94 protein-coding genes and 3 tRNA genes are annotated in these 102,053 nt (G+C 58.6%); 36 read left to right on the forward strand and 61 right to left on the reverse strand.

The window, feature by feature from the left end; genetic code table 11:
* Positions 1-198 precede the first annotated feature (198 nt).
* From FCS96_RS20105 to FCS96_RS19275, 6 genes are all read right to left on the reverse strand, one after another.
* Positions 199-732 carry a hypothetical protein gene (locus FCS96_RS20105; RefSeq protein ID WP_171040874.1) on the reverse strand — a complete coding sequence of 178 codons (534 nt, stop codon included), beginning with the start codon at positions 730-732 and terminating at the stop codon, positions 199-201.
* Between the two features lie 138 nt (positions 733-870).
* Positions 871-1,350: a DMP19 family protein gene (locus FCS96_RS19250; protein ID WP_138441977.1), complete on the reverse strand. Its 480-nt coding sequence runs from the start codon at positions 1,348-1,350 to the stop codon at positions 871-873.
* 732 nt (positions 1,351-2,082) lie between these two features.
* On the reverse strand, positions 2,083-2,346 hold the full coding sequence (locus FCS96_RS19255; protein WP_138441978.1) for a hypothetical protein: 264 nt from the start codon (positions 2,344-2,346) through the stop codon (positions 2,083-2,085).
* 592 nt (positions 2,347-2,938) lie between these two features.
* A complete protein-coding gene (locus tag FCS96_RS19265) occupies positions 2,939-3,244 on the reverse strand; it encodes an NIPSNAP family protein (protein ID WP_138441980.1) in 306 nt (101 codons plus the stop codon).
* Positions 3,245-3,347: 103 nt separating this feature from the next.
* Positions 3,348-3,686 (reverse strand): DUF2750 domain-containing protein, encoded by a 339-nt coding sequence (locus FCS96_RS19270; protein WP_138441981.1) that lies wholly within the window; start codon positions 3,684-3,686, stop codon positions 3,348-3,350.
* A 358-nt stretch (positions 3,687-4,044) separates the two neighbouring features.
* The gene (locus tag FCS96_RS19275) at positions 4,045-4,467 is read right to left on the reverse strand and encodes a GNAT family N-acetyltransferase (RefSeq protein ID WP_171040875.1); all 423 of its coding nucleotides are present in this window, start codon (positions 4,465-4,467) and stop codon (positions 4,045-4,047) included.
* A gap of 721 nt (positions 4,468-5,188) precedes the next feature.
* On the opposite strand from FCS96_RS19275, the gene FCS96_RS19280 reads away from it, so the two are divergent.
* Positions 5,189-6,181, forward strand: a complete 993-nt coding sequence (locus FCS96_RS19280; protein WP_138441983.1) for an integron integrase — start codon at positions 5,189-5,191, stop codon at positions 6,179-6,181.
* Here FCS96_RS19280 and FCS96_RS19285 read toward each other — a convergent pair.
* Both FCS96_RS19285 and FCS96_RS19290 read right to left on the reverse strand, forming a co-directional pair.
* The gene (locus FCS96_RS19285) at positions 6,178-6,453 is read right to left on the reverse strand and encodes a YrhK family protein (RefSeq protein ID WP_138441984.1); all 276 of its coding nucleotides are present in this window, start codon (positions 6,451-6,453) and stop codon (positions 6,178-6,180) included. The two genes, FCS96_RS19280 and FCS96_RS19285, sit on opposite strands and share 4 nt — an antisense overlap.
* A gap of 79 nt (positions 6,454-6,532) precedes the next feature.
* A complete protein-coding gene (locus FCS96_RS19290; protein WP_138441985.1) occupies positions 6,533-6,880 on the reverse strand; it encodes a 4a-hydroxytetrahydrobiopterin dehydratase in 348 nt (115 codons plus the stop codon).
* A 127-nt stretch (positions 6,881-7,007) separates the two neighbouring features.
* On the opposite strand from FCS96_RS19290, the gene imuA reads away from it, so the two are divergent.
* The 3 genes from imuA to FCS96_RS19305 are packed head-to-tail and all read left to right on the forward strand — an operon-like array spanning position 7,008 to position 12,272.
* The gene (imuA, locus tag FCS96_RS19295) at positions 7,008-7,697 is read left to right on the forward strand and encodes a translesion DNA synthesis-associated protein ImuA (RefSeq protein ID WP_138441986.1); all 690 of its coding nucleotides are present in this window, start codon (positions 7,008-7,010) and stop codon (positions 7,695-7,697) included.
* Between the two features lie 7 nt (positions 7,698-7,704).
* Positions 7,705-9,123: a Y-family DNA polymerase gene (locus tag FCS96_RS19300; RefSeq protein ID WP_138441987.1), complete on the forward strand. Its 1,419-nt coding sequence runs from the start codon at positions 7,705-7,707 to the stop codon at positions 9,121-9,123.
* Complete coding sequence (locus FCS96_RS19305; protein ID WP_138441988.1) at positions 9,123-12,272, forward strand: error-prone DNA polymerase; 3,150 nt, start codon at positions 9,123-9,125, stop codon at positions 12,270-12,272. Before FCS96_RS19300 ends, FCS96_RS19305 begins: the two co-directional genes overlap by 1 nt.
* Before the next feature lie 218 nt (positions 12,273-12,490).
* On the opposite strand, the gene FCS96_RS19310 is transcribed toward FCS96_RS19305, so the two are convergent.
* The 4 genes from FCS96_RS19310 to dbpA all read right to left on the reverse strand — a co-directional run bounded on the left by FCS96_RS19310 (position 12,491) and on the right by dbpA (position 17,508).
* Positions 12,491-13,813, reverse strand: coding sequence for a sodium ion-translocating decarboxylase subunit beta (locus FCS96_RS19310; RefSeq protein ID WP_228264173.1), 1,323 nt, complete (start codon positions 13,811-13,813; stop codon positions 12,491-12,493).
* 14 nt (positions 13,814-13,827) lie between these two features.
* Positions 13,828-15,618 (reverse strand): sodium-extruding oxaloacetate decarboxylase subunit alpha, encoded by a 1,791-nt coding sequence (oadA, locus tag FCS96_RS19315; protein WP_138441991.1) that lies wholly within the window; start codon positions 15,616-15,618, stop codon positions 13,828-13,830.
* A 40-nt stretch (positions 15,619-15,658) separates the two neighbouring features.
* Positions 15,659-15,910 (reverse strand): OadG family protein, encoded by a 252-nt coding sequence (locus tag FCS96_RS19320; protein ID WP_138441993.1) that lies wholly within the window; start codon positions 15,908-15,910, stop codon positions 15,659-15,661.
* Between the two features lie 224 nt (positions 15,911-16,134).
* Positions 16,135-17,508, reverse strand: a complete 1,374-nt coding sequence (gene dbpA / locus FCS96_RS19325) for an ATP-dependent RNA helicase DbpA (RefSeq protein ID WP_138441995.1) — start codon at positions 17,506-17,508, stop codon at positions 16,135-16,137.
* A gap of 127 nt (positions 17,509-17,635) precedes the next feature.
* Between dbpA and FCS96_RS19330 the strand changes: the two genes are divergently transcribed.
* Both FCS96_RS19330 and FCS96_RS19335 read left to right on the forward strand, forming a co-directional pair.
* Positions 17,636-18,172, forward strand: coding sequence for a DUF2058 domain-containing protein (locus FCS96_RS19330; protein ID WP_138441997.1), 537 nt, complete (start codon positions 17,636-17,638; stop codon positions 18,170-18,172).
* Positions 18,173-18,343: 171 nt separating this feature from the next.
* Positions 18,344-18,844: a CHRD domain-containing protein gene (locus tag FCS96_RS19335; protein ID WP_138441999.1), complete on the forward strand. Its 501-nt coding sequence runs from the start codon at positions 18,344-18,346 to the stop codon at positions 18,842-18,844.
* A 74-nt stretch (positions 18,845-18,918) separates the two neighbouring features.
* On the opposite strand, the gene FCS96_RS19340 is transcribed toward FCS96_RS19335, so the two are convergent.
* The 8 genes from FCS96_RS19340 to alaS all read right to left on the reverse strand — a co-directional run bounded on the left by FCS96_RS19340 (position 18,919) and on the right by alaS (position 24,809).
* Positions 18,919-19,428, reverse strand: a complete 510-nt coding sequence (locus FCS96_RS19340) for a BCAM0308 family protein (protein ID WP_138442001.1) — start codon at positions 19,426-19,428, stop codon at positions 18,919-18,921.
* A gap of 37 nt (positions 19,429-19,465) precedes the next feature.
* A complete protein-coding gene (locus tag FCS96_RS19345; RefSeq protein WP_138442003.1) occupies positions 19,466-19,657 on the reverse strand; it encodes a hypothetical protein in 192 nt (63 codons plus the stop codon).
* Positions 19,658-19,984: 327 nt separating this feature from the next.
* Positions 19,985-20,061: transfer RNA gene (locus tag FCS96_RS19350), tRNA-Arg, on the reverse strand.
* A gap of 27 nt (positions 20,062-20,088) precedes the next feature.
* Positions 20,089-20,165 (reverse strand) — tRNA-Arg (locus FCS96_RS19355).
* 63 nt (positions 20,166-20,228) lie between these two features.
* Positions 20,229-20,318 (reverse strand) — tRNA-Ser (locus FCS96_RS19360).
* Positions 20,319-20,444: 126 nt separating this feature from the next.
* Complete coding sequence (csrA, locus tag FCS96_RS19365; RefSeq protein ID WP_007155535.1) at positions 20,445-20,642, reverse strand: carbon storage regulator CsrA; 198 nt, start codon at positions 20,640-20,642, stop codon at positions 20,445-20,447.
* A gap of 189 nt (positions 20,643-20,831) precedes the next feature.
* Positions 20,832-22,070, reverse strand: a complete 1,239-nt coding sequence (locus tag FCS96_RS19370; protein WP_138442005.1) for an aspartate kinase — start codon at positions 22,068-22,070, stop codon at positions 20,832-20,834.
* A 108-nt stretch (positions 22,071-22,178) separates the two neighbouring features.
* Positions 22,179-24,809 carry an alanine--tRNA ligase gene (gene alaS / locus FCS96_RS19375; RefSeq protein ID WP_138442007.1) on the reverse strand — a complete coding sequence of 877 codons (2,631 nt, stop codon included), beginning with the start codon at positions 24,807-24,809 and terminating at the stop codon, positions 22,179-22,181.
* A gap of 140 nt (positions 24,810-24,949) precedes the next feature.
* Between alaS and FCS96_RS19380 the strand changes: the two genes are divergently transcribed.
* Entirely contained in the window at positions 24,950-25,483 is a 534-nt protein-coding gene (locus tag FCS96_RS19380; RefSeq protein ID WP_138442009.1) for an RDD family protein, read from the forward strand.
* 15 nt (positions 25,484-25,498) lie between these two features.
* Here the strand turns inward: FCS96_RS19380 and lptG are convergent, their stop codons facing one another.
* Both lptG and lptF read right to left on the reverse strand, forming a co-directional pair.
* Positions 25,499-26,560: an LPS export ABC transporter permease LptG gene (lptG, locus tag FCS96_RS19385; RefSeq protein ID WP_138442011.1), complete on the reverse strand. Its 1,062-nt coding sequence runs from the start codon at positions 26,558-26,560 to the stop codon at positions 25,499-25,501.
* A complete protein-coding gene (gene lptF / locus FCS96_RS19390; protein ID WP_138442014.1) occupies positions 26,553-27,656 on the reverse strand; it encodes an LPS export ABC transporter permease LptF in 1,104 nt (367 codons plus the stop codon). The genes lptG and lptF overlap by 8 nt, the downstream gene beginning before the upstream one ends.
* Positions 27,657-27,903: 247 nt before the next feature.
* Here lptF and FCS96_RS19395 point away from each other — a divergent pair, with 247 nt between their 5' ends.
* The 5 genes from FCS96_RS19395 to FCS96_RS19415 all read left to right on the forward strand — a co-directional run bounded on the left by FCS96_RS19395 (position 27,904) and on the right by FCS96_RS19415 (position 34,304).
* A complete protein-coding gene (locus FCS96_RS19395) occupies positions 27,904-29,397 on the forward strand; it encodes a leucyl aminopeptidase (RefSeq protein ID WP_138442016.1) in 1,494 nt (497 codons plus the stop codon).
* Entirely contained in the window at positions 29,384-29,896 is a 513-nt protein-coding gene (locus FCS96_RS19400) for a DNA polymerase III subunit chi (protein ID WP_138442018.1), read from the forward strand. The genes FCS96_RS19395 and FCS96_RS19400 overlap by 14 nt, the downstream gene beginning before the upstream one ends.
* An 86-nt stretch (positions 29,897-29,982) precedes the next feature.
* A complete protein-coding gene (locus tag FCS96_RS19405; RefSeq protein WP_138442020.1) occupies positions 29,983-32,835 on the forward strand; it encodes a valine--tRNA ligase in 2,853 nt (950 codons plus the stop codon).
* Between the two features lie 4 nt (positions 32,836-32,839).
* On the forward strand, positions 32,840-33,733 hold the full coding sequence (locus FCS96_RS19410) for a ketopantoate reductase family protein (RefSeq protein ID WP_138442022.1): 894 nt from the start codon (positions 32,840-32,842) through the stop codon (positions 33,731-33,733).
* Positions 33,734-33,746: 13 nt separating this feature from the next.
* On the forward strand, positions 33,747-34,304 hold the full coding sequence (locus tag FCS96_RS19415; RefSeq protein WP_138442024.1) for a cob(I)yrinic acid a,c-diamide adenosyltransferase: 558 nt from the start codon (positions 33,747-33,749) through the stop codon (positions 34,302-34,304).
* Positions 34,305-34,328: 24 nt separating this feature from the next.
* Here the strand turns inward: FCS96_RS19415 and FCS96_RS19420 are convergent, their stop codons facing one another.
* The 4 genes from FCS96_RS19420 to FCS96_RS19435 all read right to left on the reverse strand — a co-directional run bounded on the left by FCS96_RS19420 (position 34,329) and on the right by FCS96_RS19435 (position 40,389).
* Positions 34,329-36,359, reverse strand: a complete 2,031-nt coding sequence (locus FCS96_RS19420) for a methyl-accepting chemotaxis protein (protein ID WP_138442026.1) — start codon at positions 36,357-36,359, stop codon at positions 34,329-34,331.
* Positions 36,360-36,485: 126 nt separating this feature from the next.
* Complete coding sequence (locus FCS96_RS19425; RefSeq protein WP_138442028.1) at positions 36,486-37,373, reverse strand: histidine kinase; 888 nt, start codon at positions 37,371-37,373, stop codon at positions 36,486-36,488.
* Between the two features lie 6 nt (positions 37,374-37,379).
* Positions 37,380-37,949 (reverse strand): 1,6-anhydro-N-acetylmuramyl-L-alanine amidase AmpD, encoded by a 570-nt coding sequence (gene ampD, locus FCS96_RS19430; protein ID WP_171040881.1) that lies wholly within the window; start codon positions 37,947-37,949, stop codon positions 37,380-37,382.
* A 136-nt stretch (positions 37,950-38,085) separates the two neighbouring features.
* Positions 38,086-40,389, reverse strand: a complete 2,304-nt coding sequence (locus tag FCS96_RS19435) for a DUF1631 domain-containing protein (RefSeq protein ID WP_138442032.1) — start codon at positions 40,387-40,389, stop codon at positions 38,086-38,088.
* A gap of 222 nt (positions 40,390-40,611) precedes the next feature.
* On the opposite strand from FCS96_RS19435, the gene nadC reads away from it, so the two are divergent.
* Positions 40,612-41,451, forward strand: coding sequence for a carboxylating nicotinate-nucleotide diphosphorylase (gene nadC / locus FCS96_RS19440; protein WP_138442034.1), 840 nt, complete (start codon positions 40,612-40,614; stop codon positions 41,449-41,451).
* Positions 41,452-41,472: 21 nt separating this feature from the next.
* Here the strand turns inward: nadC and FCS96_RS19445 are convergent, their stop codons facing one another.
* The 5 genes from FCS96_RS19445 to FCS96_RS19465 are packed head-to-tail and all read right to left on the reverse strand — an operon-like array spanning position 41,473 to position 45,311.
* Positions 41,473-41,808, reverse strand: a complete 336-nt coding sequence (locus FCS96_RS19445; protein ID WP_138442036.1) for a YqcC family protein — start codon at positions 41,806-41,808, stop codon at positions 41,473-41,475.
* Between the two features lie 12 nt (positions 41,809-41,820).
* A complete protein-coding gene (locus FCS96_RS19450; RefSeq protein ID WP_138442038.1) occupies positions 41,821-42,618 on the reverse strand; it encodes a ParA family protein in 798 nt (265 codons plus the stop codon).
* Positions 42,619-42,663: 45 nt separating this feature from the next.
* Entirely contained in the window at positions 42,664-43,362 is a 699-nt protein-coding gene (hda, locus tag FCS96_RS19455) for a DnaA regulatory inactivator Hda (protein ID WP_138442040.1), read from the reverse strand.
* Positions 43,359-43,919 (reverse strand): CDP-alcohol phosphatidyltransferase family protein, encoded by a 561-nt coding sequence (locus tag FCS96_RS19460; RefSeq protein ID WP_171040878.1) that lies wholly within the window; start codon positions 43,917-43,919, stop codon positions 43,359-43,361. The genes hda and FCS96_RS19460 overlap by 4 nt, the downstream gene beginning before the upstream one ends.
* Before the next feature lie 21 nt (positions 43,920-43,940).
* Positions 43,941-45,311, reverse strand: coding sequence for a DUF2066 domain-containing protein (locus FCS96_RS19465; protein ID WP_228264174.1), 1,371 nt, complete (start codon positions 45,309-45,311; stop codon positions 43,941-43,943).
* Positions 45,312-45,524: 213 nt separating this feature from the next.
* Between FCS96_RS19465 and purM the strand changes: the two genes are divergently transcribed.
* From purM to FCS96_RS19480, 3 genes are all read left to right on the forward strand, one after another.
* Positions 45,525-46,589: a phosphoribosylformylglycinamidine cyclo-ligase gene (gene purM / locus FCS96_RS19470; protein ID WP_138442042.1), complete on the forward strand. Its 1,065-nt coding sequence runs from the start codon at positions 45,525-45,527 to the stop codon at positions 46,587-46,589.
* Positions 46,586-47,248 carry a phosphoribosylglycinamide formyltransferase gene (gene purN, locus FCS96_RS19475; protein WP_138442044.1) on the forward strand — a complete coding sequence of 221 codons (663 nt, stop codon included), beginning with the start codon at positions 46,586-46,588 and terminating at the stop codon, positions 47,246-47,248. Before purM ends, purN begins: the two co-directional genes overlap by 4 nt.
* 89 nt (positions 47,249-47,337) lie before the next feature.
* A complete protein-coding gene (locus FCS96_RS19480) occupies positions 47,338-48,120 on the forward strand; it encodes a DUF3108 domain-containing protein (RefSeq protein ID WP_138442046.1) in 783 nt (260 codons plus the stop codon).
* Here FCS96_RS19480 and FCS96_RS19485 read toward each other — a convergent pair.
* From FCS96_RS19485 to apbC, 4 genes are all read right to left on the reverse strand, one after another.
* Entirely contained in the window at positions 48,117-49,394 is a 1,278-nt protein-coding gene (locus tag FCS96_RS19485; protein WP_138442049.1) for a valine--pyruvate transaminase, read from the reverse strand. The genes FCS96_RS19480 and FCS96_RS19485 overlap by 4 nt on opposite strands.
* A gap of 91 nt (positions 49,395-49,485) precedes the next feature.
* Complete coding sequence (locus FCS96_RS19490; protein WP_138442051.1) at positions 49,486-50,085, reverse strand: YjaG family protein; 600 nt, start codon at positions 50,083-50,085, stop codon at positions 49,486-49,488.
* Positions 50,082-50,648: a dCTP deaminase gene (gene dcd, locus FCS96_RS19495; RefSeq protein ID WP_041342620.1), complete on the reverse strand. Its 567-nt coding sequence runs from the start codon at positions 50,646-50,648 to the stop codon at positions 50,082-50,084. The genes FCS96_RS19490 and dcd overlap by 4 nt, the downstream gene beginning before the upstream one ends.
* A 241-nt stretch (positions 50,649-50,889) precedes the next feature.
* A complete protein-coding gene (apbC, locus tag FCS96_RS19500; RefSeq protein WP_138442054.1) occupies positions 50,890-51,990 on the reverse strand; it encodes an iron-sulfur cluster carrier protein ApbC in 1,101 nt (366 codons plus the stop codon).
* Between the two features lie 140 nt (positions 51,991-52,130).
* Between apbC and metG the strand changes: the two genes are divergently transcribed.
* The 8 genes from metG to nth are packed head-to-tail and all read left to right on the forward strand — an operon-like array spanning position 52,131 to position 60,384.
* A complete protein-coding gene (gene metG, locus FCS96_RS19505) occupies positions 52,131-54,170 on the forward strand; it encodes a methionine--tRNA ligase (RefSeq protein ID WP_138442057.1) in 2,040 nt (679 codons plus the stop codon).
* A 37-nt stretch (positions 54,171-54,207) separates the two neighbouring features.
* Positions 54,208-54,789: an electron transport complex subunit RsxA gene (rsxA, locus tag FCS96_RS19510; RefSeq protein ID WP_041342626.1), complete on the forward strand. Its 582-nt coding sequence runs from the start codon at positions 54,208-54,210 to the stop codon at positions 54,787-54,789.
* 14 nt (positions 54,790-54,803) lie between these two features.
* Entirely contained in the window at positions 54,804-55,382 is a 579-nt protein-coding gene (gene rsxB / locus FCS96_RS19515) for an electron transport complex subunit RsxB (RefSeq protein ID WP_138442060.1), read from the forward strand.
* Positions 55,382-57,220 carry an electron transport complex subunit RsxC gene (rsxC, locus tag FCS96_RS19520; RefSeq protein WP_138442063.1) on the forward strand — a complete coding sequence of 613 codons (1,839 nt, stop codon included), beginning with the start codon at positions 55,382-55,384 and terminating at the stop codon, positions 57,218-57,220. The genes rsxB and rsxC overlap by 1 nt, the downstream gene beginning before the upstream one ends.
* Positions 57,221-57,241: 21 nt before the next feature.
* Complete coding sequence (rsxD, locus tag FCS96_RS19525) at positions 57,242-58,294, forward strand: electron transport complex subunit RsxD (RefSeq protein ID WP_138442066.1); 1,053 nt, start codon at positions 57,242-57,244, stop codon at positions 58,292-58,294.
* 3 nt (positions 58,295-58,297) lie between these two features.
* Positions 58,298-58,999 (forward strand): electron transport complex subunit RsxG, encoded by a 702-nt coding sequence (rsxG, locus tag FCS96_RS19530; protein ID WP_138442069.1) that lies wholly within the window; start codon positions 58,298-58,300, stop codon positions 58,997-58,999.
* Between the two features lies 1 nt (position 59,000).
* Complete coding sequence (locus FCS96_RS19535; RefSeq protein ID WP_138442072.1) at positions 59,001-59,717, forward strand: electron transport complex subunit E; 717 nt, start codon at positions 59,001-59,003, stop codon at positions 59,715-59,717.
* A 28-nt stretch (positions 59,718-59,745) separates the two neighbouring features.
* Positions 59,746-60,384, forward strand: a complete 639-nt coding sequence (gene nth / locus FCS96_RS19540; RefSeq protein ID WP_138442075.1) for an endonuclease III — start codon at positions 59,746-59,748, stop codon at positions 60,382-60,384.
* Between the two features lie 85 nt (positions 60,385-60,469).
* Here nth and FCS96_RS19545 read toward each other — a convergent pair whose 3' ends face one another.
* From FCS96_RS19545 to FCS96_RS19625, 17 genes are all read right to left on the reverse strand, one after another.
* Positions 60,470-61,045, reverse strand: a complete 576-nt coding sequence (locus FCS96_RS19545; RefSeq protein ID WP_138442079.1) for a chalcone isomerase family protein — start codon at positions 61,043-61,045, stop codon at positions 60,470-60,472.
* A 201-nt stretch (positions 61,046-61,246) separates the two neighbouring features.
* Positions 61,247-62,242 carry an RNA polymerase sigma factor RpoS gene (rpoS, locus tag FCS96_RS19550; RefSeq protein ID WP_138442082.1) on the reverse strand — a complete coding sequence of 332 codons (996 nt, stop codon included), beginning with the start codon at positions 62,240-62,242 and terminating at the stop codon, positions 61,247-61,249.
* A 201-nt stretch (positions 62,243-62,443) separates the two neighbouring features.
* Positions 62,444-63,208, reverse strand: coding sequence for a peptidoglycan DD-metalloendopeptidase family protein (locus FCS96_RS19555; RefSeq protein WP_171040880.1), 765 nt, complete (start codon positions 63,206-63,208; stop codon positions 62,444-62,446).
* A gap of 327 nt (positions 63,209-63,535) precedes the next feature.
* Positions 63,536-64,432 (reverse strand): DUF368 domain-containing protein, encoded by an 897-nt coding sequence (locus FCS96_RS19560; RefSeq protein ID WP_323053730.1) that lies wholly within the window; start codon positions 64,430-64,432, stop codon positions 63,536-63,538.
* A gap of 68 nt (positions 64,433-64,500) precedes the next feature.
* A complete protein-coding gene (locus FCS96_RS19565; RefSeq protein WP_138442086.1) occupies positions 64,501-65,157 on the reverse strand; it encodes a protein-L-isoaspartate(D-aspartate) O-methyltransferase in 657 nt (218 codons plus the stop codon).
* Positions 65,154-65,924 (reverse strand): 5'/3'-nucleotidase SurE, encoded by a 771-nt coding sequence (gene surE / locus FCS96_RS19570; RefSeq protein WP_138442088.1) that lies wholly within the window; start codon positions 65,922-65,924, stop codon positions 65,154-65,156. Before surE ends, FCS96_RS19565 begins: the two co-directional genes overlap by 4 nt.
* A gap of 11 nt (positions 65,925-65,935) precedes the next feature.
* Positions 65,936-67,036: a tRNA pseudouridine(13) synthase TruD gene (gene truD / locus FCS96_RS19575; RefSeq protein WP_138442090.1), complete on the reverse strand. Its 1,101-nt coding sequence runs from the start codon at positions 67,034-67,036 to the stop codon at positions 65,936-65,938.
* Entirely contained in the window at positions 67,033-67,512 is a 480-nt protein-coding gene (ispF, locus tag FCS96_RS19580; protein WP_138442092.1) for a 2-C-methyl-D-erythritol 2,4-cyclodiphosphate synthase, read from the reverse strand. The genes truD and ispF overlap by 4 nt, the downstream gene beginning before the upstream one ends.
* Positions 67,513-67,536: 24 nt before the next feature.
* Positions 67,537-68,238, reverse strand: coding sequence for a 2-C-methyl-D-erythritol 4-phosphate cytidylyltransferase (gene ispD, locus FCS96_RS19585; RefSeq protein ID WP_138442094.1), 702 nt, complete (start codon positions 68,236-68,238; stop codon positions 67,537-67,539).
* 150 nt (positions 68,239-68,388) lie between these two features.
* Entirely contained in the window at positions 68,389-68,661 is a 273-nt protein-coding gene (locus FCS96_RS19590) for a septum formation initiator family protein (RefSeq protein ID WP_138442096.1), read from the reverse strand.
* Between the two features lie 200 nt (positions 68,662-68,861).
* Positions 68,862-70,157 (reverse strand): phosphopyruvate hydratase, encoded by a 1,296-nt coding sequence (eno, locus tag FCS96_RS19595; protein ID WP_138442098.1) that lies wholly within the window; start codon positions 70,155-70,157, stop codon positions 68,862-68,864.
* 61 nt (positions 70,158-70,218) lie between these two features.
* Entirely contained in the window at positions 70,219-71,064 is an 846-nt protein-coding gene (kdsA, locus tag FCS96_RS19600) for a 3-deoxy-8-phosphooctulonate synthase (protein ID WP_138442155.1), read from the reverse strand.
* Positions 71,065-71,066: 2 nt separating this feature from the next.
* Positions 71,067-72,695 carry a CTP synthase gene (locus FCS96_RS19605; RefSeq protein ID WP_138442100.1) on the reverse strand — a complete coding sequence of 543 codons (1,629 nt, stop codon included), beginning with the start codon at positions 72,693-72,695 and terminating at the stop codon, positions 71,067-71,069.
* Between the two features lie 87 nt (positions 72,696-72,782).
* Positions 72,783-74,138, reverse strand: coding sequence for a tRNA lysidine(34) synthetase TilS (gene tilS / locus FCS96_RS19610; protein ID WP_138442102.1), 1,356 nt, complete (start codon positions 74,136-74,138; stop codon positions 72,783-72,785).
* Positions 74,122-75,075, reverse strand: coding sequence for an acetyl-CoA carboxylase carboxyl transferase subunit alpha (gene accA / locus FCS96_RS19615; RefSeq protein ID WP_138442104.1), 954 nt, complete (start codon positions 75,073-75,075; stop codon positions 74,122-74,124). Before accA ends, tilS begins: the two co-directional genes overlap by 17 nt.
* A gap of 178 nt (positions 75,076-75,253) precedes the next feature.
* Positions 75,254-78,736, reverse strand: a complete 3,483-nt coding sequence (dnaE, locus tag FCS96_RS19620) for a DNA polymerase III subunit alpha (RefSeq protein ID WP_138442106.1) — start codon at positions 78,734-78,736, stop codon at positions 75,254-75,256.
* A gap of 45 nt (positions 78,737-78,781) precedes the next feature.
* A complete protein-coding gene (locus FCS96_RS19625; RefSeq protein WP_041342686.1) occupies positions 78,782-79,249 on the reverse strand; it encodes a TlpA family protein disulfide reductase in 468 nt (155 codons plus the stop codon).
* A 72-nt stretch (positions 79,250-79,321) separates the two neighbouring features.
* Between FCS96_RS19625 and arsC the strand changes: the two genes are divergently transcribed.
* The 4 genes from arsC to FCS96_RS19645 are packed head-to-tail and all read left to right on the forward strand — an operon-like array spanning position 79,322 to position 82,602.
* Complete coding sequence (arsC, locus tag FCS96_RS19630; RefSeq protein ID WP_138442108.1) at positions 79,322-79,675, forward strand: arsenate reductase (glutaredoxin); 354 nt, start codon at positions 79,322-79,324, stop codon at positions 79,673-79,675.
* Positions 79,676-79,729: 54 nt separating this feature from the next.
* Entirely contained in the window at positions 79,730-80,335 is a 606-nt protein-coding gene (gene wrbA, locus FCS96_RS19635) for an NAD(P)H:quinone oxidoreductase (protein WP_138442110.1), read from the forward strand.
* 56 nt (positions 80,336-80,391) lie between these two features.
* On the forward strand, positions 80,392-80,751 hold the full coding sequence (locus FCS96_RS19640) for a DUF2069 domain-containing protein (RefSeq protein ID WP_138442112.1): 360 nt from the start codon (positions 80,392-80,394) through the stop codon (positions 80,749-80,751).
* A gap of 33 nt (positions 80,752-80,784) precedes the next feature.
* On the forward strand, positions 80,785-82,602 hold the full coding sequence (locus FCS96_RS19645; protein WP_138442114.1) for a GspE/PulE family protein: 1,818 nt from the start codon (positions 80,785-80,787) through the stop codon (positions 82,600-82,602).
* Between the two features lie 13 nt (positions 82,603-82,615).
* Here FCS96_RS19645 and FCS96_RS19650 read toward each other — a convergent pair whose 3' ends face one another.
* The 9 genes from FCS96_RS19650 to smrA form a co-directional block, all read right to left on the reverse strand.
* Positions 82,616-83,737, reverse strand: a complete 1,122-nt coding sequence (locus tag FCS96_RS19650; RefSeq protein ID WP_138442116.1) for a DUF3080 domain-containing protein — start codon at positions 83,735-83,737, stop codon at positions 82,616-82,618.
* A 33-nt stretch (positions 83,738-83,770) separates the two neighbouring features.
* A complete protein-coding gene (gene mtnC, locus FCS96_RS19655) occupies positions 83,771-84,463 on the reverse strand; it encodes an acireductone synthase (protein ID WP_138442118.1) in 693 nt (230 codons plus the stop codon).
* The gene (locus FCS96_RS19660) at positions 84,460-85,020 is read right to left on the reverse strand and encodes a 1,2-dihydroxy-3-keto-5-methylthiopentene dioxygenase (RefSeq protein ID WP_138442120.1); all 561 of its coding nucleotides are present in this window, start codon (positions 85,018-85,020) and stop codon (positions 84,460-84,462) included. Before FCS96_RS19660 ends, mtnC begins: the two co-directional genes overlap by 4 nt.
* On the reverse strand, positions 85,017-85,643 hold the full coding sequence (locus FCS96_RS19665) for a methylthioribulose 1-phosphate dehydratase (RefSeq protein WP_138442122.1): 627 nt from the start codon (positions 85,641-85,643) through the stop codon (positions 85,017-85,019). The genes FCS96_RS19660 and FCS96_RS19665 overlap by 4 nt, the downstream gene beginning before the upstream one ends.
* A 51-nt stretch (positions 85,644-85,694) precedes the next feature.
* On the reverse strand, positions 85,695-86,699 hold the full coding sequence (locus FCS96_RS19670; RefSeq protein ID WP_138442124.1) for an XdhC family protein: 1,005 nt from the start codon (positions 86,697-86,699) through the stop codon (positions 85,695-85,697).
* 1 nt (position 86,700) lies between these two features.
* Positions 86,701-88,905 (reverse strand): xanthine dehydrogenase family protein molybdopterin-binding subunit, encoded by a 2,205-nt coding sequence (locus FCS96_RS19675; RefSeq protein WP_138442126.1) that lies wholly within the window; start codon positions 88,903-88,905, stop codon positions 86,701-86,703.
* 1 nt (position 88,906) lies between these two features.
* The gene (locus tag FCS96_RS19680) at positions 88,907-89,389 is read right to left on the reverse strand and encodes a (2Fe-2S)-binding protein (RefSeq protein ID WP_138442128.1); all 483 of its coding nucleotides are present in this window, start codon (positions 89,387-89,389) and stop codon (positions 88,907-88,909) included.
* Between the two features lie 87 nt (positions 89,390-89,476).
* Positions 89,477-89,668, reverse strand: a complete 192-nt coding sequence (locus tag FCS96_RS19685; protein WP_138442130.1) for a membrane lipoprotein lipid attachment site-containing protein — start codon at positions 89,666-89,668, stop codon at positions 89,477-89,479.
* 52 nt (positions 89,669-89,720) lie between these two features.
* Positions 89,721-90,302, reverse strand: coding sequence for a DNA endonuclease SmrA (gene smrA, locus FCS96_RS19690; RefSeq protein ID WP_138442132.1), 582 nt, complete (start codon positions 90,300-90,302; stop codon positions 89,721-89,723).
* Between the two features lie 166 nt (positions 90,303-90,468).
* Here smrA and FCS96_RS19695 point away from each other — a divergent pair, with 166 nt between their 5' ends.
* From FCS96_RS19695 to FCS96_RS19730, 8 genes are all read left to right on the forward strand, one after another.
* Positions 90,469-92,385 (forward strand): putative nucleotidyltransferase substrate binding domain-containing protein, encoded by a 1,917-nt coding sequence (locus tag FCS96_RS19695; protein WP_138442134.1) that lies wholly within the window; start codon positions 90,469-90,471, stop codon positions 92,383-92,385.
* Between the two features lie 28 nt (positions 92,386-92,413).
* Positions 92,414-93,121, forward strand: a complete 708-nt coding sequence (locus tag FCS96_RS19700; RefSeq protein WP_138442136.1) for a 3'-5' exonuclease — start codon at positions 92,414-92,416, stop codon at positions 93,119-93,121.
* A gap of 211 nt (positions 93,122-93,332) precedes the next feature.
* On the forward strand, positions 93,333-93,596 hold the full coding sequence (locus FCS96_RS19705) for a DUF4212 domain-containing protein (RefSeq protein ID WP_138442138.1): 264 nt from the start codon (positions 93,333-93,335) through the stop codon (positions 93,594-93,596).
* Positions 93,597-93,602: 6 nt separating this feature from the next.
* Positions 93,603-95,369, forward strand: coding sequence for a sodium:solute symporter family protein (locus FCS96_RS19710; protein WP_138442140.1), 1,767 nt, complete (start codon positions 93,603-93,605; stop codon positions 95,367-95,369).
* A gap of 92 nt (positions 95,370-95,461) precedes the next feature.
* Positions 95,462-95,968, forward strand: a complete 507-nt coding sequence (locus tag FCS96_RS19715) for a hypothetical protein (RefSeq protein ID WP_138442142.1) — start codon at positions 95,462-95,464, stop codon at positions 95,966-95,968.
* Between the two features lie 44 nt (positions 95,969-96,012).
* Positions 96,013-99,531: a PAS domain-containing hybrid sensor histidine kinase/response regulator gene (locus tag FCS96_RS19720; RefSeq protein ID WP_138442144.1), complete on the forward strand. Its 3,519-nt coding sequence runs from the start codon at positions 96,013-96,015 to the stop codon at positions 99,529-99,531.
* Positions 99,528-101,165: a tetratricopeptide repeat-containing response regulator gene (locus FCS96_RS19725; protein ID WP_138442146.1), complete on the forward strand. Its 1,638-nt coding sequence runs from the start codon at positions 99,528-99,530 to the stop codon at positions 101,163-101,165. The genes FCS96_RS19720 and FCS96_RS19725 overlap by 4 nt, the downstream gene beginning before the upstream one ends.
* Positions 101,162-101,878 (forward strand): sensor histidine kinase, encoded by a 717-nt coding sequence (locus FCS96_RS19730; RefSeq protein ID WP_138442148.1) that lies wholly within the window; start codon positions 101,162-101,164, stop codon positions 101,876-101,878. The genes FCS96_RS19725 and FCS96_RS19730 overlap by 4 nt, the downstream gene beginning before the upstream one ends.
* The last annotated feature ends 175 nt before the right edge of the window (positions 101,879-102,053 follow it).

Genomic DNA, 102,053 nt, shown 5'->3' on the forward strand with positions numbered 1-102,053 from the left:
CTCCAACAACAAGCGCGTGGGTAATCCGCTTTCGCTTCCCATTTGCCTCTTTGGCTTTGGCGATCTGCTCTGCGTCCAATGTCACCAATACGAGATCATTATCCATAGAGGTCCGTACACTCATAACGCCAGCAGCATGCGCGCCCTTGAAATGGAGCCGAAGGCGCAATGTAAAGGGCGTCGCCGTGCCTGCTCTTGTTAGGACTTTTTGTATAGATCATGTTTCGGCTCTAAAGGAGAAAACATCATCATTTTGGCGTCCTCGTTGAACCCGTATCTCGCGATCCTCGCTTCGCATGTGTGACTATGCGCCGAAGCGTCGACCCAGCTTATCTCGACATCAAACTCGAACTCATAAACCGGCGGGCTTGAGCCTTCTCTCGCTTTGCCTTTATTCACGAAATTGGAGGCGGGCATCTCGTGAAAAACTATTCTGCACTCCATGGCTTTTCCAGCCGATAGCAACATGGAAGAGCCATCAGTAGTTTCGAGCCTTTGAGAAAAATATGTTCCTCCGTTCTTGTCAGCATGCGCAAAACGACCTTGAACGGATGTGATCAAGATATCCCGAGTCCCATTGTTGACAAGGGCAAACATCGGGTTCATGAACTCACCCAACTTGTCTATTCGGACAAGGTATAATCTATCCCGAACTCTTAGCTGAACCCAGTAGAAGGTGAATACACTGAGTGCCAGCGCTATTGCAGAGAAGGATATGGATACGTATTCCATTCGATGTCCTAACGCGTAGCTAAACGGCGCACAAAGTGGAGCTGGTTTGTGCAATAATTTGCGAAGCAAATGCACAAACGAGCGGAGCTTTGGGCGTCCAGTGGAGGCCGTAGGCCGGAACGGTGTTTGAGCGAATTGTTATGCATTTACTTTTGCGCCCTTATTGGCTCTTACAAAATTGTGCAACAGAACCGCCAAATTATCTTCGTATTTGTAGAACTCAGCATCTAATTCCTCTAGAGCAGACTCATACTTTTCATCATCTTCATATGGCTTTAATTGCTCCCAGCGCTTCGCTCGATTAGTGGATGGCTTCGACTCAGGAAACCAACTCATTGCCTTTTCTAGTAATGATGATGATTTCGAAGCATTAAGCTTTTTTAACCCGTCTAATATCTCAAGACAGTGGTCCCCCAACGAATTGAAAAAGAGCTGATCGAATCCGCCATTGTGCACTTCACCATCAAAGCACCACACTAGATATACTAATCTGGCCTCTGTTCCAATGCGTTCAAGATACTTGGTATTTCCGTCGCTTCCAGCGAATACTATCTCGTGACATGCATTAAACAAATCAAAAGCAGGTTCTTCATTTTCAGAAAAATCTGCGAACGTCATTTAATCTCTCCTTTATGCATAACGCTGAGCACAGCGGCGCCACGACAGTGGCGTCCGGTGGCCGCAGGCCACGTACTGATGCGCCTTGTTAATGGCCGGTAACCCGGCGGTTTATCCTTGGCACCCAAACCCGAATGCCCTCTGCCATACAGCTTGCACTCACACTAGCCCATGGCGCGAGGAACCAGAACACGAAGCTTCCAGATTTTGCAGTGTTTTGCGGGGAGACGAGCTGGACGGTGGTTAACATTTGAAAGCAACTCCCTGCTTTACTGACTGAATCCTTCCGAGGCCTTGGCCATTAACGCAAAGCACAGCGGCGGCCTTGGAGTGGCGACGAAGGAGCCATGGAAAGGGCGTCCGGCGGCCGCAGGCCGCGTACTGATGCGACAGGTTAAATGCCGGTTACCCGGCTTTATATTTTGGCACCCAAGCTGAATGCCCACTCCCGATACCTTGCAGTAACTTGACCCATTGCGCCAGGAGCCAGAGCACCGAATGGGCGGAATCTGCCCGATGAATGCGCCGGATTGCCCCGCGACCTTAACACCAGATTACCGGCCAATACCGTTGCCCAACTGAGGGCTGTTTTCTGCCTGCCGGCAACCACAAAATTGCGGCCAAACACCCAACCAAAGAACACCGGTGTAAGGCCTTTAACGCTTGCAGCATGCGCGCCCATGAAATGGAGCCGAAGGCGCAATGTAATGGGCGTCGCCGTGCCTGCACTGGTTAGGAGCTCGGCCCACGAGATTCATACGAAGGCGGCACGCTAGTCATACTTGCGCAATCTCTACCATCGATGGTTTCAATGATTGCCCACATATAGGGAGCCCCTGATTGAGGGTACGTGAAGTAATCAGTTGGCACGCCATCGATGATGAAATGGCCGAAATGCTTGATATCTTCAGCTTTGACCGAATCAGGGTCATTCTCGTCTTCCCCGAACTCTAAGCGGAGATAGTCCGCAATCCATTCTTCATCCGTCTCGTCCATGTTGACTCCTAACGCCTTGTTTAGCGGCGGCTTTTGCGTAGCGGAGCGGAGAAAAAGCCGTCCGGTGGAGGGCCTTCGGCCCGGAACGTACTACAACAATTTGTTAAAACCAGAAACCAACTCCGTCACTTCGAATCCAACAACTACTAAGACCACTAGGACGCCCAACGCTTCCATAAGAATTGGCACCTCGGATTCCGCCAACAAAGTTACTGCTATCATCACTAGTAGAACAAGACAGTTGGTTACTCTAGCAACGACACTTTGTCGGCGCAGAAAAAACGCGAGGACGGCAAGACCCACCCCGATGAAGAGCCCAACAAGTAGCTTTATCACTGGTGCTTCTGGTTTCGTAAAACCGTAACCCGCCGAGAAAATCAAAAGGGCCGCGAAGAAAATATAGATTATTGGAAACAGCGTCGTAGCCGCCGACCTGTGGCCTTCCCTGACCTTCTGGAGCCTATCTCTCATACTCTGCATGATTACGTTTTAACGCCTGCATAAACGGCGGCTTTTGCGCAGCGAAGCGGAGAAAAAGCCGTCCGGAGGAGGCCCATCGGGCCGGAACGAATTTGATGCACTTGTTACAAGCTTACTCAAAAACCGGCCTCATAAAACTGCGCTCACAGCTTAGTACACAACGAGTTTCTTCCGCGTATTTGAATGCGGCTTGGCAATCGGAGTCTTTGAACGAGGCTTCACGGTATTTTTCGTAGGCTGCCAAAGACTCGAAGGTGAATAACGCGATAGCGATATTGTTGGCACCCTCGGACGGCAGAAAATACCCATGATGCTGACCGCCGAATTTCTGGACCAAGGGTATCCACATTTTCGAGTAGCGCTCGAACTCGGCGGCTTTGTAGGGATCTATAACGTACTTTAAGTAGCAGGTAACCACTTGGACTCCCTTTCAGTTGACCTTGTAACGCCAGCAATAAACGGCGCCCTGACAAGGGCGTCCGGTGGAGGCCCGTCGGGCCGGAACGAATTTGATTGCCTTGTTACGTTTTGAGTCTGGCACGGAGGTCCTCGGCTGTGTAGGTGAGAGACTCTTGGCCGTACCGGGGCGAAACCAAAACATCGACGATTTGTAGGCTCGATGAACCCAACCAGGCAGCACCCAGAAAATTGCTCATCGGTACGAACACCGGGGACAGCCCTTTTTGGCTCAACTTTTCGGCGAACACTTCTGCTTTTTCTGCTGACGACCAAACAGGGAGCCCCCTACCACCCTCCGCTTGTAGGGCATAAAGCGATTGGCCTGCCATTAGCACCCAAACACCATCCTGCTCCTGAACAGAGGTGATAAATTCGCGATCACCGATGATTTCTACGTTCATTCAAATACTCGATGCTTTGTCGACGACGAAACGTAACGCCAGCGGCAGGGGCGCGACGAAAGGAGCGTCCCTTGACCGCACTTGTTAATGGCCGGTTACCCGGCGGTTGATCCCTGGCACCCAAATCTGAATGCCTTCTGCAATTCAGCTTGCACTAACCCTAGCCCATGGCGCGAGGAACCAGAACACGAAGTTCTGAGATTTTGCAGTGTCTTGCGGGGAGACGAGCTGGACATTGGAAAACATTTGAAAGCAACTCCCTGCTTAACTGCATGAATCCTTCCGTGGCCTTGGCCATTAACGCGAAGTGCAGTGGCGCGCTTCAGCGCTTCAGCGCGTCCACTGCCACGTATTGTTATCAATTGAACTCAAAAACATACTGCTGCTTCAACAATTTGAAGCCTTGCGATTGGTAGAACTTGTGGGTGGCCCCGCGCTTCGAATTGCTGCGAACGCGGACAGCGAGCCCGATTGACTCGGCCCAGGACGTTGCCTCCGCGACCAATTTAGATCCGGTACCTTCGCCCCTGTATCGCTCATCAACTATCAGGCCCGCGATTTCAATAAAAGGCGCCACTCCAACCCGCACCGCCAAATATGCGTGTAGCCAACCAACAATGGTCCCGCCTGAATCCGCCACCCAGATTCGATGGTCGTTTGAGTTTAACAACAGACTCAGCGCGTCGCCGGATTGCTGCTTTGCTTCCGCAGCAGGCGTCAGTACTTGCGCTAAACGTTCGATATCATGTTTGTCTGCCAACACTGCTGGCCTGATGCTCACAAGTTCTCCGAATAAGATTTATAACGCAAAGCACAGCGGCGGCCTTGGAGTGGCGACGAAGGAGCCATGGAAAGGGCGTCCGGCGGCCGCAGGCCGCGTACTGATGCGACAGGTTAAATGCCGGTTACCCGGCTTTATATTTTGGCACCCAAGCTGAATGCCCACTCCCGATACCTTGCAGTAACTTGACCCATTGCGCCAGGAGCCAGAGCACCGAATGGGCGGAATCTGCCCGATGAATGCGCCGGATTGCCCCGCGACCTTAACACCAGATTACCGGCCAATACCGTTGCCCAACTGAGGGCTGTTTTCTGCCTGCCGGCAACCACAAAATTGCGGCCAAACACCCAACCAAAGAACACCGGTGTAAGGCCTTTAACAGCTAATTCAGCGACAAATGACATCTATCCAGAACACGCTTATTTCCATGCGCCCTAGACACCATCCACCATAAATTCTTTTATTTTCAGAAAACTACCAACCTCAAAACTAGTTGGCTTGGAAATAAACGTCAATTGTCGGATTTTCCCAAGCGCCTCCGTTCGTTTATCTGCAATTAGTCTTCACCGACTATTCCATATCTTTCATAGAGTTGTAAGCCAACTGGCGCGAAATTTACGAAGTTTTGCGACAGTTGTCGTATATCTCCGCTTTTCTCCGTGAAATAACGCAGAGGTAGACCTAAAATGCTGTATAAATAAACAGCATGGAGGCTGACCATATGATCCAGGATGTCCCACCCAAACTTCCGGATAACCCTACCCGCTTCATGGATCAGCTCCGCGTGCTGATCCGCAGTCGGAACATGGCCTATAAAACCGAGCAAACCTATTGCCACTGGATCAAGCGCTTTATTCGTTTTCATGGCATGCAGCACCCGTCCGCCCTCGCGGCAAAGGAGGTAGAGCAGTTTCTGTCGCACCTGGCGGTTCAGCGCAACAACAGTGTGAGTACTCAGCGAACGGCGCTGAATGCCATTATTTTCCTGTTCCGGGAACTTCTAGAGCAGCCATTGGAAGAGCTGTCGTTTGAGCTGGCACGTAAACCCCGGCGCTTACCGACGGTATTCACCCACGACGAAGCCCGGGCGGTGATCGGCCACCTGCAAGGTGAGTGTCACTTGGTGGCGCGCTTGGTGTATGGCTCGGGCCTTCGGATCAACGAGGCCCTCAGGCTCCGGGTGAAAGACGTGGATTTCGGAATGCAGCAGATCATCGTGCGCAGCGGCAAGGGCAACAAGGACAGAACCACCCTGCTCCCGGATTCCCTGATCGAACCGCTAACTCTGCAGATGGAGAGCTGTCTGGCCCAGCATCGGAAAGATCTTGCCCAAGGACACGGAGAGGTTTACATGCCCACGGCACTGAATCGGAAGTTTCCCAGCGCAGGCCGGGAACCGGCATGGCAATACCTGTTTCCGGCCGCAAAACTTTCCATGGATCCGCGCAGCGATGTGCTCCGCCGGCACCACTTGTTGGATCGCGGTGTCCAGCGAGCCATCGGTGCCGCCATTCGAGAAGCGGGCATTTACAAGCAGGCGAACAGCCACGCGTTACGTCACAGCTTTGCGACTCGGCTACTGGAAGCCGGGTACGATATCCGCACCATTCAGAAGCTGTTAGGCCATGCCGATGTGCGCACCACGGAAATCTACACCCATGTTGTCCGCAAAGGGGGCTTTGGCGTGCGCAGCCCGGTAGATGACGGCTTCTAGCTTTCCCAGTTGCTTGAGGGTATTCGCTTTACATGGATATGGCTAGCCAGCCGGATGGTGGGCCGAATCAGGAACTGGAAGCTGCCGATGATAAACAGCCAGATGGCCGCTTTCTCGTACTCGGGAAACAGGAACAGAACACTCCCCACCAGAAACCAGATCGCGATGAAGAAGTCGTTTACGATACTGATCACCTCGTAACGGCGGCGGATGATCAGTTCTTCATGGCCGAACTTCAGTGTAAGGGGGCTATCAGTGCGGTGTTCAACCATGGCTCGTCCTGCTGCTGATGGCTGGGGTTAAGGATAAGGAAGGATTGAGGTGGCGGAGGCTCGGCTCCGCCACGGCAGATTATTGCATGGCGTTGTATGCTGCGTCGGTCTTCGCCGCCATGATGAAGTCATTCCGGTGCAGGCCGCCAATAGCGTGGGTCCACCAACTCACGGTCACTTTGCCGTATTCCAGCAGAATGGCGGGGTGATGGTCTTCTGCCTCAGCCAGGTCACCCACTTTGTTGGTGAAAGCCTGAGCCTGGGCAAAGTTCTTCAACTTGAACACCTTGTGTAGCTGTTCTTCGCCATCGGCCTCCACAACCTTCCAGTCTGGAACATCCTTCAGCAGCGCCTGCTTCTCATCGCCGGTGACTTTGGGTGCGTCTTTGTTGCACGCTTCGCAATGTTGCTGGGTCAACTCGCTCATGGTCAACCTCCCTGGTTGATGACTGTGTTACTAGCGTGGGTGTCAGTGTGCAGATTATCAACCCGTCCTTGAAATCTTGCCCTGTTCAGAATACTGTATATTTAAACAGTATATTGAGATCTTTCCCATGAGTGAGCTTCTGAACACACTGATGCAGGATGCCCGTGTCTGGCAGGGGCACCAGCATCGGTCAACCAGCCAACCGGCGGAACCAACCGGCTACCAGATCCTGGACAACCAGCTCGGTGGCATCGGCTGGCCCCGGGGCGCCCTGAGCGAATGTCTGCTGGATAATTCCGGCATTGGCGAACTGCATCTGCTGCTGCCCTTGATGCAACGGCTGTCCCACAACGGTAAAACCGTATTCTGGCTGAATCCGCCGCACATGCCCTATGCTCCGGCGCTGGCCCGGGAGGGCGTGAACCTGGATCAGGTGGTGATGATCCACACCGACGAAGCCGGTGACTTCCTGTGGACTCTGGAGAACTGCCTGCGCTCGCCGGTTACCGGCCTGGTGATGGCCTGGCCCGGCAAGCTGGCGTCCCGGGATATCCGGCGCTTGCAGTTGGCGGCGGAAGCCGGCAGCAACGTGTGCGTACTCTTCCGCGAGCGCCGCTATGCCGACCAGAATTCCCCCGCGGCCCTGCGCCTGGAACTGGAACCCGGCGATAACCAGGAGCTGAAGATCAACATCGTGAAACGCCGGGGCAGCTGGCCCGGCCAACGCTGTGCCCTGGCCATGGCACAGCGGGCTGATCTGGCCTTCCATGAGGCTCCCCGAGTGATTCAGGGGCCCTGGCCCGCCTCTACCCGGTAATATCACCATGCTTTGGTTGTATCTGCACTTCCCGCACCTACTGCTGGACCACATTCGCCGCACCCGCGAAGAAGCGGGCGCGCTGGTGATTGTCGAGGGTTCCGGGCAAAAGGTGATACAGGCCTGCCCGGAAGCCCGGGACCAGGGCGTGCATGCGGGCATGCGCCTGAAAACCGCCCTCAGCCTGGTGCCGGAGCTGGGTACCGTGCGTGCCGACCAGCAACAGGAAGCCCGGATTCTGGAAGATCAGGCCCGCTGGCTGTACCGCTATGCCGCCCACATTGTGCTGGTACCACCGGATGGCCTGATGGCGGAAATCGGCAGCCTGAAACGGCTGTATGGCGGCCTGCCCGCAGCCTGGCAAACCGTGGAACAGGCGCTGGACGAACGCCAGCTAACCGCCTGGCCGGGCCTTGGCCACACTCCCCTGGCCGCCCGCCTGATTGCCCGCGCCGGTAAGGGTGAATGCACCGATGACAAGGGCCACATTCAGCGCACCCTGGGCCAGATGCCACTGTTGGCGGCCGAATTTGATGCCCGCACCTGCACCCGCCTGCAGCGGCTGGGGCTGAACACCCTGGGGGAAGTTTTTGCCCTGCCGGCGGCCGAACTGGCGCGCCGGCTGTCACCGGAAACCCTGGCCCGCGTTCAGAAGATCCAGGGCACCCGGCCAGACCCACAAGCACCCTGGCAACCGCCGCACCAGTTCCGGCAACAGGCGGATTTTGTGCAGGAGATAGAATTGTCCCAGGGGCTGCTGTTTCCACTGCAGCGCATCCTGACGGAACTGGAAGAAGATCTGTGCTGGCGCCAGCAGGAAACCGACAGCCTGTTGCTGGTGCTCCGACACCGGCACGAAGAACCCACCCGCGTGCGCATCCGAACCTCCGGCCCGGAGCACCGGGCCGATGCATTCCTGAATCTGGTGCGCCTGCGATTTGAGCAGCAGCCGTTGCGGGCACCGGTGGTCTCACTGCAGTTATCGGTAAAACGCTTTCTGGGCCGGGAAGCCGACACCGGCCAGGATCTGCTGGGCGAAACCCAGGATCTGAACGAAGCCTGGCACACCCTGATGAGCCGGCTGCAGGCCCGGCTTGGTGATCAGGCCCTGAAACAGCTTTCGCCCCAGGCAGACCATCGCCCGGAGCGGGCCTGGAGCGCCTCCGGGGTACATCGCAACAACCGGCCAGCGGGCACCACTGCTAACCAACTACCCCGCCGACCCCTATGGTTACTGCAGGGGCCGCAACCACTCACGGAAGCACCCATCGCCTGGTTTGCCGGCCCGGAGCGCATCAGCGGTGGCTGGTGGGACGGCCACCGGGTGCACCGGGACTACTACATCGCCCAACTCAGTAGCGGCCAACTGGCCTGGGTGTTCCGGGATATCCGGGAAGGCTGGTTCGTGCATGGATGGTTTGGCTGATGACCGAGTCGGCTTACGCTGAACTGTTCTGCTTCAGCAACTTCACCTTCCTGACCGGCGCCTCCCATCCCCACGAGCTGGCCGAGCGGGCGGCAGAATTGGGCTATGCCGCCCTGGCCATCACCGATGCCTGTTCAGTTGCCGGCATTCCCCGGGCCTGGGCCGCCCTGAAAGACAGTCCGGTGAAACTGATTACCGGCAGCTGGTTTGAACTCAAGGATGCCCCACCCGGCGCCAGCGTGCCCCGGTTTATCCTGCTGGCCCGTACCCGCCGGGGCTACGGCCAGCTGTGCCAGTTGATTACCACCGGCCGGCGCCGGGCAGAGAAAGGCCAATATCAGCTGTACTTCCGGGATGCGGAAACCCACCCGCTGGATGACTGCCTGTGCCTGTGGTTACCACCCACACTGGCCGAGGCCGACGCCGATCAGGCCCTGGCTTGTGGCGAATGGCTGCAACGCCTGTTTGATCCCAGATTGTGGATTGCCGCCGCCCGCACCCTGGAATCCGGCGAGGAACAGCAACTGGCCCGGGCCCGCTGGCTGGCCGACCAGTTGCGCTGCCCGATCACCGCCACCGGCGAGGTGCACATGCACAACCGGGAACGCCAGCCTCTACAGGACGTACTCACCGCCCTGCGCAACCACACCAGCCTGGAACAGGCCGGCCACTGCCTGTTCCAGAATGGCGAACGCTACCTGCGCCCGGTACCGGTGCTGCAACGGCTGTTTCCAGACACCTGGCTGCGAGAAACCCGACGAATTGCCGATCAATGCACGTTCCAGCCCGGCAGCCTGCGCTACGAATACCCGCCGGACCTGGTGCCCGAGGCAGAAACCCCGGCCGCCTATCTGAAACGCCTCACCCGCGAAGGCGAACGCCGCCGTTACCCGGATGGCACCCCGCTGACCGTGCAGGCACTGATCCGCAAAGAACTGGATCTGATCTCGGAGATGAAGTACGAACACTACTTCCTCACCATTCACGACATCGTCGCCTTCGCCCGCAGCCGGGGCATTCTCTGCCAGGGCCGGGGCTCGGCCGCCAACTCGGCAGTCTGTTACTGCCTGGGCATCACCGAAGTAAACCCGGCCCGGGTCGAACTTCTGTTCGAACGCTTTATCTCGAAAGACCGCGACGAGCCACCCGATATCGACGTGGACTTTGAACACGAACGCCGGGAAGAAGTCATCCAGTACATCTACCGGCGCTACAGCCGGGAACGGGCAGCACTGGCGGCCACAGTAATCCGCTACCGTCCCCGCAGCGCCATCCGCGATGTCGGCAAGGCCCTGGGCTTTGACCCGGCCCAAGTAGAACAATTGCTGGAAGGCATCGACTGGCGCGACAAAGCCACCGGCTGGCGCCAGCAAGTACTCGACAAACGCCTGACCCGAAACCCCAAGGTAGCGGACCAGTTCTTCACCCTGGTCAACACCCTGCTCGGCTTCCCCCGACACCTGTCCCAGCATGTCGGCGGCTTTGTCATCAGCTCCGGCCCGCTGGCCGAACTGGTGCCGGTGGAAAACGCCGCCATGGCCGACCGCACCGTCATCCAGTGGGACAAAGACGACCTGGAAAGCCTGGGCTTAATGAAAGTGGATGTGCTCGCCCTGGGCATGCTCTCCGCCATTCGCAAGGCCCTGGAACTGATCAGTGAACAGAAAGGCCATCCGTTCCAGATGCAGGACATCCCCCAGGAAGACCACGCCACTTACGCCATGCTCCAGAAAGGCGACAGCATCGGCGTATTCCAGGTGGAATCCCGTGCCCAGATCAACATGCTGCCCAGGCTCAAACCGGCAACCTATTACGACCTGGTGATCGAAGTGGCCATCGTCCGCCCCGGCCCGATCCAGGGCGACATGGTGCACCCCTACCTGCGCCGAAAACACGGACTGGAACCGGTGGACTACCCCAACGATGCCATCCAAAAAGTACTCGAGCGCACCCTGGGCGTGCCCATCTTTCAGGAACAGGTGATCAAACTCGCCATGGTGGCCGCCGGCTTCTCCGCCGGCGAGGCGGACCAGCTACGCCGGGCCATGGCCGCCTGGAAATCCCACGGCGATCTGACCCCGTTCCGGGACAAACTCATCACCGGCATGCTCGAACGCGGCCACGATGCCGACTTCGCCGAACGACTGTACCTGCAGATCTGCGGCTTTGGCGGCTATGGCTTCCCGGAATCCCACGCCGCCAGCTTTGCGCTGCTGGTTTATGTCTCCGCCTGGATCAAATGCCACTACCCGGCCGCCTTCTACTGCGCCCTGCTGAACAGCCAGCCCATGGGCTTCTACTCGCCCTCTCAACTGGTCCAGGACGCCCGCCGCCACGGCGTCGCGGCCTTACCGCCAGACGTAAACCACAGCCAATGGGACCACACCCTCAAGGGCCCGGAGCGCAAACTGAGATTAGGCCTGCGATTGATCCAGGGCCTGTCCGCCAAAGGCGCCGAACGCCTGTGCCAACAGCGACCAACCGAAGGCTATCGCTCCACTAGCGAACTGCGCCAGCGCGCCGGCCTGAACCAGCGCGACATGGAACTGCTCGCCGGCGCCAACGCCATGCCCGACTTCACTGCCAACCGGCACCAGGCCTACTGGCAGCTACTCGGCCACGAACAACCAGCCGAACTCTTCGCCGCCGAAGACAACGAGCGCTATGCCGACGAAACCCATTCCCTGGAAACCCGGGCCCAGGAAACCTGCGAGCAACTGCCCGACCCCACTGAAGGCCAGAACGTACTTGCCGACTACGCCAGCCAGGGCCTGACCTTGCAGCGCCACCCGCTGGCGCTACTCCGGGAACAGGGCCATCTGCAGTTCTGCCTGAGCGCCGAACAACTCCAACAAACCGAAGCCGGCCGCCCCGTCCAGGTCGCCGGTTTGGTCACCGGCCGCCAACGCCCCGGCTCCGCCTCCGGCGTCACCTTCGTCACCCTGGAAGACGAAACCGGCAACGTGAACGTGGTGGTCTGGCTGGAAACCGCTCGGCGCCAACGCAAACCGCTGCTAACCGCCCGGCTGCTGCATGTGAAAGGAATTCTGGAACGAGAAGGCGACATTATTCATGTGATGGCAGGCAAACTTTCCGACCTAAGCCATCTCATCAAGACACTCCCGGTCAGTTCAAGAAACTTTCACTGAGTTTTTGAGGCCACCCAAAAGCCGGAAGCACCTGTATGGAAGTCCTTTTCAGGAATGTTGGAGGCCATGGACGGCCGGAAACAAGCGCACATGGATGTGCTCGTAGCGGTTCCTGAAAAGGACTTCCATACAGGTGCCCCCACCGAGCTCGCAATCCTAAAAAAGAAAACCCCGCTAAGCGAAACGCCAAGCGGGGTTTTTGGTACCGCGAGCAATGATCAGCTAAGCAGCTTGATCATCACACCCGCAGCAACCGCAGAGCCGATAACACCCGCCACGTTTGGACCCATGGCGTGCATCAGCAGGAAGTTCTGCGGGTTAGCTTCCAGACCAACTTTGTTGGAAACCCGTGCCGCCATCGGTACAGCCGACACACCAGCAGAACCAATCAGCGGGTTAATGGCTTCCTTACTGAAGCGGTTCATCAGCTTCGCCATCAGTACGCCAGAGGCCGTACCCACACCGAAGGCAACGATACCCAAGCCCAGGATACCCAGCGTTTGCGGATCCAGGAACTTGTCAGCCATCAGCTTGGAACCAACCGACAGACCCAGGAAGATAGTCACAATGTTGATCAGCGCATTCTGGGCAGTGTCGCTCAGACGCTCAACCACGCCACACTCACGCATCAGGTTACCGAAGCAGAACATACCCAGCAGCGGCGCTGCGTCAGGCAGGAACAGAACTACGGCAATCAACACGACCAGCGGGAAGATGATCTTCTCCTTCTTGCTGACCGGCCGCAGCTGGGACATCTTGATGGCCCGCTCCTTGTGGCTGGTCAGTGCCTTCATGATCGGCGGCTGGATCATCGGTACCAGCGCCATATAAGCGTAGGCCGAAACCGCAATCGCACCAATCAGGTGAGGAGCCAGAACACTGGATACGTAGATGGAGGTTGGGCCATCCGCGCCACCAATGATACCGACAGCCGCAGCTTCAAGGATGGTGAAATCCAGGATGCCAAAGAAGTCCAACAGGGCTGCACCGATAACAGTACCGAAGATACCGAACTGAGCGGCAGCACCCAGCAGCATGGTCTTCGGATTCGCCAGCAGCGGACCAAAGTCAGTCATGGCGCCTACGCCCATGAAGATCAGCAGAGGGCCAACGGTACTGCCGATAACCACGGTGTAGAAGTTGTACAGCATGCCGTTGCCGTAACCGAGGTCCTGGGCAAGGCCGTTCGCCAGAGCAATCTGGGTGTAGCTGGCGTCCTTGAAGGCAAGCTTGAACGTTTCCTTCACTTCCGGCGTTACCGCCTGACCAGCCTGATAGGCCACATCCAGGGCACCAGCCATCGCCGCCAGCACCTGGGGCTTGGCAAAGTGAATGGCATTCTCAGCAGCCGACAGGGCCAGCCCTGCCTCCGGAATGTTCGCCAGGATGCCGCCGAAACCAATCGGCACCAGCAGCAGTGGCTCAAAGCCCTTGCGAATCGCAAGGAACAGCAGGAGCAGACCGATGGCGATCATCACCACCTGGCCTGGTTCGATGTTGAACAGGCCACTGCCTGTCCAGAGCGTCATAATTTTATCCATGGAATGCTGGCCCTTTATGCGATTGTCAGCATTTCATCATCAGGAGAGACGGCGTCACCGACCTTGATGAAGACTTCGCCGATGGTACCGGCCTTGGGTGCGCGAACCTCGGTTTCCATTTTCATGGCTTCGAGGATAATCAGCACATCGCCTTCTTCGACAACATCGCCCGGGGAAACCTGAACCTTAAAGATGTTACCGCCCAGAGGCGCCACAACCGGCTCACCTTCACCTGCTGCAGGCGCGGGTGCAGCAGAGGCTGCGGCCGGAGCAGAGGCAGCACCGCCCTCGCCCTGGATCTGCGTGATTTCACCACCTTCGGAAACAGCAACCACGAACTTCTTGCCGTTAACATCAACGGTGTAAGTCTCGGGGCCAGCGGCCTTCTTGGCTGGTGCAACATCGTCAGCGCTCGGCACTGGCTCAAACGCATCCGGGTTGTCACGGTTCTCAAGGAACTTCAGGCCGATCTGCGGGAACAGTGCGTAGGTCAGCACGTCATCCTCAACATTATCAGCTAGCTTGATGCCCTTCTCGTCCGCCAGCTTCTTGAGTTCGTCGGTCAGCTTGTCCATTTCTGGCTCAAGCACATCCGCTGGACGGCAGGTCATCACTTCCTTGCCATCCAGAACGCGCTCCTGCAGCTCCTTGTTCATGGGCGCCGGCGCAGCGCCGTACTCACCTTTCAGAATGGCGGAGGTTTCCTTGGAGATGGACTTGTAACGCTCACCGGTCAAAACGTTCAGTACCGCCTGGGTACCCACGATCTGGGAGGTCGGCGTTACCAGCGGGATGAAGCCCAGGTCTTCGCGAACCTTGGGAATTTCATCCAGAACTTCGTCGAACTTGTCGCTCGCGTTCTGCTCTCGCAGCTGGTTTTCCATGTTGGTCAGCATGCCGCCCGGAACCTGAGCAATCAGGATACGGGAATCGGTGCCACGCAGGCTGCCTTCAAACTTCGCGTACTTCTTACGCACCTGGCGGAAGTAACTGGCGATCTCTTCGAGCAGGGTCAGATCCAGGCCGGTGTCACGGTCTGTACCTTCCAGGATGGCAACAACCGCCTCAGTGGGCGAGTGGCCATAGGTCATGCTCATGGAGGAAATGGCGGTGTCCACGTTATCAATACCCGCTTCCGCAGCCTTGATAGCGGTGGCGGTAGACATACCGGTGGTGGCGTGGCACTGCATGTGGATGGGGATATCCAGCTCTTTCTTCAGTCGGCTGACCAGATCATAAGCCACGTACGGCTTGAGGATACCGGCCATATCTTTGATGGCGATGGAGTCCGCGCCCATGTCAGCGACTTCTTTCGCCATTTCAACCCACATTTCGATAGTGTGCACGGGGCTGGTGGTGTAGGCGATGGTGCCCTGGGCATGCTTGCCGGTCTTGCGAACGGCCTTGATGGCACGGTCCAGGTTACGCGGATCGTTCATTGCGTCGAAAATCCGGAACACGTCTACGCCGTTCTCGGCAGCGCGTTCACAGAAACGGTCGACCACATCGTCCGCATAATGACGGTAACCCAGCAGGTTCTGGCCACGCAGCAGCATTTGCTGTTGGGTGTTGGGCATGGCCTTTTTCAGTTCACGGATGCGCTCCCAGGGGTCTTCGCCCAGGTAACGGATACAGGAGTCGAAGGTAGCTCCGCCCCAGGATTCCAAAGACCAGAAACCAACCTTGTCGAGTTTCTCGGCAATGGGCAGCATGTCATCAAGCCGCATGCGGGTGGCAAGCAGGGACTGGTGGGCGTCACGCAGGATAACGTCCGTAATCCCCAGCGGTTTCTTTGTGTCAGTCATCGTGTCAGCCTTCTGTTTAAAGGTTCTATCTTTTACCGGGTCACTTCTTGTGGCGTGACCGGAATTGTGCAATTGCCTTCTTGATGGCCTCGGCGGTGTCCGAATCAACCGACGCAGGCGCCTTGGGCTTGGCACGTGGTGTTTTTGCCGGGGTTGCCGGCTCTGGCGGCGCAAACCGAGCGACCAGCTTGGACATGAGCAGCGTTGCGAATACCAGCACTACCAGGAATGCAAACACAAAACCCATGCCGGCAATCATCAGATCCACGGCTTGTGACATCAGGTCATTCATATCGAATAGCTACCTGTTTCTGGTTTGTTGATTTCCCCGATTTGCCTGGTTGGACCAGTTCCACTAAAGTCTTAGACCACACCCAGGCGGTTCGGGAGGCAAAATCCTGCGTAATTTACCGTTTTAGCCTGCCATGAGCAACCTAAATGCAAATTGCTATACGGGGTTTCCGAGCCGATTCGCTAAATTTCACACCGCGTTAGCGGGCAGCACCACACCTCATTTCACGCATATCGGACGCGTATTTTCCGGCCTTTGATTCGCCCACTCTCGAGTCGCTTCAGCGCCTTGGCGGCAACACTTCTCTCAACGGCCACAAAACACTGGAAATCAAACAGGTCGATTTTCCCGACCGCCGTACCCGGAATCCCGGCTTCACCGGTGAGCGCACCCAAGACATCCCCCGGGCGAATCTTCTCTTTACGGCCACCGGCAATGCACAGGGTTTCCATCGCGGGCTCCACCGGCTGCAGCGGCACGGCCATCAGCGCCTCGGTATTGCCCCACTCCGCGGCCTGACCACGATCTGATTCCAGTCGGTTAATTTTGTGGCCCTTGGAAGGCGTGCAGAAGGTCACCGCCAGGCCCTGCTCGCCCGCGCGCCCAGTGCGTCCTACCCGATGTGTATGCACCTCGCTGTCGCGGGCCGGCTCGGCGTTAATCACCAGCGGCAGGGATTTGATGTCCAGGCCGCGGGCCGCCACATCTGTCGCCACCAGTACAGAGCAACTCTGATTGCCGAAGCGAACCAGCACGCTGTCGCGGTCACGCTGCTCCAGGTCACCGTGCAAGGCCAGCGCCGAGAAGCCATGTTGGCGCAATGCTTCGGCCAGCTCGTCGCACTGTTGCTTCATGGTGCAGAACACAATACAGGAAGTCGGCTGACGCTCGGACAACAGCGCCATCACCGCATCCTGGGCAGATCCTGGGGCGATTTCGTAGAACAGCTCCTGGATATCCGGGTTGCCCTTCTTTGCCTCGGCCCGAACGTCCTCGGGCTCACGCTGATAGCGGCCACTGAGGGCACGAATCGCCTCAGGCCAGGTGGCGGAGAACATCAGGGTCTGACGGGATTCGGGCGTCTGCCCGATAATATCTTCCATGGCCTCTTCAAAGCCCATGTCCAGCATCCGGTCCGCTTCATCCAGAACCACGGTGTTTACCCGGTCCAGGGTCAGGGTTCCCTTCCGCAAGTGATCCTGAATACGCCCCGGCGTGCCCACCACAATGTGGGCGCCGTGGCTCAGGGAGCCAATCTGAGGCCCAATCGATACCCCACCGCACAGGGTCAGGATCTTTACGTTATCCCGGGCGCGCGCCAGCTCCCGGAGCGCCTTGGCCACCTGATCCGCCAGTTCACGGGTCGGGCACAGCACCAGGCCCTGAACCGCAAACAGGCGCGGCTTCAGATGCTCGATCAGACCAATTCCGAAGGCCGCAGTCTTGCCGCTTCCGGTCTGGGCCATGGCAATGACATCCTTTTTCGCCAGGCAAGGGGGCAAGGCTTTCGCCTGGATTTCGGTAGGCTGTTCAAACCCAAGCTGCTCAAGGTTGGAGGCCATAGCCGGGGAAAGACCAAACTCTTTAAAGGAAGGCATACGGAAAAATCCTGAAATCGGGGGCTGCGAATTGTGGAGGCACATTAGTGAGGGCGTATACTACCGCATCAGGATACCAGAGTTTGTCACCAATTTACTGAGTACTGGGAGCTACGAGGAGTAACTAATGCCTTCCCTGCAGGATCAGCTACTGAAAGCGGGCCTGGCCGATGAAAAAAAGGCCAAGGCTATTCGCACCGAGAAACGCAAAAAGCGCAAGTCCCAGCCCAAGGGTGCGGTGCAGGAAAACGAGGCCGAACTTCGGGCACGCAAGGCCCGTGAAGAAAAAGCCGAACGGGACCGGGAACTTAACCGGCAGCGCCAGCAAGAAGCCGAGAAGAAAGCCGTCCAGGCCCAGATCCGCCAACTGGTGAGCACCAACCGCCTGGATCGCAGCCGGGGCGAAACCTCTTACCAGTTTGTGCACGACAAGAAGATCAAGAAGATCTTTGTGGACGACACCATGGTGGACCAGCTGTCCAGGGGCCGACTGGCCATCGTATTCGTGAATGACAGTTACGAACTGGTTGCCGAAGGGGTAGCCCGGAAGATCCAGGAACGGGACGAAACCGCCGTAGTGGTCCTGCACGACCGGAAAACCGACGACACCGGAGAGGACGACCCGTATGCCGGGTATGAAATACCCGACGATCTGATGTGGTGATCACCCCGGGGTGGGCGGGAAGTTACTAGCCCACCCCTTTTCTCAACATTATTCGACAGATTTTCTTCACCCGCCTGCAACTTTTTTCATTGCCTGAACGCATCTCCTAAGCAGTCCAATATTTTTACTGCTCCAAATACCCGATATTCGGAAACGCAAAGGAGATACAACATGCACAACCTGACAAAAAAAGCCCTGCTTGCCACAGCGGTTGCAACATCACTCGGCCTGGCCTCTGCCGCCCAAGCCGGTCACACCAACCACGTACTCGACGCCAAATTGAGCGGCTCCGAGATGGTTGGCTCCATGGGTGACAGCGACGGTAAGGGCTACGCTCACGTGTTCGGTATCGACGGCGACCCGACTACCCTTTGCTACGTAGTGCAGGTACACAACATCCAAACCGTGCCGGTCAAGGAAGGCATGGCTGCCCACATCCACGAAGCAGGCAAAGGCATGAACGGCGCCCCGGTGGCAGTTCTGGCAGGGCCAGAAGATGGAGATGCCGCTGATTGCCTGACCGAAGGCGAGAAAGGCAAATTCCCCACAGGCGAAGCCGGCATTGTTCAGCGCATCCTGGAGAATCCGTCTGATTTCTACATCAACGTGCACAACCCTGAGTTCCCCAAGGGCGCGGTACGTGGCCAGCTGATGGGCCCTCACAGCATGTAGGCTGGGACTTTTCTGCAGCAATAAAAAACCCCGTACTATTCGGGGTTTTTTATTTGATATGGCGCGGCTAGGCTTTACGTGCTCCGCTTCCAGTAGACGCGAACGAGATTTGACTCCTTAGTATACTGGATGTCCAGATCGCCATCGTAGGCCCGCTCAATGGCCTCACCAGTGCTTCGGGCCAGGTGGAGATCCGTAAACTTGACGACCAGCTCTCCCGACCGCCCGTCTTCAATACCCATGAGACGATTAATAGGGTGCAGGCCCTTTTCTTCCTCGACCTTGTTAAAAATCAGCTTCAAGATTTCATCTCGATGCTTTGCAAGAAACGTCCCGGAGAGCGTTAATATACCTCCGGGCATGTCATCCCGTATTCGCTCACAAGCAGGGCACATCATCTCGTGGGCATCACCGTCGGACTCCTCAGACCATTGCCAGCGCCCTTTTCGGAAAACCGCGCGGCATTCCGGGCAGATTGTCGGCTCACTCGGCTTGCTCCGAGCCACGTACGGGTCGTGAATTTCCTCCTTGATCAGCCTATCTCCGCGACCACGCCGGGCCACGTCACCATCTTTGCCGCTCATAGGTCGCTCCCTACCTGTTTTTACGGGTTTTCTGGCTTTACTGCAGCTTGTGGCGGCCAAAGATTTCGCGAATTTCCCTTTCGGTTTCTGCAGGCGCAATAACCTTTACGACCTTCGCGTCCTCATCAATGTAGATGTTATCTCTGGGAATACCCGTTGCGATTAAGTCGTCCCAAGTGTTCTTAGCTTGATCATGATCCTGATAAGAACCATTTATGGTTTTATTCATGGGCAAACCTCACCTTTATTTTTGATGCGCTTACATCTAGAAGAATAGGCAGGAAAGCGAGGTCTGATCAAATATTGATCAGAGCAGAATTGACGGAGCGCAAATAAAAAACCCCGCACTAGGCGGGGTTCTTTGTTTAATATGGCGCGGCTGGGAGGATTATTCGGGCCTTCGGCCCTCCCCCCTTCGGGGCCGCCGTCGCAGGGCTCCGGCGTTCCTCACCCCACTACGTGGGGATCGGTCGAACCTCTTGTCGGCTCAAATCCTTTCAGACTTCGAGATCTGTAAACAAAAAACCCCGCACTAGGCGGGGTTCTTTGTTTAATATGGCGCGGCTGGGAGGATTCGAACCTCCGACCGCCTGGTTCGTAGCCAGGTACTCTATCCAGCTGAGCTACAGCCGCCTAAAACGGGGCAAGGTCTTAAAGAAGTGGCGCGGCTGGGAGGATTCGAACCTCCGACCGCCTGGTTCGTAGCCAGGTACTCTATCCAGCTGAGCTACAGCCGCGCATTCATCACTTGCTGAGGTTGAGTGCTACGTCAACCTGTCCTCTTTTCCAAGACAGGAAAATGGCGGAGAGGGAGGGATTCGAACCCTCGGTACGCTTTCGCGTACGGTTCCTTAGCAGGGAACTGGTTTCAGCCACTCACCCACCTCTCCTTGAGAACGGGGCGTATACTACCATAAGATTTCTGTTTTCATAGGGTTGACACGATTTTTTTTGATCCCGATTTGCCGAGAAAATAAAAAAGCCGCTCAGGTTTCCCTTGAACGGCTTTTTCTCTTTCAGCTGTTGCCGGGTTCTGGCTCCTCAGAGCCCTTCTCCGACTGTATACGCTGATAGATTTCTTCCCGATGCACCGCAACTTCTTTTGGCGCGTTAACGCCGATGCGCACCTGGTTTCCTTTCACTCCCAGGACGGTGACGGTAATTTCGTCTCCGACCATCAGAGTTTCGCCAACACGGCGAGTCAAAATCAACATATCCCTTACTCCCTATCCAGAGCTACCTGTTCCGACAAATTGTTTCTTCTTGGTGTTCTTTAATTTATAGCGAGACCACGTTCTCATCATAAGACGCACAACCCCTTATACGGATGCACGTTCTCATAAGCTCAGCAAATGGCTCTCTTATTTGGGCGGGCCTACCCTCTCAATCTGGCAACTGCCCATTCAGTCCTCTTCCTTTACCACAAGCTTATCCAGCTCGAACTCACTGTGCAGAGCTCGAACTGCCAGCTCAAGATACTTCTCATCGATCACCACGGAAATCTTGATTTCCGACGTGGAGATCATCTGAATATTAATGCCCTCGTTGGACAACGCCTCAAACATCCTTGTGGCAACACCCGCGTGCGAACGCATGCCAACACCGACGATGCTAACCTTGGCGATCTTGCTGTCACCGCTGACTTCGCGAGCGCCCAACTCATCTGCAACACCCTGCAGAACTTCCTTCGCACGCTTGAAATCGTTGCGGTGCACGGTGAAGGTAAACGCGGTCTTGTTATCCTCGCCCACGTTCTGAACGATCATGTCTACTTCAATATTAGCATTACTCACCGGTTTCAGAATGCGCAGTGCACTCCCCGGCGTATCGGGAACGCCGGCGATGGTCAGTTTTGCTTCGTCGCGGTTAAAGGCGATGCCGGAAACAACCGGTTGCTCCATGACGTTTTCATCCTCAAAAGTAATCAGGGTGCCTTCCCCTTCCTGGAAGCTGGAAAGAACCCGTAATGGAACGTTGTATTTGCCTGCAAATTCGACTGACCGAATCTGGAGAACCTTGGATCCCAGACTCGCCATCTCAATCATTTCTTCAAAGGTAATGCGATCCAGGCGCCGGGCGCTGTCAACCACTCGGGGATCAGTGGTGTAAACGCCGTCCACGTCAGTATAGATCTGACACTCGTCTGCCTTCAGCGCAGCTGCCAGGGCGACGGCCGTGGTGTCTGATCCACCACGACCAAGCGTGGTGATATTGCCGCACTCATCGATGCCCTGGAACCCTGCTACGACCACTACCCGGCCTGAGTCCAGGTCTTCGCGCATGCGCTGCTCATCAATCTGCTTGATGCGCGCCTTGGTATGGGTGCTGTCGGTAACAATCCGCACCTGAGAGCCGGTGTAAGAACGGGCCGCGCAACCGCGCTTCTGCAATGCCATGGAAAGTAAGGCAATGGTAACCTGCTCGCCGGTGGACACCAACACGTCCATCTCCCGGGGCGTCGGCTCCTCCATGATGTTGCTGGCCAGGCCAATCAACCGGTTGGTTTCACCGCTCATAGCGGAAACCACCACCACTACATCATGACCTTCCTTCCGGAAACGGGCGACCTTCTCCGCAACCGCTTCAATACGCTCGGTTGTGCCAACCGAGGTACCACCAAATTTCTGAACCAACAGAGCCATTTTTTTCCCAATATCTGAAACGGGGACTCACAGCGAGGCAGGGCCTCGCCAGTCTCAAGAGCAAGCGAGCAGGAGTATAACCTCCTAGCCCACCTTACAAACAGTTAGTTAAGCTATATTTTGCTCAATCCAGGCAGTCACCCCGGCTAGCGCCTCCGCCAATTTACTCGGATCACTACCGCCGCCCTGGGCCATATCGGGCCGGCCGCCGCCTTTGCCATCAACCTGGGCCGCCAGGTGCTTCATCAGGTCACCGGCCTTTATCTTGCCCGTGGCGGACTTGGTCACACCAGCCACCAGCGTGACCTTGCCGTCGTCCACACTGGCCAGCACAACCACGCCCTCACCCAGCTTGTTCTTGAGCTGATCGGCGGTTTCCATCAGGGCCTTGCGATCGGCGCCTTCCAGTTCGGAAGCCACCACTTTCAAACCAGCCACCTCGACAGCGGAACCCGCCAGGTCACTGCCGGCGGAACTCGCCAGCTTAGCCTTCAGGGCGTCGACTTCTTTCTCGAGCTGACGGCTGCGATCCAGGGTCTGCTGCACTTTTTCAACCACCGTGTCGCGGGTCGCCCGGACCAAACCGGCGGTGTCGCGCAGGGTACGCTCGGTGCTATCTACCCACTCCAGGGCACCCATGCCAGTCACCGCTTCGATACGGCGAACACCAGAGGAAATACCGCTCTCCGAGGTGATGCGGAACAGGCCAATGTCGCCCGTACGCGCAACGTGGGTGCCGCCACACAGTTCTACCGAGTAATTGTCGGCACCCATGCTCAGCACCCGCACGGTATCACCGTACTTTTCACCAAACAGAGCCATGGCGCCTTTTTCCTGGGCCTGTTCCATGTCGGTGATTTCGGTTTGCACCGGAGTGTTGTCGAGAATCAGCTCATTCACCTTGCGCTCAATCTCGGTCAGCTGCTCCGGGGTAACGGGCTCGAAGTGCGAGAAATCGAAACGCAGTTTGTCCGGATCCACCAGCGAGCCTTTCTGGTTCACGTGCTCACCTAGAATCTTGCGCAGCGCCGCATGCAGCAGATGCGTGGCAGAGTGGTTGCGCTTGGTGCGCTCACGGCGAACGTGATCAATGCGCGCATCCACTTCCAGACCCGGGAACAGTTCACCTTCAATCAGCGTACCCACGTGCAGGTGGTTGTCGCCTTCCTTGCGGGTGTCGGTGACCTTGAACCGACCACCACTCCAGGTCAGCAGCCCGGTATCACCCACCTGACCACCGGATTCGGCGTAGAACGGCGTGCGCTCCAACACCACAACGGCCTCGTCACCGGCTTCAGCGTTCTTTTCTTCGCCGCCGACAATAACGGAACGAATGCGCTCGTGGCCGTCGATATGATCGTAACCGGTAAATTCGGTCTTACCTTCGAGCTTGAGCCCGGCGGCGTTGTAGTCGATGCCGAACTTGCTCGCGGCACGGGCCCGGTCACGCTGGGCTTCCATAGCTTTCTCGTAGCCTTCGTAATCCAGGGTCAGACCACGTTCGCGGGCGATATCGTTGGTCAGGTCGACCGGGAAACCGAAGGTGTCGTAAAGAGTAAAGATGGTTTCGCCCGGAATTACTTCGCTTTTCAGTTCAGCGATGTCCTGCTCCAGCAGACGCAGGCCTTTGTCCAGAGTTTTGGCGAACTGCTCCTCCTCCTGCAGCAACACCTTTTCGACCTGCTTCAGGCTGCTGACCAGCTGCGGGTAAGCCTCCCCCATCAGGTCGGCCAGGGGGCCGGCAAGCTTGTAGAAGAACGGCTGGGTAGCGCCCAGCTTGTTGCCGTGGCGGGCAGCGCGACGGATGATGCGACGCAGTACAAAACCGCGGCCTTCGTTCGAGGGCATAACGCCGTCGGAAATCAGGAAGGCGCAGGAACGAATGTGATCGGCCACCACGCGCAGGCTGGCCTCGCTGGCATCCACACCACCGAGCACGTCAGAGGCCGCTTTCAGCAGATTCTGGAACAGATCGATCTCGTAGTTGCTGTGCACGCCCTGCAGCACGGCAGTAATACGCTCCAGCCCCATGCCGGTGTCTACGGACGGCTTGGGCAGGTTCAGCATCTCGCCATCGGCGGTGCGGTTGTACTGCATGAAAACCACGTTCCAGATCTCGATGTAGCGGTCACCGTCTTCCTCGGGGCTCCCCGGAGGTCCGCCAGCCACGTCCGGGCCGTGATCGTAGAAGATCTCAGTGCACGGACCGCAGGGGCCGGTGTCGCCCATCTGCCAGAAGTTGTCGGACGCGTAACGGGCACCCTTGTTGTCACCAATGCGGACAATGCGGTCGGCCGGAACGCCGATTTCCTGGTTCCAGATATCAAAGGCTTCATCGTCGTCGGCGTAAACGGTCACCCACAGCTTTTCCTTGGGCAGCTTCAGCCACTCATCACCGGTCAGAAAGGTCCAGGCGTAGTTAATCGCTTCGCGCTTGAAGTAGTCACCGAAGCTGAAGTTGCCCAGCATTTCAAAGAACGTGTGATGACGCGCGGTGTAACCCACGTTTTCCAGGTCGTTGTGCTTGCCGCCGGCACGAACGCACTTCTGCGAGGTCGTGGCGCGGGTGTAGTCACGCTCTTCCCGGCCAAGAAAGGCGTCCTTGAACTGGTTCATTCCCGCATTGGTGAACAGCAACGTGGGGTCATCCGCCGGAACCAGCGAACTGCTTGAAACAATGGTGTGGCCTTGCTGTTTGAAATAATCGAGAAATGCCTGTCGCAACTCAGCGGTTTTCATAGCCCTTTGATACCTTTCCAGAAACTTGCCGTAAATCCGGCGCGTCCGCGATTGAATACGAATACTTACATGCGTGTGCAAATCCGCTACTCTAGCACACGCCGAGAACGGGAAAAACGTGAAACCGCACAGGAGACCCCATGCCCCGACGCTTCCATGATGCCGAGAAACTGTTGCCACCCGCCACATTTCTGAAGCGTGCACTCGCTATTATCTATGACGGTCTGATCAGTATCGCGGTTCTGCTTGTGGCGACCTGGATTTACACCATGATTGGCGGCTGGATCACCGGCTGGGACAAGTTTGAGGAGATGGCGGAAGCGGGACAACTGGCCGGAGATCCCGGTCTTACCTTTGCTCTGTTCCTGACGCTGTACCTGTTCTTCGCGTATTTCTGGACTCGCATCGGTCAGACCCTCGGCATGCAGGTCTGGCGCATTCGCATTGAAAACCTGGACGGCACTTCAGTGAGCTGGAGCCAGGCCCTGCGCCGTTTCGTCACCGCCGCCGCGGTGATCTTCGTGACTTTGCTGGCAAGCTATTACGTGGGCGCCATCACCCTGATCGTCACCCTACCGGCGGTAATCGCCCTGTTCTTCCCCATCAATGGCCTGTCGGTCACCGACCGCCTGTCCGGCAGCGTGGTGGTACAGGTTCCGAAAGAAGGCAAATAACGGCCGGCCTCCGAATTAACCGGCCCGGCGCATCAGGATGGCGCCGGCCGCCGCGCTGATCGCAATCGGGATCAGTACCGCCAGCATCGGGTTAAAGCCATACACCAGGCTCATGGGCCCGAGCAGATCCTGCATGTATTTGAACAGAAGACCCACCAGCAAGCCGGTGAATACCCGGAACCCCATGGTGACCGACCGCAGCGGGCCAAATATAAAGGAAATGGCCACCAGCACCATTACCCCGGTACCCAGGGGCATCAGTGTCTTCTTCCAGAATGCCAGCCAGTACCGCGACGCGTTTAGATCCTGCTCTTCCAGGTAACTGGCGTAGGTAAATAGGCCAGTCATCGAGAGATTCTCCGGCTTCACGATCAATACGCTTAACACCTGGGGCGAGAGCCCGGTGTCCCAGCGCATGGACTGTTCGGTCTCCCGTTTTGTTCCCGTGTCTTCAATCAGGGTCCTGCGGACATCCTCCAGGCGCCAGTGGTCACCCTGAAATATGCCGCGCTTGGCAAAGCTGGCCGACTGCAACTCCCGCGCCTCATTGAACCGGAATAGCGAGACCCCGTGCAGCACGCCATTGGGTTGCACAGCATTGAGATGGATAAAGAAATCGCCTTCCCGGTGCCATACCCCTTGGGCCGACGCCACGTTGCTGCCGGCACCCAGGGCCACCGCTTTCTCACTCTGCGCCAGACGCTCGGCCGGCGGCGCCACGTATTCACCGATCAGCACTCCCAGAACCACGACCACCAGGGCTGGCTTCATGGCCGACCAGACGATGCGTTTCAGGGAAACACCGGCGGCCCGGATGACCGTCAGTTCAGACGAACTGGCCATGGAGCCAAGCCCCACCAGACAGCCCATGAAGGCGCCCAGGGGCAGGTAATCGTAGATGCGCCGAGGCAATGTCAGAGCCACGTACCAGAGTGCTTCCAGGGTCTGGTAGTTGTTGCGGGTGTCTTCCAGCTCGCCGATGAACCCGAAAATCAGGTCCAGCGACAGCACCACCACCATGACCAGAAACATGGCACCGCCAACGGTGCGCATGACATAACCATCAATCCTACGCATGGCTACGCGCCTCCTTCAGGGCTCGGCGTTTATGCAGCCACGCCGGTCCAAATTGTAGCCAGAGCCCAAACGCCAGGAACAGGGCGTGCACCCAAAGCATCCCGATCCACTCTGGCACCTTGCCATCGGCGAGGGCATCTCGGGCTACGATCAGAAGGCCCAGATAGGTGATATACACCAGCATCGCCGGCAGCAGGTGAAAGAACCGGCCCTGGCGCGGATTAACCCGGCTCAGGCGAACCGCCAGCAGGGTCACTATGGGTACAATCAGCGGCAACGAGAAGCGCCAGTGCAGGAGCGCACGATCCTCGAGGTTGTCCGACTTCATCAGGGCCAGAGTACTGAGCCCTTCTTCCAGTTCCCGGGTGCCTTTTTCGCCGCTTTCGATTTTCAGACCGTAGGCCTCAAACCCTGTGATGTTGTAATCCAGGCGGCCGGGCTCGCCATTAAAGCGGCCGCCTTCTTCCAGGATCAGGAACCGGCTGCCGGTCTCGCGATCAATCAACTGGGATCCGGAGTTGGCCGTAAAAATGGTAACGCCCTCCCCGTCTTTGCCGTACTCCGCAATAAACACTCCGCGCAGCTCCCGCTTATCGTCGCTGAGCCCTTCGGTGTAGGTCACTCGGTTGCCGGCACTGAAATCCTGAAAGCGACCGGGCGCCAGCATTTCGAATTCAGTGGCCTGGCGCTGTTCGTTGAATATCTGCTCCACCTGTTTCATACCCCAGGGCGAGACATACAGACTCATGGCGCCGACCACGACCATCACCGGGAGGCTGCCCAGCAGAGTTTTGGTCAGCAGTTGCCGGTCGCTCACGCCACAGGCGAACAGCACCGTCATTTCACTTTCGAGGTACATGCGCCCGTACGCCAGCAGAATGCCAATGAACAGGCCCAGCGGCAGGATCAGTTCGAGGAAGCCGGGGAATCGGAACGCCATGATCGAGAACAGGACATCGGCAGCAATCTCGCCCTCTGCGGCGCTGCCCAGGTACTTCAGGAACCGGCCGCTCATAAACACCAGCAACAGAATGCCGGAGACAGCCACCATACTGATCATCACCTGGCGAATTAGATAACGGAAAATAATGGTCAAAAGGATCTCTCTGCCGGTGCCGGTAAATCATGGAGGAAACAGGTAACTGCGCGTATTCTATGTAACCTTCGGGCCGAATGACAGAGCCGGGACAATACAGACGGCCCTGGCGCGTGGCTCTCGCGCAACTGTCGCGTAAGTAGCCCCGCGGCTTGATAAATCCCGGGCCGGCCCCAATGCTAGACTAGATCGGAAATCACTCCCGCCGCCGGCGGACAGTTCTTCAGAACAATCTACAGGAGTTGCCATGAATTTCAGCCTGAGCAGTAAAGCCATTGCCAGCACCAAAGCCGACAGTCTTGTTATTGGCCTGCCCGAGAAAGGCACCTGGCCAGCATCCACGACTCAGGCAGATGAGGCGCTGGACGGGTTGATCAAGACACTCCAGAAGAACGGCGACATCAGTGGCAAAAACGCCACCACCCGTACCGTGCCACTGAGCAACCAGCCCTGGAGCCGAGTTGTGGTTGTTGGCACTGGTAATGACAGTGATCGCACCCAGGCGACCTACCGCAAGGCCCTGATCGCGATGGTCGGAGCCCTCAAAGACGGCCCGTCCAAATCCGCCCTGATCACACTGGCCGACACCGCCGTTACCGGCACCGACGCGGTCAGCTCGGAAGAGGCTCGCCTCAACCTGATCGGTCGAACTCTGGAAGAGCAGCTTTACACTTTCAACGACTACAAGAGCGACAAGCCGGCCGCGCGCAAGCTCAACAAGCTTGTGGTCACCGCCTCCGGCAGCGGCAAGGGTTTGAAAGACGCCTTCAATCTGGGTCTGGCGACCGGTCGCGGCATGAACTTTACCCGCGACCTGGGCAACACCCCGCCCAACATCTGTCACCCCGAGTGGCTCGCCCAGCAGGCGAAGCGGATGGCGAAAGAGAACGACTGCATCAAGACCGAAGTGCTCGACGAAAAGCAGATGGAAAAGATGGGCATGAACACCATCCTCGCCGTCGGTAAGGGCAGCACCCAGCCGCCACGCCTGATCGTAATGGAGTACCGTGGTGGCAACCCGAAGGACAAGCCGTATGTGCTGGTCGGTAAAGGCATCACCTTTGATACCGGTGGCATCAGCCTGAAGCCGGGCGCTGGCATGGACGAGATGAAGTACGACATGGGCGGCTCTGCCAGTGTCTTCGGCACCATGCAGGTCCTGGCGGAAACCCAACCCAAGATCAACGTGGTGGCGGTAATCGCGGCCGCTGAAAACATGCCGGACGGTGGCGCCTGCCGCCCGGGTGACATCGTCACTACCCTGTCGGGCCAGACCGTCGAGATTCTGAACACCGACGCCGAAGGCCGCCTGGTACTGTGCGACGCCCTCACCTACGTCAAGAAATACAACCCGGAAGCAGTGATCGACATGGCCACCCTGACCGGCGCCTGCATCGTTGCCCTGGGCCACCACGCCACTGGCCTGCTGGCCAACAATGATGAGCTGGCGAATGAGCTGCTGGCCGCCGGCGAACGCTCCGACGACCGCGCTTGGCGCCTGCCGCTGTGGGACGATTACCAGAGCCAGCTGGACAGCAACTTCGCCGACATGCAGAACATCGGTGATCGCTCCGCCGGCACCATCACCGCGGCGTGCTTCCTGTCCCGCTTCGCCAAGGAATACCGCTGGGCGCACCTAGATATCGCCGGTACCGCCTGGCATTCAGGCAAGGCCAAAGGCGCCTCCGGCCGCCCGGTTCCCCTGCTGGTTAACTACCTGATGTCTCATGCCGGTAAATAATACCGACGGACACCCGGAGCCGGGCAGCACCGCTGCCCGGGCCTCCGGACAGAGCGACGCCAATCAACGCTACTGGTTCCACATCCTGGCCCAGAACACGCCTGCTGCCCGCAACCTGCACGCCGCCAAACTGGTGGACAAGGCCTGGCAGCAAGGCGATCGCGTCTGTGTGGTCTGCGATACCATGCAGCACGCTCAGGAACTGGACGACCTGCTCTGGAACTTCAGTCCGGATGCGTTCATCCCGCACAGCTTAGTGCCCGATTCCGCCACCACCTGTTCCGAGCCCGTTGGCATTCTCCTGCGCCCACCCGTGGCCGAGGACTGGGACACCGTGATCATCTTGTCGGCTAACCTGCCGGCCGACGCCGACCGCTTCAAACGGCTTGCCCTGGTTGCCCATAACGACCCCGCGGTTCTGAACCAGGCACGATCACACTTCAAGCAGCTGCGGGCTCTCGGTATCGAACCGAAAGTCCACGATCAACGAAAGCGCTGAGGTTCGCTGCAAACAAGGCGAGCATGTATAATCGTGCGTCCTGAATTTTCCCTTGCGAACTAACCAACGGTCACCTGCAGAAACCCATGGAAAAAACCTACCAGCCAGAAAATATCGAGCGCCAGTGGTACGAAAACTGGGAAGCCAAGGGCTATTTCCGCCCCTCCGGTGAAGGCGAGTCCTACAGCATCGCCATTCCGCCACCCAACGTTACCGGCAGCCTGCATATGGGCCACGCGTTCCAGCACACGATCATGGACACGCTCACCCGTTACAAGCGCATGCAGGGCCACAACACGCTTTGGCAGGTAGGCACCGACCACGCCGGCATCGCCACCCAAATGGTGGTGGAACGCAAGCTGGCGGCAGAAGAGGACAAGACCCGCCACGACCTGGGCCGCGACGAGTTCATCAAACGGATCTGGGACTGGAAGGAAGAATCCGGCGGCACCATCACCCGCCAGATGCGTCGTCTGGGCAACTCTGTAGACTGGGACCACGAACGCTTCACCATGGACGACGGCTTCTACAAAGCCGTTCAGGAAGTCTTCATCCGCCTCTACGACGAAGGCCTGGTGTACCGTGGCAAGCGCCTCGTGAACTGGGACCCGAAACTGCACACCGCCATTTCCGACCTGGAAGTGGAGAACAAGGAAGAAAAGGGCTTTTTCTGGCACCTGCGTTACCCGCTGGCTGACGGCGCCAAGACCCAGGACGGCAAAGACTATGTCGTCGTCGCCACCACCCGCCCGGAAACCATGCTGGGCGATACCGCCGTCGCCGTGCACCCGGACGACGAGCGCTATCAACACCTGATCGGCAAGCACGTGTTGCTGCCGCTGGTGAACCGCCGGATTGCTATTATTGCCGACCACCACGCCGATCCGGAAAAAGGCAGCGGCTGCGTCAAGATTACCCCGGCCCATGACTTCAACGACTACGCCGTGGGCAAGCGCAATGAGCTGCCGATGATCAACGTGATGACCCAGGACGCCAACATCCGGGACATTGCCGAAGTGTTCAATTCCGACGGCACCGAGAACACCGACATCGACGGCCAGATGCCAAGCGTCTACACCGGTCTCACTCGCGAAGCAGCCCGCAAAGCCATCATTGCCGACCTGAACGAAGCCGGCCTGCTGGAGCGGGAAGAAGACCACGTGCTGAGCGTGCCCCGGGGTGACCGTTCCGGCCTGATCATTGAGCCGATGCTGACCGACCAATGGTTCGCCGACGCCAAGACCCTGGCCAAGCCGGCCATTGAAGCGGTCGAAGACGGCCGCATCCAGTTCGTGCCCAAGCAGTACGAGAACATGTATTTCTCCTGGATGCGTGACATCCAGGACTGGTGCATTTCCCGCCAGCTCTGGTGGGGCCACCGTATTCCGGCCTGGTACGACGCCGAGGGCAACATCTACGTTGGCCGCAGCGAAGAGGAGGTACGCCAGAAGCACAACCTCGACGGCGATCTGGAACTGTCCCAGGACGCCGACGTACTGGACACCTGGTTCAGCTCCGCCCTGTGGACCTTTGGTACCCTGGGCTGGCCCGAGATTACCGAACGCCTGAAGCAGTTCCACCCGACCGATGTGCTGGTCACCGGCTTCGACATCATTTTCTTCTGGGTCGCCCGGATGATCATGATGACCATGCACTTCATGAAGAACGAAGATGGCACTCCGCAGGTGCCCTTCCACACCGTGTACGTAACCGGTCTGATCCGGGACGAGCACGGCGACAAGATGTCCAAATCCAAGGGCAACGTGATCGATCCCCTGGACATGATCGACGGCATCGGCCTGAACGACCTGCTGGAGAAGCGCACCGGCAATCTGATGCAGCCGAAACTGGCTGAGAAGATTGGCAAGCGCACGCAGAAAGAATTCCCGGAAGGCATCACCGCCCACGGCACGGACGCCCTGCGCTTCACCCTGGCGGCCATGGCGACCACCGGTCGAGACATCAACTGGGACATGAAGCGCCTCGAGGGCTACCGCAACTTCTGCAACAAGTTGTGGAACGCCGCGCGCTATGTGCTGATGAACACCGAAGGCGAAGACTGCGGCGTGAATGACGAGCCAGTCGAGCTGTCCCTGGCAGACCGCTGGATCATCAGCGAGCTGCAGACCTGTGAGCAGGAGGTGATGCGTCACCTCGACCAGTACCGCTTCGATCTGGCCGCCTACGCGCTGTACGAGTTCATCTGGAACGAATACTGCGATTGGTACCTGGAGTTGTCCAAACCGGTGCTCAGTGACGACAGCGCCAGCGCCGAAGCCAAGCGTGGCACCCGCCGCACCCTGGTCCGGGTACTGGAAGCCGTGCTGCGGGTCGCGCACCCGATCATGCCGTTCATCACTGAGGAAATCTGGCAGCGGATCGCTCCGCTGGCGGGCAAATCCGGTGACAGCATCATGCTGCAGCCCTACCCGCAACCGGACAGCGGCAAGCAGGACAGTGCCATTACCGCCGATATCGAGTGGCTCAAAGGCGTGATCCTGGCCGTGCGCAACATCCGCGGCGAGATGAACATCTCCCCGGCCAAGAAAGTTCCGGTGCTGCTGCGTGGCCAGAGTGGCGACGACAAACGCCGTATGGACGACAACCGACAGTTCCTGGCGTCACTGGCGAAGCTGGAAAGCCTGGACTGGTTTGACGGTGGCAAAGCCCCGATGTCCGCCACCCAGCTGGTGGGCGAGATGGAAGTGCTGGTGCCCATGGCCGGTCTGATCGACAAGGATGCCGAGCTCAAGCGCCTGGACAAGGAACTGGAGCGTCTGCAGAAGGAAATTGGCCGCCTCGAAGGCAAGCTGGGCAATGAGAAGTTCACCGCCAAGGCGCCCGCCGAAGTGGTGGAGAAAGAACAGGACAAGCTCCGGGACGCCCAGAGCAGCCTGTCCCGTCTCAGTGAGCAGCGGGCCGACATCGAGGCCATGTAACCGCATGATTGCCATTCTTGGCGCAGGTGCAATGGGGCGGCTATGGGCCGCCTCATTGCCCGCCGATGAGACCGCCTTCATTGCCCGCCCCGGGCACAGCCCCAGCACACCTCTCAGCTACAACTTTCTCGCCCTGGATGGCACCGAACGCTCGGTTACCCTGCCCTGGCTTGCACCCTCACAGAGTCCCGACCTGCTACTGGTTACCACCAAGGCTGGCGACACCCTGACGGCTCTGGAGGCCATAGCCGACTCTCTGCAACCCACTGTGCCTATTGTCTTGTTCCAGAATGGCCTGGGCAGTCAGCAACAGGTGGCGGAACGCTGGCCGGAGCGACCGATTCTGGCCGCCAGTACCACCGAGGGCGCCAATCGGCCATCGCCCGACCGGGTGGTGCATGCCGGCGCCGGAGCCACCTGGCTGGGTCCGATGACCGCCCCGGCAATTGCGGTCCTGGCCGAGTGCGTTAAAGCGCTGGCCAGCAGCGGCCTTACCGTGCACCCGGAGTCCGATATCCTTGGCCGGTTGTGGCAGAAGTTGGTGGTCAATGCCGGTATCAATCCGTTCACCGCCCTGCTCGACTGTCCCAACGGCGACATTCTTCACGCCGATCTGTTCCTGAACCACATTGATGGCCTGTGCGAGGAAATCGCCCGACTGATGGTGGCGGCATGTCAGCCAGAACAAGCGCCCTCGGCCTTGAGAGAACGCATCGAAATCATTGCCCGCAATACCGCTCGCAATACCTCCTCCATGCGCAGCGATGTGCAGAACGGACGCACCACCGAGATTGATTACATCAATGGCTTTCTGGTGCGGCTGGGCCGGTCAAAAGGAATTGCCACGCCGGTGAACCAAATGTTGGCGGAGCGGGTACAACAACTGTCACTAAATTAACAGGAGCACGCCCATGGGCAATCGCCTTTCGAAGATCTACACCCGAACCGGAGACGACGGCTCAACCGGCCTGGCCGATGGCAACCGAATTGCCAAGAACGCCCAACGGGTTGATGCCATGGGCACCGCCGACGAGCTGAACTGCCATATTGGCCTGCTGATCGAAACCCTCGACAGTGATGATGAGTTGATCGAAAGCCTGCGCCGGATCCAGCATCACCTGTTTGATCTGGGTGGTGAATTCGCCATTCCGGGCAGCGTCGTGATTGGCGAGGATCATATCAACTGGCTGGAACAGAGCCTGGACACCTACAACGAGGGCCTGCCGCCGCTGAAGAACTTCGTGCTGCCCGGTGGCTCGCCCGCGGCCGCCCAGTGCCACCTGGCCCGAGCCGTGTGCCGCCGGGCAGAGCGCATCGTGGTTGCCCTGGGGCACGAGGATTCGATTAACACCGCATCACGGCAGTACCTGAACCGGCTCTCGGACTTGCTGTTCGTTGTCGCCCGGGTACTGGCGAGACGGGAAAACGGGGAAGAGATTTTGTGGGAACAAAAAAAATCCGGCCTTTAAGGTCGGATTTTTTATTGAGGCAGCTTATACCCTGAACGCTTCCACTAAACGCTGCAGCGACGCGGTTAATTCCGACATCTCCCGGGATGAGCCCAGGGTTTCCTCGGCGTTGGCCGCCGTTGTCTTGCCCAAGTCACCGATCTGTTCAACGCTGGTGTTCACGTCCTTGGCGACCGCTGACTGCTCTTCCGCCGCCTGGGCGATCTGATGACTCATGTCCACGATGGTTGAAATGCCCTGAGCAATGCGATCAAGCGCTTCGGTGACCTCACCAGACTTAGTCACCGTTTTCTCAGTCACGTCCCGGCTGTTGGTCATCGCCGACACTGCGTCCTTCACGCCGCTCTGCAGCCGCGAGATCATGCCCTCGATTTCTTCCGTGGACTTGTGAGTCCTCTGGGACAGTGAGCGCACTTCGTCGGCAACCACAGCGAAACCACGCCCCTGCTCGCCCGCACGAGCCGCCTCGATCGCGGCATTCAGCGCCAGCAGGTTGGTCTGCTCGGCAATGGCCTTGATCTCTACCAGTACCTGGCTGATGTTATCGCTGTCGTGGCTAACCCGGTTAATCACGTCAACGGCCCCGGAAATCTCCGTCGCCAGCCGGTTGATGGTTTCGACGGTGTCGGCCACTACCTTGCGCCCGGTCTCGGTATCGCTTTCGGCAGTACCGGCGCTGTCGGCCACCCGATGGGCGCTTTCGGTCACTTCGTTGACCGCACTTACCATCTGGTTCATGGCCTCATTGATCTGGCCACTCTCCTCCATCTGGCGGGCCACCGCCTCGCTGTTGGCGGCTGCCGTATCCTTCACCCGCGTTGCTTGCTGGTCAACGTCGCCGGTAGTGCGGCTGACTGAGCGGATCAGTTCTGCGATGCGGTCGGTCATGCTGTTGAATTCGTCAGTCAGCTCACCCAGCTCATCCTGGTTCCGCAGCTGGATGTGGGTGGTCATATCGCCCGCCGCCACATTCCGGGCCGCCTCGGTAAAGCGGTTGATCGCATTGCGCACCGACATGAAGAAACCCACGTACAGATACACCACCACCAACAGGATCGCGATCAAGGCAACCACAATCAGCCGACGCTGATTCACTTCCTGCTCCAGACGTGAGGACAAGTTGGCCTCAACCACGTCAAAGATGGCCAGGGTCAGCTCGTCATAGCTATCAAGCTGATCACGAATCTGGCTGTCGTATTCCTGCCAGGGCATTTCAAGGCGCATGGGCGAAATCACCTTCAGTTCCAGCAGATCGCGCACTACAGCCAGGCTTTCGTTAACCTGTTCGATGCTGTTGCCGGCTTCTTCGGACAACTGGTCAGAGGCCTCGGAGGCCACCGACAACGCCGGTTCAAGCAGTGAAGCGCGGTTGGTCAGGCGATCATAGATACTGTTCAGCACCTCGCTCAGGGCGTACCCGACCTGGCCTTCCACCAGGGCAAAGCTGCCGTAGGAACGGGCCTGGCCGATGACACTGCGGGCTTCCGGCAACGCCTCGCGCACCAGCCCCAGCAGCAACTGATTCTGCCGGGAGGAATCCTGCCCCAGGCCGGAAATCTCGACGGTGGCTGGTAGCAAGGCCACCACTTTCTGGACGAATTCCTGGTAGTACTTGAACTGGGGATCGATGTTGCCCTGGTAATTATCATCGGCGCGCAGGGCTTCCCAGTCCTGCTGGAGAGCCGTCACCTGCTCCGCCCAGGAACCGGATGCGTCAAACGAGCGCTCCTCCTCCAGCAGTGTCTCGAAGATGGCGTCGACCGTGTCGGCCGCTTCCTCAGAGGCAGCAATCAGTTCGTCTTCGTTCTTGAGGATGCCGGGGGCGCGGTAATCTCGATACGCCATGGTAGAAGAGAGTAATTGCTCTGCCTTACGCAGCTGCTCAAGGCCTTCGACACCGCGGGTCATGGTCTGCACGGATTGATTCAGTTGCGACATGACCAGCCAGGACAGCCCACCGATGGGTAACAGGAAAAGAATGCTGATCAGGCTGAATTTATACACCATGGGCAGCCGATTCATCAGTGCTATGGCGGGATAAATTAGTTGGTTCATGGTCGCTCTTCTTATTGGCTATTCAACAAATGAACGTTGGTTCTTATTTATTATTATCGTCTAAGGCGCTAGAACCTTGAGCATTATTTGTTGTTTTAAAATGTTATGTCATTGACCCGGCTGCCGTTAGGCAATGCCAAAAATCACCAGCAACGCCAGCGCACAGATCCAGACCAACATGCTTCGGTTCAGCAAATCCCGGATCGCACTCAGACTTCGGGCCCCGAAATCAGCCCACTCCTCCGGGTGCATCTGCGAGAAACGATTTGGATCCAACGCATACCCGGTTAACGACCCGTTGGCGGAAACCATGAGGGTGTCTGCAACATTTTTATGAATTCGCCCCGCCCCATCGGGCGATTCCCTAAGCCATCCAGCCAGATCCCCGGCGATCCCGAACGTCACCGACAACAGCCGTACCGGAATCCAGGCCAGTATCTCCGCGTATCGCTCAAACCGGGGCCGTGCCGCCGCCCGGGGCCACTGTTCGGCCAGCGCAACCATGCCCCGGGCCAGAACCGCCACGCCAACACCACCGACCACGTACCAGAAAGCGACCAGGAAAAAGCGCTGAAATACAGTCACCATGAATACCCGCGCAACCGACAGGTGCAGGGCATCTGGTGACAAAGCCGCGCCCCGCTCGTCCGCGGGCAGGCGATCCTCAACGTTGCGCCAAGCCGCCTGCATATCGCCCCGGCGCCAGGACATGGAGTAAGCGCGAAGTACTGCGTCCCATCCCGGCGCCCCCATCAGCAACACCAGAATCAGAATTTCCAGGGGATAGCCGGCTATTTGCCAGCCAACGACATCCAGCGCGTAGATTCCCAGCCCCGCCACCAGCGCCGGCAGGACAACCAGCGTCAGGCCGCCAACGACGCCGTTCTCGTGCCCGGCTTTCACCGTGTCGGCGCGATGGAACCAGTGCCGCCAGAGCTTGTCACCGGAGACTCGGTTGGCGGTGTCGAGCTGGCGTCGAATCACATAGGCAAGCAGAAAAACAATCAAAACCATGAAGCGTCACTCCCCGACGACTGCAGCGTTGGCCAGTACGGCACGGAAATGAGACCAGTCAAAGAACGGCCCCGGATCGGTCTTACGGCCTGGAGCGATATCGCAATGCCCGGTCATCCGGTCCGGCGTAATCCTGGGCCAGGCAGCCATGATCAAATGGGTCAAGTCGGCCAACTGACGATACTGATCTTCGGTGTAGGGCACGTCATCAGTGCCCTCAAGCTCAATTCCAATGGAGAAATCATTGCACTCCTCCTCGCCCTGAAAACTGGAGCGACCAGCATGCCAGGCGCGATCAAGCAGGCTGACAAACTGCACCACCGAGCCATCCCGGCGAATCAGGGCATGAGCCGATACCTGCATGCCGGCAATGGTCTCAAAATAGGGATGGGCCGTGTGGTCCAGCCGGTTGCAGAAGAAGTCCTCAATCTCTGGTCCGCCAAACTGACCCGGTGGCAGACTGATGTTATGCACGACGAGCAGAGAGACCGAGGCTTCATCCGGGCGCGGGCCAAAATTGGGAGAGGGGCACCAGCGGGCCTCGGGCAGCCTCCCGGTCTCGCGGAGTGTGGTGATGGTTTGGTCGGAAACGACCTGTCGGGCTGGTTCGGCGTCTGAGTTCGGCAAGGTAAATCCAAAAGTATCAGGGCATTACAGAATGCCCTGATTGAAGCACAAAGACGCCTGCTTGGCTACGACTGGCAGGAGGACCTCAATCCTTGCGGCTGCTGCGCAGGTTATCGATGATGGATTCCAGGGCCCGGTCAAAAATCAGGCCGTCATCCAGCAGGGTGATTTCGCTGGCAGCCATGGCGGCAGCCAGGTTCTCGCGGTGATACTCCGCCACCTTGGCGCCACTGCGATTGACGAAAATATACTTGCCGGTGGCCTTGATGAACGCCGCCAGCTTGCAGCGCACTTTCGTGTCGTCTCGGGACAGTTCGATCCACGAGCCGACTCTCAGGCCATCCGCACGCTTAAGCCATTCCTCGGCCAGGCCCGGTTTAGGCTCGACCACGTCTGGCACGACAGATGCACTATCGACCTCAGCCTCCGGACTGCGCACTGCCTGCGGCAGAGGCTCAGGTTCCGCAACCGGTTCAGAGTCTACCGGCGCCAACCCCTCCGCGCGGGGACGGGAAGGTGCCGTCACCAATTGCTGGAACACGTCCACGTGCACCAGTTCCAGATCACGAATCGCCGAATCAGTGGCAAATGGATCCCAGGAAATTTCCTGCAGCGCCTGGCGCAAGTCATCGACGATGACGGGAATCGCTCGCAACAGGTCGCCGCGAGTGGTCTCGGTAACCGGATGCGGCGCGACACTCCAAACCAGGCGCTCGGTCAGTTCCCGGGCCTCGGTCCAGCGCTCACTATCCAACCCCTCACGAAGCACCACCCACTGCAGATATTTTTTCCAGGCATCCTGCAACAGCTCACTGACGGGCGCCGGCACCTCCCGATCGATGAGCAAGTCATCCATCAAATCGTGGACGGCGTCAGCGGCTTGCTCCTGCTTCGCGCGCCCCTCTTCGGCATCCCGCAGCCGTTGTTCAACCAACTCCCGACGACGACGGTCCAGATCCATGAAATGGCTGAAGTCTTCCAGCAACTCCTCGAACAAACCAACGTTGTCGGTGAAGTCGTTCAGGATCCGATCGACCACCGATTCAATCTTGTCCCGCAGCGGATCGCGCTGCCCGGACCGTTTCTCGGCCCAGCCAATGGCTGACATCGCGAGCTCGTTCAGCAGCTTGCGAACCGGGTGACCGCCGCGATTAAAGAAGTTCCGGTCACTCAGGGCAACCTTCAACACGGGAATCTGCAGCCGGCCGATCAGGGACTTCATTACCGGATGAAGCTGGCGATCTTCCAGAATAAAATCAAACAGCATGGACACCAGATTGATAACATCATTGTCGATCTGTCCCACTTCGTAGGATTTACCGTTACTGGCAGTCAGCACTGGCACCAACTGATCGTTCAATGCGACGACCCGACCCTCGCCCCACTGGCCACAGGTAGCCTGGACCTCGCTCAACCGGGCCATCAGGCCATTGGTGTCCAGGTGCCCTTCACTGGAGCCCACAGCGTGATTCGCCCAGGAACCGCCACCCTGGTGCAGCAGTGCGCTCAGTTCCGAGAAGGTGGCCTGGGGTGCAAACTGTTCACTGTAACTGCCCATATCGACCTGAGGCGCATTACCGCGGCTCGGCGGTGATACAACATTTGAATGCCCGCGACCTGACATTCCGCCGTGCGGAGCCGCGCCGGCCTCAGTCCCGCCAGTCGGCGCCGTGCTCTGACTCGGTCGCGACTGTCCCACGGGTGGCCGTTTCAGATCCGGCAACACCCCTTCCGCCACCAGGGTGCGATTGGCTTCCTGATAAAAGTCACCCAGAGTATCGGCCAGCAGACGATCAAACATCTTCAACACCACCAGCTTGGCCCGAATATCAATGTCCAGGTCGGCACAAGCCTCGGCCACGCCGCCACAAATCACCTCCGGGCTCAATGGCATCTGGTTGTCTGCCAGATCCACCTTGGGGACCAGGTGGCTGACACGCACCGACAACAGGCGAATCTGGTCGGTATAGCGGTTGCGTAATTTGTTGATCAGGTTGTCGACGGCAACCTGCTGTTCGAGCTGGGAATGGTCCAACAGACTGAGGGAATCCTGATCCACCTCACCGAGCGAGCCTGAGGATTGGCGCGGTTTGAACTTACCAATATCGTTGAAGGCCTGACTGACATACTGCAACACGGATACGACCATTGCCTTGCGCTGGAGCCGAAGTTCGCGCATGGCGTCAAAGTAGGCAGCCTGATCAACGTTGGTGGCGGCGCGATCGGCGAGTTCGAACAGGGCGTCGTCCGCCCGATCGAAGAAATTCGCCAGCACTTTCTGCAGCGACTGACCGGATGCGTCACGTAATCGAACCAGCGACTGCGGCAACGAGAATCGCTGCAGCGGCCTTTGGCCAGCCAAACTGACAACCTTGTTATCCTGCGCCATTACTATGCTCCGGGTCTGATCGCGCGAATGCGTAACGTGTACTGTCACTTCATCATACGAGCTGCCCACGTCAGCTTGTGTCAGAATTTGTCACCTTTTGTTTAGATCAGACGCTGTTCACAGTTTAGCAGTTAGACACCACCGGATTGGCGAATGCCGTTCAGGCCTATAGAATCCATCTCCATATCCATGTTTCACCCCGACTCCAACGGACCCGACGCCATGATTTCTGCTGAACTGTTACGCCAATCCCGAGTTGAAACTGTCGCCCAGAGCCTGCGTGAGGATATCGGCGACGGCGACATCACGGCTCAGCTGATTGCCGCGCATACCCAAAGCTCTGGCCGGGTCATCACCCGAGAGCACGCCACCGTGGCCGGCAGGGATTGGGTTAACGAAGTATTCCGTCAGGTAGATCCGAGCGTGGTTCTGGAGTGGCGGGTGAAAGACGGCGACAAGGTGGTGTCGGACCAGATTCTGTTCCAGATGCGCGGACCGGCCCGCAGCCTGCTGACCGCCGAACGCGCAGCACTGAACTGGTTGCAGACCCTTTCTGGCGTAGCCACCGTTTGCACCAGTTATGCTGACAAGGTCGCGCACACCAATGTGCGCCTTCTGGATACCCGCAAGACTCTGCCTGGCCTGCGCCTGGCTCTGAAATACGCGGTTACCTGCGGCGGCTGTTTCAACCATCGGATTGGTTTGTGGGACGCCTTCCTGATCAAGGAAAACCACATCTCGGCCTGCGGCTCCATCGCCAAGGCGGTGGCGGAGGCGCGGCGCATTGCGCCGGGTCGGCCGGTGGAAGTGGAAACGGAAAACATGGACGAACTGGAACAGGCACTGGCAGCCGGTGCCGATGTGATTATGCTGGATGAATTTTCACTGGCCGACATGCGGACGGCGGTCGCCCTCACCGCCGGTCGGGCACGACTGGAAGCCTCCGGGGGCATCAACGAGCAGACCCTGGTGCCGGTGGCAGAAACCGGGGTGGACTACATTTCGATCGGCGCCCTGACCAAAGACATCAAGGCTATCGATCTTTCTATGCGCCTGGACTGACCGGTTACGCGTCGGGACTGATCAGCCTCTGGACAGAAGCTGATCGATTTCCTCAAGGGCCTGAATCAGGCTCTGACCAGACTCCGGACGACCGCGAAAATGCTCTTCGGCCATGGGAGCCATGCCGGAAACTGCCGGTAAAGGGTGCCTCTCTTCGATGATCACCTTCATCCGTGCCACAAACACAAACTGCAGCCACTGGGTAAATTCCAGGGTATCGATACAGAATGGCTGGGTACTCTGTAACGCCTCGGACGACGGCCTTTCGGCCTCCCACAGGCCCAGCTGTCGCAGCTCCATCTCGATCCGTAGCAGGCTGTCGGCAACCAGCCCTATGTGGTCTTGCGGTTCGGTCATGGCGGGTCTTCTCTAATCAGCCAGTGGCGCCAGTTCCACCTTCTCGCCGTGCAGTACACTGAACAGGTCTTCGTACTGGCGAGTCAGGGTGTGCTTGGGCGCCATGTGAATGAGTGGCTGACGGCTCTGGTGTGACTCTTTCATCTTGACCGAGCTCGACAGGCGTACCGGAAGAACCGGTAGGCCTTCTTCCGTCAACTCACGAACCAGCTGCTTGGGCAGGCTGGCGCGGGGCTGGAACTGGTTGGCAACAATGCCTTCCACCACCAGGTCTTCGTTATGATCTTCCTGCAGATCACGGATCTCGTTCAGGATGTTGTACAGTGCCTGACGCGAGAAATCGTCGCAATCGAACGGAATCAGACAGCGTTGGGCGGCGATCAGCGCCGACCGGGTGTAAAAGTTCAGGGCCGGGGCGGTATCGATGTAGATCGCGTCAAAGCTTTCGCCCAGCTTCTTCAGTGCTTCGCGCAGCTTGTAGATCTTATGCTTGGCCTCAAGCTTTCGCTCCAGGAAATCCAGCTCCGGGCTGGACGGCATCACGAACAGGTTGTCAAAGGGCGAAGCGTGCACGAATTCGTCCGGGCGGCGGTTAAAGACTGTGAACGCTACCGTCTGTTCCAGCATGTCAGCGACGGTATCCCGGAGCTCACTGGCGGGCTTGCCCAGCAGGTAGTGGGTGGAGTTGCCCTGGGGATCCAGATCCACCACCAGCGTCCGCTTGCCACGGGCTGCACTGATCGCAGCCAGATTGCAGGTGATACTGGATTTGCCAACGCCGCCTTTTTGATTGAATACAACCCGTCTCATCTAATCTCTCCCTTGCACGCTTTGTAATTGTGGGCGAACTTCCGTTTACCAACCCATCACGGTCTTCACGAACGGAATGGTCAGCCTGCGCTGAGCCTGAAGCGAATTCTCATCCAGAGTGTCCAGAATTGCCAGCAAATCTCCCAGCCGGCGCGGTGCGCGCCGCATGATAAAGGTAGCAACGTCGTCCCCGATGACCAGGCCGCGCTGTTCGGCCCGGGCCATAAGGATGCGCAGTCGGTCATCATCGCGATAAATGCCGAGCTGGATCAACAGTCCATGGGACAGTCTGGACACCAGATCAGGGAGCTTGAACGGCGCCGCAGTCGGCACCTCAGACAGGCTCACGATGAGTAGCCCACCGCGATCCTGGACCCGATTGTAAAGATGAAAAACCGCCTCTTCCCAAGCCGCCTGACCAGCAATGCGGTCAAGGTCGTCAAGGCAGATGACGTCGGCGCCGTCGAGCCCGGCCAGAGCCTCGGGGCCGAAAGGCTCCAATTCGGCAATGCTGATGCACACAGCCAGGGTACCCCTGTGCTCGGCATCGTGGCAGGCAGCCTGCAGCAGATGGCTTTTGCCGGTATCGGAATCGCCGCAGATGACCACCACGGGAATTCCCCGGGGCTGGCTGCATACCGCCTTCAAACGTGAGGCGGCATCGGCGTTGCGATCGCCGTGGAAGTTACCGAAGCGGGCATCGTCCCGGAGTTTGATACCTAAGGGTAGCTGCGAAGCACTCACGAGCGCCTGGCCCTCCAGGCCCGCAGGCCCCACACCAGCAGGTAGTGTCCGCCGCTGAAGATGGCCGAAATGGCCACCATCAGTATGCCCACGTCCATGACCCACGGCTGCATCGGCAGCCCCGCCAACAGGACTATGATCGCCAGCACCACCAGAATCTGGATGAAGGTATTCAGTTTGCCCGGAAGACTGGGCTCCATATCAAAGCGTCCGATACCGTAGTGATAAGCCAGGGCTCCGCCAACAATAAGCAGATCGCGACCAAGCACCAGAATGAATAACCAGACCGGCAACACCTCGGTCAGCGTGAGCATAAGATAAGCGGTCAGCAACAGGGCCTTGTCCGCCAGTGGGTCGGCCACCGCGCCAAACCTTGAGCGCCAGTTGAAGTGCCGTGCCAAGAAGCCGTCAAAGGCATCGGTAGCGGCCGCCACAACAAATATCAGTAGCGCGAGCCGATAATTTTCGGTCAACAGGCCGCTGGCAAAGGGAGCAATCAGCAGGATGCGCAAAAACGTCAGGGCATTGGGAATCCAGCGCCAGCGTTCCAAACTCACAAGGCTCCCTCCGGTAACGCCTTACTCTTCAACACCCTTTCCAACACCTTCTCGACTACCATTAGTGATAGCGGGCGTTGACTGCCACCGATAATACAGCACCTGATACAGGGATTCGAACGCTTGTTCGGCCTCCTGTTTATCCACCGGCATGGGCTGGTAGGTAAACATCGACTGACCGGCCTCCTCACTGCCACCTTCAGGCTGATTACTGGCTTCGCCGCCCTGCTCCGCCTGGGCGGCCACAGCTTGACCCGAACCTGACTCGGCTGTCGGTTCTGGTGCTGCCGTCGCCGGCTCAGTAGAGGCTGTGGCCAGTTCGCTCGACCCGGATTCCAGCGGCACGAAACGGGGGTCCAGTGCAATGTATTCCTTGAGCTGATCCAGTTCGCCCGAGAAAGCAACACGAAGCGTCAGCTGATCGCCCTTGACCCGTGAGGCACCGGCACTGAGTACCGGGGTCAGACCTTCGAGTACCTTGGTGATCTTGCCATAGTCCGCAAGAGAGGAAGCGCCCTTCAGCACAATATCCACTTGGGGCGATTCCGCCACCTTACCCGCGGCCACGGCATAGCGATCCGCGTAACGCTCGGCCCAGCGATTGATGACGGTTTGCGCCAGGGCCTCGGGGGTGTCAGCAGTGACCGACTCTTCGCCAGCGTCCATGGCCATGCCATCAAAAACCCAGCCCGCGCGCCACTGGCCGCCACTGCGATTCACCCGCACCAGCGCCATGACATCCTGATCCAGGTCGTCCGAGACGCTGCGGATGCGATTCACAAACTGGCCCCACAGATCCGACAACAGTTCCCGGTCGCCGCTGAACTTTGCAGGCGGCAGAGCCACCGGAAGCCCGCGTTCCTCGGCGGCCTCGTCAAACGCCTGCTGCCAGATTGCGGAAACCTGGCGGCTGGTACCGGTGCCGGACGCCTGTTCGGTAATCAGTGTTCGCGTCCCGCGGTCTTCCACAGCAACCCAGGCCAGCGTCAGGGGGCGATTAGCGCCCCACACCGGCGCGTTGATTGACGCCAGGGCCCGGTTAACGCCTACGGCGCCAAAAGCCATACGCAGCCGGTTTTCGCCGGTTTCACCACGCAGGTATTGGTAGGAAAGGAGCAACGACTCCGCGTCGGCAAGCAGCGCCTCAACACCTCCCTGCTCCAACACCTCCCGGGTGCCGGACACTCGCACAAAGACCCGCGCCAGGCCATCGGCGTAGCCCACCGCCAGCTCGCTTGGGGAGGAGCCTGCCACCGGCACCTCCACGGAATAAAGTCCTGACACAGTCACCGCCGAGGCGGGGGCGCACAGAGACGCAACCATGAGCCCCAACAATGCAAGCCACGCTGCCGGTCCGGACTGGCGTGCCGATTTTCGTCCTGATACTGACATGAAACACCCTGCAGTTCGCATGAATGGCGCATAGGATACACCATGGCCAGAAGTGTGAGTAGCAGCCCTGGGTTTCATAAAAGCAATAATGCCAAAGCCTTGCCCGCTTGCCACTCTGCCCCAGACGCCATAGGGGGAATAACAGGTTGGAGCGCCTCACCTCACCTGTTAAAATCCGCCGCCTTACCCATTGGCCAACGGTGAAAGCACACCATGAGCGAACAGAAGCCCTCCCTGACCTACCGCGATGCCGGCGTTGACATTGACGCAGGCAACGAACTTGTAAACCGCATCAAGCAGACTGCCGCGCGCACCAAGCGTCCGGAGGTGCTAGGCGGCCTGGGCGGGTTTGGCGCCATGGTCTCCATCCCTGCTGGATACAAGGAACCAGTCCTGGTGTCCGGAACCGATGGAGTGGGTACAAAGCTGCGCTTAGCCATGCAACTGGAAAAGCACGACAGCATCGGCATTGATCTGGTGGCCATGTGTGTGAACGACCTGATCGTAGGTGGTGCCGAACCGCTGTTTTTCCTGGACTACTACGCCACCGGCAAACTCAACGTCGACGTAGCGACCCAGGTAGTGGAAGGCATTGGCGAGGGCTGTGAGCAGTCTGGCTGCGCCCTGGTAGGCGGTGAAACCGCAGAAATGCCGGGCATGTACGAAGGCGACGACTACGATTTGGCCGGCTTTTGCGTTGGTATCGCCGAACGCGCTGACATCATCGACGGCAGCCGGGTCCAGAACGGCGACGTACTGCTGGCGCTGGGCTCCTCTGGCCCACACTCCAACGGCTATTCGCTGATTCGCAAGATCATCGACGTCAGCAACGCCGATCTGGACCAGCCCATGGGCGACACCACCCTGGCCAACGCCCTGATGGCACCGACCCGAATTTACGTAAAAAACCTGCTGCAGCTGATCCGTCAGGTGGATGTCCGCGCCATGTCTCACATCACCGGCGGCGGCCTGCCAGAGAATATTCCCCGGGTACTGCCAAACGGTAGCGTGGCGGCAATCGATACCGCCAGCTGGACCCTGCCCCCGGTATTTCAGTGGCTCAAGGAAGCCGGTGGTGTTGCTGACGAAGAAATGTACCGCACCTTCAACTGCGGCATTGGCATGATCGTCTGCGTTCCGGCCGATCAGAAAGACTTAACCCTGGACACCCTGAAAGCGCTGGGCGAAAACGCCTGGCAGGTCGGCGTGGTTGAAAGCACAAGCGACCTTGATGAAGAACCGACTGTGCGCTATGCACCGGGAATGTTGTCGGCATGAATGCAGATCAGCCCCCACTGCCCACCATCCTCGTGCTGGCTTCCGGCAGCGGCACCAATCTGCAGGCGCTGATTGAGGCCAGCCGGGAGCGGGATTTCCCGGGCCAGATCGGTGCGGTTGGCTGCAACCGGCCCAACGCTTTTGCACTGGAGCGCGCAGCCCAGGCCCACATCGAAACCTTCGTGGTGGACCACACCAAATACGACTCCCGGGAGGAGTTTGATGGTGCCCTGATGCAGGAGATTCGGCGCCACAACCCGGATCTGGTGGTGCTGGCCGGCTTTATGCGGATCCTGACCACGGACTTCGTGCGCGCCTTCCGCGGCAAGCTGCTCAACATCCACCCGTCTCTGCTGCCGAAATATACCGGACTGAACACCCACCAGAGAGCCCTGGATGCCGGCGACGCCCTGCACGGCGTGTCGGTGCACTTCGTCACCGAAGAGCTGGATGGCGGCCCTGTCATCGCCCAGGCAGAGGTTGCCGTGGCACCGGATGACACGGCCGAGAGTCTGGCGGAAAAAGTTCAGGAAAAGGAACACATCCTTTACCCGATCGTTGTGCGCTGGTTCTGCGAGGGTCGCATTCAGTTGGGCAGCGATTACGTCACCTTCGACGGTGAACTACTGAAAAAACCGATGCGGTTGCCTGATAACTGAGTCGCACCCTGAACGGATTGTCATCTTGCACTATCGAGTAACCCGCTAAACTGTCGCCATAAAAGACAGCTTTTTCAGGGTTACCCGATATGCATTTGAATCGAACAACCACAAATTCTTCTATCAGCCGAACGGCCATCCTGCTGATCATTGGACTGCTCACGGCTCCCGCCCTGGCCAGCCAGCCTTCTACCGACACCCAGCTTACGGTTGACACCCAGCAACCCGGCGCCGAACTTGCCCCCTACGAAGTTACCTACACCGCGTCCATGGACAAGGGCGTCACCCTGAACGGCACTGCGAAGCGGATACTGACAAAACAAAATGGAAACGTCTGGCTGTACCGTACCGATGTGGATTCATTCATCGCCAACATCGATGAATCCCTGATCCTGAAATGGGAAAATAACCAGGTTATCCCGCTGCGCTACCGTTACCGACTGTCGGGTTTTCTGATCAAGAATCGGAAACAGAGCATTGATTTTGACTGGGATGCCGGAGTCGCCACCGGCGAGGATGAGGGCAAGCCGTTCAAACTGGAGCTTCGCGAGGGCGCACTGGATCCGCTCGGGTTTCAACTGCAACTGAGCCAGGACATCAAATCCGGCAAGCGCGACATAACCTATCAGGTGATTGATGGCGACGATTACGATGAGGACCGATTCGCCGTGCTCGATCAGGAACCCATGAAAACCAACAGGGGCTCCATCACCACTTTGAAGGCCGAGAAAGTGCGGGATGAAGGCTCCAAGCGCGAAACCCTGATGTGGTTCGCGCCGGAAGAAGACTTCCTGCTGGTGCGACTGCTCCAGACCGAACCCGATGGCAGTCGCTACGAACTCCGGCTCAACCGGTCAGACCTGGGCGGCTAGGCGCTCTTCCCCGCTTCCGCCCAGACGACTTTGACCTCGTCAGCAATGATCCGGAGCCCCTCTGCTACCCGTTCGTCGTCCTGGGAGTAGGTAACCCGCAGGCATTCGTGCCGATGCCGCCAATCGTCCTCGGGCAGGCCCGGGAAGAAATAGTGACCGGACACCACCAGAACACCCCGCGCCTTCAGCCGCTCATACAGTTCCAGGCTGGTGATGGGCAGGTCCGGGAACCAGAGCCACAGGAACATGGCACCTTCCGGCTTGTGGATGTACCAGCGGCAGCTGTCCTCGCCCATGGCGTCACGGAACGCCGCCACGGCTTTCTCCATCTTCGCCTTGTAGAACGGGCATACCACGTCCCGGCTTAGTGACAGCAGGTCGCCAGAGCGAACCAATGGTTCCGCCAGCATGGCACCAAAACTGCCCGTGGCCAGGTTCATAATTGCATTCACCCCCGACAACGCCTTGATGACCGGTTTCGCGGCAATCACGATACCGGTTCGGGCGGCGGGCATGCCCAGCTTGGATAGGCTCAGGCAGAGAATAATCTGCTCATTCCAGGTCGGCTCGGCGTCTACAAACAGCAGGTTTGGGAATGGCGTGCCGTAGGCGCCGTCAACGATCAGCGGCACATCGTGCTCGCGAGCGAGAACTTCCAGTCGCGCCAGTTCGTCGTCGGTGATCACGTTGCCGGTCGGATTAGTCGGCCGGGAAACACATATGGCGCCGGTTTCACCGGTCACTTCCACGGCGTCAAAATCGACCCGGTACTTGAACTCGTGAGCATCGGTGAAGGAAATGTCAGGCTGAACGGCATGGAACAGGCCCGGCTCGATACCGGCATCGGCGTAACCGATGTACTCCGGCGCCAGGGGCAAGAGAATGTGCTTGTGCTGCCCGTTACCATAGTCACCGCCGAACATGTTGAACAACATGAAGAAGGCCGCCTGGCTGCCGTTGGTCAGGGCTATGTTCTCAGGCTCCAGATCCCAGCCATACTCTTGGCGGAGCAGCTCCGCCAGCGCAGCAATGAACTGTTTCTCGCCCTGGGGCGGATCGTAAACCCCGACCAATCGCCGGACGTCGGATTCGCTCTGGCTGATGTTGGCCAGAATTTCCTGCACGCGCTCCTGGATTTCCGGTATGTGCCCGGGGTTGCCGCCCCCCATCATGATCATGTCGTCGCCGGACGCCATGGCGTTGCCTAGGTCGTCCATCAGTGAGGTTATGCCGGCATCGGCGGTGAACTTGCGACCAAATGCAGAGAGCTTCATGGCGTAAAATCCGTTATGCACACCCGGTAAATTTATCGTTCTGTGGCAGCGACAGTCTAGCCGCTCTTTTGGCGAGCGGCTTGCTGTGCCGTTATTCGGTCAGGGAAATTCCAAGATTGCTGACGCCGTCGTTGGCAGCGTCGATGCGGAGGCCTTCGGTAAACTGCTGCGTGGGTGTGCGCTGACGCTTCAGGGCCAGCACCAGATCACGCTGAAAGGCTTTATCTTCTTTCATCAACGGGTGCACCTCCAGCAGGCGCACCAGTCCGTCTTCATCGAGCTCGTCGCCCTCGGACATCTCTATGAAGCTCATCACCGTGCCGGTGGCCATCTGGGAGGCCTCGGTGGCGCGATGCTTGGCCGGGTTCAGACGATTCAGCAGGGCCTGTTCCAGCAGCTGGCAGAAATCGAAGGCCGGGTACACGCCATAGGCGTCGTAGGCTTCCACATCCGGAGACAGGGCTTCAAGCTTGGCCAAGAGCTGGGGAATGGCGGATTCCGCGACATCCTCTTGCAGCATGCCCCAGCCCTGATCCAGCATCTGCCGCATCTTGGCGCCGGTTTTCAGGCCAACGGCATCAGCAAACAGGGCGTAGTTGGGGAATGAGCGCTCGGCGAGCGACAGTAGGAAGGCGCATTCGCGCCATCCCTGCAGCTGGGAAACGGCTTTTAAAAACTGGTTGGCGTTCATGTCCTGGGCAGAGTCACGCCGGTCTGGCCCAGATATTTGCCGCCCCGGTCTTTGTAGCTGGTTTCGCAGACTTCGTCGGATTCGAAGAACAGCATCTGCGCCACACCTTCGTTGGCGTAGATTTTCGCCGGCAGGTTGGTGGTGTTGGAGAACTCCAGAGTCACCTGGCCTTCCCACTCCGGCTCAAGCGGCGTGACATTCACGATGATGCCGCAGCGCGCGTAGGTGGATTTGCCAAGGCAGATAGTGAGCACGCTGCGCGGTATGCGGAAATACTCGACGGTGCGCGCCAGGGCGAAGGAGTTCGGCGGAATGATGCAGACGTCACCGGTGTAGTTCACAAAGCTGTTTTCGTCGAAGTTCTTGGGGTCGACGGTGGCGGAGTGAACGTTGGTGAAGATTTTGAATTCGTTGCTGCAGCGTACGTCGTAACCGTAACTGGAGGTGCCGTAGGAGATAACACGGCCCTTTTCGGATTCACGGACCTGACCGCTTTCGAACGGTTCGATCATGCCCTGCTGCTCGGACATTCTGCGAATCCACTTATCGGATTTGATGCTCATGGGTGACGTCTCGTGTTCACTGGAAAAATTGGGGCGTAGTTTACCCGTTACTCGGCACGCTGTCGAAGGCCTCTAATGTGAGCAGTTCGGGGGCTGCGTGCACAGGATGAGCCGCTCAAAAACCGCGACAAGCACATCCCTGTGTGCTTCTCTCCGGCCGTCCTTGGCCTACGAGATTTTTGAGCGGCTCATCCTGCGCCCGCGATCGAACCTGGAGCAGTTGGCCCGCGGACGTTCCGGGTCAGTGCTCGGTAACGGACACGCTGGAGATAGAACCGGTCAGGTTACGCTCGCGAGTGGAGAGCTCGGCACCTACCCGGCGGGCAATGTCGCGGTAGCGGCGTGCTACTTCAGAATCCGGCTCGGCCACCACCGAGGGCTCGCCGCCGTCGGTTTGTTCGCGGATGGTCATGTGCAGGGGTAGCTGGCCCAGCAGCGTGGTGTCGTACTCGTCGGCGATGCGCTCGCCGCCGCCGTGGCCGAATAAAGGCTCTTCATGGCCGCAGTTGCTGCAGATGTGCACGCTCATATTCTCGACCACACCCAGCACCGGAATGTCGACTTTACGGAACATTTCGATGCCTTTCTTGCCGTCCAGCAGCGCGATGTCTTGGGGCGTGGTGACGATTACCGCACCGGTAACCGGGACTTTTTGCGCGAGGGTGAGCTGGATGTCGCCGGTGCCCGGCGGCATGTCGACGATCAGGTAGTCGAGTTCGTTCCATAGGGTCTGTTGCAGCAGTTGCATGACCGCGCCGCTGACCATCGGGCCACGCCAGACCATGGGGGTTTTGTCGGTAACCACGAAGGCCATGGAGTTGGCCTGAAGGCCGTGGGCTTCCATAGGCACGAAGTATTTGTTTTCGCGGGTGTCCGGGCGTTTGCCTTCGGGCACGCCCAGCATCATACCAATGCTCGGGCCGTAGATGTCGGCGTCGAGGATGCCGACGCGGGCGCCTTCGGCGTGCAGGGCCAGGGCCAGGTTGACGGCGGTGGTGGATTTGCCAACGCCGCCCTTGCCGGACGCCACGGCAACGATGTTTTTCACACCCGGTACCGATGGCAGTTCTTTCTGCACCTTGTAGGAGTGGATCTTCTGGCCGACGTGAACCTCGGCGCTTTCTACGCCATCCACGTTTTCCAGAGCCACCGACACCAGCTGTTTCAACGCGCCAGCAATGCCTTTGGACGGGTACGGCAGCTCGACCATCAGCGTGACCTTGCCGGCCTCATCGGTGCTCAACGCCTTTACGGCATCCAGTTCGTACAGGTCCTTTTGGAGGTACGGATCGCGGTATTCGCGAATCGCCGTTTGCAGGGCCTGCTCTGAAATCTGTGTCATCAGGTTCTCCGGAATAAGCTCATGCTTCATTTTAAGCACGGAATCAGGGGATTCGGGTGAAAAATATCTGCTCGGAAGGTATCATCTGTGCCCGTTTCTGACCACACAACCCCTACTCTGAAGAAAGGTTCGGACACACCATGACGCAAGCGAGTCCAAAGCAACAGCGCGACATTCTGGTCACCAGCGCCCTTCCCTACGCCAACGGCCCCATTCATCTGGGCCACCTGCTGGAATACATTCAGACCGACATCTGGGTGCGCTACCAGAATATGCGGGGCCAGAATTGCTACTACGTTTGCGCCGATGATGCCCACGGCACTGCCATTATGCTCCGCGCCGAGCGCGAAGGCATCACCTCCGAGGAGCTGATTGACCGTATCCGCGATGAGCACCAGCAGGACTTTGCCGGCTTCCATATTCGGTTCGACAACTATTACACCACCCACTCGGAGGAAAACCGTCAGTTCTCCGAGTACATCTACCGTCAGTTGCAGGAAAACGGGCACATTGCCACGCGCAAGATTACCCAGTCTTTCGATCCGGAAAAGAACATGTTCCTGGCTGACCGCTTCATCAAGGGCACCTGCCCGAAGTGCAAGACCGAGGACCAGTACGGCGACAACTGTGAGGCCTGTGGTGCCACCTACACCCCGGCGGAGCTGATCAACCCGCGCTCAGCCGTGTCCGGTGCCACGCCGATTGAGAAAGAGTCCGAGCACTACTTCTTCAAGTTGCCCGACTTCGCAGACTTCCTGGCCAACTGGACCCGCAGTGGCACGCTTCAGCCCCAGGTTGCCAACAAGCTGGCCGAATGGCTGGACGCCGGTCTGCAAGAGTGGGACATCAGCCGTGATGCACCCTACTTCGGCTTTGAGATTCCAGACGCACCGGGCAAGTACTTCTATGTCTGGCTGGACGCTCCGATTGGCTACCTGGCCAGCTTCAAGAATCTGTGTAATCGCGAAGGCATTGATTTCGAGCACTTCTGGAAGGCCGATTCCACCGCCGAGGTGTATCACTTCATCGGTAAGGACATCATCAACTTCCACGCGCTGTTCTGGCCGTCCATGCTGCACGACGCCGGTTTTCGGACGCCAACGGCGGTCTGGGCTCACGGCTTCGTAACTGTGAACGGCAAGAAGATGTCCAAGTCCCGCGGCACCTTCATCATGGCCCGCACCTACCTGGATCATCTGAACCCGGAGTACCTGCGCTACTACTTCGCCGCCAAGCTCACCGGTGGTGTGGATGACATGGACCTGAACCTGGAAGACTTCGCGGCCCGGGTGAACTCGGACCTGGTCGGCAAGGTGGTCAACATTGCCAGCCGCAGCGCCGGCTTCATCACCAAGCGCTTCGACGGACAGTTGGGCCAGGTCACCGAACACGACAAGATCCGCGAGTTCGTGGAGGCCGGCAAGGAGATCGAGGACTTCTTCGAGGCCCGGGAATTCGGCCGTGCCATGCGGCGGATCATGGAACTGGCGGACATCGCCAACCAGTACGTCAACGACGAGCAGCCCTGGGTGATTGCCAAGCAGGAAGGCCAGGACGAGAACCTGCAGGCCATCTGCACCAACGCCATCAACATGTTCCACCTGCTGATGACCTACCTGGCGCCGGTGCTGCCGGAAACCGCCAAGGCTTCCGAAGCCTTCCTGAATGCCAAGCTGGACTGGAATGGCCGGGAGCAGCGGCTGGAGAATCACGGCATCAACAAGTTCAAGCCGCTGATGAACCGGGTGGACATGGCACAGATTGAGAAAATGCTCGACGCTTCCAAGGAAGAGCTGCCGGCTGCAATCGGGAAACCTGCGCCAGAGCCCAAAGCAGATCTGGAGCCGGTGGCAGACGAGATTGAATTTGGCGATTTCGCGAAAGTGGACCTTCGGGTCGCTAAGATTGTCAAAGCAGAACACGTTGAAGGTGCCGATAAGCTGCTGCGCCTGACCCTGGACATTGGTGAGGGTGAGCGCAATGTGTTTGCGGGCATCAAGTCGGCCTACAAACCCGAGGATCTGGAAGGACGGCTAACCGCGATGGTCGCCAACCTTAAGCCACGGAAGATGAAGTTCGGCCTGTCCGAAGGCATGGTGCTGGCCGCAGGGCCAGGTGGTGAGGACATCTTCATCCTCTCGCCTGATTCCGGTGCCACGCCCGGCATGCGGATTATGTAAGTGCTGAACACGCACCGATAACGGCGGAGACACTCCGATGACAGAGTATTTGCTGATTCTGGTCAGCACCATTTTGGTCAACAACTTCGTGCTGGTGCAGTTTCTCGGCCTGTGCCCCTTCATGGGGGTTTCGGGCAAGCTGGAAACCGCCATGGGCATGTCGCTGGCGACCACCTTTGTGCTGACTTTGTCATCGGTGTGCAGTTACCTCGCCTACACCTACCTGCTGGCACCGCTGGACCTGGCGTTCCTGAAAACCATCACCTTCATTCTGGTGATCGCGGTGGTGGTCCAGTTCACTGAAATGGTGGTGCGCAAGACCAGCCCGCTACTTTACCGGGTGCTGGGTATTTTCCTGCCATTGATCACCACGAATTGCGCGGTACTCGGTGTGGCACTGCTTAACCTCAACAAGAACAACAACTTTGTTGAGTCTGTCCTGTACGGCTTCGGCGCTGCCGCCGGCTTCTCCCTGGTACTGGTGCTGTTCGCGGCCATGCGTGAGCGCATTGCGGTGTCTGATGTACCAGTGGCGTTCCGCGGTGCTGCCATTGGTATGGTAACCGCAGGCTTGATGTCACTGGCGTTCCTGGGCTTTACCGGCCTGGTCAGCGTGTAACGGAGACGGGTTGTATGTGGACGGGCATTATCATTGCGGTTCTGGTCCTGCTGGCTCTGGCCATGGTCTTTGGTGGTCTGCTGGGCTTTGCCTCGGAGCGATTCCGGGTTGAGGGTAATCCCCTGGTGGAGCAGATTGATTCGCTACTGCCACAAACCCAGTGCGGCCAGTGCGGCTTTCCCGGCTGCCGTCCGTACGCCGAATCCATTGCCGATGGCGATGCCATCAACAAGTGCCCACCCGGCGGTGAATCCACCATCAAGGCCCTGGCCGACCTGCTCGACGTTGAGCCCCAGCCCCTGGATGCCGAACACGGTGTCGAACAGGCCAAGCGTGTGGCGGTGATTCGGGAAGATGAATGCATCGGATGCACCAAGTGCATCCAGGCCTGCCCCGTTGATGCCATCCTCGGTGCCGCCAAGCACATGCACACGGTCATCGAGAGCGAGTGCACCGGCTGCGACCTGTGCGTCGATCCCTGCCCGGTCGACTGCATTGATATGATCACCATCGAACCCGACATCCGCACCTGGACCTGGACGCCGCCCGCCAGTGGCGTGATTGCCACCGATCGCCAGGGAGCCAGTGCCTGATGACGCAGTTATGGGATTTCAGTGGCGGTATCCATCCGGCCGAAAACAAGCACCAGTCCACTGCCCGGCCAATCCGGGTAGCCGCCCTGCCGGAGCATCTGATACTGCCCCTGCAGCAGCACATCGGTGAGCCCGCCACCGCGCTGGTCAAGGTTGGCGACCGGGTGCTGAAAGGCGAGAAGGTTGCCGATGTCACCAATGGCCTGGGCGTTCCGGTGCATGCACCCACCTCCGGTATTATCGAGAGTATTGCCCAGTTGCCGGTGCCACACCCGTCCGGCATGACCGACTGGTGCATTACCTTGCGCCCCGACGGCGAAGACCAGTGGGTTGAGCTGCAACCATTTGCCGACTACCGCAGCCTGGAACGGGATCAGGTCCTGGATATGATTCGCGACGCCGGCATCGCTGGCCTTGGCGGCGCCGGCTTCCCCACCGACATCAAACTGCGACCGCCCCGGGATCGTAAGGTGGCAACGCTGATCTTGAACGGTGCCGAATGCGAGCCCTACATCACCGCCGATGACATGACCATGCGCGAGCGGGCCGAGGAAGTATTGGCCGGGTTCAAGGTGATGGCGTGGCTGCTGCGACCTGAACGCTGCGTGATTGGCATTGAAGACAACAAGCCGGAGGCCATTGCCGCCCTCAGGGCCGCCACAGAAGGCACCCAGATAGAACTGGCGGTCATTCCGACCAAGTACCCTTCCGGTGGCGAAAAACAGCTGATACAGATCCTCACCGGCATGGAAGTGCCCAGCGGCGGCATTCCCGCGGATATTGGGGTGATGTGCCAGAACATCGGCACAGCGGTGGCGATGTCCCAGCTGATATTTGAAGGCAAGCCGCTGATCTCCCGCACCATTACCATCACCGGTGAAGCGGTGCGCGAGCCCGGTAATTTTGAGGCCCTGATCGGCACGCCGGTGCAGCACCTGCTGGAGCAGGCCAGCCTGCAACCGGACCAGGTGAACCGGCTGGTGATGGGCGGCCCGATGATGGGTTACACCCTGACCACCACCGCCGTGCCCATTGTGAAAACCAGCAATTGTGTCATCGCCGCCACCGCCAGCGAGCTGCCGGCACCACCACCGGAGCAGGCGTGCATCCGGTGCGGCATGTGTGCCGAGGCCTGCCCCATGGAACTGCTGCCACAGCAACTGTTCTGGTACTCCAAGGCCACCGAGTTTGAAAAGGCTGAACACCTTAATCTGTTCGACTGCATCGAATGCGGGGCCTGCTCCTACGTCTGCCCCAGCTCCATTCCGCTGGTCCAGTACTACCGCTATGCCAAGGGTGAAATTCGCGTGCAGCGGGCGGAACAGCTGAAGGCCGATCGTGCTCGCGAGCGTTTTGAAGCGCGTCAGGAGCGCCTGGAGCGGGAGCAGCAGGAAAAAGAACTACGGCGCAAAGAGCGCGCCAAGGCCGCGGCCGAAGCCCAGGCGAAGAAGAAAGCCGAGGCCGAGAAAGCCGCCGCCGAGGGCGAGGCCGTAGACGAGCGATCTGCCAAGTCGGCGTTGGTGCAACAGGCCCTGGCCCGCAAAAAGGCCAAGACCGAGGCTGCCGCTACCGCCAAGGAACTTGCCGCTGCCCCTGCGGAGTCGGCGGTGGAGAAACCCGATCTTGAGGCACTGGAAAAGCAGCTGACCCAGGCCCAGGCAAAACTTGAAACCATGCAGGGCATGCTGGAAGACGCCAAAGCCCAGCAGGCCGACAACGTGGACAAACTCGAACGGGCCGTTGCCAAGAATCACGACCGGGTAGACCGCACGCAAAAAGCGCTGACCGAAGCCCGCGAGCAGCTGGCCCGGAACGCCGAAACCCAAACACCCGACTAACCGATCTCAGGCTCACTATTCATGGCATTTGCGCAACAGTCCTCACCCCATGCCCGCCGTGCCCGGTCGACCTCACAGGTCATGCTCTGGGTAATCCTGGCGGCATTGCCCGGCCTGCTTGCACAGACGCTTTTCTTTGGTTGGGGCAACCTGATCAACGTGGTGTGGTGTATTGCCGTCGCACTGGCCAGTGAAGCGGCGATCCTGAAGCTCCGGAACAAGCCCATCGCGTTCTTCCTGAAAGACAACACCGCGGCGGTGACCGGCCTGTTGCTGGGGCTCTCGCTGCCCCAGTTTGCGCCCTGGTGGGTGTCTGGCATTGCCGTTATCTCGGCCATCGTGATGGCCAAACAGCTTTATGGCGGTTTGGGTTCCAATCCATTTAATCCGGCGATGGTGGGCTACGCGCTGGTACTGATTTCGTTTCCGGTGGCCATGACCACCAACTGGGCCGAACCCGCCCTGCTCTGGCAAGGCGCCCCGAGCTTCACCGACACCCTGCAAGCCATCGCATCGGCCCAGCTGACCGTGGTTGATGGCTGGACCATGGCAACCCCGCTGGATGAATACAAACACAAGATCGGCAGCCTCACTGCCGCTGAGGTAACCAGCCACCCCAGTTTCGGTGACGGCGTTGCCCGGGGCTGGGAATGGGTGAATGCAGCCTTCCTGGCCGGCGGCCTGGTGCTGATTGGCCTGCGGATCATTACCTGGCACATTCCCGTCAGCTTTCTTGCTGGACTCGGGGTCATGAGCCTGGCGTTCGGCAGCAACGCCGACCAGTACGCGCCGCTGTCGCTGCACCTGCTGGCCGGTGGCACCATGCTGGGCGCCTTCTTCATCGCCACCGACCCGGTCTCGGCCGCCACCAGCCACCAGGGCAAGCTGATCTACGGTGCAGGCATTGGCGTTCTGATCTACCTCATCCGCACTTGGGGCAGCTATCCCGATGCCGTGGCCTTCAGCGTGCTGCTGATGAATTTCGCCGTGCCCTTCATCGATCACTACACGCCGCCCCGCACCTATGGCCATCACAAAGCCAGGCGCGGTGCGCCCGGCCGGAATCAGGGGTAAATCATGGCTTCACTGGCACATTCCGTACGCCGCAGCGCCCTAGGTCTTGGGCTGTTTGCCGTGATTACCGGGGGCACCATCGCGGTGACTCAGGCACTTACTTCCGAGCGGATTCAGGAGCAGGCGGCCAAAGCCGAAGCCAAGGCGCTGTTCGAGATCATTCCCGAGAGCGCCCACGACAACGAACTGTTGCGGGATACCATCCCTCTTCCGGCCAGCGACATCCTGGTCACCGACGGCAAGATGACCGCCTGGGTGGCGCGTCAGAACGGCGAACCGGCGGGCCTGATCCTGCCCATCGTTGCGCCGGACGGCTATTCCGGGAACATCCGGTTACTGGTGGGTGTCGACCTGCAGGGAACCGTGCTGGGTGTCCGCGTTACCAGCCACAAGGAAACTCCCGGCCTGGGCGATCGGATTGAGCTAAAGAAATCAGACTGGATCACCAGCTTCAATGGCCGCGCATTGGGCGCACCCCCGCTTCGAGGCTGGACCGTCAAGAAGAATGGTGGCGTGTTTGACCAGTTCACCGGCGCCACCATCACGCCACGAGCCGTGGTTAATGCGGTGAAGGAGGCACTGGTGTATTTCCGGCTGAATCAGGAGGTGATTCGGTCCCGGGCCAACCGAGAGCCCTCGCCCCGAGACAAAGCCCTGACACCGGAAGCCATCGCCGGACAAACGACCACAGCGGAGCATTCCTGACATGGCCAGCAAAACCTCCCGCGAGATCATCCGTGACGGTCTCTGGACCAACAACCCGGCCCTGGTTCAGGTGCTGGGCCTGTGCCCCCTGCTGGCGGTCACCAGCACCGTCGTGAATGCCATTGGCCTGGGCCTGGCAACGCTGATGGTGCTGATGGGCTCAAACCTCGCCGTATCCCTGATCCGCAACTTTGTCGGGGAGTCAGTGCGGCTGCCAGCCTTCGTGATGATCATTGCCTCCTTCGTGACCTGTGCCGAACTGCTGATGCAGGCCTTCACCTACGAGCTGTACCAGATCCTCGGCATCTTCATTCCGCTGATTGTCACCAACTGCGCGATTCTGGGCCGGGCCGATGCCTTTGCCTCGAAAACCAGTCCGGGACCAGCGCTGCTGGATGGCGTCATGATGGGTTTGGGTTTCCTGGCTGTGCTGGTGCTGCTTGGCGGCATGCGCGAGCTGATTGGCCAGGGCACCCTGTTCGTGGACATGAACCTGTTGCTGGGCCCGGTGGCTGCGGACTGGGTCATTCGCCCGTTTGAGAGCTATCCGGATGTCCTGTTCATGGTGCTGCCGCCCGGCGCCTTTGTGGGCCTTGGCTTGCTGATAGCACTCAAGAACGGCATTGACAACCATCTGGAAGCCCGCCGTAAACTCGCTGAACCTACCCCCGCCGCCAGTGGCAGCAAGCGGGTTCGGGTAACCGGCAACGTGTCCTGATTCGCAGGTAAGGTGAAAGTCAGCCCCAATGAACAAGCAGAAACGAATCGAAATATTTACCCGTTTGCGGGATGCAAACCCCAACCCCACCACGGAGCTTAACTACAGCACGCCGTTCGAGCTGCTGATTGCCGTAATCCTGTCGGCTCAGGCTACGGACGTTGGGGTAAACAAGGCCACCGACAAGCTGTACCCGGTTGCCAACACTCCAGAAGCCATCCTGGCCCTGGGCGTGGATGGGTTGAAGGAGTACATCAAGACCATCGGCCTGTTTAACAGTAAGGCCGAAAACGTCATCAAGACCTGCCGCATACTCATCGAAAAACACGGCAGTCAGGTGCCTGAGCGTCGGGAAGACCTCGAAGCCCTCCCCGGTGTCGGCCGGAAGACCGCGAACGTGGTGCTCAATACCGCTTTCGGACACATGGCCATGGCGGTGGACACCCACATCTTCCGGGTCTCCAACCGGACTGGCATTGCCCCGGGCAAGAACGTCCTGGAGGTGGAGCAACGCCTGATGCGGCTGGTGCCAAAGGAGTTTCTGTTGGACGCCCATCACTGGCTGATTCTGCACGGACGCTATACCTGCACAGCCCGAAAGCCCAAATGCGGGGCCTGCAGCATTGAGGATTTGTGCGAGTTCAAGGACAAGCGCGAGTACCTGTAGCAGACCAGATCAGGGCCAATTTTTCCCGCATCAGAACGAAAAAAACCGGCACTCAGTGCCGGTTTTTTACTACTTGCCGTGACGGTTACCGCTGGCCCAGCATCTTTTCTTTCAGGTCCTGCTGGGCAGGCTTATCAGACAGCCAGATGCCAAACAGGGCTTTCTTGAACGCCAGATCACCCATGGTGTCCTTGTGCTTGCCGTTCTTCAGCACCTTCACACCCTCACCAGGCAGGTACACCAGATCAAAGACGTCACCTTCCTTGATCTCTTCCTGGAACACGCCCATGAACTGATCGACGTCGTTCTGGATCGCCGCCATGTCCCCCTCGGTGGAGGCTTTGAAGCCTTCCAGGGTGGCTTCTGTCATCCGCTCACTGGTGATCATGCCGGAGATAATGTGCAGGGTGATGGCCTGGGGTTCGTCGGCATTAATGATGGCCTGGTCATCGTTAATCATTTCTGGCACGTACAGTCCGCCCACGTAAAGATCCATGAACCACTTCGAACGCGTACCCGCGCCGTTGAGTTTCAGCTCAGTGTCCATTGCCGAATAGGTGTCCGGAACATCCACACCTTCCACCGTCAGTGCTGAGGCCGGCGCCGACAGTGCGGCGGCTATAACCAGAGACATAAAACCGGTTGAGAGAGCCTTCTTCATAGTCCTTTCCTTTTGATCGTTATTATTGATGCATTTCATTCGTCAACCGGGGTTCGACACCCTTATCCCCGCCCGGTCAGGGCATTCTAGCAACGACTATGGGCAGCCTTACGGAACCTGGTTCTCATTTGCAACGATACTGAAACGTAAAAACCGGCGGGGTTTCCCCGGCCGGTTTATAGCAGAACGATCAGATAGGGATTACTTGAAAAGCAGGGTTCCGGACAGGCCTTCCTTTTCCAGAATTTCGCGCAGGCGACGTAATGCCTCAACCTGAATCTGCCGGACACGCTCCCGGGTCAAGCCAATTTCCTGCCCGACCTCTTCCAGCGTGCTCACCGGATAGCCCCGCAAGCCAAATCGACGCGACAGGACTTCCTGCTGCTTATCACTAAGCAGATCAATCCACTTCTCGAGGCAGGAGCACATGTTGTTGTCTTGCAGCAGGTCAGCCGGATCCGAGGCACCTTCGTCAGCAACGGTGTCGAGCAGAGATTTTTCTCCGCCGGTACCAATGGGTGTGTCCATGGACGCCACGCGCTCATTGAGTCCGAGCATGCGTTTCACGTCGGCGACCGGCTTATCCACCATGCGCGCAATTTCTTCAGCCGACGGCTCATGATCAAGCTTCTGAGTCAGCTCCCGCGCAGCACGCAGGTACAGATTCAGCTCTTTGACCACGTGAATCGGCAGGCGAATGGTGCGGGTCTGATTCATAATGGCCCGCTCAATGGTCTGTCGGATCCACCAGGTGGCGTAAGTCGAGAAGCGGAACCCACGTTCCGGATCGAACTTCTCCACGGCCCGGATCAGCCCGAGGTTGCCCTCTTCAATGAGATCCAGCAGTGTCAGGCCACGATTAACGTAGCGCCGGGCAATTTTGACCACCAGGCGTAGATTGCTTTCAATCATGCGCTTGCGGCCGGATTCCTCGCCCTTACGTGCCAACCGGGCGAAATATACTTCTTCTTCCGGTGTCAGTAGGGGGGAAAAGCCAATTTCGTTGAGGTAAAGCTGAGTGGCGTCCAGCTGTTTCTGGCTGGTGAAATAACGCCCCTGGGTAGGAATTTCTTCGGTATCGGCCCGGTCGTCACCGGCCGGTGCTTTATCGACCTTCTCTTCTGCAAGCAATTGATCTTCGGACTCATCCTCGTCCACGACACGATCAACAATGATATCTTCCTGGTCTGCTGACATTTTTCTTGCCCCGCCTCTCAATAATCCTGGATGTTCGTTCGGTCTTTCTTGTTATTGCGAACGTTCTTTGTACGGCTTCTTTTCTTCTTCAGGACATCTGCTGGTTGGCCGGTCACAACTGTGACCGTTTTTGTTGTTTTCTAATAGTCTGTCTGTCAGTACCGGTGGATCAGGAGGGACAGCATCCGGGCCGTCTGCTCATTAACGTCTTGGCAGGTAGTGGGAGGGATCAACCGGATTGCCATTCTTGCGGATTTCAAAATGCAACATGGGTCGTTCAGTGCCACTGCTACCAAGTTCTGCGATCACTTGACCGGCTTTAACGTCCTCCCCTTCCTGCACCAGAATCTTCCGGTTGTGTGCGTAAGCGCTCAAATAGTGCTCATTATGATTCACGATAATCAGGTTACCGTAACCAAGCAACCCGTTGCCTGCATAGACAACATTTCCATGCGCTGCTGCCCTAACAGCATCTCCGGCTTTTCCGGCAATATCAATACCTTTATTGACTTTTCCGGATGATGAATATCCAGCAATTACGGTGCCAACGTGAGGCCAGCGCCAATCTACCCGGGCCACGGTCTGGCTCTGCGACGACAACGGGGCCCCTTTCTTCGGGGCGCGGGTAACCGTCGGCTTGGGCGCTGGCTGAGCCGACGTGGTTGCCCGCGGCTTACGCGATGACGCCCTGGATTTACTGGCCGCTACCTTATTCTGACTGCTGGATGTTACGGTTCCGCGTATGTCGAGCCGGAGCACCTGGCCCGCTTTCAGGTTCCAGGGCGGTGTCAGTCCATTGGCGTCGCCCAATTCGCGATAGTCACGACCATAACGCCAGGCAATGCCATAGAGAGTTTCACCCGGTTGCACCACATGCCGGCCCCAATACACCGGCGGGTTGTAGATATCGTCACGGTAGAGTGCAGGGGTGTTACAACCGGCGAGGAACGCCACAAACAGGAGCATGGCCGCCAACGCGGACCGTTTACTGAGATGTTTTGGAGCACAACAGGAAGCCTGGGTACCGGAAGGGAACCGCGGGGAAGCCGGCAAGGCGGCATTGATTAACCCACGAAAAAATCTCACAAGAATAAAAACGACCCAGTTATAAATAATCTGTATAACGCATACTGCATGCCAAACAACTTTCTAAAGTTTTATGAGTAACTTGCTAATATATTGCACAATTTGACTTGGAATCCAAGTTACTGACTGACCACGTCTGTTACCGGGAGGAACAGTCAAAATGCGCATTCGGTAACACTTTGGAAATTTTTCAGAGCAAAACGCACGCTAACCGTTACGTTGATGGCGTGCCCCGAGTAACTCGACGGCCAGCACCAACAAAAAGCCCGCCAGCGCCACCAGCACTGCGAAAGCAACCTGGGGATCCTGTCCGGTTAAATCCGCGAAAGTGAACGGGCTGACACTCGCTTCGTTCAGCGGTACCTGTTCACCATTGCTGTTGAAGCGCCAGCTAAGGGTCTGTTTCCAGGGCCAAACCTTGTTCAACGCCCCAATCATAAAGCCCGTAAGAATGGCGAGGACAACATCGTGAAAATGATGAAACGCCCAGGTAATCACTCGCGCAATGGACAGTAAGCCCAACACACACCCCGCCAGGAACAGCGCCAGCAGTGTGACATTGGCTGACTGGATGGCATCCAGAACCGGCGCGTACATGCCGATGATAACCAAAATGAAACTGCCGGAGATGCCCGGCAGAATCATCGCACAGATGGCCAGTGCGCCTGCCAGGAAGAAGGTCAGGGGTGACGTTGCCGGCTGCCCCGCGGATAAGGTGGTTATCCACCACGCCAGGGCGATGCCAGCAACCAGAGGCAGGCATAGGAACGCCCTGTAGTGCCGGACCTGACGGCCCACGTGCCAGACCGACGCGACAATCAGCCCGAAAAAGAAACTCCAGATCAGGATGGGGTACGTGACCAGGACGTAACTGATCAGGGAAGCCAGCGTGAGAATACTGGTCAGCACACCGGCCAGCAGACACACCAGGAAAGTGCCATCGCAGGCATACCAGAACGCCTGAAGCCGGCCCCGAAACAGATCACGAACGACTGCACCAGGCACCGCGTTGATCGCTTCAAGCAGGCGAAAATAAATTCCCGTAATAAAGGCAATGGTGCCACCGGATACACCGGGCACTATGTCTGCAGCGCCCATGGCCATACCCCTGGCAAAAACCGCGGCCGAATGGTGCCGGCGTTCACCCTCGGAACTCGTTTGGTCGCTTTCGGTCACCGGACCACCCCGCCTAGCAGCGGCACAAAATGCACAGGCTCCAGTTCCTTGTGTTCAAACCGGTCACCCCGGCGGGTAACTTCCACCAGAATCTGGTTTTCCTCACCCACGGGTGCAATCAGCACGCCGCCGTCCCGCAACTGCATCAACAGCTCCTGGGGTATCTCGACCGGGGCTGCCGTGACAATGATGCCATCAAACGGACCACGATCGGGCCACCCCATGCCGCCGTCCGCGTGCTTCAGGAGCACGTTGCGGGCATGAAGCTGGCGTAACCGATCGCGGGCCCTATCCTGCAATGGCTTGATCCGTTCAACACTGTAGATCTCGTCAAACAGATGTGCGAGCACGGCGGTCTGGTAGCCAGAACCGGTACCCAGCTCAAGCACCCGCTCAGGCTCGTGCGCCAGCATCAGCTCGGTCATACGGGCCACGATGTAGGGCTGGGATAGGGTCTGGCCATAGCCGATAGGCAGTGATGTATCCTCATAGGCCCGGTGAGAAAGCGCCTCATCCAGGAAAATATGGCGGGGCACTTCGCCAAGGACGTCGAGCACCCGATCCGACTCAATGCCGGCCTCACGAAGACGCTGCACCAAACGCATGCGGGTTCGCCGGGAGGTCATGCCGATCCCCTGAAGCTGAGCGGTCATGCTTCGGTCTCCCCGAAATCCCCCAGACCCTCAACCCAATCCCGAAGCGAGACCAGCGCCTCGTGTCGGGTCATGTCGATGTGCACCGGTGTGATCGAAACAAAGCCCTCGCGCACGGCGTGAAAATCGGTACCTGGACCTGCGTCACCACCGGCACCGGCGGCGCCAATCCAGTAGCGCTCTTTGCCCCGCGGACAGGTCATGGGGATTGCGCCCTCGGCCCGTTCACGATGCCCAAGCCGGGTAACCCGAAAGCCATTCAGCTCTTCCCAGGGTAGATCCGGCACGTTCACGTTCAGGATTGAGCGCGGCCCAAGCACCAGGGGCCGACCACTTTCGAGCAGACGACGCACCACACGGGCAGCAGTTTCATAATGAAAGTGGCCGTTGTTCACCAGTGACACGGCAATGGCCGGCAGTCCCAGATGGCGTCCTTCGGTGGCTGCGGCCACGGTGCCGGAATAGATAATGTCGTCGCCGAGGTTGGCGTGGGTATTGATTCCCGAAACAACCCGATCAAAAGACTGGTTGAACAATCCGTTGACCGCCAGGTGTACGCAGTCGGTGGGAGTACCATCCACGGAACGAAAACCATTCGGATGCTGTTCAACCGTTAATGGCCGGTTCAGGGTCAGGGAATTACTGGCCCCGCTATGGTCCCTATCCGGAGCCACGACTTCCAGATCACCAAGCCCTTTCAAGCCTTCGAACAGGGCAACCAGTCCTGGTGAGTGAACGCCGTCATCGTTGGACAACAGAATACGCACTGTGTTCTCCGCTAGCCTTGTTGTTTGTTATGGCGGCCGAGGCTCATGTCCTCAAGCTCGAATACATCATTCAGTAGTGTGGTGGCGTACTGGCCAGGTGCCAGCGAGAACTCGAGCCGGAGACTGTTATCGTCCTGCCAATGCCACACCAGCTCGCCGGGCAAAACCGCCAAGGCGCGCCGTTCAGGCTTCATTCGGGTGGTTGAGAACACCCGGACGAGATCCGGCGCCTGCTCGACCACCCGGTGCTCCAGCTCGCCCTGCACTCCTTCGGCAACAGTTCCGCCGTCACCCCACAACGGTCCGGTTGGAACCGATTCACCCGCGGTCTGACCTGGCTCACCATCCATCGGTGTAAGCCAGCTACCCTCAGCTACCCGATGAGCAAGCACCTCATTGAACAGCCACGAACGTGCCGCCGAAAAGTACAATACGTTTTTCGAGGCCTCTCTGCCAGCGCGGTTTTTGCCTTTGCGACCGCGCCCACCTGATCGGGACCGGCTGTCCATGGCGGACGGATCCATGGCCGCAGCCTGGTCCAGATTGCCACCGCCATGACCAAAGCGTTGGGGACCAAAGTAATTGGGCGCTCCCTGCTCCTTCAGCCGAGCCAGTGCCTGATCAATATCGACGCGTGTTCCCACCACGTCCCGCAAAACGATCACAAAGCGGTTGCCCTGATGATCACCGCGACGCAGCTTGCGGCTGGAGCGAAATGCCGACAGCACCTGCCAGCGCTCAGCCACGCTTGCAATAAACTCGGAATCTTCTGATGCCTTGCCCGGGCGGTAAAGGCTGAACCACTGGCTGGTGACGGCGTGACGGTCTTTCAGACCACAAAAGCCAACATCAAACGACCGACAGCCCGCAAGCGAGGCCAATTCCCGCGCCACGAACTCGGTGTTATCGCCGGTTTTCCGTAGCCGCAGACACAGGTGCTCGCCGTCCCCGGTAATGTCTTCGGGCGACGCCTCTGCGGGCACTCCCTGCAGATCCTCATCCACCTGGAAGTCTTCAGGGCAGCATTTCAACTGACCCCGGGCAATTCGGCCACCGGCCGAGGTCGGCCAGTCCAGACGCCAGCGACTCGTGGATTCGTCGTTGTTACTCACGAGGACACCGGCTCCAGCAGACACACGGCCTGGCAAGCAATACCCTCACCGCGGCCAGCGAAGCCAAGCTTTTCGGTGGTGGTGGCCTTCACACTCACACGACTCGCCGGAATACCGAGATCCTCGGCGATGTTCAGGCGCATGGCCTCAATGTGCGGCGCCATCTTTGGCGCCTGGGCAATGATCGTGCTGTCGATATTGATCACACCATAGCCCTCTTCCCGAACCCTTTGCATAACACGACGCAGCAGGTCACGACTGTCAGCGCCGGCCCATTCGTCGCTGGTGTCCGGAAACAAATGACCAATATCGCCCAGAGCAACCGCGCCCAGCAGGGCATCCGCCAACGCGTGCAGCAGCACATCGCCATCCGAGTGCGCCTTCAGGCCCTGACTGTGAGGAATGGATACCCCGCCAAGAATCACCGAATCGCCTGGACCAAAGGCGTGGACATCAAAGCCCTGACCAATACGCATAACCTACTCCGGGAAAGAAAAAATTCAGAAACGGCTGAGAATAAAGCCGGCAAGATCCAGATCCGCAGGAACCGTCACCTTGATGTTGTCGGGCCGGCCTTCAACCAGTACCGGCATGGTACCGGAAAACTCCATGGCAGAGGACTCATCCGTGACAGGCAACCCGGCCTCCTGGGCTTTTTCCAGTGCAGTGATCAAAGCGGAATAGCGAAACATCTGGGGCGTCAAAGCCCGCCACAACGGCCGCCGGTCCACGGTCTCCTGCACTTCCGGATTCTCACCCCGCCCCGCCCTCTTCAGCGTGTCCGCAACCGGCGCTGCCAGCAGACCGCCAACCGGATGCCCGGACAGGATTTCGATCAGTTTGCTCAGATCGTCGCGGTGAACGCACGGCCGGGCCGCGTCGTGCACCAGAACCCAGTCATCGTCCCTGGCCTGGCCAGCCAACGCACGCAGCGCCGCCAGCACCGAATCCGCGCGTTCGACACCGCCGGTGCACGTCTGGATACGTTGATCCTTGCTGGACTCGGTAGTCGGCCACCAGTGGTCGGACGAATTCAGGGGGACCATGCAGCCGGCAAACGGGGCAGCATTCAGCACACGCGAAAGGGTGATATCGAGAATAAAGCGGGAATCAATACGGAGGTACTGCTTGGGGCATTCAGCTTGCATTCGCTGGCCAATCCCAGCAGCAGGAACAATAAGCCAGAGGTTGGATTCAGTCATGGGGTGCCCGTACAAGGTCGGAAGATCGGCGAGGCTAACTTTTCCGGGAATATCTGTGGCCATGGATGGCCACAGTCAAGCGCACATGGATGTGCTCGTAGCGGTTCCCGGGAAAGGTAGCCTCGTCGATCTACACTCCGAAGCAGGAGTTCAATTCTCTACCACAAGAAAGAAGGTTTCGTCTTCGCGAATCAAACCAAGGTTCATCCTGGCCCTTTCCTCCACGGCGCTCTGCTCATTACGCAGGTTACGAACCTCCGCGTAGAGACGCTCGTTACGGGTCGCCAGTTCGGAATTCTCCTCACGCTGTTCGGCAATGGACTTTTCCAGCGCCCAGACCTGCGCAAAGCTGCCCTCCCCGACCCACAGGCGCACCTGCAGCAGGAGTATCAGCACAATCATTATGGTCCAGAGCAACTTCATTGCCGAGCCCGTTCCGGATTAACCGATTAAAAATTAAACGACGTTTGCCGAGTATAGACCTTAGAGTAGATTAACAACAACTTCTTCTAACCGCTTGTGTAAAAAGGCCATCGTGACTGAATGTTCATTCAGTCACGATGGCCTCAATCACATTGCGGCCACAATCATAAAGATCGTGGCTCAAAATGGAAGGGTGGGCTTCAGCCCTGGCCCTTGATTTCGCTTAGGCCACGGTACGGTGCCTTACCGTCCAGTGCTTCTTCAATACGCAGCAGCTGGTTGTACTTGGCAACGCGATCAGAGCGACACAGTGAGCCGGTCTTGATCTGGCCAGCACAGGTCGCAACCGCGAGATCTGCAATGGTGGTGTCCTCGGTTTCGCCAGAGCGATGAGAGATAACCGCGGTGTAGCCGGCATCCTGCGCCATCTTGATGGCATCGAGGGTTTCACTCAGGCTACCGATCTGGTTGAACTTGATCAGGATGGAGTTACCCACGCTCTTCTCGATACCTTCCTTGAGGATGCGGGTATTGGTCACAAACAGATCGTCGCCCACCAGCTGAATCTTGCTGCCCAGCTTATCGGTCAGCACTTTCCAACCGTCCCAGTCGCTCTCATCCATGCCGTCTTCGATGGACACAATCGGGTAGCGCTCGCACAAACCAGCCAGGTAGTCAGCAAATCCTGCAGAATCGAAGCTCTTGCCCTCGCCGGACAGCTGGTACTGATTGTCCTTGTAGAACTCCGAAGACGCACAGTCCAGAGCCAGAGTCACGTCGGTGCCCAGCGCGTAACCGGCCTTCTCGACCGCTTCCTTGATCACCGCCAGAGCGGCTTCGTTGGACGGCAGGTTCGGAGCAAAACCACCTTCATCACCAACGGCAGTGTTCAGGCCCTGGGCCTTCAACACCTTCTTCAGACTGTGGAAGATTTCTGCACCAATGCGCAAGGCTTCGGCGAAGCTCTTGGCGGCCACCGGCTGCACCATGAACTCCTGGATATCCACGTTATTGTCGGCATGCTCGCCGCCGTTCAGGATGTTCATCATGGGTACCGGCATGCTGAACTTGCCAGAGGTGCCGTTCAGGTCGGCAATGTGAGCGTACAGAGGCTTGCCCAGAGACTCGGCTGCGGCCTTGGCGGCTGCCAGGGACACCGCCAGAATGGCATTGGCGCCAAGATTGGCCTTGTTTTCGGTGCCATCAAGTTCCAGCATCACATTGTCGAGGCCACGCTGGTCTGCAGCATCCTTACCCAACAGGGCGTCACGGATCTTGCTGTTAATCGCATCAACCGCCTTGCGGACACCCTTGCCCAGATAACGGGAGCCATCCTGGTCACGCAGTTCCAGCGCTTCGCGTGAACCGGTGGAGGCACCGGAAGGCGCACAGGCGCGGCCCAGGGTACCGTCTTCAAGGATCACATCGGCTTCAACAGTGGGGTTGCCGCGGGAATCGAGAACTTCGCGCGCTTTGATGTTGGCAATCTTGGTCATTGTTGTCAGTCTCCAAAGTTTTCAGGTAATCAAAGGGGGACGAAACGAAGAACACCGCCAATCAGGCGGTGTCGATAGGTTTAAAGCTCTTGATGAGGTCATCCACGGCCTTAACCCGTGCCAGGAACGGTTCCAACTGGCTCAGACGCAGGGCACAGGGGCCGTCGCATTTGGCCTGGTCCGGATCCGGATGGGCCTCCAGGAATAGCCCGGCAAGCCCCTGGGACATGCCGGCCAGTGCCAGATCCGTCACCTGAGCGCGGCGGCCGCCGGCGGAATCCGCACGACCACCCGGCATCTGCAGCGCGTGGGTCACATCAAAAAGCACCGGTACATTCATCTGCTTCATGATGCCAAAGCCCAGCATGTCGACCACGAGGTTGTTGTAGCCGAAGCTGCTGCCCCGCTCGCACAGGATCAGCTTGTCGTTACCGGCTTCCTCACACTTGGTGATGATGTGCTTCATTTCCTGAGGCGCCAGGAACTGGGCTTTCTTGATGTTGATCACTGCCCCGGTTTTGGCCATGGCCACCACCAGATCGGTCTGCCGGCTCAGGAAAGCCGGTAACTGGATGACGTCACACACCTCTGCTGCCGGTGCAGCCTGGGCAGGCTCGTGGACATCAGAAATGATCGGCACACCGAACTTGCTCTTGATATCAGCCAGGATCTGCAGACCCTCATCCAGGCCAGGACCACGGAACGAGTTCACCGACGAGCGGTTGGCCTTATCGAACGATGCCTTGAACACATAGGGAATCCCCAGCTTGCCGCACGTCTCAACGTAGGCCTCGGCCACTTCAAAGGCCATCTCCCGGGATTCCAGCACATTCATACCGCCAAACAGCACAAACGGCCGATCATTGGCAACTTCGATATCCGATACGTTCACGGTGTGCCGTGCCATCATCAGTCTCCCTGCTTGCGAGCCAGTGCCGCTTCAACAAAGCCCTTGAACAACGGATGGCCGTCGCGGGGGGTTGAGGTGAATTCGGGGTGGAACTGACACGCCACAAACCAGGGGTGATCAGCCACTTCCACGACTTCCACCAGTTTGTCATCGGACGACTTTCCGGAAATCCTCAGACCTGCGTCCTTGAGTTTGGGCAGGAAATGGTTGTTCACTTCGTAACGATGACGATGACGCTCTCGAATGGTCTTACGGCCATAGCAGTTAGCGATGGTGCTACCTTCAGCCAGCACACAATCCTGGGCCCCCAGGCGCATGGTGCCGCCAAGGTCGGACTCGTCGGTACGCTCTTCCTTCTCGCCGCTGGCGTCCAACCACTCGGTAATCAGGCCAACAACCGGCTCAGGAGTATGGGAGCGGAATTCGGTGCTGTGCGCGTCCTTCAGGCCCGCGACATTGCGTGCGTATTCGATAACGGCGACCTGCATACCCAGGCAGATGCCCAGATACGGTACCCGGTTTTCACGGGCGTACTGCACCGTGCGAATCTTACCTTCAACACCGCGTTCGCCAAAGCCACCGGGAACCAGGATGGCGTCGGCACTATCGAGTGCGCCGGTGCCGTCCCGCTCAATGTCTTCAGAATCGATGTAGTTGATATTGACCTTGGTGCGGGTCTTGATGCCAGCGTGGAGCAGGGATTCGATCAACGACTTGTAGGCGTCGAGCAGCTCCATGTACTTGCCGACCATGGCGATGGTTACCTCGCCCTCCGGATTCAGCAAGGATTCCACAACGTTGTCCCACTCGCTCAGGTTGGCCGCACGGGCATCCAGGTTGAAGCGCTCGATGACCAACTGGTCCAGGCCATGCTCGTGCAGCATACGCGGGATGGCGTAGATGGACTTGGCGTCCTGCAGCGGGATGACCGCACGCTCTTCCACGTTGGTGAACAGGGCAATCTTACGACGGGAGCTGGCATCCACCTCGTGCTCGGAACGACACAGCAGGATGTCCGGCTGCAAGCCGATGGAACGCATTTCCTTCACAGAATGCTGGGTTGGCTTGGTTTTGATCTCACCGGCGGTGGCAATGTAGGGCACCAGGGTCAGGTGCATGAACAATGCACGCTGGGCACCGACTTCTACCTTCAACTGACGGCAGGCTTCCAGGAACGGCAGGGATTCGATGTCACCCACGGTTCCGCCCACTTCGATCAGGGCCACGTCAGCACCGGCGGCGCCTTCAACTACACGACGCTTGATCTCGTCAGTGATGTGCGGGATGACCTGCACAGTACCACCGAGATAATCGCCACGGCGTTCTTTACGAATGACTTCTTCGTATACGCGACCGGTGGTGAAGTTGTTGCGACGGGTCATGGGCGTGCGGATAAACCGCTCGTAGTGCCCCAGGTCCAGGTCCGTTTCCGCGCCATCGTCGGTGACAAATACTTCACCGTGCTGGAACGGGCTCATGGTGCCGGGGTCCACGTTGATGTACGGGTCCAGCTTGAGAATAGTGACCTTCAGGCCGCGTGCCTCGAGGATCGCAGCCAGTGAGGCTGATGCGATACCTTTCCCCAAGGAGGACACGACACCGCCGGTGACGAAAATATAACGCGTCATGCAGATTCCATGATTGTCTGGTTCGGTGAAGGAGGGAGATTGTCATCTCAAGATGGGACGCCAGACTACCAGAAACCCCCCACTGACTCAATCACCTTCCCGCTTCACAATGAGCCGCCAGCCGGCGGCAGGAGCGCTTCCCGAGTATTGGCCCGAACACCACAAATTGCCAACAGCGATGAGCTCGGCATCGTCCCCGGAACCCGCAAAAACCAACGGGAGGCGGGGCCGTTCCCAGGGAGGAACAGCCTGTTCCTGAAGCCAGTTTTTCAGGGATTTCGAACGCCCGTCCGGGTGTAATCGGATTCGCTCACCACCCAGCCTGGTAGATACCCGTATTGGCGGCAGAACCGATTCCGGGTTAGCAGCAGGTTCCAGGACAAGCCGCCAGCCTCCCCACGCGATTGACTGCGCAGGTATCAACTCCTGAGGTGAATCCGGCTCGAATCCTGGCTCCGGTACCAGATAGATCCAACCCTGAAACCGGCGCAGGCTAAAGCCTTCGCCGCGCAACTCAGGCTCACGGTCCGGCCCGGCCTCCAGCAACTCCTGCAGCACCTGCGACCAGTCCGAGATCACGGGTGGCTCAAAGCCCTCGCGGCGAATCCACCAGCGCACCAGATTGGCCTGCTCAACCGCCTCCAACGCCTGTAACGATGGCACCGACAATCGCCCATCGGCATCAGCCACCTCGGCCCATTGGCGCTCCGCCAGCCGGGCGTTCAGAAACGCGCTATCCGAGCATGCGCCGGCACTGTGCCGCAGTCTCTGAGTCAGATTCGGCCAGCGGGCCTTTAGGCCCGGCAGGATGTTGTGACGCAGGTAATTGCGATCGTAGCCCTGATCGGTATTGCTGGGATCTTCCACCCAGTTGAGTGACGCCTGGCGCGCCCAGTGCTCAAGCTCTTCCCGCTCAAGATCCAGCCAGGGCCGAACCAGCTGACCGGCACCCAGCGTCCGGCTGCGTGGCATACCGGCCAGTCCCGCAACTCCGCTGCCACGCAACAGCCGAAACAAAACCGTTTCTGCCTGGTCGTCCGCGTGATGGGCCATTAGCAACAGGTCGCCCGACTCCAGAGTCTGCTCAAACACCGAGTAACGTGCCTTGCGCGCTGCCTCCTCAATACCGCCGACATCACCTCTTTGCTTACCGGTCTTTACCGACACCCGCTGGGAAACTAATTGCACGCCCAGCCGATCGCACAACGCACGGCACAGAGCCTCGCTGTCACTGGCATTGGATTGCAGTTGGTGATTGACATGGATGGCGCCAACCGGAACCCGGGCGGCGTGGCAATGGGCGACCACATGGAGCAGTAACACGGAATCGAGGCCACCACTGACGGCGACCCACAGGCGGGAGTGTTCGGGAAGTGACCTGACCGGAGCACACAGGGCGTCCGGCCAGGCAGCGCCATTCTCGGGCTTAGCGCCCGGTGTCATAGCGGGTCAGCCGCTCGTAGCGGCGCGCGACCAGTTCGTCCTTGGGCAGGCGGGACAGCTCGGACACACCTTTAGCCAGAATATCTTTCAGGGATTGAGCCATCTTGTCCTGATTCCGGTGTGCCCCACCCAAAGGTTCCTGGATGACGTTGTCCGCCAGCCCCAGGTCCTTGAGCCGGTCTGCCGTTACACCCATGGCCTCTGCCGCCTGGGCTGCAAACTCGGCACTCTTCCAGAGAATGGAGGCACAGCCTTCCGGCGAAATAACCGCATAGGTGGAGTACTGCAGCATGTTCAGTTGATCGCACACACCAATCGCCAGAGCGCCACCGGAGCCGCCTTCACCGATGACGGTGGAGATGATCGGGGTTTTCAGTCGTGACATCACAGCCAGGTTGAACGCGATGGCTTCACTCTGCCCACGCTCCTCGGCGCCGATGCCGGGATAGGCACCCGGGGTATCGATGAAGGTGAGGATGGGCATATTGAACCGCTCGGCCATCTCCATCAGGCGCAGGGCCTTACGGTAGCCTTCCGGGCGTGGCATGCCGAAGTTTCGCTTGACCTTATCCCGCACTTCCCGGCCTTTCTGGTGACCGATCACCATCACTGGCTTGTCGTCCAGGCGAGCCGTGCCACCCACGATGGCCAGATCATCAGCGTAGCGACGATCACCATGCAGCTCGTCAAAGTCATCGAAAATCGATTCGATGTAATCAAGGGTATAGGGTCGGCGCGGATGCCGTGCCAGCCGCGCAACGTCCCACGGCTTCAGATCCGAGAAAATACTCTCGGTCAAGCTGACGCTTTTCTTCTTCAGCCGGGTAATTTCGTCGGTGATGTTGATGTCGGTGTCGTTGCCAACCATACGAAGCTCTTCAATCTTGGCTTCCAGGTCGGCAATAGGCTGTTCGAAATCCAGATAATTAGGGTTCATGATGTTCCATCATTTGATTGCCAGGTGGAGAAACACTCCGCCAAACCAGAATTTGGGATAAAGATAGCAGCGCCGGCAACACGGCTAAAGCGGACATTGGTATGAGTCCGCATTCTGACAAAACCGTAATTTATCAATATGTCAGCCGTATTAGCGCCCAGAACCTTGCCGAACTACCTCAATCATAGACCAGTTCCACGGACTGGTCGCCCACCAGGTACCGAAGCTCCAGCAGCAGGTTGTCGTCCGGTTGCACCCGCCAGGAATCACCCAGTTCAATACGGGTCCTGGCCTCGTCACTGCTGTACTCGATCCAGACCTGACTGCCTTCACAGCGGAACGGCCGCAAGGTGCTGTCCAGCTTCTCCAGCAAGCCGTTTTGCAACTGATCGGAACGCAGGGCCAGCTTCAACCCCCGGCTGAACTGCTGGCGCGCGCTGCCAACATCCATTACCGAACTCACCCGCATTTTCATCTGCCCGGAGTAATCGTCGTGGCTAACCTGCCCTTCCAAAACGATTACCTGATCCGACTGCAGCAATTCGCGGTTCTCGAAAAAGGCCTCCGAGAACAGAGTTGCCTCAATGCGGGCACTCCGGTCGTCCAGGGTGATGAAGCACATGGTGGACCCGGTGCGGGTCTTCATGGTGCGCTGCGCCACCACCAGCCCTGCCACTCGCTGGGGTGATTTGTTGGGCTTCAGGTCGGCAATGGATGAGCGCACAAAACGGCGTACTTCTTTCTCATATTCGTCAAACGGGTGCCCGGTAAGATACAGGCCAAGGGTGTCTTTTTCCCCTTTCAGGCGCTGCTTTTCGGGCCATTCCCGGACATCGGCGACGTCCGCGTACACATCTTCGCCTTCGCCTCCTTCCAGCATCTCGCCGAACATATCGGTCATGCCCACGGATTCGTTCCGAGACTGCTGGCCGGCCTGCTGAACCGCTTTGTCGATACTCGCCATCAACTGGGCCCGGCTGGCACCCAGCTTGTCCATGGCACCAGAGCGGATCAATGCCTCCATGGCCCGCTTGTTGACCTTTTTCAGATCAATGCGGCGGCAGAAATCGAAAATATCCTGGTAAGGCTCGCCGTCACCGCGGCCTTCAACCACGCTCTGGATCGGCCCCTCACCCAGGCCCTTGATGGCGCCCAGGCCGTACACAATCTGGCCTTCATCGTTCACGGTGAAGGTGAAATCCGAGCGGCTGACGTCCGGTACCAGCAGGTCCAGCTTCATGTTGCGGCACTCTTCCACCAGCGTGACCACCTTGTCGGTGTTCTGCATATCGGCGGTGAGTACCGCAGCCATAAATTCGGCCGGGTAGTGAGCTTTCAGCCACAGGGTCTGGTAGGAAACCAGCGCGTAGGCGGCGGAGTGGGATTTGTTGAAACCGTAACCGGCGAACTTCTCCACCAGGTCGAAGATATTCTCCGCGAGGGTTTTGTCGATGCCATTCTGCTCGCAGCCGTCCAGGAAGAACTGCTTCTGTTTGGCCATCTCCTCGGGTTTTTTCTTACCCATGGCCCGGCGCAGCATGTCGGCATTACCCAGACTGTACCCACCCATCACCTGGGCGATCTGCATGACCTGCTCCTGGTACAGGATAACCCCGTAGGTGGGCTCCAGAACCGGTCTCAGGCCTTCGTACTGATAGTCCGGGTGCGGGAAGGACATGGGCTGGCGACCGTGCTTCCGGTCGATGAAGTCATCGACCATGCCCGACTGCAGCGGACCCGGCCGGAACAGTGCCACCAGGGCGATCATATCTTCCAGGGAATCCGGCTGCAGGCGCCGGATCAGGTCTTTCATACCCCGGGATTCCAGCTGGAATACCGCGGTGGTCTCGGCCTTCTTGAGCATGTCGAAGGACGGAACATCGTCGAGCGGAATCTCGTTGATGTCCAGCTCCGTTAACCCGCGCTGTTGCCGGCGCGGGTTGATCATATTCAGGGCCCACTTGATGATGGTGAGCGTACGCAGGCCCAGGAAGTCGAACTTGACCAGACCGGCGTCTTCCACGTCGCCCTTGTCGAACTGGGTAACCAGGCTACCGCCCTCGTCATCACAATACAGCGGCGAGAAATCGGTGATCTTGGTGGGCGCAATCACCACGCCCCCGGCGTGCTTACCGGCGTTCCGGCATATACCCTCGAGCTTAAGCGCCATCTCCCAGATTTCCTGGGCTTCCTCGTCCTGCTCGAGGAACTCTTTCAGCTGAGGCTCCTGCTCAATCGCCTTGTCCAGGGTCATGCCCGGCTCAAACGGGATCAGCTTGGACAGTTTATCCGCCAGGCCGTAAGACTTACCCTGCACCCGCGCCACATCGCGCACCACCGCCTTGGCCGCCATGGTGCCGAAAGTGATGATCTGGGAGACCGCTTCCCGGCCATACTTCTGGGCCGTGTATTCAATGACCCGGTCCCGGCCTTCCATGCAGAAATCGACGTCAAAGTCGGGCATGGATACCCGTTCCGGGTTCAGGAAGCGCTCGAACAGCAGGTCGTATTCCAACGGGTCGAGATCGGTAATCAACTGCGCATAAGCCACCAGCGAACCAGCACCGGAACCCCGGCCCGGCCCAACCGGAACGCCGTTGTTCTTGGCCCACTTGATGAAGTCCATAACGATCAGGAAGTAGCCCGGGAACCCCATCTGGATGATGATGTCCAGCTCGAAGTTCAGGCGCTTGTAGTAGGCTGCCCGCTTCTCATCGTACTCCGGATCGTCCTTGCTCAGGGTCTTGGCAAGCCGCTCCTCCAGACCTTCCTCGGAGACTTTGCGGAAGTAGTCGTCCATGGTCATCCCGTCGGGGATGGGATAGTTCGGCAGGAAGTACTCACCCATGCGCACTTTCACCGAGCACCGGCGAGCAATCTCCACGGTGTTCTCGATGGCTTCGGGAATGTCGGCAAACAGCTCGATCATTTCCTCGGGGCTGCGCAGGTACTGCTGGTCACTGAACCGACGATCCCGACGCGGATCATCCAGGGTCCGGCTCTCCCCAATGCAAACCCGGGCTTCGTGGGCTTCAAAATCGTCGGCGGTGAGGAAGTGCACATCGTTGGTGGCTACCACCGGCAGGCCCAGTTCCTGGGCCAGCTCAACACTCAGGTGCAGGCAGTCTTCGTCGCCGTCCCGGCCGGTTCGCTGCAACTCCAGGTAACAGGCACCCGGGTACAGGTTCATCCAATAGGCCGCCCGTTCCCGGGCCAGCTCCGGCTTCTCGGCCATCAGGGCCTTGCCGATGTCACCCATCTTGCCGCCGGACAACATGATCAGGCCATCGGGACGCTCTTCCAGCCATTTGCGCTGGATGATGGGCTTGCCAAAACGCTGACCTTCGGTGTAGCCGAGGGAAATGATCTCGGTCAGGTTCAGGTAACCGTCATTATTCCGGGCCAGCAATGTCAGCCGAAACGGGTTGTTCGGCTCATCGGGATTTTCCAGCCAAAGGTCGGCCCCCATGATGGGCTTGACCCCGGCGCCGGTTGCGGCCTTGTAGAAGCGAACCAGCGAGCACATGTTGGACTGGTCGGTAAGACCGACCGCGGGCATGCCCAGCTCGGCCACACGGCCGATCAGGGGTTTGACCCGGACCAGTCCGTCGACCATGGAGTATTCGGAGTGTACGCGGAGGTGTACAAAAGTCTGCGCCATAACGTCAGGCAATTCCTGCTGATAAATTCTGTGCGGGCCCGGCAGTTAACCGCCGATCAGGGCCCGGATGTCTGCTTCTGTCTGGGGCCCGAACCGGGCCTCCAGCAGATCCCCTTCGGGGTTAACAATAAAGGTGGCCGGCAGGGCCACGGGGGTCTGCCAGCCTAATTTCTGCCCGGGATCTTCCGCCAGCATGGTGAACTCGATTCCCATGCGCTCGCCCAGGCGCTCCAATTCTTCGCCACGCACGCCGTCAAAATTGACGCCGAGAACGGCAATGTCTGGAGCCTTGTCCAGTTCATTCAGTTCCGGGATTTCCTCCAGGCAGGGCTTGCACCACTCGGCCCAGTAATTGACCAGCACCCACTGGCCGCGAAGCATATCCCAGTTCATCTTTGGCCCGTCGGCCCGCTCCAGTTCGATCTTCTCACAACCGGCCAACGCCAAGACCAGGAAGAACAGCCCAACATGGGCCATCCTGCGGAAAAAGCTCCGGTTTGCAGGGTACTGCACGAGAAAACCTCCTGTTAGACTACGGGCCACTTAAACAACAGCATCCATTCAGACGGACGATCAGGCCAGAACATGACAGAACCCACCCGGATTTTCCATAACCCGCGCTGCTCGAAATCGCGACAGACCCTTGAACTGCTTACCGACCGGGGCATTGAGCCGGAGATAGTACGCTACCTGGACACACCACCCACAGTGGCTGAACTGGCGGACATCCTGACGGCTCTTGATTGCGAACCCCGGGAGCTGATGCGCACCAAGGAAAAGGAATACCGGGAACTTGGGCTCGATAACCCCGAACTGAGCCGCGACCAGCTGATTGCAGCCATGGTGGCCACGCCCAAACTGATCGAGCGACCCATTGTACTCGCGAATGGCAAGGTCGCGGTAGGCCGACCACCGGAAAACGTACTGTCCATTCTGTAATTCCGGCCGCGAGCCTGATACCTCACCTTCATTTCTTAGCCCAGGACATTACCCATGGCTGAACAATCGCCTTACATCCTGATTCTGTATTACAGCCGGAACGGCCAAACCGCCGAACTGGCTACCCAGATCGGCCGGGGTGTGGCCCGGGTCAGTGGTATCGAAGCTCGAATCAGGACCGTCCCACCCGTGTCGCCGGCAACCGAGGCATCGCTGCCGCCCGTGCCCGATAGCGGCGCCCCCTATGCCAGCAAGGCCGATCTGGCCGAATGTGCCGGCCTGGCTCTCGGCAGCCCGACCCGCTTTGGCAACATGGCGGCACCGCTGAAACATTTCCTCGACACCACCGGTGATCTCTGGCTCAGTGGCACCCTGTCCGGCAAGCCGGCCGGCGCTTTCACGTCTACCGGAAGTCTCCATGGCGGCCAGGAAAGCACCTTGCTGACCATGATGATTCCGCTGCTGCACCATGGCATGGTGCTGTGCGGCTTGCCCTACACCGAGAAGGCGCTGGGTGAGACCGAGACCGGTGGCACGCCCTATGGCCCCAGTCACTGGGCCGGCACCGGGGAGCAACTACCGATCAGCGAGCACGAAAAATCACTGTGCCAGGCCCTGGGTGAACGGCTTGCCCGGTTCGCGCTGAAACTGTCAGCCTGATACAGCCGGGGCCAATGCCCGTATTTCAATTGAACACCTATTTTGGAAAATACACTATGCTGCACAATCCAAAGGCCCAGAACACGGCGCGCCTGACCATACTGCTGTACGTGGCGGTTCTGGCAACGCTGCTGGCCACCACCTTCTACCCGGCTCCCGTGGAAGGCGTATCCATTCCGCTGATGCTGGCCGTGAAGCTGCTGCCTCTGCTCGCTTTTGCGGTTCCTGTGTTCCGTGGCCACAACCGAGGCTACATCTGGATGGCGTTCGTGGTCATTTTCTACTTCACTCAAGCTGTGGTTTCGGCCTGGCTGAGTGAGGGCGACGCTGGCCCGGTCATCCTTACTGTGCTGACCTTCTTGCTGTTTACGGTCGCCATGGTTCACCTGAAGGTCAACCGCCCGGTCGCAGGCTGACTGCCACCGCAATGCTCCTGACTGCGAGACTCTATGTCTGATACCAAGTCGCCAGAACACGCCAGCCGGCCGACGGCGCCGGCTCGTAGCATCCTGACTCTCAGAGACGTATGCACGGCGCTGGTCACCAGTGGGGAAATCAGTCAGGACGACGCCGAGCGTGTGCTTACCGCCAATCTCGGCGCCGCCTCTGGCAAGGGCCAGGATGCCAAAAAGCACCCTCTGGAACTGGTGGCGATTGCCGCGCTTACCAGCCGGAAAACCGATCGGACCCTGGATCTCGACCGCCTGACCCAGTGGCTTGCAGACTGGGCCGGACAACCCTATTTCCATATTGATCCGCTGAAGATTGATGTCTCCGCCATCGCCAAGGTGATGTCGTACGCCTTCGCGCAGCGGCACGGCATCCTGGCAGTGGAGATCGGCCCGGATGAGGTGCTTATTGCCAGCTCGGAGCCGTTCAAATCGGACTGGGAAGGCAACCTGAAACATGCCATGCGCAAAGACATTCGCAGGGTGGTTGCCAATCCGGAGGACATCCGCCGCTACACGGTCGAGTTCTATCAGCTGGCCAATTCCGTCAGTAAGGCCGGCGGTGGCCAATCGTCGGCCTCAGTTGGCAGCAACAACTTTGAGCAACTGCTGGACCTGGGTACCAGCGAAAACCCGGACGCCAACGACCAGCACGTGGTCAAGATCGTCGACTGGCTGCTCCAATACGCCTTTGACCAGCGCGCCTCGGATATTCACATAGAGCCACGACGGACGGTTACCCAGGTGCGTTTCCGGATCGACGGGGTTCTGCACAATGTCTACGAATTCCCGGAACACGTGGGTGTTGCCGTTACCAGCCGCCTGAAAATTCTCGGGCGGCTGAATGTGGCCGAGAAACGGCGGCCGCAGGACGGCCGGATCAAAACCCGCAAACCCGACAACCGGGAAGTGGAACTGCGCCTGGCCACCATGCCCACGGCCTTTGGCGAAAAGATGGTAATGCGGATCTTTGACCCGGATGTGCTGCTGAAATCCTATGAGCAACTGGGCTTCGGCAAGGACGACCGCGAACGTTGGCAGACCATCACCTCCCAGGCCCACGGCATTGTATTGGTAACCGGCCCGACAGGCTCGGGCAAGACCACCACCCTGTACTCAACCTTGAAGCAGATCGCATCGCCGGAGCTGAATGTCTGCACCATCGAAGACCCGATCGAGATGGTGGAGCCGGCCTTCAACCAGATGCAGGTCCAGAACAACATCGATCTGACTTTCGCAGCGGGCGTGCGGGCACTCCTGCGACAGGACCCGGACATCATCATGATCGGTGAAATCCGCGATCTGGAAACCGCCGAGATGGCAGTTCAGGCCGCCCTTACCGGCCATCTTGTGCTCTCCACCCTGCATACCAATGACGCGCCCAGCGCCATCACTCGCCTGATGGAACTGGGCATTCCGCCCTACCTGATCCGGGCTACCGTTCTGGGGGTTATGGCGCAGCGGCTGGCCCGCACACTCTGCCCCCATTGCAAGAAACCGGGGCCGGCGGATGAACAGGCCTGGCAAACCCTCACCCGGCCCTGGAAGGCCCCAGTGCCAAAACAGTTCTATCAGCCGGTTGGCTGCCTGGAATGCCGGAACACCGGCTACATGGGACGCGCGGGTGTGTATGAGATCATGAGCCTGTCCGGCACTCTGACCCGGCAAATCACCGAGCACTGCGAACTGGAGCAGTTGAGGCTGGACGCCTACAAGGAAGGGATGAAGTCACTCAGACTGGGTGGCGCCCAGAAAGTCGCCGCCGGGCTGACCACCGTGGAAGAAATTCTGCGGGTGACACCGGAAAGCCAGCGCTGATCCACCGGCGAGTTCACGCGCCGGGCCGCATACCACACTGTTCCAGCAAGGCCTGCCAGCTTTGGGTATGGTGCGCCATGGCAGCATCCAGCTCAAGCCACAGGCTGTCGTCCGCCACCTGGGACAGGTGCCTGCGATACCAGCTGGCGAACTCGGGCGGCATCACTGCCCTTTGTCGCTCCGCCATCATCGCCAGGGGTTCGATCAGCTCAACTCGGGCCCGGCGAAGATCACTCATGTAGGGCTGTATCTTTTCGATATAAACGCTGAAGAACATGCTCTGGACAATCTCCGACTGATTGTTCGGCTTTCCCTTCAGGCACAGCGGACGCTGCTCGATCCGCTGTTGCAGTAACGCGGTGGCGTCATTGAGTCGGGTTGTTACCAGTACCGCACTGTTGATCAGCTGGCCGGCCCGGTATTCCGCCTGCCAGCGCTGCTGGACCGCCCCGGCAAACTCCAGTGAACTCTCATCCAGCGCTCCCTTTCCCGGTGATTTTGCTCCCGGTGATTTTGCCCCCAGCGCATAAGCTTCTACGTTTCCCGTCAGCAGCGCGCCCACGACCTGATTCATCCGATCACTGTCACGGGCCAGATCGGCCACCGGATTGCCCTCGCTCTGAACCGGGTAATAACCCTTGGCCAGGGTAAACAGGGTCTCGATCTCCTCGACGCCCCAGGTGGCATTCCAGATCGCAATCGGCAGGGTTTCCCGCTTGCTGGCAATGGCTTCGTTCAGCACTTCCACCAGGTCTTCATCCTCGGTTTCCGGGATACAGTCCTGGGCGGCACGAATAAAGCGCAGCTCATAGCGCAGCCGGTTCAGCGGCTGCATAACCTTGCCCATCACCGAGTTCTTCTCACCCACTACGAACTGCAATTCACAGCCGTAGAGCGACAGGAAATCGAGCATGCCCAACTCAAGCTCGGGCATGGTCAGTACGCGATCACGGCGGCGGGGAATGTGGCTGGGGGAATCGATGGCAGAAAGCTCGGGCTCTGTTTCCAGAACCCGGGCAACCCGTTCGACGTATCCGTCCATCATCGGACGGGCTTCAGAGAAGGGATTACAGGCGCTCAGCACCACCATCAACAGGCCCGGAACGCACAGCCTGATCCATCCTGTACCGGGCATGAACATCTCCTGATGGGTTGCGCCAAGGGCGGATTACCGCTTTCGAAGCAGGGTATCCACCTCCGAAAAGGTGCGGGCGACAAAGCGACCAGTGTCCGGCAGATCTCCATCGCGAACCAGCCAGGCCGTCTGCATTCCAGCCGTTTCGGCCGCCTCCAGTTCCGCCTCAACGTCGGACAGAAACAACACCGTGAACGGCTCTACCCCCAGTTCACCAAGGATGGCCTGATACGAACCGGGTTCTTTCTTGCCGCCAACCCGGGTATCGAAATAGCCGGAGAAGTACGGGGTGAAGTCACCCGCCGTGGTATGGCCAAAAATCAGCTGTTGGGCTTTGACCGACCCGGAAGAATATACGAACAGACGCAGGCCGCGATCATGCCAACGTTGCAGGTAATCGGCAGCGTCATCGTAGATGTGGCCCTTGAGCACGCCTTGCTGATACCCCTGCTCCCAGATCAGGCCCTGGAGGGTCTTCAGCGGCGTTTCCTTGCGATCCTCACGAATCCAGGCCTGAAGGGTATCGATCAGGCCATCAATGTCGCCACGATCAACGCCGGCGGTGGCTGCCACCGCATCCAGCTGCTCGGCTACCAGTAGATTGTCCGCGTGCTGAGCCCGAACAAAGTCAGCCAGGTGCTCGCTGGCGTAGGGGAACAGGACATCGTGAACGAAGGAAATCGAACTGGTGGTGCCTTCGATATCGGTCAAAACAACCCGAATCATTCGACCGCTCCCGCCAGGGCTTCGTAGCGGGGCAACCGACCGGCGATGTCTTCGCCAGTGAAGTCCGCGACCCAGCCTTCCGGATTGGTAAACAGGCGAACGCAGGTAAACGCAGGTTCCGGACCCATATCAAACCAGTGCCGGGTGCCATTGGGCACACTGATCAGATCGTTCTTCTGGCACAGTACCGCCAGCACCTGGTCACCAAAGTGCAGATAGAACAGTCCCTGCCCTCGCACAAAGAACCGTACCTCGTCTTCGCTGTGGGTATGCTCATCGAGGAATTTCTGGCGAAACGCCTCTTTCTGCGGATTGTCGGGGTTCAGGCTGATGACGTCCGCAGTCTGGAAGTCGTTCTCGGCTTTCAGGGTCGAGATTTCGTCCTGGTAAGCGGCCAGAATGTCCTCTGGGGAGGCATCGGCCGGCAGGTCCCGGGTCGGCCACTGTTCAAAACGCACACCGTGCTGGGCCAGCAGGTCGCGAATTTCCGAAGGGTTGTCGGTTACCGTATGGGCCGTCGCTGGCTGGCTTTGATCAAAAACACTCAAGGTAGTCATGGGCGAACCCTCATGGTTTCAAGCTCACATTCAAACAAAAATTCGAAGGCTTCGACATGGCGCAGGCAATCGGCCATGGTTTTGCCCCAGGTGTAGAGGCCGTGACCGCGAATCAGATACCCGGGCTGGTCCGGATGGGCGCTGAACCAGGCTTTGGTGTCGCGGGCCAGAGCGTCAATATCCTGGGTATTGTCGAACACCGGCACGGACAACACCGACTCATGGGTATCGACACCGCTGAACGCTTTTTGTAGCTCGTACCCTTCCAGCACCAGCGGCTCACCTGCTGCCAACAGACGGCTCAGCACTGTGGCCTTGACCGAATGGGTGTGCAGCACGGCGCCGACCTCCGGAAAGACCTCGTACAGAACTGTGTGCAGATGGGTTTCGGCGGACGACCGGCAAGCGCTCTGCACCGGCTGACCGGCGAGGTCCACCACCATGACGTCACCGGCACCCAATTGCCCCTTGTGACGACCGGATACGGTAATGGCGATGTGCTGGTCATCAACGCGCGCCGAATAGTTGCTGCTGGTGGCCGGCGACCAGCCACGCTGGTACAGGAATCGACCTGCGTCAACGATCTGGTCAGCCGCGATGGCATATTGGGTTACATCAAACACGGATTCTCCCTCAGGGTCTGACGCCCCTTTCGAGGCGTTCGCGTGAGGACATTATAGAGATGGAGAGGCAGCCCGCAAATGGTGGCGCGCGGCAATCAAATCGGCGACAACAGAGATGGCAATCTCTGCCGGAGTCTTACTGGGAATGCTAACACCAATGGGGGCGCGCAACCGGTTCAGCGACGCCTGGTCCAAACCGAGAGAGGCCAGTCGCAAACGCCGGGCTTCGGACGTTTTCCGGGAGCCCATGGCGCCAACATAGAACCCCGGTGCGGTCAGTGCCGCCAGCAGGCCCATGTCGTCAATGCGCGGATCGTGCGCCAGAGCGAGTATCCCGGACCAGGGATCAGCGAAGTGTTGGGCCACCAGATCGTCCGGCAACTTCCGGTTCAGCGGAATATGCGGGTAACCCCAGCCTTCGGCAAAGGCATCCCGGGGTTCACAGATTGTCACTTCGAAATCGGCCGCCATGGCAAACTCGGCGACATAGCGGGCAACTTCACCGGCGCCAATCAGCAACAGCCGACACTCCGGCTGCAGCACCTGCTCCAGGCATTCACCATCAAAGTATACCGACGAACCAGGCTGACCCGCGGCCGGCTCAAGCTCCGGGGCGGAATGCAAACCGACCCGCCGCACCACTGGCTCGCGACAGTCCAGTGCCGACGCCAGGGCAGCAATGTGCTCACTGGCTTCGGCACTGTGCAGTGGCTCCACTAATAATCGGATCCGGCCACCGCAGGGGAGCTGGAAGTAATCACGATCGTCGTCGGTGATGCCATAGTCAATGACCACCGGCTGAGTGGGGCCGTCGCGGGCGGTCCGGCGCAGCAAGTCCTCTTCCAGGCAGCCACCCGATACCGAGCCACTCCAGCGCCCTGACTCGCTGACCGCGAGCCAGGACCCTACCGGTCGTGGTGACGAACCCCAGGTTTCGACGATGGTACAAAGCCAGACTCGCTCGCGCTCACCTACACCCTCGCCCACACCGAGCCAGCGAGCAACATCATGAATGACCGAGGCATGGCCGGAGGTCAGTGAGCGCCTGTTCGACATATCAGGCATCCGCGGTTAAAGGTAGGGAGCGCTGACGCTGCCCTGTGAGCGCAAACAGCGCGTTGCCAAGAGCCGGGATCACCGGCGGCACACCAGGCTCGCCAACACCGGTCGGCGCCGCCTCGCTGTCGACAATATCCACCGTCACCTCCGGGCGCTCGTATTGACGAATCAGTCGGTAGTCGTGGAAATTGCTCTGCTGAACCTCGCCCTGCTCAAGAGTAATCTCGCCATACAGGGCAGCGGTCAAACCGAACAGGATGCCGCCCTCAATCTGGTCTTCGACGATTCTCGGATTCACCACCTGGCCGCAGTCAACCGCACAGGACACCCGGTAGACGCGAATCTCGCCGTGCTCGATGCCGGCTTCGACCACCTGGGCGACGTAGGTGCCAAAGCTTTGGAACAGGGCAATACCCCGAGCCCGTCCCTCGGCCAAGGGTTCGCCCCAGCCAGCCATTTTAGCGGCACGGTTGAGTACCTCCTGGTGACGAGGCTCGTTCGCCAGCAGTTTTCGGCGGAACTGGTAGGGATCCTCCCCCGCCTCGTGGGCAAGCTCGTCCATAAAGGTTTCAACCGCAAAGCCATTGTGGGAGAAGCCAACCGAACGCCACCAGGTCACCGGCACACCGGGATCGGTGTGGGTATGACGGATATCGATGCTGCCCACGCCGTAGGGGTATTCGATCGCACCCTCAATGGCGGACATGTCCTTGGGCGTGGCGATACCTTCGAACATCAACCCGGCAGAGCCCAGGCTGTTGTAGAGGAACTTGGGAGCCCAGGGGTACTGGGCGGGCGCGGCGTTGCGCACGTACCAGTCGAGAATCTGGGGGCCGACAATCTGATGGTGCCAACCGGTCAGTTCGCCATCCGCCAGCGAAGCTTTCATCCGGTGCAGCATGGCCGGCCGGAACAGGTCGTGACGGGTATCCTCTTCCCGGGACCAGATGACCTTGACCGGCTTGCCAATCTTGAAGGAAACGGCAGCCGCCTCCTCAATGAAATCCTGGGTCAGCCGACGCCCGAAGCCACCACCAAGAAACGTGGTGTGGATAGTGACATCGCCAGGGGACAGGTCGGTTACCCGGGCCACTGCAATCTGGCCCAGATCCGGAGCCTGGGTCGGCGCCCAGACTTCGGCACGGTCACCCTGATACCAGGCTGTTGCATTCATCGGTTCCAGGGTGGCGTGGGCCAGGTACGGCTGCGCGTATTCGGCGGAAAGGACCGTCGAGGCCGCTTCAGCGACGTCATCGAAATCGCCTTCACTGCGCTCGGACTCGCCCGGATCCTCGTCGGCGGCCTTGCGATAACCCTCAAACACGTCACTGGTGGACAATGACAAGGCATCGGAGAAGTCCCAGTTGACACTCAGTGCAGCCTGGGCTTTCCGCGCCCGCCAGTATTTATCGGCGACAACGGCGATGCCCCGCTCAATCTCGACCACATCGACAACGCCAGGCATAGCCCGGACTTCGTCGCCGTTAAAACTGCCAACCCGGCCGCCGTAACGGGGTGATCGAGTCACCACGGCGTATACCTGCCCCGGCAACTCCACATCGATACCATACTCGGCGGTGCCGGTGGACTTGGCCCGAGCATCCAATCGGTTGCCTTGCTTGCCAATCAGCTTCCATTCACTGCGCGGCTTGAGCGCAACATCGCCCCGTATCACTTCCTTGGACGCCAGCTCTACCAACTGCCCGTAGCGCAGGGAATCAATTCCATTCGGATGTACCACATGGCCGTCTCGAACCGTGCAGGCATCGGCTTCCACCTTCCAGATTCGAGCCGCAGCCATTTTCAGCATCTCCCGGGCGGAGGCCCCCGCGGTACGCAGCGGCTCCCAGCTTGTGGCAATGCTGGTACTGCCACCGGTGAGCTGCAGTTTGTAGAGGGGGTTACGGTATTCCGGCGCTGCCGGTGCAAACCGGGGCGTGATGGCGGCGGGCGCCACCTCCAGTTCCTCAGCAATCAGGGTGGTCAGTCCGGTGTAGGTGCCCTGCCCCATTTCTACCCGTGCCAGGGTAAAGTAGATTTCATCATCACGGGTCAGCTCAAGCCACGCATCGGGCTTCCACTCCCCGGTTTCGGGCTCGTAGCCGGTTTGCACTCCAGCGCAGCCCGGCAGGGACAACGACAACATCAAGCCGCCGGAAGCACCGGCTCCGGTTTTCAGGAAAGTACGTCGGTTCATGGTCATGCTACGCACCCTCCTGCTGATCCGGGCGCGAACCCGCGGCCACTGACTCCACCGCGGCAATGATGCGGGAGTAGGTTCCGCAGCGGCAGATGTTACCGGTCATGGCGGTGACAATATCATCACGGGAAGGCGATGGATTACTGGCCAGCAGATGGGCGGCACTCATGATCTGCCCGGACTGGCAATAGCCGCACTGGGGCACGCCCTGTTCGATCCAGGCTGCCTGTAGCGCATGCAGGCGATCCTGGTCGCCCAGGCCTTCTATCGTGGTGACCTGAGCCCCAGCAGCCAGCTCGACGGGGGTTGAGCAGGAACGCACTGGCTGACCATTGAGATGCACCGTGCAAGCGCCACACAGCCCCGCGCCGCATCCAAATTTGGTACCTTTCAGCCCCAGTTCATCCCGAACCACCCACAACAGGGGGGTATCCCCCTCCACGTCGAGCTTGCGCTCCACGCCATTGACCGTCAGGCTCACCGCCATGTCCCTACTCTCCCTTACACGCTCCCGGCTTATCCAGGCGCACAGTGTTATTGTTTGATTATCCCAGGTGCGTCCGAAACGAACCGTTTACTTAACGACGTCTTCGCCTTCCTTGTTGACCCAGATTTTGCGTTCACCGCCTTTCATCTGGCCGTTGGTGTCCCATACTTCGCGGTTCTCGGTAGCGCTTTTCAGCTCGCCGTTGTCATTCCAGATAACCCGATCCTGACAGCCGGCCAGTGCGGTCACAGCGAATATCATCAATACCAGTTTCTTCACCTTGCATACCTCTCAGGGGTCATTTAAGTAATCATCGATGGGTGCGAAGCGATTATCGCCGGCTATGAAGCTCACGGTTGTGCTGCTTGTCTCGATCGCCCTTGCGAACCATGACATAGACAGCGCCTGTGCCACCATGGTGTTTCTGGGCCGAATGAAAGGCCATGACATCGTCCAGCTCCGGCAGCCACTTGGCCAGGTAACTTTTCAGCTGGGCAATGCCGTCTGGATTCCGCTCGCCCTTGCCGTGCAGAATGATAACCGAGCGCAGACCATAGCGAACGCAGTCGCCAATAAAGCCGAACACTTCCCGCCGGGCCTGCTCAACGGTCATCCGGTGCAGATCCAGCCGTGCTTCAATCGGGTACTGACCCAAGCGGAGCTTGCGAAATACGCCATGTTGTATACCGGGGCGCTGCCAGGTCAGAACATCATGGGCCGTTAGCGGCTCCACCATATCGGACGTCAATGGATTACTGTCCTTGACAGCCTTGGCAACGGCTGCACGCTGGCGCTCCAAGTGGCCGGGAGTGAGATCCTTGGGCGCCTGGACTTCCGCGCGGTTGGGCTTCTTGATCCGCCGGACATCTTTCATTTCTTCAAGAAAGCTGAGGCGTTCTTCTTTAGTCGTCATGGCAGTGCTACTAATACCTAATGGATTCGGAAACTTTACCACCCGCTCTGCTTACCATAAAGAATCGTCGCGCGGCCTCAGTTTTTGCTTCAAACTCTTACCGCTCGGCGTACATTCAGTGAACTACACTGGAAGCGGAAACATTACTGAAGCAAAGGCTCCGTTCATGGCAGCAGCAAATTCGGACAACTCCCGACCACAGAACACCCGTGCCATCATGACGTTTCTCCGGGAGCACGCCCCCTTCTCCAGCATGGACGATACTCACCTCGCCCTTTTCGCCGAGCATGCGACCCTTCGCTTCTATGCCGATGGTGATGAAGTCATTTCACCGGATGACGGCATCATCAAACGATTTTACGTGGTCAAGCAGGGACGGATTCGCGGTGAGCGTCACAATGCCAAAGAAGACCGAACCGATACCACCTTCGAAATCAGCATGGGTGAGTGCTTTCCCCTTGCCGCACTGATCGGTGAGCGACCTACCCGAACCCTCCACCGAGCTGCGGGCGACACTTTCTGCCTAAGCATCGAACAGGACGCCTTCATCACCCTGTTTTCCGCCAGCGACCCATTCAGGGATTTTTGCCTGCGCGGTGTCAGCAGCCTGCTTGATCAGGTGAACCAGCGCATCCAGTCCAGCGCCATGGCGTCCATCGGATCCAGCAACTCCCTGGATACGCCCCTGGAACGTTACGCTCTCAGAAACCCCATCGTATGCTCGCCCGACCTGCCGGTCGACAAGGCTGTGGCGCGAATGCATGACAACAGCGTCGGCAGCATCATTGTCACCGACGATAGCAGGCACCCCACCGGCATCTTTACGCTCCGGGATCTGCGCACCCTGATCGCTGAGCACAAGGCTCCGCTGGATACACCTATCCGCCAGGTTATGACCCAGGATCCGATTTGCCTGCCAGCCCACGCAGACGCTTTCGAAGCGGCAATGCTGATGGCAGAGCACCATTTTGCTCACCTGTGCGTGGTGGACGACGAACACTGCCTGATCGGCGTGGTATCTGAACGCGACCTGTTCTCGCTGCAGCGGGTGGATTTGGTCAACCTGGCCCGCACCATCGGCACTGCCACTCATCTACGCACCCTGGTCAGCCTGCGGACCGACGTCTCCCGTCTGGTCGATACCATGCTGGCGCACGGTGCCGACTCGGGCCAGGTGGTGAAGATCATCACCACCCTGAACGACGTAACCGTGCGCCGGGTGCTGGAACTGAACATCAAGAAAAACGACCCGGGCATTCCGTTTACCTGGCTGACCTTTGGCAGCGAAGGCCGCCAGGAACAGACACTACTGACCGACCAGGACAATGGCATTCTGTTCGAGACACCGGAGGGGATGACAGAAGATCAGGTACGGGAAAAGCTGCTGCCGTTTGCGCAGACCGTCAACCAGGAACTGGCCGAGTGCGGTTTCACCCTGTGCAAGGGCAACATCATGGCCAGCAACCCCAAGCTGTGCTTAAGCGATGACGAATGGGACGACTGGTTCATCCGGTTTATCGATGCCTCTACGCCCCAGAATCTGGTCTATTCGTCGATCTTCCTGGACATGCGGGCAGTGTATGGACCAACCAAACCGTTGGAGAAATTGTTGGACAAGGTGCTATCGCGCATCCGCAAGAACGCCCTGTTCCAGAAAATGCTGGCCGGCAACGCCTTCCAGCGGAAACCGCCCCTGACCATGTTCCGCAACTTTCGCTACGTGACCGACGGCAACAAACAGGCTCTGGACCTGAAGCGCCAGGGCCTGGCACCGTTCGTGGAATCGGTGCGGGTGTTTGCGCTGGCCAATGGGGTGGGCACCGCTAACACCCTGGAACGGATGGACGAACTTGCCAAGAAAGGCGTTTTCGACCCGAAAGACGCCAACGCCTGGAAAGAAGGTTACAGCCTTATCCAGGCTATTCGTATGCGCTCGCACCAGGAGCTGCTCAATCGCGGCGAGGAGCTGACCAACCTGATCGACCCGGATGACCTGAATCCGCTGGACCGTCGCATTTTGAGGGAATCGTTTCGCCAGGCCCAGCGCCTGCAGCAGAAGCTGGAACTGACCTATCAACTCTAACAGCAACGCTGGGGGCCGAGCCTGAACCATGCTTGAACACATCAAACAATGGCTGGACCGGCATCGGGGAGGCAGGAGTGGCCATCTCGATCTGGAGAGCTTGCCCAACGCCAAAACTCCGGGCGATCAACTGTTGTCCGACTGTCGGCTGATTGTCCTGGACCTGGAAACCACCGGGCTCAATGCTGCTAAAGACGAAGTCATTGCCATCGGCGCCGTTGCCATCAGCGGCGGCGCGATCCAGCTCAGTGATCAGTTTGACCTGATCCTTAGGCGGCCTGAGCTGGACATCACCGAAACGGTGCTGATCCACGGCATTGGCAACGAGGCCCTGACCCAGGGCCACGAAACCGAAGACGCGCTGCTCTACTTACTGGAATGGATGAACGGCGACCCGGTGCTGGCGTTTCACTCCGCCTTTGACCAGAAGTTTCTCGAGAAAACCCTCCGTAGCCAACTCGGCTACACCGCCAGTCACACCTGGATGGACGTTGCTGACCTGTTGCCGGTGTTCTTCCCCAAAGCCAAACCCGGGGGCAAGGGTCTTGATCACTGGAGTGAATTGTTTGGCCTGGAGGCCAGTGCCCGCCACAATGCCGCCGCCGACGCCCTGGTGACTGCGGAACTGACCCTCATGGCTTTAAACCGGGCCCAAAAGGATGGCATCAAAAACCTCCGCCAACTGCACGACAAACTGCACTACCACCGACGCCTCCAGAACATGCATCGATTCTGAAACGGACTCGATCCAGCACGCTAAAAATCAGTCGAATCCTGGGCAAATGACTGAGAATTAGACCTTTTGCCAATATCCTTAAAGCACTTGACAGGTAAAGTCAGTTAGGACGACAAGTCGGAGCTTTACTATATGAACAACAATTGCTCTATCCGGAAAATCCCATATAAAAACCGCTCGTTCGCCACAACAAAAACACAGGAGTGAACCTATGTCAGGTCATAGCTACGACGCTGAAAACTATTGGAAGGCAAATCTGCGACTGATTGTCGGAAGCCTGGTCGTTTGGGCCATGGTTTCTTACGGCTTTGCCATTCTACTTCGCCCCATGCTCGCCGGTATTCCCATCGGCGGAACCGATCTGGGCTTCTGGTTCGCCCAGCAAGGCTCAATTCTTACGTTTATCGCCCTGATTTTTCACTACGCATGGCGCATGAACAAAATCGATGAAAAATTCGGCGTGCATGAGGAGTAAGTACCAATGAGCCAATTTGCTATTAACCTTATGTTTGTAGGGGGATCATTCCTCCTCTACATCGGTATTGCGATCTGGGCGAAAGCCGGCAGTACCAAAGACTTCTACGTTGCCGGCGGCGGCGTTCACCCGATCACCAACGGCATGGCGATCGGCGCTGACTGGATGTCCGCGGCATCGTTCATCTCCATGGCGGGCCTGATTGCCGCTGGTGGTTATGCCAACTCCACCTTCCTGATGGGCTGGACCGGCGGCTATGTGCTGCTTGCCATGCTGCTGGCCCCCTACCTGCGGAAGTTCGGAAAGTTCACCGTGCCCGAGTTCATCGGTGACCGTTTCTACAGCAAGAATGCGCGTCTGGTTGCGGTGCTCTGCCTGATTGTAGCGTCTGTAACCTACGTTATAGGTCAGATGGCGGGCGCTGGCGTGGCCTTCTCCCGGTTCCTTGAAGTGGACGCCACCTTGGGCCTGATCATAGCGGCAGTCGTGGTCTTCATTTACGCCGTCCTCGGCGGCATGAAGGGCATCACCTACACCCAGGTTGCCCAGTATTGCGTACTTATCATTGCCTACACCATTCCTGCGGTGTTCATCTCGGTCCAACTGACCGGCAACCCGATTCCCGGTCTCGGCCTGTTCTCCACGCACGTAGATTCCGGCTTGCCGATGCTTACCAAATTGAATCAGGTCATCACCGATCTCGGTTTCAATGAGTACACCGCTGACGTAGACAACAAGCTGAACATGGTGCTGTTTACCCTGTCACTGATGATCGGTACCGCAGGTCTGCCTCACGTCATCATTCGCTTCTTCACCGTGCCGAAAGTGGCGGATGCGCGCTGGTCAGCCGGCTGGGCCCTGGTGTTCATCGCCCTGTTGTACCTGACCGCGCCGGCCGTCGCTTCCATGGCGCGCCTGAACCTGATGACCACCATCTACCCGGATGGCACCGCAGCCGCCCCGATTGAGTACGACGATCGTCCGAATTGGGTTCGTGAGTGGGAAGTCACCGGTCTGATCCAGTTCACGGACAAGAACGAAGACGGGCGCATCCAGCTGTACAACGACAGCCCGGCGTTCGAATCCGAGGCGCAATCCCGCGGCTGGGAAGGTAACGAGCTGGTGGTCAACCGGGACATCCTGGTACTGGCCAATCCGGAGATTGCCAACCTGCCAGGCTGGGTCATTGGTCTGATCGCAGCCGGTGGTCTGGCGGCGGCCCTGTCTACCGCAGCCGGTCTGTTACTGGCGATATCGTCCGCGATCAGTCACGACCTGATCAAAGGCTCGATCAATCCCAACATCTCCGAAAAAGGCGAGCTGCTGGCAGCGCGAATTTCGATGGCTGTCGCAATCGTGGTCGCCACCTGGCTAGGCGCCAATCCCCCGGGCTTTGCGGCTCAAGTGGTGGCCCTGGCGTTCGGTATTGCCGCAGCGTCTCTGTTCCCGGCTCTGATGATGGGTATATTCTCCAAGCGGGTTAACAACACCGGCGCCATTGCCGGCATGTTGACCGGTCTGGGCTTCACCCTGGCATACATCTTCGTGTACAAGGGTTGGCTGTTCATTCCGGGCACCAACAACCTGGCAGACACGCCAGAGAATTGGGTACTGGGCATCTCCCCGCTGTCCATCGGCGCGGTTGGTGCAATCGTCAACTTTGCGGTAGCCTTCGTGGTATCCAACGCTACTGAAGAGCCGCCCGTTGAGATTCAGGAGCTGGTTGAGAGCGTCCGTTACCCACGTGGTTCCGGCCAGGCTCAAGACCACTAAGCTACAAAGCGACCTGATTCAATAACTTGACAGGTTATACTGGACGGGCTTCCTCACCGAGGGAGCCCGTTCTTTTTTGAGGAAACAACTCTATGTTCTGGACCTTTGTCGCCACTGTTTTCTGTGGCCTGGGCGCAGCCGGTATCGCCCTCGGCATCCGTGCGGCCACCCGCAACAAAGCCCCCAAGTGGATCATTCCGGCGTTTGCCGGTCTGGGCATGTTGGGTTACCTGATTCATGGTGAGTACACTTGGTACGACCACAAGCAAGACATGCTCCCCGAGGAAGCCGTGGTCGTTGACACCGAAACCGATGGCATCCTGTGGCGCCCCTGGACCTTCGCCTTCCCCTATGTCACGGCTTTTTCCACTGTCGACACCAAGAGCATCAGCCAGGACACGACCAACCCGGACATCGTTCGCTTCACGCTGTATCGTTTTGAACAGAAGCTGACTGACGCTATCTCCCACCGGGTCCATATTCTCAATTGCCAATCCCGGGAACTGGTGCCGCTGGGTTCAGACGGCACACCGCGGGTCGATAACATGAAAATGCTCGACTCCACGGATAGACTTCTGACAACCGTCTGCACCAGCTGAAATGAGGTTCCCAGACCGCCTGCAACCGAGAGAGCCGCGTATCCATGATTAATGCCTGGCTGCTGGTTTTAATTTCCATCACCTACATCTCGGTGCTGTTTGTCATCGCCTGGGCCGGTGACAAACACCCCGGACTGTACCGGCGCCGGCTCGCGCGTACTCACATTTACGCGCTGTCTCTCGCGGTTTATTTCACCTCCTGGACCTTCTACGGTGCGGTCGGCCGCGCCACCCAGGAGGGCCTGGGCTTTCTTCCCATCTATCTTGGCCCGTTGCTGGTGTTCATCTTTGGTGCCCCCTTGCTGCGCCGCATCATTTACATCAGCAAGCGCAACAACAGTACCTCAATTGCCGACTTCATCGCCTCGCGCTATGGCAAGTCCCAAGTACTTGCCGCCATGATCGCGACCTTTGCGCTCATTGGCAGCGTTCCCTATATCGCACTACAGCTTAAAGCCATTTCCATGGGCTTTAACGTGCTGTCGGAAACCGGCATCGATGTTCAGGCGGCCAGCTCAGCACCCTGGGCCGACTCGGCCTGGTACATCACGCTGGCATTGGCGGTGTTTACCGTGTTATTCGGCACCCGCCACCTTGAATCCACCGAACACCATCGCGGCATGATTCAGGCGGTGGCGTTTGAGTCCCTGATCAAGCTGGTGGCTTTCGTGGCTGTGGGCCTGTTCGTCGGCTACGGACTCTACGGCGGCTTTGGTGACCTGTTGGGCCGTGTCCAGGATGCAGACCTGATTGGCACCCTGACCACAGACGGTGTTCAAGCCCCGGCATTCATTACCCAGACTCTGGTGGCGATGCTGGCTATCATCTGCCTGCCGCGACAGTTCCATGTCATGGTGGTCGAAAACACCGATCATCGGGATTTCGAAGTCGCACGCTGGGCTATGCCCATCTACCTGATTATTGCCAGCGCCTTTGTGCTGCCGATTGCCGCCGCTGGCCTGCTGTCACCCGGTGGCGTGACGAGTAACCCCGACATTCTCATCCTGCAACTGCCAATCCAGGCTGGCGAAAAATGGCTGGCCATTCTCGCCTTCCTGGGCGGCGGCTCAGCGGCGGCGGCCATGGTGATTGTATGCTCCGTAGCCATCGCCACTATGGTCAGCAACGAAATCATCATGCCGGCGCTGCTAAAATTCTTCCGCCCCCGAATGAACCGCCGCACTGACCTCAGTTACCTGTTGCTGAGCATCCGTCGGGTTGCCATTTTCGTGGTGCTGCTGACCGCTTACGGCTTCTACCGGATGGCCAGCGAAGACTACAGCCTGACGGCGTTTGGCCTGTTGTCCTTTGCCGCCGCCGCGCAGTTCGGCCCTGCTCTGGTCGGCGGCATCATCTGGCGCCGGGGTAACTACATGGGCGCCGTCTGGGGGCTCGCACTTGGTTTCCTGATGTGGTGCTACACCCTGCTGTTACCGGCCTTGGCGACTACCGGATGGATGACCGACACCCTGATCAATCAGGGGCTCTGGGGCCTGGGCTGGACTCGCCCGACGGCGCTGTTCGGCTCTGAACTTGACCACATCAGCCACGGCATTATCTGGAGCCTTGGCATTAACACCCTGACCTATGTGATGCTATCGATGCTGACGCGCCAGCGGGTACGGGAGAAAATCCAGATCGCGTCGTTCTTCCACGATCCACAACCTAGGGCGGAGACGCCCCAGCACCAGAGCTGGCAAGGCGAAATCCTGACCTCGGATCTGCAGGCGCTGACTGACCGGTTCATGGGTGAGGAGCGGTCCGAGACCATATTGCGCAATTATGAGCGGCGCAACGCCATTCGCCTGCACCCGCAGCGTCCGGCATCCAACCACCTGATGAAGTACATTGAGCGCCAACTGGCCTCGGTGATTGGCGCCTCTACGGCGCGGGTGGTTCTGGAATCCACTCTGACCGGTCGCGACATGCAGATCGAGGACGTTGTCAGCATTGTCGACGAAGCCTCCCAGGCCATGACCTTCAGCCGAGAATTACTGCAGTCAGCCATCGAGAACATTCGCCTCGGGGTATCTGTGGTCAACCACCAGCAGCAGTTGGTGGTCTGGAACCAGCGCTATCTTGAGCTGTTCACCTACCCAAAAGGGTTCGTGCGGGTGGGTCGGCCGGTGGAAGACCTGATGCGCTACAACCTGACCAATGCCAACCTGTCGGCCCGACGCATAGACGAAATCGTTGCCGACCGCTGTGGCAGTATGCGTCACGGCCAGCCCATGTCGTATGAGCGCCAGCGGCCTGATGGCACCGTGATACGAGTTGATGGCAGCCCCATCCCCGGCGGCGGCTACGTCACCACCTTTCAGGACATCACCGCCATGCGCCGGACCGAGCAGGCGCTAAAGGAAACCAACATCTACCTGGAGCAGCGGGTCAAAGAGCGCACCCAGGAACTGCAGGTCATTAACGAGCAGATGTTGAAAGCGAAATCCGTTGCGGAACAGGCGAACCAAAGCAAGACCCGCTTCCTGGCATCGGCAAGCCACGACTTGCTTCAGCCCCTCAACGCTGCCCGATTATTCACTTCAGCGCTGGCCGGAAAGGCTCCAGAGGGCGAAGAGAAGGATCTGGTTGATCACATCGACAGCTCCCTCGGTGCCGCCGAAGAAATCATCAGCACCCTGCTGGACATTTCCAAGCTGGATGCCGGTGCACTGGAGCCGGACATTGGCGTGTTCCCAGTCAATGATATCCTGCGCCACCTGGCCACGGATTTCTCAGCCATTGCCAAAGATCAGGGGCTGGAACTGCATGTGGTACCCAGCACCGCGTGGGTACGTTCTGACGCCAAACTGCTGCGTCGGGTGGTGCAGAACTTCCTCTCCAACGCTATTCGCTATACCCCCAAGGGCAAAATTCTGCTGGGTTGCCGGCGGCTGAAAGGCTTTCTCCGGATCGATGTCTGGGACACTGGCCCGGGTATCCCGGAAGATCAGCTGGCACACATCTTTGAAGAATTCCGCCGCTTCCAGGCGGGTCGAGACAAGAAAGGTCTTGGCCTCGGGCTGGCCATCGTGGACCGAATCAGCGGCATGTTGGACCACCCGGTAACCGTGCAATCCATTCAGGGTCGCGGCAGCCTGTTCGGCATAACCGTCCCGATGACCGCACCGGAACAGGCGCCCGCAGTCGTCCAGCGACCATCGGCCGGATCCCGTCGGGTTTCAAGCCTTGGCGGCTTGCACGTTCTTTGTATCGACAACGACCCGGCTATTCTTCAGGGCATGGTAGCGCTCCTGGGTAACTGGAAGTGCGATGTCACCGCTGCAGAAAGCCTGGACGACGCTACCGACCAGCTCAACGGACATGCCCCGGAGATCATCCTCGCCGACTACCAGCTCGACGATAACAAAAACGGGCTGGATGCCATGGATAGCCTGAGGGCGGCGCTCAGCAAGGATATTCCGGGGATCCTGATTACCGGCTACATGGCGCCCGAAGTGCGCGAAGATGCCATTGCCAGGGGCTATCATCTGCTCTATAAACCCGTGAAGCCGGCTGCATTGCGGGCGCTGGTCAACAAGTTACTGAAGCAGAAACGGTCATGAGCGAGTCGAGCTACCGAACGGACGCCTTCCATGAACTGACTTACCTGATCATCGACGACTTCGAGAACTTCCGTCTATCTCTCCGGCAGATGCTTCGAAGCTGCGGAGCCTATAAAATTGAACTGGTCGGCAACGCCGGGCAAGCGATTAAATACTGCACCTACAATCATGTGGATGTGGTGCTGTGCGATTATAACCTCGGCGGAGGCAAGAACGGCCAGCATGTGCTTGAGGAACTGCGCCACAAGAACCTGCTGAAGCGATCATCGCTGTTTCTGATGGTCACCGCGGAAACCTCCAAGCAAATGGTGATGGGGGCACGGGAAAACCAGCCCGACGGCTATCTGACCAAGCCCATCAACCGTGCCATGCTGGAACAGCGCCTGATCACCCTGATTGAGCAGCGCAAGGCACTGTTTCCGATTAACCGGGAGATCGATCGGGAAAATTATCCGGAAGCCATCTCCCTGTGCCTTCAGGCCCTACCCCGGAACCCCCGCCATAAGACTTGGCTATTGAAGACCCTGGGCGATCTCTACTACCGCCTGGGGGATCTTAGCCACGCGGCCAAAGTCTTTGACGACGTGCTGCAACAGCGTGAGCTGTCCTGGGCCAGGCTTGGGCACAACCGGGTATTACTGGCAAATCGTAGCCACGATCAGGCCATCGCCAGCCTCAAGCAGCTGATCGAAAACCATCCCGATTACATGGAAGCCTACGACCTGCTCGCCGACGGACTGCGGCAGCAAGGCAAACTCTCTGAAGCACAGCGGGTACTCGAGCAGGCCACATTGCAATCGCCCAATGCTCTGCTCCGGCAAAAACAGTTGGCGGAGGTTGCCGAGGCCAATCAGGACATAGAGACCGCGGCCGATTCCTGGCGCCGCACGGTATCCCTCGGCATCCACTCGATACACGACAGCGCCGACCACTATCTGGCCCTGGGCCAGAGCCTGTCAGACCTAAGCGAGGACGACGACAGCACTCAGAGCGCCGAGCACGCCACCGAGGCAATCGCCATTCTTGGCACCATGGAGAAGCGTTTTGCCGATCAACCGACAGTTGAACTTCGCAGCCGCATCGTTCAATGCCGAGTTTTGTTCGGGCAGGGACAACATCGAGAGGCAGGGGCACTACAGAGCAGCCTGAGGGCGGACTTCGATCGCAACCCCCCGGTCGATCCCGACACCAGCCTGGACTACGCCAAAACCCTGTTTCGAATTGGCGGTGACGCTGAAGCGAGGGATCTTCTTGCCCGCCTCGCCGAGCAGCACAGCGGTGAATCAGACCTCCTGCAACGCATCGAAGCGTTACGGGACGAGCCTGTCGGATTCCGTCAAAAGCTGAAGGCACGGAAACTCACCCGAGGTGGCATTGAAGCCTTCGAAGCCGGTGACCTTGCAGCAGCTGCAGCGGCGTTTACAGAAGCGCTTGAGGTAGTTCCAAATCACTCTTCGGTAAACCTGAATCTGGTGCAGGTCCTGTTGAAAATGTACGAAGTGGATCCAACGAATCGCCAACTACTTGAGCAGTGTCGGGCAAGACTTGAGCACCTGCAGGGATTGCCGGAACAGCATCGACAGTATCGGCGCTATATGGCACTGAGCCAAAAACTGAAGGGATTAAACCAATGACCAATCCCCAAGACCCAGCTAAGCCGGCCAATGAGAGCGACCAGAGCATCGACTTTTCCATGGTCCTGGCCTCAGCCGTCCATGACATGAAGAACTCCCTGGGAATGTTGCTGAACTCTCTGGACGAGCTAAGAGCCGAGCACAGCTCAACTTTCAATGGTTCCCCACGATTTAACTCCCTGCAGTACGAGGCCGAGCGCATGCACAACGATTTGGTGCAGTTGCTGGGAATCTATCGACTGGGAGAGCAGAATCTTTCGGCGCACCTTGAGGAGCATTACCTGCCCGACTTCCTGGCCGAGCACATGGCGCGCCATGAGCCCCTACTCCAGGGCCTGGGTATAGAAGCTCTAATCGACGCCAGCGACATCACAGGTTTCTTTGATGCCGATCTGTTGACCGGAGTGCTCAACAACACCATCAACAACGCCCTGAGGTACACCAGGAAAAAGATCCGGCTGACGGCGGAGGCTAGGGACGGCTATTTGGTTTTAGGGGTAGAAGATGATGGTGCGGGATACCCGGTGAGCATGCAGCACACAGGCCCCCTGACGTTCAAATCCTTGGACTTTAATACTGGCAGCACCAGCCTGGGGCTGTTCTTTGCTTCATCGGTTGCCCAGTTGCACCGGGAAGGTGATAGATTCGGATCCATCAAACTGCACAACGGTGGCGAGCTCGGTGGCGGCGTTTTTGAGATCTGGCTGCCCTAGCCGCGTAAGACCCCCAACGCCTTTTGTGGCAAATGCCCCTTCGGTGCCTTTCGTTCAGGCAATAAAAAACCCCAGCCTCGAGGAAGCTGGGGTTTTTCGGTATTAAGAGTCTGACGATGACCTACTCTCACATGGGCAAATGCCACACTACCATCGGCGCAGGCCTGTTTCACTT

It is taken from the genome of Marinobacter alexandrii, assembly GCF_005871205.1.
GTDB classification, from domain to species: domain Bacteria; phylum Pseudomonadota; class Gammaproteobacteria; order Pseudomonadales; family Oleiphilaceae; genus Marinobacter; species Marinobacter alexandrii.

What these genes read in the sequence shown, in the direction of transcription:
- FCS96_RS19285 (WP_138441984.1), bottom strand. Translation starts at nt 6,453, where the DNA reads ATGGTTGAACACCGCACTGATAGCCCCCTTACACTGAAGTTCGGCCAT.
- wrbA (WP_138442110.1), top strand. Translation starts at nt 79,730, where the DNA reads ATGGCTGAACAATCGCCTTACATCCTGATTCTGTATTACAGCCGGAAC.
- FCS96_RS19670 (WP_138442124.1), bottom strand. Translation starts at nt 86,699, where the DNA reads ATGTCGAACAGGCGCTCACTGACCTCCGGCCATGCCTCGGTCATTCAT.
- apbC (WP_138442054.1), bottom strand. Translation starts at nt 51,990, where the DNA reads ATGACACAGATTTCAGAGCAGGCCCTGCAAACGGCGATTCGCGAATAC.
- FCS96_RS19700 (WP_138442136.1), top strand. Translation starts at nt 92,414, where the DNA reads ATGCTTGAACACATCAAACAATGGCTGGACCGGCATCGGGGAGGCAGG.
- FCS96_RS19250 (WP_138441977.1), bottom strand. Translation starts at nt 1,350, where the DNA reads ATGACGTTCGCAGATTTTTCTGAAAATGAAGAACCTGCTTTTGATTTG.
- dnaE (WP_138442106.1), bottom strand. Translation starts at nt 78,736, where the DNA reads ATGGCGCAGACTTTTGTACACCTCCGCGTACACTCCGAATACTCCATG.
- rpoS (WP_138442082.1), bottom strand. Translation starts at nt 62,242, where the DNA reads ATGTCAGCAGACCAGGAAGATATCATTGTTGATCGTGTCGTGGACGAG.
- FCS96_RS19310 (WP_228264173.1), bottom strand. Translation starts at nt 13,813, where the DNA reads ATGGATAAAATTATGACGCTCTGGACAGGCAGTGGCCTGTTCAACATC.
- rsxD (WP_138442066.1), top strand. Translation starts at nt 57,242, where the DNA reads ATGGCATTTGCGCAACAGTCCTCACCCCATGCCCGCCGTGCCCGGTCG.
- FCS96_RS19300 (WP_138441987.1), top strand. Translation starts at nt 7,705, where the DNA reads ATGCTTTGGTTGTATCTGCACTTCCCGCACCTACTGCTGGACCACATT.
- FCS96_RS19335 (WP_138441999.1), top strand. Translation starts at nt 18,344, where the DNA reads ATGCACAACCTGACAAAAAAAGCCCTGCTTGCCACAGCGGTTGCAACA.
- FCS96_RS19320 (WP_138441993.1), bottom strand. Translation starts at nt 15,910, where the DNA reads ATGAATGACCTGATGTCACAAGCCGTGGATCTGATGATTGCCGGCATG.
- mtnC (WP_138442118.1), bottom strand. Translation starts at nt 84,463, where the DNA reads ATGATTCGGGTTGTTTTGACCGATATCGAAGGCACCACCAGTTCGATT.
- rsxG (WP_138442069.1), top strand. Translation starts at nt 58,298, where the DNA reads ATGGCTTCACTGGCACATTCCGTACGCCGCAGCGCCCTAGGTCTTGGG.
- csrA (WP_007155535.1), bottom strand. Translation starts at nt 20,642, where the DNA reads ATGTTGATTTTGACTCGCCGTGTTGGCGAAACTCTGATGGTCGGAGAC.
- FCS96_RS19465 (WP_228264174.1), bottom strand. Translation starts at nt 45,311, where the DNA reads ATGTCAGTATCAGGACGAAAATCGGCACGCCAGTCCGGACCGGCAGCG.
- FCS96_RS19435 (WP_138442032.1), bottom strand. Translation starts at nt 40,389, where the DNA reads ATGGCGCAGGATAACAAGGTTGTCAGTTTGGCTGGCCAAAGGCCGCTG.
- FCS96_RS19485 (WP_138442049.1), bottom strand. Translation starts at nt 49,394, where the DNA reads ATGAAGCTCTCTGCATTTGGTCGCAAGTTCACCGCCGATGCCGGCATA.
- FCS96_RS19370 (WP_138442005.1), bottom strand. Translation starts at nt 22,070, where the DNA reads ATGGCTCTGTTGGTTCAGAAATTTGGTGGTACCTCGGTTGGCACAACC.
- FCS96_RS19645 (WP_138442114.1), top strand. Translation starts at nt 80,785, where the DNA reads ATGTCTGATACCAAGTCGCCAGAACACGCCAGCCGGCCGACGGCGCCG.
- eno (WP_138442098.1), bottom strand. Translation starts at nt 70,157, where the DNA reads ATGACCAAGATTGCCAACATCAAAGCGCGCGAAGTTCTCGATTCCCGC.
- ispD (WP_138442094.1), bottom strand. Translation starts at nt 68,238, where the DNA reads ATGACTGAATCCAACCTCTGGCTTATTGTTCCTGCTGCTGGGATTGGC.
- oadA (WP_138441991.1), bottom strand. Translation starts at nt 15,618, where the DNA reads ATGACTGACACAAAGAAACCGCTGGGGATTACGGACGTTATCCTGCGT.
- FCS96_RS19565 (WP_138442086.1), bottom strand. Translation starts at nt 65,157, where the DNA reads ATGACCGCTCAGCTTCAGGGGATCGGCATGACCTCCCGGCGAACCCGC.
- FCS96_RS19345 (WP_138442003.1), bottom strand. Translation starts at nt 19,657, where the DNA reads ATGAATAAAACCATAAATGGTTCTTATCAGGATCATGATCAAGCTAAG.
- FCS96_RS19660 (WP_138442120.1), bottom strand. Translation starts at nt 85,020, where the DNA reads ATGACTACCTTGAGTGTTTTTGATCAAAGCCAGCCAGCGACGGCCCAT.
- lptG (WP_138442011.1), bottom strand. Translation starts at nt 26,560, where the DNA reads ATGCGTAGGATTGATGGTTATGTCATGCGCACCGTTGGCGGTGCCATG.
- FCS96_RS19280 (WP_138441983.1), top strand. Translation starts at nt 5,189, where the DNA reads ATGATCCAGGATGTCCCACCCAAACTTCCGGATAACCCTACCCGCTTC.
- FCS96_RS19650 (WP_138442116.1), bottom strand. Translation starts at nt 83,737, where the DNA reads ATGCCCGGTACAGGATGGATCAGGCTGTGCGTTCCGGGCCTGTTGATG.
- FCS96_RS19675 (WP_138442126.1), bottom strand. Translation starts at nt 88,905, where the DNA reads ATGACCATGAACCGACGTACTTTCCTGAAAACCGGAGCCGGTGCTTCC.
- FCS96_RS19290 (WP_138441985.1), bottom strand. Translation starts at nt 6,880, where the DNA reads ATGAGCGAGTTGACCCAGCAACATTGCGAAGCGTGCAACAAAGACGCA.
- purN (WP_138442044.1), top strand. Translation starts at nt 46,586, where the DNA reads ATGAATGCAGATCAGCCCCCACTGCCCACCATCCTCGTGCTGGCTTCC.
- FCS96_RS19395 (WP_138442016.1), top strand. Translation starts at nt 27,904, where the DNA reads ATGAATTTCAGCCTGAGCAGTAAAGCCATTGCCAGCACCAAAGCCGAC.
- tilS (WP_138442102.1), bottom strand. Translation starts at nt 74,138, where the DNA reads ATGACACCGGGCGCTAAGCCCGAGAATGGCGCTGCCTGGCCGGACGCC.
- FCS96_RS19415 (WP_138442024.1), top strand. Translation starts at nt 33,747, where the DNA reads ATGGGCAATCGCCTTTCGAAGATCTACACCCGAACCGGAGACGACGGC.
- FCS96_RS19640 (WP_138442112.1), top strand. Translation starts at nt 80,392, where the DNA reads ATGCTGCACAATCCAAAGGCCCAGAACACGGCGCGCCTGACCATACTG.
- FCS96_RS19680 (WP_138442128.1), bottom strand. Translation starts at nt 89,389, where the DNA reads ATGGCGGTGAGCCTGACGGTCAATGGCGTGGAGCGCAAGCTCGACGTG.
- FCS96_RS19730 (WP_138442148.1), top strand. Translation starts at nt 101,162, where the DNA reads ATGACCAATCCCCAAGACCCAGCTAAGCCGGCCAATGAGAGCGACCAG.
- rsxB (WP_138442060.1), top strand. Translation starts at nt 54,804, where the DNA reads ATGTGGACGGGCATTATCATTGCGGTTCTGGTCCTGCTGGCTCTGGCC.
- dbpA (WP_138441995.1), bottom strand. Translation starts at nt 17,508, where the DNA reads ATGCCTTCCTTTAAAGAGTTTGGTCTTTCCCCGGCTATGGCCTCCAAC.
- FCS96_RS19405 (WP_138442020.1), top strand. Translation starts at nt 29,983, where the DNA reads ATGGAAAAAACCTACCAGCCAGAAAATATCGAGCGCCAGTGGTACGAA.
- FCS96_RS19450 (WP_138442038.1), bottom strand. Translation starts at nt 42,618, where the DNA reads ATGAGACGGGTTGTATTCAATCAAAAAGGCGGCGTTGGCAAATCCAGT.
- FCS96_RS19480 (WP_138442046.1), top strand. Translation starts at nt 47,338, where the DNA reads ATGCATTTGAATCGAACAACCACAAATTCTTCTATCAGCCGAACGGCC.
- FCS96_RS19490 (WP_138442051.1), bottom strand. Translation starts at nt 50,085, where the DNA reads ATGAACGCCAACCAGTTTTTAAAAGCCGTTTCCCAGCTGCAGGGATGG.
- arsC (WP_138442108.1), top strand. Translation starts at nt 79,322, where the DNA reads ATGACAGAACCCACCCGGATTTTCCATAACCCGCGCTGCTCGAAATCG.
- FCS96_RS19605 (WP_138442100.1), bottom strand. Translation starts at nt 72,695, where the DNA reads ATGACGCGTTATATTTTCGTCACCGGCGGTGTCGTGTCCTCCTTGGGG.
- FCS96_RS19545 (WP_138442079.1), bottom strand. Translation starts at nt 61,045, where the DNA reads ATGAAGAAGGCTCTCTCAACCGGTTTTATGTCTCTGGTTATAGCCGCC.
- FCS96_RS19535 (WP_138442072.1), top strand. Translation starts at nt 59,001, where the DNA reads ATGGCCAGCAAAACCTCCCGCGAGATCATCCGTGACGGTCTCTGGACC.
- FCS96_RS19720 (WP_138442144.1), top strand. Translation starts at nt 96,013, where the DNA reads ATGATTAATGCCTGGCTGCTGGTTTTAATTTCCATCACCTACATCTCG.
- FCS96_RS19715 (WP_138442142.1), top strand. Translation starts at nt 95,462, where the DNA reads ATGTTCTGGACCTTTGTCGCCACTGTTTTCTGTGGCCTGGGCGCAGCC.
- FCS96_RS19590 (WP_138442096.1), bottom strand. Translation starts at nt 68,661, where the DNA reads ATGAAGTTGCTCTGGACCATAATGATTGTGCTGATACTCCTGCTGCAG.
- imuA (WP_138441986.1), top strand. Translation starts at nt 7,008, where the DNA reads ATGAGTGAGCTTCTGAACACACTGATGCAGGATGCCCGTGTCTGGCAG.
- dcd (WP_041342620.1), bottom strand. Translation starts at nt 50,648, where the DNA reads ATGAGCATCAAATCCGATAAGTGGATTCGCAGAATGTCCGAGCAGCAG.
- FCS96_RS19445 (WP_138442036.1), bottom strand. Translation starts at nt 41,808, where the DNA reads ATGACCGAACCGCAAGACCACATAGGGCTGGTTGCCGACAGCCTGCTA.
- alaS (WP_138442007.1), bottom strand. Translation starts at nt 24,809, where the DNA reads ATGAAAACCGCTGAGTTGCGACAGGCATTTCTCGATTATTTCAAACAG.
- purM (WP_138442042.1), top strand. Translation starts at nt 45,525, where the DNA reads ATGAGCGAACAGAAGCCCTCCCTGACCTACCGCGATGCCGGCGTTGAC.
- nadC (WP_138442034.1), top strand. Translation starts at nt 40,612, where the DNA reads ATGATTTCTGCTGAACTGTTACGCCAATCCCGAGTTGAAACTGTCGCC.
- accA (WP_138442104.1), bottom strand. Translation starts at nt 75,075, where the DNA reads ATGAACCCTAATTATCTGGATTTCGAACAGCCTATTGCCGACCTGGAA.
- FCS96_RS19410 (WP_138442022.1), top strand. Translation starts at nt 32,840, where the DNA reads ATGATTGCCATTCTTGGCGCAGGTGCAATGGGGCGGCTATGGGCCGCC.
- smrA (WP_138442132.1), bottom strand. Translation starts at nt 90,302, where the DNA reads ATGACGACTAAAGAAGAACGCCTCAGCTTTCTTGAAGAAATGAAAGAT.
- FCS96_RS19555 (WP_171040880.1), bottom strand. Translation starts at nt 63,208, where the DNA reads ATGCTCCTGTTTGTGGCGTTCCTCGCCGGTTGTAACACCCCTGCACTC.
- FCS96_RS19380 (WP_138442009.1), top strand. Translation starts at nt 24,950, where the DNA reads ATGCCCCGACGCTTCCATGATGCCGAGAAACTGTTGCCACCCGCCACA.
- FCS96_RS19270 (WP_138441981.1), bottom strand. Translation starts at nt 3,686, where the DNA reads ATGAACGTAGAAATCATCGGTGATCGCGAATTTATCACCTCTGTTCAG.
- ispF (WP_138442092.1), bottom strand. Translation starts at nt 67,512, where the DNA reads ATGCGTATTGGTCAGGGCTTTGATGTCCACGCCTTTGGTCCAGGCGAT.
- FCS96_RS19340 (WP_138442001.1), bottom strand. Translation starts at nt 19,428, where the DNA reads ATGAGCGGCAAAGATGGTGACGTGGCCCGGCGTGGTCGCGGAGATAGG.
- FCS96_RS19710 (WP_138442140.1), top strand. Translation starts at nt 93,603, where the DNA reads ATGAGCCAATTTGCTATTAACCTTATGTTTGTAGGGGGATCATTCCTC.
- FCS96_RS19255 (WP_138441978.1), bottom strand. Translation starts at nt 2,346, where the DNA reads ATGGACGAGACGGATGAAGAATGGATTGCGGACTATCTCCGCTTAGAG.
- FCS96_RS19695 (WP_138442134.1), top strand. Translation starts at nt 90,469, where the DNA reads ATGGCAGCAGCAAATTCGGACAACTCCCGACCACAGAACACCCGTGCC.
- FCS96_RS19560 (WP_323053730.1), bottom strand. Translation starts at nt 64,432, where the DNA reads ATGGCCATGGGCGCTGCAGACATAGTGCCCGGTGTATCCGGTGGCACC.
- FCS96_RS19305 (WP_138441988.1), top strand. Translation starts at nt 9,123, where the DNA reads ATGACCGAGTCGGCTTACGCTGAACTGTTCTGCTTCAGCAACTTCACC.
- rsxA (WP_041342626.1), top strand. Translation starts at nt 54,208, where the DNA reads ATGACAGAGTATTTGCTGATTCTGGTCAGCACCATTTTGGTCAACAAC.
- FCS96_RS19330 (WP_138441997.1), top strand. Translation starts at nt 17,636, where the DNA reads ATGCCTTCCCTGCAGGATCAGCTACTGAAAGCGGGCCTGGCCGATGAA.
- FCS96_RS19400 (WP_138442018.1), top strand. Translation starts at nt 29,384, where the DNA reads ATGCCGGTAAATAATACCGACGGACACCCGGAGCCGGGCAGCACCGCT.
- FCS96_RS19705 (WP_138442138.1), top strand. Translation starts at nt 93,333, where the DNA reads ATGTCAGGTCATAGCTACGACGCTGAAAACTATTGGAAGGCAAATCTG.
- FCS96_RS19420 (WP_138442026.1), bottom strand. Translation starts at nt 36,359, where the DNA reads ATGAACCAACTAATTTATCCCGCCATAGCACTGATGAATCGGCTGCCC.
- metG (WP_138442057.1), top strand. Translation starts at nt 52,131, where the DNA reads ATGACGCAAGCGAGTCCAAAGCAACAGCGCGACATTCTGGTCACCAGC.
- FCS96_RS19725 (WP_138442146.1), top strand. Translation starts at nt 99,528, where the DNA reads ATGAGCGAGTCGAGCTACCGAACGGACGCCTTCCATGAACTGACTTAC.
- FCS96_RS19425 (WP_138442028.1), bottom strand. Translation starts at nt 37,373, where the DNA reads ATGGTTTTGATTGTTTTTCTGCTTGCCTATGTGATTCGACGCCAGCTC.
- kdsA (WP_138442155.1), bottom strand. Translation starts at nt 71,064, where the DNA reads ATGGCACGGCACACCGTGAACGTATCGGATATCGAAGTTGCCAATGAT.
- rsxC (WP_138442063.1), top strand. Translation starts at nt 55,382, where the DNA reads ATGACGCAGTTATGGGATTTCAGTGGCGGTATCCATCCGGCCGAAAAC.
- FCS96_RS20105 (WP_171040874.1), bottom strand. Translation starts at nt 732, where the DNA reads ATGGAATACGTATCCATATCCTTCTCTGCAATAGCGCTGGCACTCAGT.
- nth (WP_138442075.1), top strand. Translation starts at nt 59,746, where the DNA reads ATGAACAAGCAGAAACGAATCGAAATATTTACCCGTTTGCGGGATGCA.